The 84,540-nt window shown below is 73.2% G+C and carries 80 protein-coding genes and 3 pseudogenes; 46 read left to right on the forward strand and 37 right to left on the reverse strand.

What is annotated here, in order from left to right; genetic code table 11:
• The 9 genes from AB0C76_RS27065 to AB0C76_RS27105 all read left to right on the forward strand — a co-directional run.
• A partial coding sequence (locus AB0C76_RS27065; protein ID WP_359970543.1) for a hypothetical protein occupies window positions 1-842 on the forward strand: 842 nt, incomplete at its 5' end.
• Window positions 839-2,272, forward strand: coding sequence for an NADH-ubiquinone oxidoreductase-F iron-sulfur binding region domain-containing protein (locus AB0C76_RS27070; RefSeq protein WP_359970545.1), 1,434 nt, complete (start codon window positions 839-841; stop codon window positions 2,270-2,272). The genes AB0C76_RS27065 and AB0C76_RS27070, both read left to right, overlap by 4 nt.
• A gap of 111 nt (window positions 2,273-2,383) precedes the next feature.
• Entirely contained in the window at window positions 2,384-3,439 is a 1,056-nt protein-coding gene (locus AB0C76_RS27075) for an SCO0930 family lipoprotein (protein WP_359970547.1), read from the forward strand.
• A 14-nt stretch (window positions 3,440-3,453) separates the two neighbouring features.
• Window positions 3,454-3,924 carry a hypothetical protein gene (locus tag AB0C76_RS27080; protein ID WP_359970549.1) on the forward strand — a complete coding sequence of 157 codons (471 nt, stop codon included), beginning with the start codon at window positions 3,454-3,456 and terminating at the stop codon, window positions 3,922-3,924.
• A 539-nt stretch (window positions 3,925-4,463) separates the two neighbouring features.
• Window positions 4,464-5,285 (forward strand): sigma-70 family RNA polymerase sigma factor, encoded by an 822-nt coding sequence (locus tag AB0C76_RS27085; RefSeq protein ID WP_359970551.1) that lies wholly within the window; start codon window positions 4,464-4,466, stop codon window positions 5,283-5,285.
• Window positions 5,286-5,488: 203 nt separating this feature from the next.
• Entirely contained in the window at window positions 5,489-6,151 is a 663-nt protein-coding gene (locus tag AB0C76_RS27090; protein ID WP_359970553.1) for a hypothetical protein, read from the forward strand.
• The gene (locus AB0C76_RS27095) at window positions 6,144-6,518 is read left to right on the forward strand and encodes an immunity 22 family protein (protein WP_359970555.1); all 375 of its coding nucleotides are present in this window, start codon (window positions 6,144-6,146) and stop codon (window positions 6,516-6,518) included. The genes AB0C76_RS27090 and AB0C76_RS27095 overlap by 8 nt, the downstream gene beginning before the upstream one ends.
• 50 nt (window positions 6,519-6,568) lie before the next feature.
• Window positions 6,569-7,168, forward strand: coding sequence for a hypothetical protein (locus AB0C76_RS27100; protein WP_359970557.1), 600 nt, complete (start codon window positions 6,569-6,571; stop codon window positions 7,166-7,168).
• A 251-nt stretch (window positions 7,169-7,419) separates the two neighbouring features.
• Window positions 7,420-7,641, forward strand: coding sequence for a hypothetical protein (locus tag AB0C76_RS27105; RefSeq protein WP_359970558.1), 222 nt, complete (start codon window positions 7,420-7,422; stop codon window positions 7,639-7,641).
• 19 nt (window positions 7,642-7,660) lie between these two features.
• Here the strand turns inward: AB0C76_RS27105 and AB0C76_RS27110 are convergent, their stop codons facing one another.
• From AB0C76_RS27110 to AB0C76_RS27125, 4 genes are all read right to left on the reverse strand, one after another.
• Window positions 7,661-8,557 (reverse strand): MBL fold metallo-hydrolase, encoded by an 897-nt coding sequence (locus tag AB0C76_RS27110; protein WP_359970560.1) that lies wholly within the window; start codon window positions 8,555-8,557, stop codon window positions 7,661-7,663.
• Window positions 8,554-9,801: an MFS transporter gene (locus AB0C76_RS27115; protein WP_359970562.1), complete on the reverse strand. Its 1,248-nt coding sequence runs from the start codon at window positions 9,799-9,801 to the stop codon at window positions 8,554-8,556. Before AB0C76_RS27115 ends, AB0C76_RS27110 begins: the two co-directional genes overlap by 4 nt.
• An 83-nt stretch (window positions 9,802-9,884) precedes the next feature.
• The gene (locus tag AB0C76_RS27120; RefSeq protein WP_359970564.1) at window positions 9,885-10,466 is read right to left on the reverse strand and encodes a TetR/AcrR family transcriptional regulator; all 582 of its coding nucleotides are present in this window, start codon (window positions 10,464-10,466) and stop codon (window positions 9,885-9,887) included.
• A 354-nt stretch (window positions 10,467-10,820) separates the two neighbouring features.
• Window positions 10,821-11,570, reverse strand: coding sequence for an FCD domain-containing protein (locus AB0C76_RS27125; protein ID WP_359970566.1), 750 nt, complete (start codon window positions 11,568-11,570; stop codon window positions 10,821-10,823).
• A gap of 336 nt (window positions 11,571-11,906) precedes the next feature.
• Between AB0C76_RS27125 and AB0C76_RS27130 the strand changes: the two genes are divergently transcribed.
• From AB0C76_RS27130 to AB0C76_RS27150, 5 genes are read left to right on the forward strand one after another with little or no spacing between them, the layout of a single operon-like run.
• Entirely contained in the window at window positions 11,907-13,367 is a 1,461-nt protein-coding gene (locus tag AB0C76_RS27130) for an amino acid permease (protein WP_359970683.1), read from the forward strand.
• Window positions 13,364-14,722, forward strand: a complete 1,359-nt coding sequence (locus AB0C76_RS27135; RefSeq protein WP_359970567.1) for a glutamine synthetase family protein — start codon at window positions 13,364-13,366, stop codon at window positions 14,720-14,722. Before AB0C76_RS27130 ends, AB0C76_RS27135 begins: the two co-directional genes overlap by 4 nt.
• The gene (locus AB0C76_RS27140; RefSeq protein ID WP_359970569.1) at window positions 14,719-15,432 is read left to right on the forward strand and encodes a gamma-glutamyl-gamma-aminobutyrate hydrolase family protein; all 714 of its coding nucleotides are present in this window, start codon (window positions 14,719-14,721) and stop codon (window positions 15,430-15,432) included. The genes AB0C76_RS27135 and AB0C76_RS27140 overlap by 4 nt, the downstream gene beginning before the upstream one ends.
• Entirely contained in the window at window positions 15,429-16,802 is a 1,374-nt protein-coding gene (locus AB0C76_RS27145; RefSeq protein ID WP_359970571.1) for an aldehyde dehydrogenase family protein, read from the forward strand. The genes AB0C76_RS27140 and AB0C76_RS27145 overlap by 4 nt, the downstream gene beginning before the upstream one ends.
• 5 nt (window positions 16,803-16,807) lie before the next feature.
• The gene (locus AB0C76_RS27150; RefSeq protein WP_030557237.1) at window positions 16,808-17,575 is read left to right on the forward strand and encodes a 3-oxoacyl-ACP reductase; all 768 of its coding nucleotides are present in this window, start codon (window positions 16,808-16,810) and stop codon (window positions 17,573-17,575) included.
• Between the two features lie 80 nt (window positions 17,576-17,655).
• On the opposite strand, the gene AB0C76_RS27155 is transcribed toward AB0C76_RS27150, so the two are convergent.
• The 5 genes from AB0C76_RS27155 to AB0C76_RS27175 all read right to left on the reverse strand — a co-directional run bounded on the left by AB0C76_RS27155 (window position 17,656) and on the right by AB0C76_RS27175 (window position 23,892).
• Window positions 17,656-19,098 carry a lyase family protein gene (locus AB0C76_RS27155; RefSeq protein WP_359970573.1) on the reverse strand — a complete coding sequence of 481 codons (1,443 nt, stop codon included), beginning with the start codon at window positions 19,096-19,098 and terminating at the stop codon, window positions 17,656-17,658.
• Window positions 19,095-20,309 (reverse strand): MFS transporter, encoded by a 1,215-nt coding sequence (locus tag AB0C76_RS27160; RefSeq protein WP_359970575.1) that lies wholly within the window; start codon window positions 20,307-20,309, stop codon window positions 19,095-19,097. The genes AB0C76_RS27155 and AB0C76_RS27160 overlap by 4 nt, the downstream gene beginning before the upstream one ends.
• The gene (locus AB0C76_RS27165; RefSeq protein ID WP_359970577.1) at window positions 20,309-20,938 is read right to left on the reverse strand and encodes a GNAT family protein; all 630 of its coding nucleotides are present in this window, start codon (window positions 20,936-20,938) and stop codon (window positions 20,309-20,311) included. Before AB0C76_RS27165 ends, AB0C76_RS27160 begins: the two co-directional genes overlap by 1 nt.
• Before the next feature lie 37 nt (window positions 20,939-20,975).
• The gene (locus tag AB0C76_RS27170; protein ID WP_359970579.1) at window positions 20,976-22,859 is read right to left on the reverse strand and encodes an FAD/NAD(P)-binding protein; all 1,884 of its coding nucleotides are present in this window, start codon (window positions 22,857-22,859) and stop codon (window positions 20,976-20,978) included.
• Between the two features lie 268 nt (window positions 22,860-23,127).
• Window positions 23,128-23,892 (reverse strand): VOC family protein, encoded by a 765-nt coding sequence (locus AB0C76_RS27175; RefSeq protein ID WP_359970581.1) that lies wholly within the window; start codon window positions 23,890-23,892, stop codon window positions 23,128-23,130.
• Window positions 23,893-24,179: 287 nt separating this feature from the next.
• On the opposite strand from AB0C76_RS27175, the pseudogene AB0C76_RS27180 reads away from it, so the two are divergent.
• The 5 genes and pseudogenes from AB0C76_RS27180 to AB0C76_RS27200 all read left to right on the forward strand — a co-directional run.
• Window positions 24,180-24,713, forward strand: a pseudogene (locus AB0C76_RS27180) (carbohydrate binding domain-containing protein); the annotation flags it as partial.
• Between the two features lie 204 nt (window positions 24,714-24,917).
• A pseudogene (locus AB0C76_RS27185) lies at window positions 24,918-25,874 on the forward strand (chitinase); the annotation flags it as partial.
• A gap of 157 nt (window positions 25,875-26,031) precedes the next feature.
• Window positions 26,032-26,709, forward strand: a complete 678-nt coding sequence (locus AB0C76_RS27190; protein WP_359970583.1) for a helix-turn-helix domain-containing protein — start codon at window positions 26,032-26,034, stop codon at window positions 26,707-26,709.
• 148 nt (window positions 26,710-26,857) lie between these two features.
• Window positions 26,858-28,468: a cytochrome bc complex cytochrome b subunit gene (locus AB0C76_RS27195; RefSeq protein ID WP_359970584.1), complete on the forward strand. Its 1,611-nt coding sequence runs from the start codon at window positions 26,858-26,860 to the stop codon at window positions 28,466-28,468.
• Window positions 28,469-28,504: 36 nt separating this feature from the next.
• Window positions 28,505-28,945, forward strand: coding sequence for a PPOX class F420-dependent oxidoreductase (locus tag AB0C76_RS27200; RefSeq protein WP_359970585.1), 441 nt, complete (start codon window positions 28,505-28,507; stop codon window positions 28,943-28,945).
• A 33-nt stretch (window positions 28,946-28,978) separates the two neighbouring features.
• Here the strand turns inward: AB0C76_RS27200 and AB0C76_RS27205 are convergent, their stop codons facing one another.
• The gene (locus AB0C76_RS27205; RefSeq protein WP_359970685.1) at window positions 28,979-29,482 is read right to left on the reverse strand and encodes a metallophosphoesterase; all 504 of its coding nucleotides are present in this window, start codon (window positions 29,480-29,482) and stop codon (window positions 28,979-28,981) included.
• A 281-nt stretch (window positions 29,483-29,763) separates the two neighbouring features.
• Here AB0C76_RS27205 and AB0C76_RS27210 point away from each other — a divergent pair, with 281 nt between their 5' ends.
• From AB0C76_RS27210 to AB0C76_RS27220, 3 genes are all read left to right on the forward strand, one after another.
• Window positions 29,764-30,957 carry a helix-turn-helix domain-containing protein gene (locus tag AB0C76_RS27210; protein ID WP_359970587.1) on the forward strand — a complete coding sequence of 398 codons (1,194 nt, stop codon included), beginning with the start codon at window positions 29,764-29,766 and terminating at the stop codon, window positions 30,955-30,957.
• A 183-nt stretch (window positions 30,958-31,140) separates the two neighbouring features.
• On the forward strand, window positions 31,141-31,497 hold the full coding sequence (locus AB0C76_RS27215) for a DUF485 domain-containing protein (RefSeq protein ID WP_359970589.1): 357 nt from the start codon (window positions 31,141-31,143) through the stop codon (window positions 31,495-31,497).
• Window positions 31,494-33,098, forward strand: a complete 1,605-nt coding sequence (locus AB0C76_RS27220; protein ID WP_359970591.1) for a cation acetate symporter — start codon at window positions 31,494-31,496, stop codon at window positions 33,096-33,098. The genes AB0C76_RS27215 and AB0C76_RS27220 overlap by 4 nt, the downstream gene beginning before the upstream one ends.
• A gap of 24 nt (window positions 33,099-33,122) precedes the next feature.
• Here the strand turns inward: AB0C76_RS27220 and AB0C76_RS27225 are convergent, their stop codons facing one another.
• The 5 genes from AB0C76_RS27225 to AB0C76_RS27245 form a co-directional block, all read right to left on the reverse strand.
• Window positions 33,123-34,010 (reverse strand): carbohydrate ABC transporter permease, encoded by an 888-nt coding sequence (locus AB0C76_RS27225; RefSeq protein ID WP_359970593.1) that lies wholly within the window; start codon window positions 34,008-34,010, stop codon window positions 33,123-33,125.
• Window positions 34,007-35,320, reverse strand: a complete 1,314-nt coding sequence (locus AB0C76_RS27230) for a sugar ABC transporter permease (protein ID WP_359970595.1) — start codon at window positions 35,318-35,320, stop codon at window positions 34,007-34,009. Before AB0C76_RS27230 ends, AB0C76_RS27225 begins: the two co-directional genes overlap by 4 nt.
• 5 nt (window positions 35,321-35,325) lie before the next feature.
• Window positions 35,326-36,651 (reverse strand): extracellular solute-binding protein, encoded by a 1,326-nt coding sequence (locus AB0C76_RS27235; protein WP_359970597.1) that lies wholly within the window; start codon window positions 36,649-36,651, stop codon window positions 35,326-35,328.
• A gap of 59 nt (window positions 36,652-36,710) precedes the next feature.
• Window positions 36,711-38,408, reverse strand: coding sequence for a glycoside hydrolase family 13 protein (locus AB0C76_RS27240; RefSeq protein ID WP_359970599.1), 1,698 nt, complete (start codon window positions 38,406-38,408; stop codon window positions 36,711-36,713).
• A gap of 193 nt (window positions 38,409-38,601) precedes the next feature.
• Window positions 38,602-39,909 carry an ABC transporter substrate-binding protein gene (locus tag AB0C76_RS27245; RefSeq protein WP_359970600.1) on the reverse strand — a complete coding sequence of 436 codons (1,308 nt, stop codon included), beginning with the start codon at window positions 39,907-39,909 and terminating at the stop codon, window positions 38,602-38,604.
• Window positions 39,910-40,055: 146 nt separating this feature from the next.
• Between AB0C76_RS27245 and AB0C76_RS27250 the strand changes: the two genes are divergently transcribed.
• Genes AB0C76_RS27250 through AB0C76_RS27265 form a run of 4 tightly spaced genes read left to right on the forward strand, consistent with a single transcriptional unit; the run spans window position 40,056 to window position 43,929 of the window.
• On the forward strand, window positions 40,056-40,559 hold the full coding sequence (locus tag AB0C76_RS27250) for a PadR family transcriptional regulator (RefSeq protein ID WP_359970602.1): 504 nt from the start codon (window positions 40,056-40,058) through the stop codon (window positions 40,557-40,559).
• Window positions 40,556-41,320, forward strand: a complete 765-nt coding sequence (locus tag AB0C76_RS27255) for an ABC transporter ATP-binding protein (protein WP_359970604.1) — start codon at window positions 40,556-40,558, stop codon at window positions 41,318-41,320. Before AB0C76_RS27250 ends, AB0C76_RS27255 begins: the two co-directional genes overlap by 4 nt.
• A gap of 4 nt (window positions 41,321-41,324) precedes the next feature.
• Window positions 41,325-43,715 carry an FtsX-like permease family protein gene (locus AB0C76_RS27260; protein WP_359970606.1) on the forward strand — a complete coding sequence of 797 codons (2,391 nt, stop codon included), beginning with the start codon at window positions 41,325-41,327 and terminating at the stop codon, window positions 43,713-43,715.
• A gap of 46 nt (window positions 43,716-43,761) precedes the next feature.
• Window positions 43,762-43,929 (forward strand): hypothetical protein, encoded by a 168-nt coding sequence (locus AB0C76_RS27265; protein WP_359970608.1) that lies wholly within the window; start codon window positions 43,762-43,764, stop codon window positions 43,927-43,929.
• Window positions 43,930-43,943: 14 nt separating this feature from the next.
• Here the strand turns inward: AB0C76_RS27265 and AB0C76_RS27270 are convergent, their stop codons facing one another.
• The 3 genes from AB0C76_RS27270 to AB0C76_RS27280 form a co-directional block, all read right to left on the reverse strand.
• Complete coding sequence (locus AB0C76_RS27270) at window positions 43,944-45,176, reverse strand: epoxide hydrolase family protein (protein ID WP_359970609.1); 1,233 nt, start codon at window positions 45,174-45,176, stop codon at window positions 43,944-43,946.
• Between the two features lie 34 nt (window positions 45,177-45,210).
• On the reverse strand, window positions 45,211-46,134 hold the full coding sequence (locus AB0C76_RS27275; RefSeq protein ID WP_359970611.1) for a hypothetical protein: 924 nt from the start codon (window positions 46,132-46,134) through the stop codon (window positions 45,211-45,213).
• A gap of 81 nt (window positions 46,135-46,215) precedes the next feature.
• Window positions 46,216-46,620 (reverse strand): VOC family protein, encoded by a 405-nt coding sequence (locus tag AB0C76_RS27280; protein ID WP_359970613.1) that lies wholly within the window; start codon window positions 46,618-46,620, stop codon window positions 46,216-46,218.
• A gap of 106 nt (window positions 46,621-46,726) precedes the next feature.
• Between AB0C76_RS27280 and AB0C76_RS27285 the strand changes: the two genes are divergently transcribed.
• Complete coding sequence (locus AB0C76_RS27285) at window positions 46,727-47,695, forward strand: YafY family protein (protein ID WP_359970615.1); 969 nt, start codon at window positions 46,727-46,729, stop codon at window positions 47,693-47,695.
• 34 nt (window positions 47,696-47,729) lie between these two features.
• Window positions 47,730-48,014 (forward strand): annotated as a pseudogene (locus tag AB0C76_RS27290) (nicotinate-nucleotide diphosphorylase (carboxylating)); the annotation flags it as partial.
• Window positions 48,015-48,172: 158 nt separating this feature from the next.
• On the opposite strand, the gene AB0C76_RS27295 reads toward AB0C76_RS27290, so the two are convergent.
• Window positions 48,173-49,645 carry a cytosine permease gene (locus tag AB0C76_RS27295; protein WP_359970617.1) on the reverse strand — a complete coding sequence of 491 codons (1,473 nt, stop codon included), beginning with the start codon at window positions 49,643-49,645 and terminating at the stop codon, window positions 48,173-48,175.
• 285 nt (window positions 49,646-49,930) lie between these two features.
• Between AB0C76_RS27295 and AB0C76_RS27300 the strand changes: the two genes are divergently transcribed.
• Complete coding sequence (locus AB0C76_RS27300) at window positions 49,931-51,169, forward strand: DUF3533 domain-containing protein (protein ID WP_359970686.1); 1,239 nt, start codon at window positions 49,931-49,933, stop codon at window positions 51,167-51,169.
• 116 nt (window positions 51,170-51,285) lie between these two features.
• Here AB0C76_RS27300 and dnaE read toward each other — a convergent pair whose 3' ends face one another.
• The 4 genes from dnaE to AB0C76_RS27320 form a co-directional block, all read right to left on the reverse strand.
• Window positions 51,286-54,852, reverse strand: coding sequence for a DNA polymerase III subunit alpha (gene dnaE, locus AB0C76_RS27305; protein ID WP_359970619.1), 3,567 nt, complete (start codon window positions 54,850-54,852; stop codon window positions 51,286-51,288).
• A 464-nt stretch (window positions 54,853-55,316) separates the two neighbouring features.
• On the reverse strand, window positions 55,317-55,784 hold the full coding sequence (locus AB0C76_RS27310; RefSeq protein ID WP_359970621.1) for an ATP-binding protein: 468 nt from the start codon (window positions 55,782-55,784) through the stop codon (window positions 55,317-55,319).
• A gap of 152 nt (window positions 55,785-55,936) precedes the next feature.
• Entirely contained in the window at window positions 55,937-56,347 is a 411-nt protein-coding gene (locus AB0C76_RS27315; protein WP_359970623.1) for an STAS domain-containing protein, read from the reverse strand.
• A gap of 123 nt (window positions 56,348-56,470) precedes the next feature.
• Window positions 56,471-57,400, reverse strand: coding sequence for a SigB/SigF/SigG family RNA polymerase sigma factor (locus AB0C76_RS27320; protein ID WP_359970625.1), 930 nt, complete (start codon window positions 57,398-57,400; stop codon window positions 56,471-56,473).
• Window positions 57,401-57,657: 257 nt separating this feature from the next.
• Here AB0C76_RS27320 and AB0C76_RS27325 point away from each other — a divergent pair, with 257 nt between their 5' ends.
• The 5 genes from AB0C76_RS27325 to AB0C76_RS27345 all read left to right on the forward strand — a co-directional run bounded on the left by AB0C76_RS27325 (window position 57,658) and on the right by AB0C76_RS27345 (window position 61,152).
• Complete coding sequence (locus tag AB0C76_RS27325; RefSeq protein WP_359970627.1) at window positions 57,658-58,098, forward strand: SRPBCC family protein; 441 nt, start codon at window positions 57,658-57,660, stop codon at window positions 58,096-58,098.
• 136 nt (window positions 58,099-58,234) lie between these two features.
• Complete coding sequence (locus AB0C76_RS27330; RefSeq protein ID WP_359970629.1) at window positions 58,235-58,603, forward strand: PRC-barrel domain containing protein; 369 nt, start codon at window positions 58,235-58,237, stop codon at window positions 58,601-58,603.
• Window positions 58,604-58,716: 113 nt separating this feature from the next.
• Window positions 58,717-59,154, forward strand: coding sequence for an SsgA family sporulation/cell division regulator (locus tag AB0C76_RS27335; RefSeq protein WP_359970631.1), 438 nt, complete (start codon window positions 58,717-58,719; stop codon window positions 59,152-59,154).
• Window positions 59,155-59,414: 260 nt separating this feature from the next.
• Complete coding sequence (locus AB0C76_RS27340) at window positions 59,415-60,509, forward strand: mechanosensitive ion channel domain-containing protein (protein WP_359970633.1); 1,095 nt, start codon at window positions 59,415-59,417, stop codon at window positions 60,507-60,509.
• A 175-nt stretch (window positions 60,510-60,684) separates the two neighbouring features.
• Complete coding sequence (locus tag AB0C76_RS27345; RefSeq protein ID WP_359970634.1) at window positions 60,685-61,152, forward strand: hypothetical protein; 468 nt, start codon at window positions 60,685-60,687, stop codon at window positions 61,150-61,152.
• Between the two features lie 293 nt (window positions 61,153-61,445).
• Here AB0C76_RS27345 and AB0C76_RS27350 read toward each other — a convergent pair whose 3' ends face one another.
• Entirely contained in the window at window positions 61,446-61,655 is a 210-nt protein-coding gene (locus AB0C76_RS27350; RefSeq protein WP_359970636.1) for a hypothetical protein, read from the reverse strand.
• A gap of 370 nt (window positions 61,656-62,025) precedes the next feature.
• Between AB0C76_RS27350 and sigK the strand changes: the two genes are divergently transcribed.
• From sigK to AB0C76_RS27370, 4 genes are all read left to right on the forward strand, one after another.
• Complete coding sequence (sigK, locus tag AB0C76_RS27355) at window positions 62,026-62,610, forward strand: ECF RNA polymerase sigma factor SigK (RefSeq protein ID WP_359970638.1); 585 nt, start codon at window positions 62,026-62,028, stop codon at window positions 62,608-62,610.
• Window positions 62,611-62,674: 64 nt separating this feature from the next.
• The gene (locus tag AB0C76_RS27360) at window positions 62,675-63,424 is read left to right on the forward strand and encodes an anti-sigma factor (protein ID WP_359970640.1); all 750 of its coding nucleotides are present in this window, start codon (window positions 62,675-62,677) and stop codon (window positions 63,422-63,424) included.
• A gap of 109 nt (window positions 63,425-63,533) precedes the next feature.
• Window positions 63,534-63,905 carry a hypothetical protein gene (locus AB0C76_RS27365; protein ID WP_359970642.1) on the forward strand — a complete coding sequence of 124 codons (372 nt, stop codon included), beginning with the start codon at window positions 63,534-63,536 and terminating at the stop codon, window positions 63,903-63,905.
• A gap of 123 nt (window positions 63,906-64,028) precedes the next feature.
• On the forward strand, window positions 64,029-64,793 hold the full coding sequence (locus AB0C76_RS27370; protein ID WP_359970643.1) for a hypothetical protein: 765 nt from the start codon (window positions 64,029-64,031) through the stop codon (window positions 64,791-64,793).
• Window positions 64,794-64,907: 114 nt separating this feature from the next.
• On the opposite strand, the gene AB0C76_RS27375 is transcribed toward AB0C76_RS27370, so the two are convergent.
• From AB0C76_RS27375 to AB0C76_RS27395, 5 genes are all read right to left on the reverse strand, one after another.
• A complete protein-coding gene (locus AB0C76_RS27375; RefSeq protein ID WP_359970645.1) occupies window positions 64,908-65,360 on the reverse strand; it encodes a universal stress protein in 453 nt (150 codons plus the stop codon).
• A 120-nt stretch (window positions 65,361-65,480) separates the two neighbouring features.
• Window positions 65,481-66,344: a universal stress protein gene (locus AB0C76_RS27380; protein WP_359970646.1), complete on the reverse strand. Its 864-nt coding sequence runs from the start codon at window positions 66,342-66,344 to the stop codon at window positions 65,481-65,483.
• 11 nt (window positions 66,345-66,355) lie between these two features.
• Complete coding sequence (locus AB0C76_RS27385) at window positions 66,356-66,748, reverse strand: DUF302 domain-containing protein (protein ID WP_359970648.1); 393 nt, start codon at window positions 66,746-66,748, stop codon at window positions 66,356-66,358.
• A gap of 179 nt (window positions 66,749-66,927) precedes the next feature.
• Entirely contained in the window at window positions 66,928-67,497 is a 570-nt protein-coding gene (locus AB0C76_RS27390; RefSeq protein WP_359970650.1) for a maleylpyruvate isomerase N-terminal domain-containing protein, read from the reverse strand.
• A gap of 187 nt (window positions 67,498-67,684) precedes the next feature.
• Window positions 67,685-69,904: a hypothetical protein gene (locus AB0C76_RS27395; RefSeq protein ID WP_359970652.1), complete on the reverse strand. Its 2,220-nt coding sequence runs from the start codon at window positions 69,902-69,904 to the stop codon at window positions 67,685-67,687.
• 192 nt (window positions 69,905-70,096) lie between these two features.
• Here AB0C76_RS27395 and AB0C76_RS27400 point away from each other — a divergent pair, with 192 nt between their 5' ends.
• The 3 genes from AB0C76_RS27400 to AB0C76_RS27410 all read left to right on the forward strand — a co-directional run bounded on the left by AB0C76_RS27400 (window position 70,097) and on the right by AB0C76_RS27410 (window position 73,442).
• Entirely contained in the window at window positions 70,097-70,522 is a 426-nt protein-coding gene (locus tag AB0C76_RS27400; protein WP_359970653.1) for a hypothetical protein, read from the forward strand.
• Between the two features lie 91 nt (window positions 70,523-70,613).
• Window positions 70,614-72,008 carry a pyridoxal-phosphate dependent enzyme gene (locus tag AB0C76_RS27405; RefSeq protein ID WP_359970655.1) on the forward strand — a complete coding sequence of 465 codons (1,395 nt, stop codon included), beginning with the start codon at window positions 70,614-70,616 and terminating at the stop codon, window positions 72,006-72,008.
• A gap of 246 nt (window positions 72,009-72,254) precedes the next feature.
• Window positions 72,255-73,442 (forward strand): serine hydrolase domain-containing protein, encoded by a 1,188-nt coding sequence (locus AB0C76_RS27410; RefSeq protein ID WP_359970657.1) that lies wholly within the window; start codon window positions 72,255-72,257, stop codon window positions 73,440-73,442.
• Window positions 73,443-73,558: 116 nt separating this feature from the next.
• Here the strand turns inward: AB0C76_RS27410 and AB0C76_RS27415 are convergent, their stop codons facing one another.
• Window positions 73,559-74,407 carry an alpha/beta hydrolase gene (locus tag AB0C76_RS27415; protein WP_359970659.1) on the reverse strand — a complete coding sequence of 283 codons (849 nt, stop codon included), beginning with the start codon at window positions 74,405-74,407 and terminating at the stop codon, window positions 73,559-73,561.
• A gap of 240 nt (window positions 74,408-74,647) precedes the next feature.
• On the opposite strand from AB0C76_RS27415, the gene AB0C76_RS27420 reads away from it, so the two are divergent.
• Window positions 74,648-75,088 carry a hypothetical protein gene (locus tag AB0C76_RS27420; RefSeq protein WP_359970660.1) on the forward strand — a complete coding sequence of 147 codons (441 nt, stop codon included), beginning with the start codon at window positions 74,648-74,650 and terminating at the stop codon, window positions 75,086-75,088.
• 125 nt (window positions 75,089-75,213) lie between these two features.
• Here the strand turns inward: AB0C76_RS27420 and AB0C76_RS27425 are convergent, their stop codons facing one another.
• Window positions 75,214-76,053: an NAD(P)H-binding protein gene (locus AB0C76_RS27425; RefSeq protein ID WP_359970662.1), complete on the reverse strand. Its 840-nt coding sequence runs from the start codon at window positions 76,051-76,053 to the stop codon at window positions 75,214-75,216.
• Window positions 76,054-76,146: 93 nt separating this feature from the next.
• On the opposite strand from AB0C76_RS27425, the gene AB0C76_RS27430 reads away from it, so the two are divergent.
• Window positions 76,147-76,518 carry a helix-turn-helix domain-containing protein gene (locus tag AB0C76_RS27430; protein ID WP_359970664.1) on the forward strand — a complete coding sequence of 124 codons (372 nt, stop codon included), beginning with the start codon at window positions 76,147-76,149 and terminating at the stop codon, window positions 76,516-76,518.
• 63 nt (window positions 76,519-76,581) lie between these two features.
• On the opposite strand, the gene AB0C76_RS27435 is transcribed toward AB0C76_RS27430, so the two are convergent.
• Entirely contained in the window at window positions 76,582-77,031 is a 450-nt protein-coding gene (locus AB0C76_RS27435) for a hypothetical protein (RefSeq protein WP_359970666.1), read from the reverse strand.
• 246 nt (window positions 77,032-77,277) lie between these two features.
• On the opposite strand from AB0C76_RS27435, the gene AB0C76_RS27440 reads away from it, so the two are divergent.
• Window positions 77,278-77,916 (forward strand): ATP-dependent Clp protease proteolytic subunit, encoded by a 639-nt coding sequence (locus AB0C76_RS27440; RefSeq protein WP_359970668.1) that lies wholly within the window; start codon window positions 77,278-77,280, stop codon window positions 77,914-77,916.
• A 1-nt stretch (window position 77,917) separates the two neighbouring features.
• On the forward strand, window positions 77,918-78,520 hold the full coding sequence (locus AB0C76_RS27445) for an ATP-dependent Clp protease proteolytic subunit (protein WP_359970670.1): 603 nt from the start codon (window positions 77,918-77,920) through the stop codon (window positions 78,518-78,520).
• Between the two features lie 85 nt (window positions 78,521-78,605).
• On the opposite strand, the gene AB0C76_RS27450 is transcribed toward AB0C76_RS27445, so the two are convergent.
• On the reverse strand, window positions 78,606-79,055 hold the full coding sequence (locus tag AB0C76_RS27450) for a helix-turn-helix transcriptional regulator (protein ID WP_359970672.1): 450 nt from the start codon (window positions 79,053-79,055) through the stop codon (window positions 78,606-78,608).
• Between the two features lie 211 nt (window positions 79,056-79,266).
• On the opposite strand from AB0C76_RS27450, the gene AB0C76_RS27455 reads away from it, so the two are divergent.
• Complete coding sequence (locus AB0C76_RS27455) at window positions 79,267-79,959, forward strand: lysophospholipid acyltransferase family protein (RefSeq protein ID WP_359970674.1); 693 nt, start codon at window positions 79,267-79,269, stop codon at window positions 79,957-79,959.
• A 25-nt stretch (window positions 79,960-79,984) separates the two neighbouring features.
• Here the strand turns inward: AB0C76_RS27455 and AB0C76_RS27460 are convergent, their stop codons facing one another.
• The 4 genes from AB0C76_RS27460 to AB0C76_RS27475 form a co-directional block, all read right to left on the reverse strand.
• Window positions 79,985-80,749, reverse strand: coding sequence for an alpha/beta fold hydrolase (locus AB0C76_RS27460; protein ID WP_359970676.1), 765 nt, complete (start codon window positions 80,747-80,749; stop codon window positions 79,985-79,987).
• A 222-nt stretch (window positions 80,750-80,971) separates the two neighbouring features.
• Window positions 80,972-82,534 carry an AMP-binding protein gene (locus AB0C76_RS27465; protein ID WP_359970678.1) on the reverse strand — a complete coding sequence of 521 codons (1,563 nt, stop codon included), beginning with the start codon at window positions 82,532-82,534 and terminating at the stop codon, window positions 80,972-80,974.
• Window positions 82,535-82,628: 94 nt separating this feature from the next.
• Window positions 82,629-83,297: a hypothetical protein gene (locus AB0C76_RS27470; RefSeq protein WP_359970680.1), complete on the reverse strand. Its 669-nt coding sequence runs from the start codon at window positions 83,295-83,297 to the stop codon at window positions 82,629-82,631.
• An 81-nt stretch (window positions 83,298-83,378) separates the two neighbouring features.
• Window positions 83,379-84,440: a BTAD domain-containing putative transcriptional regulator gene (locus AB0C76_RS27475; RefSeq protein WP_359970682.1), complete on the reverse strand. Its 1,062-nt coding sequence runs from the start codon at window positions 84,438-84,440 to the stop codon at window positions 83,379-83,381.
• Window positions 84,441-84,540: the final 100 nt, after the last annotated feature.

Genomic DNA, 84,540 nt, shown 5'->3' on the forward strand with positions numbered 1-84,540 from the left:
CCCGATCGTCGAGGACGTCTCCTTCTCCGCGGACGCGCCAGGTGCGCCGCGCCGCCGTCGGGGAGCGGACGCCGGACGGGACTGCCGGAGACCGGCCCGAGCCCGGTGGCCCGGTCACCCACCGGGCGTGGAGGTTCCTCCCGCTGCTGGCGGTGGCGCTCGGCCTGACGGCCGTGATGGTGAACGGTGCGCTGCAGGCGTTCCTCGGCGTGGCCGCCGGGGTCATCACCCTGGTGTCCTTCACCTCCGCCGTCCTGTGGGGACTCACGGCGACCGACCGGCTGCTGCTGTACCCGGTCCACCGGCTGGCGGCCCAGACCATCCACCGGGCGATGGGCGTCGCCGGCGTCGTCTTCCTCGTCCTTCACGTGTGGATGAACCTGATCCAGGACCGGATCGGCGCGCTCGCGGCCTTCGTCCCGTTCGCCGATCAGCACCGGCCGGTGGTCCTGGGCCTGGGGGTCCTGGCCGGCTACCTGCTGCTGGCCGTCGCCCTCGCCGGGGCCGCCCGCGGGCTGTTGGCCAGGACCGGTGCGGCGCGCCGGTGGCGGATCGTCCACATGTGCGCCTACCCGGCGTGGGGCGCCGCGCTCTACCACGGACTGAACGCGGGCCGGCTGCCCGCCTCGTGGGTGTCCGTCCTCTACGGGGTGGCCGTGGTGGGCGTGATCATCGCCCTCGGGCTGCGATTGGCCTTCCGGGACGGCGGTAGCAAGCGCAGGCCCGGCGCCCCCGTCCGCCCGCTCGGCCCCCTGCGTCCGGGCGGCCCCGGCCGCACGCAGGGGGTGGCAGGCCGACCGCAGGGCGGCGTCGGCGCCGGACGGCGGTGGCGGGACGGATGAGCGGCGCACCGATCGCCTGGCTCGGCCGGCCGGTCCTGTTCGCGGGCCTGGAGCGGGACGAGCGCCTGGACCACCGCGCCCACCTGGTCGTCCACGGCGGGATGCCCGCGCTGCCGGCCGACGAACTGGCCGACCTCGCCGAGAACGTCGACCTGCGCGGACGGGGCGGAGCCGGCTTCCCGTTCGCCCGCAAGCTCCGGGCCGTCGTCAAGGCCGCCGCCCGCCGCCGGACCCGTCCGGTCGTGGTCGTCAACGGTACGGAAGGAGAACCGAGTTGCCTGAAGGACGCAGCGCTCCTGCTGCGCACGCCCCACCTCGTCCTGGACGGCGCCCTGCTGGCGGCCGAGGCCCTGGACGCCGAGCAGGTGACGGTCGGCGTCACCCGGGCCGACACCGAGCAGTCGCTGCGCAGGGCGCTGGCCGAGCGGCGGACGACCCGGCTGCCGGTCTCCGTCGCCAGGCTCCCCGAGCGGTTCGTCTCGGGGGAGGGGAGCGCGCTGGCCCGCGGCATCACCAGCGGCATCGCCCTCCCACGCGGCGGCGGCGTCCGGACCAGCGACAGCGGGGTCAGGGGAGTGCCGACCCTGCTGTCCAACGCCGAGACCTACGCTCAACTCGCGGTCGCGGCCCGCCTCGGGGCGCTGCCGTACCGGGAGGTCGGCACGCCGTCGGAGCCCGGCACGGTCCTGCTGACCCTCGCCGGCTCCCGGGTGGTGGAGACGCCCACCGGCGTCCCGCTCGGCGACCTGCTCGCGATGTTCGGCCTGGACGTCGGGCAGGGCGTCCTGACCGGCGGCTACCACGGCACGTGGCTGACCCCGGCGGCCGCCGCCGCGGCCGAGGTGTCGCGCGAGTCCCTCCGGAGCCTCGGCGGGGCCCTGGGCGCCGGCGCGATCCTGCCGTTGCCGCACACGACCTGCCCGCTGGGCGAGGCGCTCCGGGTCGCCCGCTGGCTGGCCGACGAGACGGCGGGCCAGTGCGGACCGTGCTACCTCGGGCTGCCCGCGCTGGTCAGAGCACTGGAGGAGGTGGTGCGGGGCGGCAGGGCCGCCCTGGACGCCGTCGAGAGCCGGATGCGGGCGGTCACCGGACGGGGGGCGTGCAGCCACCCCGACGCCGCCTCCCGGTTCGTGGCCTCGGCCCTGGAGGTCTTCGACGAGGACCTCCAACTGCACACACACCGGTACGGCTGTGGCCGCCCCGTCCAGGGCGTGCTCCCGATGCCGGCTGTGGAGAGCGCCGGAACCATCGTCGTGGACTGGACGCTCTGCGAGGCCCACGGGCTGTGCACGAGCGTCCTGCCCGAGGTCATCAGCCTGGAGGCGGACGGGTTCCCTTCCGCCGGCGTGATGCCCGTCCCGCCGCAGCTGCTCCAGCAGGCGGCCCGGGCGGTCGACCGGTGTCCCGCGCTGGCGCTGCGGATCCAGTGAGCCGCCGCGCCCGATGCCCGATGTTCCCTGCGCCACTCCTGGACCCATTTCACTCCGGGCTCGCAATTCCCCGAAACACCACGCTCCACCGATGGAAAGGCAAGGAAGACCTTGACGACGACAACGAAGCGGTACGGCCTGGTGGCGCTCTGCCTCCTCCTGGCCGGCCTCGTGCTCATGGCGGCCTTCGGGAACGGCAGTGGCAACGCCTACCCGTCCGCCGGGGCCAACGACCCCGGACAGCTGGCCGGCGCGACGGCGCCGGCCCCCGCCGGGGCCTACGGCTCGTACGGCGACTACGGGTCGTCGGCCTCCGCCTCGCCCTCGTCGGCCGGCAGCGGCTCGCCGGGCGGGCAGCTGGCCGTCCGGGTGGACGAGAAGCTGGGCTCCGTCCTGACGGACGGCCAGGGCTTCACGCTCTACCGGTTCGACAAGGACTCGGCCAAGCCGCCGATGTCGAACTGCTCCGGCGGGTGTGCCACCACCTGGCCGCCCGTCGTCAAGGACGGGAGCACCATGGCCGGCACCGGCATCGACTCGGCCAAGCTCGGTGAGATCGTCCGGGCCGACGGCACGCACCAGCTGACGGTCGGCGGCTGGCCGGCCTACCGCTACGCGCAGGACACCGCGCCCGGCGACACCAAGGGCGAGGGCGTGGGCGGCACGTGGCACGCGCTTGCGCCGGACGGGTCGAAGGCCACCGGCGCGGGCGCCCAGGCGACCCCGTCGGCGACGGCCACGGCCACGGGCACGGGCATGGGGACCGGCACCCCGATGCCGCAGCCGTCCCAGCAGCCCCCGGCCGGACTTCAGCTCTCGATCTTCGTCCACCCCCAGCTCGGCCCGATCATGGTGGACGCCAACGGCCGTACCCTGTACCACTTCGGGAAGGACACCGCCTGGCCCATGCGCTCCAACTGCGAGGGTGACTGCCTGAAGACGTGGATGCCCGCGGCGCCCGTGGACCCGGCCAAGATCAAGGGCGTGGACCCGAAGCTCGTCGGCAAGATGCAGCGCCCGGACGGCACCTGGCAGCTGAGCATCAACTGCACGCCCGCGTACGTCTACTCGGGCGACAAGGGCTACGGCGACGCCCTCGGCAACGGCATGGCCGAGAACCAGTGGACGGCCATCAACCCGCAGGGCAAGCCGGCGACGGGCAAGTGAGGATCCCGGGCGCCGTGCTCGGGCCGGCCGGGAACAGCCGGCGCGTCCGCACCGCGCTCCAGTGGGCCGCTCTGATCCTCCTGCTCGTGCTCGGTTCCGTCGAACTCCTCTGGGGCAACGGCGGGTTGGCCGGCGCCTCGCAGGCGGCGCCGAGCCCCGGCGGGACCTCCGGCGCGAGCTCCGTGGAGGCACTGGCCCGGCGGATCGGCTGCACGGCCGAGATCACCACCGACGCGGCGGACCTGCGCCAGGGTCTGTGCACCTCCGGAGACGAGGAGATCTGGATCGCCACCTTCCCGACGCCGCGTGCCAAGGACGCCTGGATCGAGGAGGCCAAGGCGTACGGGGGCTCGTACCTCGTGGGTGACGGGTGGGTGGTCGTGCTGTCCGACGCCACCGCGGACCTCCTGCACGGGCTGCTCGGCGGAACGGTCGTCGGCGGCGCCGACCACACCGGCGCGCACACGCACACGGGAGGTGGGTGACCGGCGACAACAGTGAACGACAGGGCGAGGGTTCCCACCGGTGTCGGGCCGGTGGGAACCCTCGCCCCGTTGTCCACCGGTGCGACATGTGTGCCACGTCGAATTCGACACACGGCAACTGGCACAGTGTCATGAATCGGTCGGGGCAGCGTCGTTCACTCATGCGAATGCCGTATGACCTTTTCTGTTATCCGTGGCCGCCGCGCTTGACGAGACCTCGCCACGGTGCCGGGGAGCGCCGCCACGGGTCATCGGGGCGGCTCCGGCACCACCCCGGGGGCGTCCGTCGCCCCGCACACGGATTTCCCCCATTCGGATCCGGAATCACCGGGCGTGCGGAGGTTTTCGGACGGTTGCCCGGAAACCCGTGGGACTGGTGTGCTGTGGCCCTTCCCGCCACACCGTCCCGACGGCCCCGGCACCGGACCGCCGTCGCGCCCTTAGTCCGGGCGGTTCCCCCGTGCGGGCCCCTGCTGCTGTCACACCGGCCGGGCCCGCGGACTCCCCGCCGGACGAAGGCCACAGCCGAGGAGGACCAGGTGACCCTGCTGACCAGCACCCGCGAACCGGGACTGAGCGACCTGAGCGACGCCGAACTCGCGGAGGTGCTCACCGCACCGGCCCCGGCCGGCGGCTCGCGCATCAGGGAGGTCATGGCCGAGGTGTTCACCCGGCACCACGGCGCGGTGCTCGCCTACGCCCGCCGCTTCTGCCGCGACCAGCAGACGGCCCAGGACCTCGCCGCCGAGGCCTACGCCAGCACCTACCAGTCCGTGGCCCGCGGCCGCGGCCCGCGCCACGCCTGGCGCCCCTACCTCCAGGCCTGCGTCCGCCGCACCGCCATGGAGTGGAGCGCCCAGACCCGGGACCGCATCGTGCTGGCGGCCGACTTCCACACCTGGGCGGAGTGCCTGGCCGACGAGGCCGGGACCGACGACGCGCTGCTCGCGGCCGAGGAGACGGCCCTGATAGCCGGCGCCTACCGCGCCCTGCCCGAGCGGTGGCAGGTGCTGCTGTGGTTCTTCGTCGTGGAGGGGGAGTCGGCCGCCACCGTCGCGCAGCGGATGAGCATGACCCCGAGCGGTGTGCGTTCCCTCGCGGCCCGCGCCCGCGCGGGACTGCGCGAGGCCTACCTGAGCGCGCACGAGGGCGAGGGGGCCGGGAAGGAGTGCCGGTACTTCACGTCGGTGCTGACCGGCGACGCCCGGCGGCCGGGCCGCCGCCGGGGCCGCGAGCTGGCCCGCCACCTGCGGGAGTGCCCCGGCTGCGGGCGGGTCGCCGAACAGTTCCGCCGCGCCAACTCCAGCCTCGGGACGTCGACCCTGGTGCCCCTCCGGGCCGTGCCGGTGGGCCCGCGCTGAGCCCGGTGCAGGCGCGTCCCCACCCGGAGGCCCGCGGAGGCGGGCGACATCCCCGGGGCCCGCAAAAGGAGTGTGAGGCCACGTGCCGCGCGTGTTGTACTTGCTGCATGGGGGGTGACGACGGCCGGATGCGCTTGCGGGTGACGAGCCATCCCGTTGCCGTTCCCGGGGCCCGGCTCAGCCGGATCCTGAACACCGGTCCCATGCTCCGCAACACGTGCGTGTACCCGCCCGACCACCAGGTCGGGTACCTCAACGCGAGCCGCGCCGATCTGCTCCGGCTCGGCGCTCTGTTCCGCGTCGCCGCGACGAGCCCGCACAGCGCGGTGTACGTCCCGGTCCCGCCCGATGCCCGACCGATGACCTTCGGTGACCGCGACACCCGTCCGCTGCCGGTGCTCCTGGCTCGTGATGACACGGAACTGCGGCCTTCCGACTGGCCGGACCTGCGGCACGGTATGCGGCGCGCCTCGGTGCCCTTGAGAGTGACCGCCCCGGCGGCGCGACCTCCCGACCGTCCCGACGACGTCCGCCGCCGAGCCGATCGTCGCCCCGCCCGCTTCACCGAGCACGCCGCGACGATCGTCATCACGGCCCCTGCCGAGCTCCTGTTCCGGATCGGCGACTGGCTCACGGCCGTCGGCGACCGCGTGGCCCAGGACCCCCGCGTCCATCGGCACGGCGAGGGTTTCCTCGGCGACATGGTCGGCTTCTTCGACCCCGAGGGCACCGACCGGCCCATGCACGCGTTCTGCGTCGTCGCCGTCGAGCCGATCTTCCACCGGGCCCGCTGGCGGGAGCGGGCGACCCACGGACGCGACCACGGCGAACCCGTCGGCGACGGGCGAGGATCGTCGGGTGACTGAAAGCGGCGTCGTCCACGTCTTCCTCTCCCGCGGTCGGTTCTCGTCGTTCGAGGACATCCGTGACCACGTCGACCCGGAGTGGTCGGAGAACGGGGACGCGACGCCGTCCCCGTTCATGACGGAGGCGGGCATCGCCGAGCTCGAACCGATGTGCGTCGAAGCCGTTCACGCGCGGGAGGAGGGCCACTGCGCTCCGGTCGTGCCCGAGGTGCTCCTGCGCGGGGCCTCGTACGCCGACCAGTGGTTGTCACAGGTGGAGTCCACCGAGTCGGCCGACGCCGCGATCTGCGTCTACGCTCCCGCCGTCGTCACCACCCCGCACGGCACCGCTCTGCACTACCTCGGCCGGTTCACGTATCGGGCCTGAGGGGGCCTCCCGGGTGTGCTGCCGCTCAGGTGCACCAGAACAGGAACGGTTTGCAGCTGGGTGTGGCCGTCGGGTGCTGGGTGGCGGAGGGCTGCGGGGCGGGACCGGTGTTCGGCGTGGTCGTGCTCGGAGCCGGCTTCGGGGGCGGCGGGTCCGCCGGGGGAGGGGGCGCGGCGGAGGACGTGGCCGGGCCCGACGGGGACGCCGCGGCGGATGTGGTGCTGCTGGACGGCTTCGGCCGGGTGCTGGAGGCCGACGGCTGCGGGCGGGCGGTGGTCGCGGCCGTGGTGGTGGCCGGCGCCGGTGCGGCAGGGACGGCCGGTGCCGGCGCGTCGTTCCGCGACGGTGACCCGGTGCCGGCGGAGGCCGGGGTCACCGCACCGTCCGAGTTGCCGCCGGCCAGCAGCACGGTGGCCAGCCCGCAGACCACCACCCCGGCCGCCGACACCGCCAGGACCCGACCCCGCGTCCGGCCGCCCCGCCGCCGGGCCGACCGTCGTGCCGACTGGCGCGACGGCGCGGCGGACGGGACCTCGATCGGCCGGGTGGGTTCCCGGCCCGCACCCTCCCCGGTCGTGGCCTCGGCGGCCCGGCCGCAGCCGGGGCAGGAGAGCGCGCCGTTGAGGTGGCGTCGGCAGGGGGTGCAGTAACTCATGGGATCTTTTCCGTAGGTGCGGCATGACCGGGATCCCGGCGGTGACTGCCATGCCGCCCACAGGCCGGACCGGATCGGATCGGATGCGAGCGTACGCAGACCGGACCGCTTCGCGACACCCGGCCGACGCGAGACTTCTGCGGGGGTCGGGTGTCGTTCGTGTGAGGGCGTGTTCGTCCGAGCGCGCTGCGTTGGAGTGCCCCCGCCCCCCCGGGTCAGTGCGGCGCGGTCCCGGAACGGGCCCTGGTGGAGTCCGCACTCGGCGGCGGAGCCCGCACCGAGGAGACCATCACCGCCATCCGCGACATCGCCGAGCGGCGCGGCGTCCCGGAGAGCATGACGGCGGACATGCGGCGCTGCGCACGCGAGGCCGCCACCGAGGCCGCCGGGTGGCGTTCGCGGTGGCGGGAGGAAGCCGTCGCGTTCTTCGAGTACCTGCCGAGGTGGAGCGTCGAACGCACCAGGTGAGCCGTGTCCGGCGCCTGCGTCAGGCCGCCCTGGGCGGGAGTTCGCCGGCGGGCTCGGCGTGGAGGCGGTAGTGGCCGTTCTCGGGGTGGACGGTGCCGGCGGTGGGGTGCGGGAAGTGGGTGCCCAGGAGCAGGGCGTCGGTGTCGGCCAGGGCTTCGAGCATCGCGGCGCGGGTGCGGATCGCCTGGGCGGAGTTGACGTCGACGCAGCTGTGCACGTGGGGGTGCGAGAGCTGGACGGGGTGGTGGATGCTGTCGCCGGTGATCAGGGCGCGGCGGGCGGTGCCGCGCAGTTCCACGGCCACCTGGCCCGGGGTGTGGCCGGGGGCCGGGACCAGGTGGACACCGGGGGCCACCTCGCGGCCCTGCCCGGGGACGTCCACGGGGTGGTACAGCCCGGCGTCGTGGACGGGGTGGACGGAGTCGCGGAACATCTGGGTGCGGGCCTCGTCCAGGTCGGTGGCGGCCCAGTGGTCCCATTCGGTGCGACTGGTGAGGTAGCGGGCGTTGGGGAAGGTGGGGACCCACTCCCCGCCGTCGAGGCGGGTGTTCCAGCCGACGTGGTCGGTGTGCAGGTGCGTGGTGACCACCAGGTCGACGGTCTCGGGCGGGAAGCCGGCGGCCGTCAGGCGGTCGAGGAAGTCGGTGTCGAGGCCGTTCCAGGCCGGGTTGGCGCGGGTCTTGCCGTTGCCGATGCCGGTGTCCACGACGATCCGCAGCCCGCCGGCCTCCAGCGCGAAGCTGTGGCTCGCCAGGCGGGGGACGTCGGCGTCGGCGAAGTCGGGGCGCAGCCACGGCGCTTCGTCCAGCACTTCCCTGGTGGCGGCGGGCAGCAGCCAGGGGCCGGTCTGGCGGGGCAGTTCGATCTCGTCGACGCGGCGGACGGTGATGTCGCCGAGGTTCCAGCCGGTGTTCATCGGTGGGTCCTTTCGAAGTGGTGCGGGGCCGGGCGGTGCTGCCGCGCGGCGTGGGTGAGGCCGGTGGCGGCCAGCAGGACGACGGTCGCGGCGTAGACGGCGACGGCGGTCCGCAGGCCGTAGAGGTTGGTGAGCAGCCCGGCGAGGACGGCGGGGATGCTCATCGAGAGGTAGCTGAGGACGTAGTAGGCGGCGAGGGTCCCGGCGCGTTCGTCGGGGGCGGCCTGGGGGAGCAGCAGGCGCAGTGCTCCCTGGGTGACGGCGCCGAAGCCCGTACCGGCCAGGGCGGCGCCCGCGAACAGGGCGGACAGGCTGTGCAGTTGGGGGCCGCTCAGGGTGAGCAGGGCGCCCGGGACCAGGAGCGCGGTGCCGGCGAGGTTGACGGTGCGGGCGGGCAGTGCCCGGGCGGCGTGGGCGGCGAGGCCGGCGGCGGCCGCCATGGTGAAGAAGACCAGGCCGCCGGTGGCGCGGGCGGCGTGCGGGGCGATGAGCCGGGCCAGCGAGGGGCCGAGGGAGGAGTAGAAGCCGCCCAGGGCCCAGGCGGCGACGACGCCGGGCACGGCGAGGGCGAAGGCCGGCCGGGAGGCGGGGGAGACGGCGACCGCGGGGCGCAGGGAGCGCCAGACGCCGGGGTGGGGGCGTGCGGTTTCGGGGGTGAGCAGGACGGTGGCCGCCTGGGCGGTGAAGAGCACGAGCAGCAGCAGGTAGACCGTCCGTGTCGGGGCGGGGGCGTACTGCACGAGGGCGGTCGCGGCCAGGACGCCGGCCGCCATGCCGGCCACGGGGGTGATCCCGTTGGCGGCCGTGGCACGGCCCGGGCGGTCGGGGTCCTCGAAGTCGAGCAGGGCGGCTCCGGCGGCGCCGGTGGCCACGCCGGTGGCGAGGCCTTGCAGGATCCGGGCGGCGACCAGCGCGGGCACGCCCTGGGCGGTGGCGAAGAGGGCCATGGCGACGGCTTCGACGACCAGCGCCCCGGCGAGGACCGGGCGGCGGCCGAGGTGGTCCGAGAGCGTTCCCGCGGTCAGGAGCGCCACCAGCAGGGCGAGGGCGTAGGTGCTGAAGACGACGGTGAGCGTCATGGCCGAGAAGTGCCAGGCGGCCTGGTAGAGCGCGTAGACCGGGGTCGGCGCGCTGGAGGCGGCCAGCAGGCCGACCAGGACCGAGGCGTGGAGCGGGAAGGCGCCGCGGCGGCTCAGCACGGGCGGACGGCGGGGGCCGGACGGTAAGGCGGTGACGCTGGACATGGGAGCACCTCTGAGCCTTAAGGCGAATGCTTTGCGTTAAGCACTCTAGGCTCGCGCCTTCCCGAAACGCAAATACTTAGCTTTTACGTGAGAGCGGGGGGCGGTGCGATCCGGCTGAGCGCCGTCGCCACCAGGTGGTCCGTGTAGGCGGCCGACAGGTCCGAGGGGCGGAACAGGATCCGGTACATCAGGGGGGAGACGACGACGTCCAGCAGGCTCTCCACGTCGGGCACGGCCTCCCCGCGCCCGGCCGCCCGCACCCCGATCGCCTTCAACTGCTCGGCGGCGTAGTCGGAGCAGCGCGCCGCGTTGCCGTGCTCGGGATCGCCCAGCAGCGCGTCGCGGATGTACGCGAGGCCCGCCGTCGAGGACATCTCCTCGGCGAACTGCGCCGCCCACGCCTCCAGGTCCGCCCGCAGGCTCCCGTGGTCGGTCGGCGGGGCGTCGGGGCGCAGCCGCTCCACGGCCACGTCCGACAGGAGTTCCCGCAGGTCCCCCCAGCGCCGGTAGACGGTGGACGGCGTGACGCCCGCGCGGGCGGCGATCAGGGGCACGGTGAGGGCGTCCCGGCCCAGTTCCGCTTCGAGATCGCGGACCGCCTGGTGGACGGACTGCTGGACGCGGGCGCTGCGCCCCCCGGGGCGTGTGGTCGGTCGGGCACTCATGGGGACAGACTAACGCGAAGGAGTTGCGTCCGGGTCGGACGGGCGGCTCGCCCAACGGGAGTGGGGCCGCCATGGTGTCCGTGGGGGAGAGGCGCGGCAGCGCGTGCGCCCGGGCCTTCACGGGCCGGAGCGAGAAGCTGGAGCGCTTCATCCCGGCCACCGACGAGCCCGTCTCGTCCCGGGAGGCCGCCGCGCGCCGCGTTCGGCCAGGCCGTGCGCGAAGCGCTGACGCGCTGGCGCGACCCGGGCGCCTTCGCCGCCTGTGCGCTGATGCGGGCCCGTCCGCGGCCGACCTCGCCGCTCCCGTCGAGGAGTTGCGGGCCGGCACCGGCCCGCGGTCGCCCCGTAAGGGCCTCAGGCGAGGAAGCCGCGCAGGAGCGCCGCCGTAGCGGCGAGGTGCTCCTCGGTGGCGCGGCGTGCGGCGTGGCCGTCGCCGTCGAGGATCGCCCGCACCATCGCCCGGTGCTGCTCGGCGGCGTGCTCGATGTTGCGGTCCAGCATGGGGATCGCGTTGAGCAGGTCGTTGAGCCGCATCCGGGCCTCGGCGATGGCCGCGGCGAGGGTGGGCGAGCCGGTGAGCTCGCCGATGGCGAGGTGGAAGCGCGAGTCCAGCTGGCGGTACTGCTCCGCCGGGGCCTCCTCCAGTTCCGTCAGCCGGCTCTCCAGGTGGGCCCGCTGCTCGGGGGAGAGGGAGCGCCGGGCGGCGGCCTCGGCGGCGCCGACCTCCAGGACCTGGCGGTAGGTCAGCGCGTCCTCCAGCGCGCCGCCGAGATCGCGGGCGGCGCGGCGCAGGTCGTCGACGTCCGGCTCGGGCATCCGGTAGGTGACGAAGGTGCCGCCGTAGCGGCCGCGCCGGGGCTCGACGCAGTCGGCCTGCTGGAGCGTGCGGAGGGCCTCGCGCAGGGTGTCGCGGCTGACGCCGAGCCGGGCGGCGAGGTCGCGTTCGGCGGGCAGTCGGTCGCCGGGGCCGAAGACGCCGAGCTTGATCGCCTGGAGCAGCCGTTCGACGGTCTCCTCGAAGGCGTTGCCGGTCCGCACCGGGCGGAAGATCGCCCCGGCCTGCCAGTCGAGCCGCGCCCGCTCGCGTGTTTCGTCGACGTCCACGCCGGAATCGTACCTACGAACGGGATTCCCGTACTCGTTCCCACCTCGCCCTTGACGCGGCCCCGGTCCAGCCGGAACGATGCTGCTCACCCACCCAATGGACTGATTCCAGACCATTGAAGAGCCGTCCGACCGTCGAACCCGCCGGGGCGAGCGCGCCACGCCGTCGTGGCCGCGTGCACCCCGGCACACCCTCAACCCCCAGGGGTGCCCATGACCGACGCACGCTCACCCGACCACCCTGGCCCCGCCGTGTTTCCGGTGGACTCCTCCCCCGTTTCCGCCGACGAACAACGCCTCCGCGAGCTGGGCTACACCCAGGAGCTGGCCCGCTCGATGTCGGGCTTCTCCAACTTCGCCGTCTCCTTCTCCATCGTCTCGATCCTCTCCGGCTGCCTGACCCTGTACGGGACGGGGATGAAGACCGGCGGCCCGGCCCTGATCATCTGGGGCTGGCCGGTGGTCGGCCTGCTGACGCTCTGCGTCGGCCTCGCGATGGCCGAGATCTGCTCCAGTTACCCGACGGCCGGCGGGCTCTACTACTGGTCCGCCAAGCTGAGTCGAACGAGTGGCCCGGCCTGGAGCTGGTTCACCGGCTGGTTCAACTTCCTCGGCCAGGTCGCGGTGACCGCCAGCGTCGACTACGGCGCCGCCTTCTTCACCAACGCGTTCCTCGACCTCCGCTTCGGCGTCGCGGCCACCCCCGCGCACACCATGGAGATCTTCGCGGTCATCCTGCTGGTGCACGGCCTGCTCAACACCTTCGGGGTGCGCCTGGTCGCGCTCCTCAACAGCGTGTCCGTGTGGTGGCACCTGGTGGGCGTCGCGGTCATCGTCGGCGCGCTCGCGTTCCTCCCCGAGCGGCACGCCTCCGTCTCCTTCGTCCTCACCGAGTTCGTCAACCAGACCGGCTTCCACAACCAGTTCTACGTCGCGATGCTCGGCCTGCTGATGGCCCAGTACACCCTCACCGGCTACGACGCCTCGGCCCACATGACGGAGGAGACCCAGGACGCCGCCCGCTCCGGCCCGCGCGGCATCGTCAACGCCATCACCGTCTCCCTGGTCGCGGGCTGGATCCTGCTGCTCGGCATCACCTTCGCGATCCGCGACTACGACGGCGCGCTCGACAGCGACACCCAGGTCCCGCCCGCACAGATCTTCATCGACGCGATCGGCTCCGGCGGCGCCCAGTTCCTGCTGCTCATCGTCATCGGCGCCCAGTTCTTCTGCGGCATGGCGTCCGTCACGGCCAACTCCCGCATGATCTACGCCTTCTCCCGCGACGGCGCGTTGCCCGGCTCCCGCCTCTGGCACCGCATCTCGCCGCGCACCCAGACCCCGACCAACGCGGTCTGGCTGGCCACCGGCGGCGCCCTGCTGCTCGGACTGCCCGCGCTCTGGAACACCACCGCCTACACGGCCGTGACCTCGATCTCCGTGATCGGCCTCTACATCTCCTACGTCATCCCGGTGTACCTGCGGCTGCGCCAGGGCGAGGACTTCCCGCGCGGCCCCTGGCACCTGGGCCGCTGGAGCCGGCCGATCGGCGTCGTCGCCGTCCTCTGGACGGCGGTGATCACGGTCCTGTTCATGCTGCCCACCGCCAGCCCGATCACCGCCGAGAGCTTCAACTACACCCCCGTCGCCGTGGTCGTCGTGGTCGGTTTCGCCGGCGCGTGGTGGCTGGCCTCCGCCCGGCACTGGTTCACCGGGCCCCACGTCGGGGCCTTGCCCGCCGCAGCGACCGCGCGGTCCACGCCCGACGCCCCGGACACCGAACTGGAGACCCGATGACCACCCCCCGGCTCACCCTCGACGAGCTGCGCACCCGCGTCGCCGACGGGTCCGTCGACACCGTCGTGCTCGCCATGACCGACATGCAGGGGCGCCTCCAGGGCAAGCGCGTCGCCGCCGAGTACTTCCTCGACGACGTCGTGCCCGGAGCCGCCGAGGGCTGCGGCTACCTGCTGGCCGTCGACGTCGACATGAACACCGTCGAAGGGTACGAGATCTCCTCGTGGGAGAACGGCTACGGTGACCTGACCCTGCGCCCCGACCTCGCCACCCTGCGGTCCGTCCCCTGGCACCCCGCCACCGTCATGGTCCAGTGCGACGTCGTCCACCACGACGGCACCCCGGTCGCCGTCTCCCCGCGCCAGGTCCTCCGGCGCCAGCTGGACCGCCTGGCCGGCTACGGCTGGCAGGCCCAGGCCGCCACCGAGCTGGAGTTCATCGTCTTCCGGGACAGCTACGAACAGGCCTGGGACAAGGACTACACCCGGCTCACCCCGGCGAACCAGTACAACGTCGACTACTCCATCCTCGGCACGGGGCGCATCGAGCCCCTCCTGCGCCGCCTCCGCAACGGCATGGCCGGCGCCGGCCTCACCGTCGAATCCGCCAAGGGCGAGTGCAACCTCGGCCAGCACGAGATCGCCTTCAAGTACGCCGACGCCCTCACCACCTGCGACAACCACGCCGTCTACAAGACCGGCGCCAAGGAGATCGCCGCCCAGGAGGGCTGCAGCCTCACGTTCATGGCGAAGTACGACGAACGCGAGGGCAACTCCTGCCACATCCACCTGAGCCTGCGCGACGAGCAGGGCGCCCCGGTGTTCGCCGGCGACCGCCCGCACGGCTTCTCCCGCACCATGGAGCACTTCCTCGCCGGCCAGCTCGCCTGCCTCGCCGACTTCGCCCTGCTGTTCGCCCCCACCGTCAACTCCTACAAGCGTTACGTCCCCGGCAGCTTCGCGCCCACCGCCATCGCCTGGGGCCGCGACAACCGCACCTGCGCCCTGCGCGTCGTCGGCCACGGCCCGTCGCTGCGCTTCGAGAACCGCGTCCCCGGCGGCGACGTCAACCCCTATCTCGCGGTCGCCGCCCTGATCGCCGCCGGACTGCACGGCGTCGAGCAACAACTCGAACTCCAACCGGAGTTCACCGGCAACGCGTACGCCTCCGACGCGCCCCGGGTGCCCGCCACCCTGCGCGACGCGGTCGACGCCTTCGAGCGCAGCGCCGTCGCCACCGAGGCCTTCGGCAAGGACGTCGTCCGGCACTACACGCACGCCGGACGCACCGAACTCGCCTCCTACGAGCGAGCGGTGACCGACTGGGAGCGGCGCCGCGGATTCGAGCGGCTGTGACCCACGACGACCGCCGGCGACCGCTCATCGGGATCAGCAGCTACCAGGACGACGCCGCCTGGTCCGTCTGGAACCAGCGCGCCTCCCTCGTGCCCCAGACGTACGTCGACGCCGTCGTCCGCGCGGGCGGCACCCCGGTGCTGCTGCCGCCCCAGCCCGGCGGGACCGGCCACCTCCTCGACGCCCTCGACGGACTCGTCCTCGCGGGCGGACCGGACGTCGACCCGGCCCGCTACGCGGCGACCCCCGACCCGCGAACCGGACCGCCCCACCACGCCCGCGACGACTGGGAGAGCCGACTCCTCGGCGCCGCCCTCACCCGGGACCTGCCGGTGCTCGGCGTCTGCCGCGGCATGCAGCTGCTCAACGTCGAACTCGGCGGCACCCTCCTCCAGCACCTGCCCGACGACAGCCACCAGATCGTCCCCGCCCGCTTCGTCCGCCACCGGGTCGGCCTGGCGGACGGCAGCCGGCTCGCCGCCGTCCTGGGGCCCGCCACCGAGGTCTCCTGCTACCACCACCAGGCCGTCGACCGGATCGGCACCGGCCTTCAGGCCACCGCGCACAGTGCCGATGGCACAGTCGAGGCGCTCGAACTGACCGGCCACCGCTTCGCCCTGGGCGTCCAGTGGCACCCGGAGACCGATCCCGACGACCTGCGCCTGTTCCACGCGTTCATCACCGCCAGCCAGAGGGAGACCGCCCGATGACCGAACCGGACCTCTTCGAGGTCGTCAACCCCGCCACCGAGGAGGTGATCACCACCGTCGAACTGGCCGGCCTCGCCGAGACCGACGCCGCCGTCGCCCGCGCCCGTGCCGCCTTCGACACCTGGCGCCGGGTGGCCCCCGCCGACCGCGCCCGGCTGCTGCGCGCCTTCGCCGCCGCCGTCGACGCCGACCGCGAGCACCTCGCCGCCCTGGAGGTCGCCAACGCCGGCCACACCATCGGCAACGCCCGCTGGGAGGCGGGCAACGCGCGGGACGTCATCGAGTACTACGCCGCCGCCCCCGAGCGCCTGTTCGGCCGACAGATCCCCGTCGCCGGCGGCATCGACGTCACCTTCCAGGAACCGATCGGCGTCGTCGGGGTCATCGTGCCCTGGAACTTCCCCATGCCGATCGCCGCCTGGGCCCTCGCCCCGGCGCTCGCCGCCGGCAACACCGTCATCCTCAAACCGGCCGAGCTCACCCCGCTCACCGCGCTGCGCCTCGGCGAACTCGCCGTGGCGGCCGGGATCCCCGAGGGCGTGCTCCAGGTCCTGCCCGGCCGCGGCCCGGTCGTCGGACAGCGCTTCGTCACCCACCCCGACGTGCGCAAGGTCGTGTTCACCGGCTCGACGGGGGTGGGCAAGGAGATCATGGCGGGCTGCGCCGCCCAGGTGAAGCCCGTCACCCTCGAACTCGGCGGCAAGAGCGCCAACATCGTCTTCGCCGACGCCGACCTCGCCAAGGCCGCCGCGACCGCGCCCTACGCCGTCTTCGACAACGCCGGCCAGGACTGCTGCGCCCGCTCCCGGATCCTCGTCGAGGCCTCCGTGTTCGACGACTTCCTGGCACTCCTGGAGCCGGCCGTCCGCGGGGTCCGGGTCGGTGACCCGAGCGACGAGAAGACCGAGATGGGCCCGCTGATCTCGGCCGCCCACCGCGAGCGGGTCGCCTCGTACGTCCCGGACGCGTCGGCCGTCGCCTTCCGCGGCAACACCCCCGACGGGCCCGGCTTCTGGTACCCGCCGACGGTCCTCGCGCCCGTGCGGCACGACGACCGCGCCTTCACCGAGGAGATCTTCGGCCCGGTCGTCGCCGTCGTCCCCTTCCGCGACGAGGAGGACGCCCTGCGCATCGCCAACGCCACCGCGTACGGCCTGTCCGGCTCCATCTGGACCCGGGACCTCGGCCGCGCCCTGCGGGTCTCGCGCGGCGTCGAGGCCGGCAACCTCTCCGTCAACTCGCACTCCTCGGTGCGCTACACCACGCCGTTCGGCGGCTTCAAGCAGTCCGGCCTCGGCCGCGAGCTCGGCCCGGACGCCCTCGACGCCTTCACCCAGACCAAGAACGTCTTCATCTCCACGGAGGAATGATCAGCATGACCCAGCGACTCGACGGCCGCGTGGCCGTCATCACCGGCGCCGGCAGCGGCATCGGCCTGGCGACCGCCCGCCGCTTCGCCGCCGAGGGCGCGAAGGTGGTCTGCGTCGACCTCGACCCCGAGACCGGCGCCAAGGCCGCGAACGAGGTCGGCGGCCTGTTCATCCAGGCCGACGTCACCGACGAGGCCGCGGTGCGCGACCTCTTCCAGCGGGCCGTCGACGAGTACGGCCGCCTCGACATCACCTTCAACAACGCGGGCATCTCCCCGCCGGACGACGACTCCATCCTCACCACCGGTCTGGAGGCCTGGAAGCGCGTCCAGGAGGTCAACCTCACCAGCGTCTACCTGTGCTGCAAGTACGCGATCCCGCACATGCAGCGCCAGGGCAAGGGTTCGATCATCAACACGGCGTCGTTCGTCGCCGTGATGGGCGCGGCCACCTCGCAGATCTCCTACAGCGCCTCCAAGGGCGGCGTCCTGGCCATGTCCCGCGAGCTGGGCGTGCAGTTCGCCCGCGAGGGCATCCGGGTCAACGCCCTCTGCCCCGGCCCGGTGAACACCCCGCTGCTCCAGGAACTCTTCGCCAAGGACCCGGAGCGGGCCGCCCGCCGCCTGGTCCACATCCCGCTGGGCCGCTTCGCCGAGCCCGAGGAGATCGCCGCCGCGGTGGCCTTCCTCGCCTCCGACGACTCCTCCTTCATGACCGCCAACACCTTCCTCGTCGACGGCGGCATCTCCGGCGCGTACGTGACGCCGCAGTAGTCCCCGCCGACACCGCCGGCGCGCCCGCCCCCTGCCGTGGGGGAGGGCGCGCCGGCGCGGCCCGAGGAGCGGCCCGGGCGTTACCCGGCGGCCAGCTCGCCGAAGCTCGCCTCCAGTGCGGCCTCCGCCGAGCTCAGGCGCCCGGCCACCTCGTCGAGCCAGGACGCGTCGGCCCCCACCGCCGCCCGCGCCTGCGCGAGCATCCGCCGGAACTCGGCCGGCTGCGGGCCGCCGAGACCGCGGTAGGAGGCGACCATGTCCACCGGGTCCAGCGCGGCACGGAACCGTGCCTCGGTCAGCGGCAGCTCGTCGTCGACACCGTCGAACCCGACCGCGATCTCCCGGTAGAGCCGCCGCGCCTCGGCGAAGTCGAGCTGCTCCACCGTCAACCCGCCGCCGCGCCCGTACGTGACGAGGGCCGAGGCGAACCGGTGGCCGACGTGGAACGGGACGTCGCAGTCGCGCTGCAGGACGTTCGCCAGCTCCGAGGTCGTCGAGTAGTCGGACCGCACCTCGGCGAGCGCGGCCTCCTCGTCCAGCCGCATGCCGCCCACGATGGCGTGCACCTCCCCGAGCAGGGCGAGCGTGCGGTCGAGGGTCCGCTGCGCCTCGGCCCGCTTGTAGTCGGTGAGGCCCGAGCACACGTTGTGCGCGGCGAGCGCCGTCGAGACGCCGTCGCCGATCACCTCGCTGGCCAGCAGACGCGCCCGGTTGAGCGCGACCGGGTTGCGCTTCTGGGGCATCAGGGTGCTGGGGCTGAGGAGGTCGGTGTTGTCCAGGGTGATCCACGGCCGCGCGTGGTGGTACTGCGCGTGCACGTCCTGGACGAAGGTCCCGAGGGACAGCGCCAGCGTCATGGCGCTCGCCGCCACCTCGAACCCGACGTCGATCGGCGAGAGCTGGGCGGCGTCGAAGGAGTTCTGCACGGGCTCGTCGAAGCCGAGCAGCTCGGCCAGCCGCACCCGGTTGACGGGGAAGCTCGACGTCGCGAGGGCCGCCGCCCCGAGCGGGCACCGGTTGACGCGCGGGTAGGCCTCGGCCAGGCGGAGGGCGGAGCGCCGGAGGGTCGCCTCGTAGCCGAGGAGGAGGTGCCCGAAGGTGGTCGGCTGGGCCTGGACACCGTTCGTGTAGGCGGGCACGATCGCCGATCCGTACCGCTCGGCGAGCGCGAGCAGTCCGGCGCGCAGCCCGCCGAGCGCGCGGTGGACCAGGACGAGACGGTCGCGCAGGAGCAGCCGGTAGACGGTGGGCAGCATGTCCTGACGGCTGCGCCCGGAGTGGATGCGGGAGCTGTCGGGGCCGACCAGGTTCCGTACCAGTGGCTCGACGTGCAGGTAGTCGGTCGGCCGGTCGGCCCCGGGCGCCTCGGCGTCGGAGACGACCTTGGCGATCGCGGCCGCCGTCCGGGCACCGACCTCGCGCGGTGCGATGCCCTCCTCGACGGTCATCACCGTCGAGGCCTTGTCCAGCAGGCAGAGCCAGAAGAACGTGTCCCGGCCGTTCAGGTCGGTCGTGTCGGTCATAGAGCGGGTTCCTCGATTCGATGGGGTCGGTCGGCCCCGGCCGACCAGGCGGCGAGCGCCACCAGGACGCTGACGCCGACCACGGCGGCCAGCAGGCCGACGGTCGCGCCCCAGCCGGCGGCGGTGTAGAGGGGGGAGGGTGCGACGGCGCCGATGCTGCCGCCGGCGTAGTAGGAGGTCAGGTACAGCCCGACCGCGCTGGACTTGGCGGGCCCGCCGGCCTCGGCGGCGTAGCCGATGGCACAGGCCTGGCCGGAGAAGACCCCGGTGGATGACGCCGCCAGGCCGACGATCACGGCGGGGGTGGACGGGAGGAGGGTGAGGCCGAGACCGGCCAGGGAGACGGCGCTGACCAGGACGAAGGTCCTGAGCCGCCCGATGCGGCCGATCAGGCGGCCGGTGAGCGGAGTGACGACCACCGCGACCAGGAAGACGGCGAACACCGCACCGATCTCGAAGCTGCTCAGCCCGAACGGCGGGGCTTCCAGGACCATCCCCGCGTAGGTGAAGGATCCGACCTGGAGGAACAGGATCGCCGCCCCGATGAAGCAGGTTCCGAGCAGCCGCGCGTTGCCGAAGTGCCGCCCGATGCCCTGCAGGCTGGCCAGCAGCGACTCCGACCGCCGGAAGCGCCGTTCCCGGGGCAGCCAGGCCGCGGTCACCGCCAGGGTCACGAGCAGCACGAGGGCCATCGCGACGAAGGACGACCGCCAGCCGAAGTGCGTGGCCGCCGCGCCCGAGAGGAACCGCCCGCAGAACCCGCCGAACGCCGTGCCGGAGACGTAGAGGGCGTTCGCCCCCTGCGCCGCCGCGCCGGTGCACTCCTCCGCGACGTACGAGACGGCGACCGCGAAGACGAACGGGATGAACAGGCCCTGGGCGAAGCGGCACACCAGCATGGCGGCGAAGTCCCGGGCGACCGCGCAGGCGAGGGTGGCGGCGAGCGACGCGCCGATCGCCGCCACCATCACCCGTTTGCGGCCCAGGAAGTCGGAGACCGAGCCGGCGAAGGGGGCCACCACCGCGACGCCCAGCGTCGTCGCGGTGATGGTCCAGGTGGCCTGTCCGACGGGCACGTCCAGGTCCCGGGCGAGCTCGGGCAGCAGTGGCTGGGTGGAGTAGATGTTGAGCAGCGCGCACAGGCCGAGCAGGAAGACCGCCGTCCGGGCCCTCGGGGACAGCGGCCCGGCGGTGTCGGGATCACGCGGCACTACGCCGACTCGGACGCGGACCCGGCGCGGGCGAGCAGCCAGGTCAAGTGCCGCTGCACGGCGGGCCATTCGCCGTTGATGACGCTGTAGTAGCAGGTGTCCCGCAGGGTCCCGTCCGGCAGGATGAGGTGGTTGCGCCAGACGCCCTCCAGCTTCGCCCCGAGCCGCTCGATCGCGCGTCGGCTCGGCTGGTTGAAGAAGGCGGTCCGGAAGCCGACCGCGATGCAGTCCAGCTGCTCGAACGCGTGCCGGAGCAGCAGCAGCTTCGCCTCGGTGTTGAGCGAGGTGCGCTGCACGCTCCTGCGGTACCAGGTGTGCCCGATCTCCAGCCGGCGGTTGGCGGCGTCGACGTTCATGTAGCTGGTCATGCCCGCGATCCGGCCCTGGGCGTCGAGCACGGTGAAGGGCACCATCCGCCCCTCCTCGGCGAGTCCGAGGCGCCACTCGATCTCCTGCCGCATGCCGTCGGGGGAGGGCACGGCGGCGAACCAGGTGTCCCACACCTTGCCGTCCTCGACGGCGTCGACGAGCTCGGCCTCGTGGCCGGCTTCGAGCGGGACCAGGGTCACGTGGTCGCCCTTGACCGTGAACGGCTCTATCCAGGGCGCTCGTTGCTGGGTGGTGGTCATTGTCGTCTCCAGGGGTCTCGAGGAAGGGTCCCGGCCGTCAGGCCTGTTGCGGGGACCGCTGCGGCGCGAGCAGGTGGTCGACCATGGCCTGGACGGCCGCGGCGGCGTCCGCGGTGATCCGGGAGTCGACGCCGGGGGCCGGCAGCATGTTGGTGAAGTAGTGCGCGCCTTCGGTGAGGTGGCCGAGCGCGCAGATGTTCGGCACGACCGAGCCGTCCGCGTCGATCAGCCGTCCGGCCGTGTCGACGTCGAAGCCGCCCGGCTGGAACCAGCCGTTCGCGAAGGGGCGGGCGTGCCCGGCGGACAGCAGCGACCGGGTCAGCGGCGAGGTGTCGTGCTCCGGCAGGAACGGGTCGACGCTCGCCCCGACGAGCACGTCGAAGCGGGTGGGCGGCGAGGACTGCCGGGCGCTGTCGAGGACGAACTCGGCGCTCTCCGGGTCGAGTCGGGCCGTCGCCCCGGGACCCGCGCCGAGGTGCAGGACCCCGGCGGCGAACAGGGCGCGCCACTCGCGCGACCTGGAGGCGGGCGGCCCGGCCGCCACGGCGTTCAGCATCGGGGCGTACACCTGGCAGAACCTCTGGTGCGAGGCCGGTGTCAGCCCCCGGTGCTCGACGGCCAGCCGGAGCTCGTCGCGCAGGTCGCGCAGGGCGTCGGCGGCGGCCTTGACCGGGTTCCTCAGGTTCCCCTCGGCGGCGCGGCGCTCGTCGGTCGCGAGGAAGTCGACGAGGTCCGACTGGTAGTCGCCGAGGGTTCTGGGCCGGCCCGGCTCGGGGCAGCGGAGCAGGGAGTCGACCTCCCGGAGGTCCGCCGGTCCTCCCACCGATCGGGCGGCCGCTTGCAGTTCGGCCCGCAGCAGGGGAAGCAGGTGGCTCTCGAAGTCGAGCTGACCGTGGGTTTGGCGCAGCTTCCGCAGCTCGTCCGCCGTCAGGACCGAGGGCCGGTGCGCGTCCGCGGGTGTCTTCTGGTTCACGGCCCGGGGAGAGAACATCCGGCCACTGCGCGAGTAGACGTGGATCCGGGGTTCGTCGCCGCTGGGACGGTAGACGGGCTCCCCGTCCGCCCCCGTCACGAACCGTCCGCCGCGGCCGACGGTCAGGCTGGCGACCGCGTCGATCGCCGACAGCCCCATGCCGCGCACCGCGACGCGCGCGCCGGCTTCGATGGTGTCGAGCTTCTGCAGCGGGTAGCAGTTGCGGACGTAGCGCAGCCGGGGGTTGGCCCGGTGGTGGTCGGCGACGAACTGCTGCACCGCCTGGTCCTGCGCCGTCGGGTGGTTCGTCCCGTGCCCGGTGGTGAGGAAGACGAAGTCCGCGGCGACGATCGCACCGTCCGAGAGGTTGAGGACCCAGGACCGGTCCCGCAGGGCCCGCAGCGTGTGCGCGGTCGTCCGGTGCTCGTGGACTCTGATCGTGTCGGGCGCCTGTCGGCGCAGGAGCCGGTAGGAGTGGGCCAGGTAGCGGCCGAGGACGCTGCGCGGCAGGTAGGTGTTCTCGGGGACGCCGGCCCATTCGGCCAGGCTGGGGCCGGAGACCGGCCGCCCGGGAGCGCTGGAGTCGCCGGTGCGGAACACCGTGACCTGGCCGGCGACGGTGTTCATGAGCAGGTGGCTCGGCTGGCTCGGGTAATGAGTCCCTGAACCCGGGTGATTCGGGTCGATCAGATGGATCGAGAGGCTTTCCCAGTGGATCTGTGGTATTCCGCAGATCCGCTCCAGAATGCTGAGTCCGCGTGGGCCGCCGCCCACGATGGCAATGGAGACGTGCTTTGAAGTCACAGTAACCCCAGGGTTAAGAAGTGGTCGTTGCGCGGGGGCTGTGCGGATCTGACCTGCACGTTGGCGTGGCGGAAGAGGAAATGAAGCGTCATGGTGACGAACTCCAGGTGATTTTCGGTGACTTCCGTGCAGCGGTGCGGGCACGGGCGGGCCGGCCTCGAATGGCCGTCGGACGGGCGGAGCGCGTCCCCTCAATGCTCAACGGGTCGGACACGAAGTCCGGTTCAACGGAATTTATTCAACCGGAGCGCCGTCCTGACGGCAAGTGAGGAAAATGTGCGCTTGGAGCCGAAGGGATGTGAACGTACGACCGGTGTCGTCGGAGTGCGTCCGCAACGATGCGGGAACGCGCAGGCCCCGGCTGTTCGGACAGCCGGGGCCTGCGCTGGGTGGCTCCGCCGCAGCGGGGTGATCAGCCGCCGGTGCGGGGGGCGAAGACGCCGAAGGCGGCGCCCTGCGGGTCACGGATCACCGCGATCCTCGGACCGTTCTCCATCTCCACGTCGACGGGTCCGTGCAGGACCTCGGCCCCGAGGCGGCCCGCCGTCGCCGCGGAGGCGTCCACGTCGGCGACGAGGAAGTGCGGGATCCAGTGGGACGGGATCTCCGGTGGGAACTGGTCGCCCATCTCCATCACCCCGCCGAACATCTCGCCGGCCAGGCCGACCATCGGGTAGACGTCGTTCGGCCAGACCTGCCAGCCGAAGGCGGACTTGTAGAAGCCCACCGCGGCGTCCCGGTCCCTGGTCGACAGGTCCGCCCAGCCGAAGGCGTTCGGCTCGTTCACCACGCCGAAGCCCTGGAAGGCGCGGGCCTGCCAGACCGCGAACGGGGCGCCGGTCGGGTCGCTGAGCAGCGCCCAGCGGCCGAGGTCGCCGATCTCCATCGGGTCCATCCACACCTGGGCGCCCGCGGCCTTCGCGGTCTCGCAGGTGGCGTCGGTGTCGGTGGTGGCGAACGACAGCAGCCACATCACGGGCTGCTGGGGGTTCATCAGCGGGGCGGCCGCCGCGGCGGGGGAGCCGTGGAGGGAGAAGGTCGTGTAGCCGCCGTACTGGGGGTCCGGGTCGGTCTCGGCGGTCCAGTCGAACAGTTCCCCGTAGAACCGCTTGGCGCCGTCCATGTCCTTGACGCTCAGCTGTGCCCAGCAGGGGGAGCCGGGGATGATCTCGGTCACCTTCAACGCGGGAGCCTTTCGAGTCGGGGTCAGGGCAGATCGACCATATCCGGTCATTCCTCGGATAACGGGCATCCGACCGCGAAGCTTCGGGGTCGTTCGGCCGGCGCCCGGGGTGTGTTCGGCCGGACCTCTCCCAATTGGTCCAGACCTATTGACGGGTCTTGCCGCCCCTCCTACGATCCGGACCGGCACAGCCCCACATGTCCCCCACCTCACCCAGAGCCGGGCGTCACGCCCCCACGCGTCGGTCATGTCCATGGCGCTCGGCGGGAAGGGAGCACCTCATGTTCCGTCGGAGGCCGCATGGCCCACGCCCGCAGCGCGCGGCCGTGGAACGCACACCGCAGGTGAACCGCACGAGCCGCGCCGAACACGGGCCGACCCTCCTGAGGCGCTCCCTCGCCGGAGTGAGCGCCGCCGCCGTCATCGGCGCCGGCCTCGCCGCGGTCGGCTCCGTCACCGCCGGGGCCGCCACCGGCAACCTGGTGGCCAACCCCGGCTTCGAGAACGGCCTCTCCGGCTGGACCTGCACCGGCGGCTCCGGGACGACCGTCGCCGGCCCGGTCCACTCCGGCGCCGCCGCGCTCCAGGCCACGCCGACCGGCCAGGACACCGCCCAGTGCAGCCAGACCGTCAGCGTGCAGCCCGACTCCCAGTACACGCTGAGCGCCTACGTCCAGGGCAGCTACGTCTACCTGGGTGCCACCGGCACCGGCGGCGGCAGCGACCCGTCCACCTGGACGCCCGGCAACGCGTCGTACGGCCGGCTCGGCGTCGGCTTCACCACCGGGCCCGGCACGACCTCGGTGACGATCTACCTGCACGGCTGGTACGGGCAGCCCGCGTACCTCGCCGACGACGTGTCGCTCACCGGGCCCGGCGGCAGCAGCCCGTCGCCCACCGCCACGACGCCGACCAGCGCGCCGCCCACATCCGTGCCGCCCACGAGCGCCCCGCCGACCACCGCCCCGCCCACATCCGTGCCGCCCACGAGCGCCCCGCCGACCACCGCCCCGCCCGGCGACACCTGCCCGACGAAGCCCAGGCCGACCGGCAAGGTCCTCCAGGGCTACTGGGAGAACTGGGACGGCGCCGCGAACGGCGTCCACCCCGGCATGGGCTGGGTGCCCATCACCGACAGCCGGATCGCCGCCCACGGCTACAACGTCATCAACGCCGCCTTCCCGGTGATCCTCTCGGACGGCACCGTCCAGTGGCAGGACGGCATGGACACCAACGTCAAGGTCGCCACCCCTGCCGAGATGTGCCAGGCCAAGGCGGCCGGAGCGACGATCCTGATGTCCATCGGCGGCGCGGCCGCGGGCATCGACCTGAGCTCCAGCGCCGTCGCCGACCGCTTCGTGGCGACCGTCGTCCCGATCCTCAAGAAGTACAACTTCGACGGGATCGACGTCGACATCGAGACCGGCCTGTCCGGCGGCGGCGACATCAACACGCTGTCCGCCTCGCAGGCCAACCTGGAGCGCATCATCGACGGCGTGCTCGCCCAGATGCCCCCGGGCTTCGGCCTGACGATGGCCCCCGAGACCGCGTACGTCACCGGCGGCAGCGTCACCTACGGCTCGATCTGGGGCGCCTACCTGCCGATCGTCAAGAAGTACGCCGACAACGGCCGGCTCTGGTGGCTCAACATGCAGTACTACAACGGCAGCATGTACGGCTGTTCCGGCGACTCCTACCAGGCCGGCACCGTCCAGGGCTTCACCGCCCAGACCACCTGCCTGAACAACGGCCTGACCGTCCAGGGCACCACGATCAAGGTCCCCTACGACAAGCAGGTCCCCGGCCTCCCCGCACAGCCGGGCGCGGGCGGCGGCTACATGGACCCGGGCCTCGTCGGCCAGTCCTGGAACGCCTTCGGCGGTTCGCTGAAGGGCCTCATGACGTGGTCCCTCAACTGGGACGGCTCGAAGGGCTGGACCTTCGGCGACAACGTGAAGTCCCTGCAGGGCCGTTGACGAACCACTGACCACCCGCGCCCCGGGCTCCGGCCCGGGGCGCGCGTCATCGGCGGGCCCCGGGCCCGCGGAGGCGGCCCGGATAGGCTGGTACACGCCCGTATCCTCCCGCTGTCCCGTCCTCCGCCGACCCGCGACGATCACCGAGGTCACCGCCGTGCCCGCCACCCCGAACGACTCTCCCACCGGCCCGGTCCCGGCGGCCTCCCGCCGCCGGGACGCCGCTCGCAACCGCGAGATCCTGGCCGCCGCTGCCCGCAAGCTGTTCGCCCGGGAGGGCCTGGGCGTGCCGCTGGACCGCATCGCCAAGGCCGCGGGCGTGGGCAACGCCACCCTCTACCGGCACTTCCCCACGCGCGAGGCCCTGATCGAGGAGATCTTCGCCGACACGAACGCCATGTTCGACCGGGCCGCCGCCGACGCCCTGGCGGAGCCGGACGGCTGGCGGGCGCTGCACGGCTACTTCGAGCGGATCTTCACCCTGGTCGCCGGCGACCGCGGCCTGAACGACCTGGTCACCGCGACCGCCCGCGACTCCCGGTTCCTCGTCGAGCTCTCCGAGCGCAACGCCGCAACGGTCGCCACCCTGGTCGCCCGCGCCCAGGAGCAGCACACCGTGCGCACCGACGTGGCCACCATGGACCTGCTCATCCTCATGGGCCCGCTGGTGCGCGCCATGCCCGCCCTGACGGAGCGGCACCCGGACGGCTGGCGCCGGCCGCTCGCCCTCCTGCTGGACGCCTTCCGCCCCACCGACGGGACGCACGCGCTGCCCGGCGCGCCGGTCGGCTCGGAGCACCTGGAGAGCACCTTCTTCCGCCTCTGGGAGGCGTAGGGGGAGGCCGCTCCGTCCGCCGACGGAGTGGCTGACGTCTGTGATCGCGCCCACCCCGGCTGGAACCGGGGATTACTCCCCGGTTATCGTGGTCTCGGCTCGAAGCGGGGAGCTATCCCCGTTTCACTTTCGACCGAGGTGCGTGGACATGACGCGGAATCAGGACCCGGGGCGCGGGCAGCGGGCGGCCGACTGGGCGGACGGCCGGCTGGGGATCTACTCCCTCGCCAGGGCGAACCTGCGCAAGATCTTCCCGGACCACTGGTCCTTCATGCTGGGCGAGATCTGCCTCTACTCGTTCGTCATCATCATCCTGACGGGCGTGTACCTGACGCTGTTCTTCAAGCCGTCGATGGCCGAGGTCGTCTACGACGGCTCGTACGTGCCCCTCAAGGGCATCGGCATGTCCGAGGCGTACGCGTCGACCGTGGACATCAGCTTCGAGGTGCGCGGCGGCCTGCTGATCCGCCAGATCCACCACTGGGCCGCCCTGGTGTTCGTGGCGGCCATGTTCGTGCACATGATGCGGGTGTTCTTCACCGGCGCGTTCCGCAAGCCGCGTGAGATCAACTGGGTCTTCGGCTTCCTGCTGCTCTTCCTCGGCATGCTGGACGGTTTCTTCGGCTACTCGCTGCCGGACGACCTGCTGTCGGGCACCGGTATCCGCTTCATCGAGGGTGTGCTGCTGGCCGTGCCGTTGGTGGGCACCTACATCCAGATGTTCCTGTTCGGCGGGGAGTTCCCCGGCCACGACATCGTGCCGCGGTTCTTCACGATCCACGTGCTGCTGGTCCCCGGCATCATGCTCGGCCTGCTGGTGGCGCACCTGATCCTGGTCTTCTACCACAAGCACACCCAGTGGGCGGGGCCCGGCAGGACCGAGAAGAACGTCGTCGGCATGCCGCTGATGCCGGTCTACATGGCCAAGGCCGGTGGCTTCTTCTTCCTCGTGTTCGGCATCATCGCGCTGATGTCGGCGGTCGCCACGATCAACCCGATCTGGGCGTACGGCCCCTACCGGCCCGACCAGGTGTCCACCGACGCCCAGCCGGACTGGTACATGGGCTTCGCCGAGGGGCTGATCCGCGTCATGCCGGGCTGGGAGGTCGGACTCTGGGGGCACACCCTCAACCTCGGGGTGCTCATCCCGTTCACGCTCTTCCCGCTGGTCCTGGGGGCGATAGCGGTCTACCCGTTCGTCGAGGGCTGGGTGACGGACGACCGGCGGGAGCACCACCTGCTGGACCGGCCGCGCAACGCGCCCGTCCGCACCGCGCTCGGCGCCGCCTGGATCAGCGTCTACCTGGTGATGCTCGCGGGCGGCGGCAACGACCTGATCGCGACCCACCTGCACCTGTCCCTGAACGCGATCACCTACGCGGTGCGCGTCGGCTTCTTCGTCCTCCCGGTGGTCGTGTTCATCGTCACCAAGCGCTGGTGCCTCGGCCTCCAGCGACGGGACCGGGAGAAGGTGCTGCACGGCCGCGAGACCGGCGTCATCAAGCGCCTGCCGCACGGCGAGTTCGTCGAGGTGCACGCCGGGCTCATGCCCGCCGAACTGCACCGGCTCACCGCGCACGAGCAGAACCGGCCGGTCCAGCTGCCGGCCCGGACGGACGAGAACGGCGTGGCCGGCAAGGCCGGCGTCCTCACCCGCACCCGGGCCAAGCTGTCCCGCGGCTTCTACGGCGAGGGCAGCCAGATCCCCAAGCCCACCGCCGAGGAGCACCACGAGATCACCGAGGGCCACGGACACTGACCCGGCCCCGGCCCGTCACGCCAGAAGGAGGACACGGTGCACGACCGAACCGGCCGACTCGCCGACAGCAGGTACCTCCTGCTCACCACCTTCGGTGACGACGGCAGCCGCCTGGAGTCGCAGATCTGGGTGGTCGCCGACGGCCCGGCGCTCGGCATCTGGACCCCCGCCCGGTCCGGGGAAGCCGAGCGGATCCGACGCCACCCCAAGGTGCTGGTCGGCCCGTGCGACGCCCACGGGCGCCCGACCGGCCGCCGGCTCCCGGCCCGGGCACGGCTCTGCGACGCGGACGCCACCGCGCGGTACCGCACCTCGCTGATCAACAAGTACGGCCTGACCGCCCTGCTCGCGCTGGCCCGCAGCCGCTTCCGGGTCGGACTGGCCGGGACGGTCGGCATCCGGATCACGATCGACGACCTGGAACAGCGGCTGGTCGGGCCGGAGTGGCAGCTGCCGACGACGTACTGCGTGAACTGAGTCGGGCCGCACCGGGCACGACGGCGTTCCGCGTCAGGCAGGGCGCGGGACGTCGTGCAGGTGCACCTCGCTCAGCCTGCCGTCGCCCACGAGAGCGGTCAGGTACGTGGTCGTGGGCTGCCGGCGCCGGTCCGTCGGGGAGCCGGGGTTGAGCAGCCGCAGGCCGCCCGGGGCGAAGCTGTCCCACGGGATGTGGCTGTGCCCGAAGACCAGCACGTCGGCGTCCGGGAAGCGGACCTCGCACCGCTCCTCGCGGCCCTTGGCGGGCCCCGTCTCGTGGACGACGGCGAAGCGCACGCCCTGCAACTCGACGCGGGCGACCTCGGGCAGCCGTGCGCGCAGCGCGGCCCCGTCGTTGTTGCCGTGGACGGCGACCAGCCGGGCGGAGCGGGCCTCGAAGAGGTCGAGCGTGTCCGTGTCCACCCAGTCGCCGGCGTGGAAGACCACGTCCGCGTCCGCCATGGCGTCGAGGAGCACCGGGGGCAGGCGGCGGGCACGCGTGGGCAGGTGGGTGTCCGAGGTCATCAGGAGTCGCAGCACGGCCTCCAGCATGGCGCACGGAACCCCGGACGCGGCCGAAGGGGGCGGCACGCCCTGTGACGGGTCACAGCGCCGGCCGGCCCGGAGCGGCACTCGACTCCTCCGGGAGTGCCGATTTCGTGACCGTGCCACGCGTCACACGGTCCGAGGTCCGGTCGCGCGCCTAGCATGCAGGTCGGCCAACTCCCGCCCGTGCGGGGGAGGGTGTGCATGACGGGCGAGCGGAAGGCGTGGTTGTGACGGATGACAGCGCGTGTGACCCGGCGACCGGGGAGGCCATGGCAGAGGGACTGCTGGCCGACCTGCCGCGGCTGAAGGCGGAGATAACCGCGCGGTTGATGGCCGAGCAGCCGGTGTACGGGCGGCTGCCCGCCGAGCAGTTGGAGCACGACGTCAGCCGGGTCACCGAGCAGAGCATCCGCGGCATCGCCCAGTCGCTGCGGACGGGCCGGCCGCTGGAGCCGAAGTGGCGGGCCTACCAGCGTGCCTCGGCCGCCCGGCGGGCGGAGGAGGGCGTGCCGATCGAGGCCGTGGTCGACGCCTACTACCTGGGCGCGCAGGTGTGCGTCGACTTCCTGGCCCGCTACCTGCCGCCCGCCGAGGTGGGCATCGCCTACCGGACGCTGCTCACCGGCCTGCGGGTCACCGTCTCCGAGGTCACCGCCGGGTACCTGGAGGAGCGCCAGGCGCAGGTCGGCGAGAGCGACGCGGCCCGGCACACGATGCTGTCGGCGCTGCTCACCGGCACCGACATCCACACCGCGGCCCGCCACACCGGCACCGCCCTGCCGCCCGCCTACCTGGTGCTCGCGCTGGCGATCGGCACGCACCGCGACGAGCTGCGCGAGGACGTCGACACGGCCGTCGCCGCCCGCCGGAAGATCCGGCGGATCCGCGCCGAGCTCGACCGGCGCACCGGCCGGCCCGTCCTCGCCCAGCTGACCGCCACCGAGGGCGTCGCCCTGCTGCCCCGCGCCGAGGCGGAGGCCGACCACCGGCCCTGGCTGGCCGCCGCGATGGAGGACCTCGGTCGCGCCGCGCGGGCGCCGCTGACCGCCGGGGCCGCGATCTGCGCGCCCGACCGGGTGCCGGACGCCGTCCGCCTGGCGACCGAGGTGCGCGACACCGCCGTCGTCTTCCGGCGCCCGCCCGGCGCCTACCTGCTGGACGACCTGCTCATCGAGCACCAGCTCACCCGCCCGGGCGCGGCCCGCGACCACCTCGCAGAGCTGCTGGTCCCGATCGCCGACAAGCCCGATCTGCTGCCGACCCTGCGGCTCTACCTCCAGAGCAACCTCAACCGCCGCGAGGTCGCGGCGCAGCAGCACGTCCACCCGAACACGGTCGACTACCGCATCCGCCGCATCGCCGCCCTCACCGGCCTGAACCCCGCCGAGCACGGCGACCGCATCAAGCTCAGCGCCGCGCTCGCGGCCCTGGACACCCGGCGGCTGGAGCACGCCGCCCTGTGACCCGTCGTGTCACCCGTCGTGCCATCCGTTGTGATCCGTGACAACTCCTGCCCCGGAACTCTGTGTTCGGCACAGGAGTCGCCCCGCCGGTGCGCCCCCATCATGGAGGACTACGCGCAGCCCGTCTGCGGAGAAAGCCCGCCCGCCCACACGCACCGACGCAAGGACGCAAGGACCACCCTCATGCCCTCGTCGCCCTCACTCTTCGGCCACCGGTCGGCCGGCACTGCGCCGCCCGGCGCGCGCCCGGCCGTCAGTCCGCGGGAACTCGCCGTCCTGCGCCGTCGCACCCTGCGGATCACCCGCGGCTTCGCGCTGCTCAACGGCGTGCCCTTCTTGCTCACGGTGGTGCTCGCGTGCACCGCCGGCGGGGTGCTGGGGACGAAGGTGTTCGGGCAGTTCACCGTGGGCATGCTGCTCGGCGTCGTGCAGGGCACCCTGCTGCTGTGGACGGCCGCCCGCTTCGACCGCCGCGCGGCCGCGCGGTGCGACGCGGAGGCCGAGCGCCTGCGCGCGGGCGACCGGACGGAGGCCCGATGAACCCCGCGGCCCCGGGCGCGGGCACCCAGACGATGGTGCTCATCGCCTTCCTGGTCTTCGTCGGCGTGACGCTGCTGCTGTGCGTGCTGGTCGGCCCGGAGGGCGACGAGACGGCCGACTTCTACACCGCCAACCGCACGCTGACGCCGTTCCAGAACGGCCTCGCCCTCTCCGGTGACTACATCTCGGCCGCCACGCTGCTCGGCACCACCGGGATCGTCGCGGTGAACGGCTACGACGGGGTCACCCTCGCCCTCAGCACCGCCCTGTCGCTGGGCGTCCTGCTCCTGCTCGCCCAGCCGCTGCGCAACGCCGGCCGCTACACCCTCGGCGACGTCCTCGCCCTGCGCGCGGACGGCGCCGCGCCGAGGATCGCCGCGGCCGTGGTGACGCTCGCCGTCTCGCTGCCGTTCCTGGTCGTGCAGCTCTCCAGCGCGGGCACGGCCACCGCGCTCATGCTGGGGCTCACCCACAGCGGTGTGCAGCAGTTCTGCACCGTGCTGGTCGGCATGCTGATGGTCTGCTACACGGTGCTCGGCGGGATGAAGGGCACCAGCCTGGTCCAGATCGTCAAGGTCGTGCTGACGCTCGGCACCGTCCTCGTGGTCGTCCTGTCGGTGCTCGTGCGCTTCCACTGGGACGTCGACGCGCTGCTCGCCGCCGCAGCCAAGGGAAGCGGACGGGCGGACGCCTATCTGCGTCCGGGCCTGCGGTTCGGCGACTCGGCCGAGGGCTGGCTGAACTTCGTCGGCCTGCACCTCACCGTGGTCCTCGGCGCGTCCTGCATGCCCCACATGATCATGCGGGTGAACGCCTCGCCGACCGGGGCCGCCGCCCGGCGCTCGACCCGGCACGCGGTGGGCATGGTCGGCGCGTTCTGCCTGGCCGTCGTGGTGCTCGGGCTGGGCGCCGTCGCGTTGCTCGGCGGCCGGCTGATCTCGGCGGTCGACCCGAACGGCCAGGCCGCCCTGCTGCTGCTCGCGGGCAACCTGCAGGGCGGCACGGGCACGACGGCCGGCGGCGCGCTGTTCACCGCCGTCGCGTGCGCGGTGTTCGTCACCGTCCTGGCGGTCGTCGCGGGCATCACGCTCGCGGCGGCGGCCGCGCTCGCCCACGACGTGGCCGCCTGCGCGGTGCGCCGGGGGCGGATGACGCAGGTGGCGGAGGTGCGCGCGGTGCGGTGGTCGGTGGGGGCCGTCGGCGCGGTCGGGATCGCCCTCGCGGTCGCCGCGCAGGGCTACAACCTGCAGTTCCTGTCCTCCCTGGCGGTGACGGTCGCCGCGTCGGCCGTCCTGCCGGCCCTCGTCTACAGCCTGTTCTGGAGCCGCTACAACCGCACCGGACTGCTGTGGACGGTGTACGGCGGACTGCTCACCTCCGTCGGGCTGCAGCTGTTCTCCCCGACGGTCTCCGGCGCGCCGGACGCGCTGTTCCCGAACGTCGACTTCCACTGGTTCCCGTTGCAGATGCCCGGGGTGGTCTCGGTGCCGGCCGCCTTCCTGCTCGGCTGGGCGGCCACGGTCCGGAGCCGGCGCGAGGACGGCGAGCCCGGGTTCCACGAGGTGCAGACGCGGACGCTGCTCGGCGCGGACGCCGAGTAGCGATCGCCCCGCGTCGGAGCCGGATCACTTCACCGACCCCGCCATCGCCCCCTGGACGAAAAACCGCTGGAAGCAGAGGAACACCACCACGGGCACCAGCAGCGACAGGAAGGCCCCCGGCGCGAGGATGTCCATGTTGCTGCCGAACTGCCGCATCTGTGACTGCAGGTAGACGGTGAGTGGCTGCGAGTCGTTGCCCGCGAAGATGAGCGCGACGAGCATGTCGTTCCACACCCACAGGAACTGGAAGATGCACAGGGAGGCGACGGCGGGCGCGGCGAGCGGCAGCGCGAGCGTGCGGAAGATCCGCCACTCGCCGCAGCCGTCGATGCGGGCCGCTTCGAGGAGTTCGGCCGGGATGTCGAGGAAGTGGTTGCGCATCAGGAAGACGGCGAACGGCAGCCCGTAGCCGACGTGGAACAGCACGACGCCCGGGATGGTGCCGAACAGTCCGACGGCGCCCTCCAGTTTCGCGACCGGGATGAGCCCGACCTGCACGGGGACGACCAGCAGCCCGACGACGCCGACGAAGATCGCGTCCCGCCCGGGGAAGCGCATCCACGCGAAGGCGTACCCGGCGCCCGCGGCGAGGGCGACGGTGAGGAGGGTGGCCGGGACGCTGATCAGCACGGTGTTCCACAGCGCCTTGGGGACGTCGCCCCCGCCGAGCAGCGCCGAGTAGTTCTGCAGCGTGAGTTCGGCGGGCTTGGTCAGCGCCGTCCACCAACCGCCGTCGGCGGCGGCCTGCTTGGGCCGCAGTGAGGAGACGAGCAGACCGACGGTGGGCACCAGCCAGGCCACGGCGGCGACGATCAGCACGGCTTGGACGAGCCCGCTGCGCGTGAGGGCGGCGAGCCGGCCGGCGAGCGGCACGGACGGCCGCCCGCCGGGGGCACGAGAGGTGGTGGTCATGAGCGACTCCCGCGGAAGCGGCGGACGTTGAGGAGCATCACGGGGACGACGAGCAGGAGCAACAGGACGCTGAGCGCGCTGCCGAGGCCCTGGTCGTTGCCGCCGCCGAAGGACACCAGGTAGAGCCGGAGCGCCAGCACGTCGGCGTCCTGCTGCACCGGGCCGGGCGCGATGATGTAGACGAGGTCGAAGATCTTCATCACGTTGATGACCATCGTGACGAACACGACGCCGAGCACCGGGGCGAGTTGGGGCATGGTGACGCGGCGGAAGATCTGCCATTCGCCGGCGCCGTCGATGCGGGCCGCCTCGATGGTCTCGCGGGGCAGGTTGGCCAGGCCCCCGGCGATGATGACCATGGCGAAGCCGGCCCAGATCCAGGTGTAGGCACCGATGATGGCGGGGGTGACGAGGGCGGGGCCGAGCCAGTCGACGCCGCGGTAGGGGGCGGCGAAGTCGGCGGCGGGCAGTACCACCGTCAGGGTGGCGGAGGGGGCGGCGGCGAACTGGAAGGTGCCGTCGGCGGCCGTGGTCGCGGTGGCGATCGTCCGTCCGCCGTCGCGGAGCTGGACCTTGAGACCGGGCAGGCCCTTCTTCCCGGCGTCGAGCTGGCCGGGGTGGCCGCCGCCGCCCGGGACGAAGTCAAGGAACGCGGTGCCGCTGACCCCGTCGCCGCCGGTCGGCTGCCGCGCCGGCTGGGCGGTGGCCGGGACGGCGCCGGGCTGCACGCCGACCAGCGGCAGCAGGACGGCGCGGGTGGCGGCCGGCGCGGTGACGTCGCCGCCCCGGGCCTGGTCGAGGCCGGTGCCGGGGCGCGGCCGGGCACCCGGGTAGGAGGGCTGGTCGCTGAAGGTGTCGTGGACGGCGACGGCGGCGGCGTTGAGGACGCCGCGGTGCGGGTCGGCGTCGTAGACGGTGCGGAAGATGATCCCGGCGGCGAGGAAGGAGATCGCCATCGGCATGAAGACGAGCAGCTTGAACGCGGTGGCCCAGCGGACCTTCTCGGTCAGTACGGCGAACACCAGGCCGATCGCGGTGACCAGCGCCGGCGCGACGGCGACCCAGATCGCGTTGTTGCGCACGGCGGTGAGGGTCGCGTGGTCGGTGAAGGCGGTGCCGTAGTTGTGGAGCCCGACGAAGCGGTCGCCGGAGGCGTCGAAGAGGCTGCGGGCCACCGAGTACCCGATGGGGTAGACGACGAGGGCGCCGAGCAGTAGGAGCGCGGGGAGGACGAAGAGCAGGGCGAGGCCCCGGTGGCGCCGCAGGGCGCCACCGGATGCCCGGTCCCTGCGGGTGGGACGCAGAGACATGTGGATCAGCCCTTGTAGGCCTTGGCGGCGTCCGCTTCGAGCTTGGCGGCGGCGCCCTGGACGTCGGAGGGGTTGGCGAGGAAGTCCTGGAGGTCCTTCCACTCGCCCTGGCCCGCGGTGCCGCCGAACGCGGCGGGGGCCTGGTCGGACATGTCGAAGCGGAAGGCGTCCCCCGCGTCGATCACGGACTTGGCGAACTGGCGGGTGGTGTCGTCGGGGTAGACGGCAGGGTCGACGGCCTTGTTGGGCGAGATGAACCCGCCGGCCCTGGCCCAGACGGCGGCGGCCTCCGGGCCGGCCAGGTACTCGACGAACTTCTGCGCGGCCTCGGCGTGCTTGGCGCCCTTGAGGACGACGGCGGCGTCGCCCGCGCCCATCACAGGCGCCTTGCCGCCGTCGACCGCGGGGAAGGGGAACACCTTCGCGTCGGTGCCGACCTGCTTCTTCAGCTCGGAGGCGAGGACCCCGCCGACGAAGTCGCCCTCGTAGGTCATCGCGGCCTTGGGCTGCGGCCCGAAGACCTGCTGGACGGAGGTGGGGAAGTCGGTCTGCAGCGCGCCCTGGCCGCCGCCCGCGACGAGCTGCTGGTCGCCGAGGACCTTGCCGAGCGTGGTGAGGGCCTTGACCACGGACGGGTCGGTCCACGGGATCTCGTGCCGGGCCAGCTTGTCGTAGAGGTCGGGCCCGGCCTGGGAGAGGTAGACGTTCTCGAACCAGTCGGTGAGCGGCCAGCCCGCCTGGCCGGCGACGGAGAAGGCCGGGGTGCCGGAGTCGGAGAGGGTGCGGCCGGCCTTGAGCAGGTCGTCGAACGTGGCCGGGGGCTGGACGCCGGCGTTCTGGAAGGCGGTGGGGCTGTACCAGACGGTCGACTTGTCGGCGGCCTTGAAGTAGAGGCCGTACTGGGTGCCGTTGACGGTGCCGAGCGTGGACCAGATGCTCGCGTAGTTCTTCTTCGCGGCGTCGGTGACGGTGGGCGGGAGCGGCGCGAGCCAGCCCTTGTCGGCGAACTGCTTGATGACGCCGGGCTGGGCGACCATGACGACGTCCATCGGGTCGCCGCCCTCGATCTTGCTGCCGACGACGGTGGAGAGGTTGTCGCCGGTGGAGGTGTAGCTGACGGTGGCGCCGGTCTTCGCGGTGAAGGCGTCCAGGACCTTCTTGAAGTTCTCCTGCTCGGTGCCGCTCCAGACGGCGGCGACGGTCAGGTTCTGGCCCTTGAGCTCCTGGGTGGCGGAGCCGGACCCGGAGCCGCCGCCGCTGCCGCAGGCGGTCGCGGTGGCCGCGAGGACGACGGTGGTGGCCAGGGTGGGGAGGATGCTGCGGAGTCTCATCGTCGAGGCTTCCTTCGTGTGGTGGGCGGGCTCGTGACGGGTGGGATCACGAGGTGTCGTCAAAGCGTGTGAACGGAGGTGGACCTGATCCACCAGGCGGCGGTGGCCGGCGGGAGGAGGCCGTCGCCGCAAGGTCCGCTGGCGAGCAGGGGCGGGCCGGCGACCGGGGCCGGCGCGGGGGCGTCGCCGAAGTTGACGGCGCACACCAGGCCCTCGCCGCGGACGAACGCGAGGACCCCGGGCGGGGCCTCCAGCCACCGCAGCGTGCCCTCGCCGAGCTGGGGGAGTTCCCGGCGCAACTGCAGTGCGGTGCGGTACAGGTGGTAGACGGATCCGGCGTCGGCCCGCTGCCGTTCGGCGGTGTGGGCGGCGAACGCGGCCGGCTGCGGCAGCCAGGGCGCGGCCGGGGCGTCCGGCGGGCTGAACCCGAACGGTGCCTCGCCGCCCGACCAGGGCAGCGGGATCCGGCAGCCGTCGCGGGTCCCGGCCCGGCTGCCGGTCCGCCGGAAGATCGGGTCGGTGATCAACTCGTCCGGCAGGTCCAGGACTTCGGGCAGTCCGAGCTCCTCGCCCTGGTAGATGTAGGCGGCACCGGGCAGGGCGAGCATCAGCAGGGCGGCCGCCGCGGCCCGGGCGGGGCCCGAGGAGGGGTCCTGGCCGGCGAAGCGGGTCGTCGTGCGGACCTGGTCGTGGTTGTTGAGCACCCAGGTGACGGTCGAGCCGGTGGCGGTGATGTCCCGCACGGCGTCGTCGATCACCCGGTGGAAGTGCGCGAGGTCCCACGGCGCGTGCAGCAGGTGGAAGAAGAAGGCCTGGTGCAGTTCGTCGGGCCGCACGTACAGCGCCTGTTCGGCCGGGGTGGGCACGGAGGCCTCGCCGACGAGCAGCCGCTCGTGGCCGTCGCGGGCGGTGTACTCCTCGCAGATCGCCCGCCACCGGCGCCACACGCCGTGCACCTCGGGCTGGTTCCAGGCCAGCGGGTTGACCGAGTCGCGGGTGCGCTCGTCGACGTCCGGGTCGGGGGAGTCGGGCAGGTCGGGGTGCTTGTAGAGCCCGGCCGCGACGTCGATCCGGAAGCCGTCGACGCCGCGGTCCAGCCAGAACCGCAGGATCTCCTCGAAGTGGGCGGCGACGTCGGGGTCGCGCCAGTTGAAGTCCGGCTGTTCCGGGGTGAACAGGTGCAGGTACCACTGGCCGGGCCGCCCGTCGGGCTCGGTGACCCGGCTCCAGGCCGGGCCGCCGAACATGGCCCGCCAGTTGTTGGGCGGCAGTTCGCCGTGCTCGCCGCGCCCCTCGGCGAAGTGGAACCGGGCCCGCTCGGGGCTGCCGGGGCCGTTGGCCAGCGCCTTCCGGAACCACGGGTGCTCGCTGGAGCAGTGGTTGGGCACGACGTCCAGGACGAGCTTGAGGCCGAGCAGGCGGCAGTCCGCCACCAGGCGGTCGAACTCGGCGAGGTCCCCGTAGACCGGGTCGACGGCGCAGTGGTCGGCGATGTCGTAGCCGTGGTCGTGCTGGGGCGAGACGTAGAACGGGTTGAGCCAGACGCCGTCGGCGCCCAACTGCCGCACGTGGTGCAGGCGTTCGCGGACGCCGGCGAGGTCGCCGACGCCGTCGCCGTCGGTGTCGCGGAAGCTGCGCACGTAGATCTGGTAGATCACCGCGTCGCGCCACCAGGGACGGGCGGCGGGGGCGATGGGGGCGTGTGACCGAGCGCGCGGCAGGGTGGCCGCGTCGCCGTCGGGGAGGGTGTGGGGCATCTCGCTACTCCAACGGTTATGCATTCGCGTTAGGTATAGCAGGCGAAGACGTCCGCTGTTAAGACCCTGCTTCGAAAGGGTTTTCCAGGGATTACGAACGAGCCACGTCTGCTCGACATAGATACGTGTTAGGTACTCGCGGGTAGGTGCTCACGAACCGGGGGAACGCCCCCGGAGACGGCCGGCGCGAGGCTCAGCCGACGATGGCACGCAGGTCGGCCGCCAGCCGGGGAAGCGCCACCCCGGCGCTCCGGCGGCCCGACACGACCTCGAACGCCGACTCGCTGAACGCGAGGCTCAGCTGCTGGTACTGCGGCACGCCGGGGCGCGCCCCGGCCGCCAGGATCGCCGTGCGCAGCACCGGCAGGTACGGGAAGCGGGCCGTCAGCTCCGGATCCGTGTAGAGGTCCGCCCGCACGGGCGGCAGCCCGCCGTCGGTCAGCACGCGGGACTGCGCCTTCCGGCTCGTCAGGTAGCCGATCAGCGCCCGCGCGGTGCGCTGGTGCCGGGAGAACCGGCTGACCGCCAGCCCCGACCCGCCCAGTACGCCGCTGCCCGGCCCGTGCGGCCCCGGCAGCGGCACCACGCCGAACCGCCCCGCCACCGGAGAGCCGGCCGTGGCGACCTCGTGGTACACGTACGGCCAGTTCCGCAGGAAGAGCAGGCCGCCGCGCTCGAACGCCGCGCGGGACTCCTCCTCCTGGTAGCCGAGCACCTCGGGCGGGATCCACCCGTCGCGCACGCCCCCGGCCAGGAACTCCAGCCCGGCCCGTGCCTGCGGGCTGTCCACCACGACCGAACCGTCGCCCGCCAGCAGGTCCCCGCCGGCCGAGCGGATGGCCTCCAGCGCGTTGACGGCGAGTCCCTCGTACGGGCTCAACTGGCCCGCGTACCCGCCGAGTCCGTGCGCGGGCGCCAGCGTCCTGGCCTGCCGGGCCAGTTCGTCCCACGTCGTGGGCGGCTGCTCGCCGGCGGCGTCCAGCACGTCGCTGCGGTAGTACAGCAGGGCGGCGTTGGCGACGAACGGCACCGCGTACAGCCGCCCGTCGTACCGCCCGGTGCCGACGACCGGCGGCAGGAGGCCGTCCAGCGCGAACTCCGCCTCGTCCAGTGCCGCCGTCCAGCGGCGGGCCGCGAACTCGGCCGTCCACACGACGTCGATGTTGAGCACGTCGAAACGGCTGCCGCCGGCCGACAGCTCCCCGGCGAGCTGGGCGTGCACCTCGTCCGCCGCCGCGGGCAGCTCGACCAGCTCGGCCGGCTGGTCCGGGTGCTCGGCGTTCCAGTCGGCCAGCAACCCGCCCAGGTAGTGCGTGGTGTCCCGGCCGGTGGCCAGCGTGACCGGCCCGACGCCCGCCGGATCGCCCGCCGCGTGCGAGCGCCCGGCCAGGCCGTACCAGGCGGACGCGCCCCCGGCCGCGAGCACCGCGGCCCCGCCCACCAGCGCGCGCGTCACGCGCCGGCGGCCCGCGTGGGGCCCGGTGGGCGGCCGGTCTGCCATGGAGCTCCTTCGTCGGGTCGGCGCGGGTGGGGCGCCGACGCACGTCCCTTTATACGGCCTCCCTGCTCAACGGCGCCCACCTGCCCGTACTGTGTGACCGAGGTGTAACCAGCGACGACGGAAGACGAAGGAAGAGGTGACGCCCGGTGCGCCATCAGCTGCTGGCGCTGCTGGCCCGGCAGCCCGCCTACGGGTACGAGCTCAAGCAGGGGCTTGAGCAGACCTTCGGCGCGGCGTACCCTCAGCCGAACATCGGCCAGATCTACGTGACCCTGAGCCGACTGGAGAAGTCCGGACTGATCCGCGGCACCGAGGTGACGCAGGAGGGCAGACCGGACAAGAAGGTCTACGAGATCACGGAGAAGGGCACCGCGGAACTCGCCGGCTGGTTCGAGGCCCCCACCGAGGGGCCCAGGGTCAGGGACGAGTTCTTCATGAAGCTGATCCTCGCCGAGGGCACCGACCTCGCCGACCGGCTGACGCTGATCAACAACCAGCGCCGGCACTGCATCAACACGATGCGCGGACTCAACAAACTGGCCGCCACCGAACGCGGCAACCGGACCTCGCTGCTGCTGATCGAGGGCGCCGTCCTGCACCTGCAGGCCGACCTCGACTGGCTGGAGCGTTGCCAGGAGGAACTCACGTGAGCGGCTCGGAGCCGATACCGCCGCTGCTGGCCGCCGACGCCCTGGTGCGCTCGCACCTGAGCGGCTCGGCCCTCATACCCGCCGTCCGCGGCGTCAGCCTGCGGATCGACCGGGGCGAGTTCGTCGCCGTCACCGGCCCCTCGGGCGCCGGCAAGTCCACCCTGCTGCACCTCCTCGCCGGCCTGCTGCGCCCCGACGAGGGCGAGCTGCGGCTCGACGGCCGCCGGGTCGACGGGCTGCGCGAGGCCGCCTGGGCCCGCCTGCGCCGACGCCACTACGGCATCGTCTTCCAGAGCGGGAACCTCCTCTCCGACTTCTCCGTCGCCGACAACATCGAACTGACCGCCGTCCTCGCCGGCCTGCCGGCCCGCACCGCCCGCGAACGCCGCCAGGAGCTCCTGGAGGAGCTCGGCCTCGCCCACAAGGCCGCCGCCGGGCCCGGCGAACTCTCCGGCGGCGAACGCCAGCGCGTCGCCCTGGCCCGCGCGCTGGTCAACCGGCCCGAACTGCTCCTCGCCGACGAGCCCACCGGCAACCTCGACAGCCGCAGCACCCGCGACGTCCTCGCCCTGCTCACCCGCTACCACGAGCAGGGCACGACGATCGTGCTCGTCACCCACGACGCCCGGGCCGCCAGCACCGCCGACCGCGTCGTCAGCCTCTTCGACGGCCGGGTCGCCGACGACGCCCGGGTCGAGGAGCCCCCGGCCGCGCGGCGCGGCGCCGTCGGGGTCCGCGACGTCATCGACTTCGGCGGCTGAGCCGGTGCGCGCCCTCCTCCGCTGGATCCGCGCCGACCTGCGCTCGCACCGCGTCCACGCCCTGCTCGTCGTCCTCGCCACCGGCGGCACCGCCGCGGCCCTCCTGCTCGCCGGAGCCCTGCTCGGCGCCGCCGCCGACCCGTGGCAGCGCCAGTTCCAGGCCGCCGGATCGCCCGACGTCCGGATCGACCTGCGGCCGTCCGCGGCCGCCCAGGCCGCCGGGGCCGCGCCCGTCCAGGCCGGGGGAGACGAACCGTCCGCCGCCCTGCTCGCGCGCGAACCCGGCGTCGTCGCCGTCTCACCGCCCCAGCACACGGCCGAGACCACGCTCGTCGGCCGCCGCCCCGACGGCGCCGCCGCCGCGGGCCCCACCGACCGCACCACGCTCGTGCTGCGCGGCGACACCCCGGACGCGCCCCGCCCGCTGCTGCGCTCCGGCAGCTGGCTCGACCCGTCCGACGTCCACGGCATCGTGCTCGAACAGTCCGCGGCCGAAGCCGCCTGGGCCCGCACCGGAGACCGCCTGACCGTCCTCGACGTCCACGGCGGCCCGGTCGAACTGCGCGTCCTCGGCATCGCCGACAGCCCCGACCAACTGCCCAGCCAGGCCGCCGGCTACGACCTCGGCTGGACCCTGCCCGCCACCCTCGACCTCGTCCAGCCGGACCGGGCGGCCCAGGGACTCACCCTCGGACTGCGCCTCGCCCACCCCTCCGACGCCGCCTACACCGCCCAGCGGGCGGTCAGCCTCCTCGGCGCCGACCGGGTCTCCCGGATCACCACCTGGCTCGACGCCCGCGACGCACGGCAGCAGGACGACCGGCTCGCCGGCCTCCTGCTCGGGCTCTGCGGACTGGCCGCGCTGCTCTCCGCCGCCCTCGCGGTGGCCGGCGCGGCCGGCGGCCGGATCCGTGCCCGCACCGGCGACATCGCCCTGCTCAAGGCGCTCGGCTTCACCGCCGGCCAGGTCGCCTGGATGTTCATCGCCGAACAGCTCCTGCTGGCCGGCACCGGGGTCCTGCTCGGCGCGGGCGGCGCCGCGGTCGCCGCGCGCGCCGTCCCGGCCCTCGGCGGCGGGACGGACGTCCTCCACCGGCTCGTCCCCGGAGGCACCGCCGCCACCGTCGCCGTCATGGCCGCCGCGCTCGTCGCCGTCGGGGCCGCCGCCGCCCTGCCCGCCCTGCGCGCCGCCCGGGTCGCCCCCGTCCCGCCGACCGACGGCACCCGGCCGCCCGCCATGACGGCCCGCCCGGTCCGCCTCGGCCCGCTGCGGCGGCTGCCGCCCGCGCTCGTCCTCGGCCTCGGCGGCGTCCTGCGCCGACGCTCCGGCCTGGTCGTCAGCGCCGTCCGGCTGACTGTCCCGGTCGTCGCCGCCACCCTGGCCCTGAGCACCTGGGCCACGCTCGACGCCGTCACCCGGCCCGACGGCGGCGTCACCGCCCCGTCCGTCACGGCCCGCCGGGCCAGCCCCGAGCAGACACCGGACGATGCCGCGCTCGCCGCCGCCCTGGCCGCCGACCCCGCCGTCCGCGGCGCCTACCCGGGCACCGAGATGCAGGCCCTCGCGCCCGGCCAGTCCGCGACGCTCACCCTGCGCGCCGTCGGCACCACCGACGCGGCCTACCCGTACACCGTCGTCGAGGGCCGGGCGATCCGCGCGACGGACGAGGCCGTCGCCGGACAGGGCGCCCTCGACCTGCTCGGTGCCAAGGTCGGCCAATGGGTGCGCGTCACCACCGGCGGCACCCCGCGCATCCTGCACGTCGTCGGGCGCGACCTCGAACCCGAGCACGGTGGCCGGGTCCTGTCCACCGGCTTCGACACGCTCGACCGACCCGGCGACCCCACCCGCCCCGACTTCTGGCAGCTCGCCCTGCGCCCCGGCCACGATCCCGCCGAGGTCCAGCGTGACCTCCCCGCCCGCGCCGGACTCGCCGGGCAGGTCGAGCTGCGCCTCCCGGCCGGCCCGGTCACCCGGCCCGGCGCGCTGCGGGCCAGCGTGGTCGGGCTGCTGCTCCTGCTCGCCCTCATCTGCCTGGTGGAGCTGCTCACGACGGCCGCGGCGGGGTTCCACGAGAGGCGTCGCGACCTCGGCCTGCTGCGGGCGCTCGGCCTGACCCCTGGCCAGTCCGCCGTCGTGCTGGCCGTCCGCGGCACGGCCATCGCCTTGCCCACGGTCGCCGCCGGGGCGGCCGCCGGCATCCCGCTCGTCCGGTGGCTGATCGACCGCCAGGGCGAGCTGGGCGGCATCGGCGCGGGCATCGCGCGGGCCCCGTCGCTCTGGACGGTCCTCGCCCTGGCCGCCCTCGGCGCCGCGACGGCGGCCGTCCTCTCCGCCCTCCCGGTCCTTCGCGCCCGCCCGTCCACCCGGACCCCGGACGTCCCCGGGGCGTAGCTCAGGTGAGGACACGTACCGCGTGGGAGCCCGGAGGGGGACAGCGGTGCGACTGCCGAACGACGTCCTCGCCGAGATCGGCGACCTGTACCGGGAGGACGACGCCTTGGCCGACCAGGGCTTGCACGGGGGCGGGCCGGAGATCTTCGCGGAGGACGACCCCGAGTACCTCGCGTTCCTGCGGACGCGCGCCGACCCGGACGACGGCGCCTGAGTCCGTCGGGGCGTTCAGGGCCGGCGGCCGCGGAACGTCCGGCGCAGGTCGTTCACCCAGGCGTCCGGGTTCTCCCACGGGATGAAGTGGCCACCGCGGTCATGGGCGTTGACGTTGACGTGGTTGAACCAGGCGGCCTGCGGGCCGGTCTCGAACGCCTGGACGCGCTCGTCGGCGGTGTGGACGCCCGGCGGGTTCTCGTACGTGACGAAGGTGAGGCCGACCGGTGCCTCCACGGCCGGGGTGCGGTCGTGGGCGGGGGACCAGGGGTAGCGGTCGGCGTTGGCGTAGTACCGCATGGACGTGGCCACGGAGTTGTTCACCCAGAAGATCGTGGCGTGCGTGAGCAGGTCGTCCTTGTCGAAGACGGACTCGACGTCGCCGCCGTTGTCGCTCCAGGCGTTCCACCGCTCCAGCAGCCAGGCGAGCAGCCCGGCGGGCGAGTCGCTCAGCCCGTGGGCCAGGGTGGCGCCGTCGAGCACGTGCACGGCGAGGTGCGACGCCCAGCGGTGGTCCTGCTCGATGATGCGCGCGCGGACGTCGGCGGGCTGGTCGTCGGTGAGGGGCCGGTTCCGGGCGAAGTCCCAGGCGCGGGGACCGTTGAAGAAGTCGAGCGGCAGCCCGGAGCCGATGTGGATGCCGTACAGCTCGTCGGCGTACTTGTGGCCGAGCTGGCTGGAGACGATCCCGCCGATGTCGCAGCCCCCGGCGGCGTACTTCCCGTACCCCAGGGTCCCGGTCATCAGGGTGTGCCAGAGGTCGGCGACCTTCCAGAAGTTGACGTCCGGGAAGCCGGTGAGCGGCCCGGGGAAGCCGAAGCCCGGCAGGGAGGGCACGATGACGTCGAACGCGTCGGCGGGGTCCCCGCCGAACGCGGCCGGGTCGGCGAGCGGCCCGATCACCTTCGACCAGTGCCAGAACGTCCACGGCCAGCCGTGGGTGAGGATCAGCGGGACCGGGCGCGGGCCGCGGCCGGCCTTGCGCATGAAGTGCACCGGGACGCCGGAGACCTCCGCCACGTAGTGCTCGTGGACGTTGATCGCGGCCTCGGCCTTGCGCCAGTCGTAGCCGTCCCGCCAGTGGGCGACCAGCTCACGGAGGTAACCGGCCGGGACGCCGTAGGACCAGTCCTCGTTGCCCTCGTCCACCGGCGGCCGGGTCGAGGCGAGACGGGTGCGGAGGTCGGCGAGGACCTCGTCGGGCACGTGGATCGGTGTGGGCTCCAGCGGGAAGGCGTTCGGGTTCATGGCGTGGCTCCTTCCGGGGTAGGCCGGGCCGACGCTACCGCGGTCCCGCCGAGCCGTGTGGTGCCCGCGGGGGGAGAGGCGGCAACGGTCCGATGCGGAAGCCGACCCGGTGACGGTACCTCAGTCGCACCAGTTCGATCACGGCGGTGACCGTCACCGCGACCGGCCCGGCCGGCAGCCCGGCCAGCGAAGCCGCGTCGTGCGTCGACGTGTGCTTGGTGTCGACCAGGGTGACGTGCCCGAGCAGGGTGAGCCAGACCAGCAGCACCGCGACCAACGGCCGCACCAGCGGGTGACCGCCCACGGCGAAGGAGTTGCGGTGCATCAGGTACACCGACGGGAGGGTGAACGCCGGCAGCCAGATCGCCACCAGCAGGTTCAGCCCGACCGTGTTGCCGATGTACGCGTTGGCGTCGGACTTCATCATCACCAGGAACCCCGCGAACGTGGCCACGCCGGTGAACACCGGCCGGGCCACCAGGCGCGCCACCCGCCGCCTGGTGCCGCTCCGGGCCGGCAGCACCAGCGGCACGCAGGCGAGCAGCAGCGCGGCCGGCCCGCTGACCAGCATCACGATGCTGTCCCCGAACGAGTCCAGGAAGAGCTCGTCGGCGGAGGCGCCGTTCGCCACCCGCACGACGAGGAGGACCAGGCAGAGGCCGAACAGTGCCCGGGCCAGCATCAGCCGCTCCACCAGGGGGTCGAGCGTCTGCGCCACCAACTGCGTGACCACCGGCCGCAGCATCGGATCCAGCAACTCCGCCCCCGCCAGCGCCGCGACCCCGGAGGCCGACATCCGCATCATCCGGTAGGGCCCGTACAACCGGCTCGCCAGCCGCCAGGGCAGCACCACGTCGAGCACCCACTCCCGTGGCGGCCGACGCGGCACCGGCGGCTGCCGGTAGGGCGGCCGGTCGTACGCGGCCGCGAGGCCGCCCGGCGGCACGGACGCGGTCATGGACGGCCCCCCGCAGTCGTCAGAACGCCTCGTACGTCGAAGCGCTGAAACCGTGCCGGCTCACGGGGGCGGTGCGCAATCCTATTTGCCGTCCTTCCGCCGTGCGATCGCGGCCGGGGTGACGGGGGTGAAGAAGTTGACGAGGTTCCCGTCGGGGTCGCGGAGCAGCAGCGACCGGTTGCCCCACGGCATGGTGGTCGGCCCGGCGACGAAGTCGGTGACCAAGGAGGTCAGGTTCTCGTGGACGAGGTCCACGTCGTCGACGAGGAACTCGGTGATCACACTGTCGTTGGCCGCCGGCCGGGCGGAGCCCGGGGCGAACAGCGGGACGGTGCGGGTGCCGGCGATCGCGAGGGTCGCGCCCCCGACGGCGATTTCGGCGAAGTCCTCGGTGGCCCACGCCGCCCGGGCCCCGGTGGCCCGCTCGTAGAAGTCGACGAGGCGCGCGACGTCGCCGGTGATGATGCGGATCGAGACGAATTCCACGGATGTCTCCCAGGGGTCCTTCGGAAGGTGTGCACGAGCTGTGCACGTCGCAGGCTAGGAGAAATAGGGGACAGAATCGGTCCGGTATTCGCGTTAGGCTGCGAACATGCCCCGACCCACCGGCCGCGTCCTCACACTCCTGGAACTGCTCCAGTCGGGCGGCACCCGCACCGTGGCCGAACTCGCCGAGCGGCTCGGCGTCCAGGGGCGCACCGTGCGGCGGTACGTCGACCAGCTGATCGACCTGGACGTGCCCGTGGAATCGGTGCGCGGTCGCTACGGCGGGTACCGGCTCGCCCCCGGCTACCGCCTGCCTCCGCTGATGCTCAACGACGACGAGGCACTGGCCGTGCTGCTCGGCCTGGTCGCCGGCCGCCGAACGGGCCTTGCGGCGGCGGAGCGCACGGCGGGCGAGACGGCAGCGGCGAAGATCCGGCGGGTGCTGCCGAAGCACGTCGCCCGCCGGCTCGACACACTCGTGGAAGCCCTCGCCTTCACGGACCGGCCCGGCGAGTTCGACACCCCGGACGCCGAGGTCCTGCTCACCGTCGCCGACGCCGTGCGCCACCGCCGGCCGCTCTCGGTCCGCTACACCGACCGCGACGGACGCCGCAGCGACCGCACGCTCCACGCGTACGGGATCGTCGCCCACGCGGGCCGCTGGTACGTCACGGGCCAGGACGCCCGGCTCGGCGAGGACCGGACCTTCCGGCTCGACCGCATCGGGGACGCCAGGCCCCTGCCCGGCTCGTTCGAGGCGCCCGAGGGCCTCGATGCGGCCCAGCGGGTGCTGTCGGCCTTCGCCACGGCCGACCACCGGCACGAGGTGACCGTGCGGATCCACGGAACGGTCGATCAGATCCGCGCCCACCTCCCCGCCGCCGTCGCGATCCTGGAGGAGGAGGGGGCAGCCGCGCGCTGGCGCCGCGTCGAGCTGCGGGTGCAGCACCTCGACTGGCTCCCGGCGGTCCTCGCCGCCATCGACCGCCCCTTCGTCATCGAGCGCCCCACCGAACTGCGCGACCTCGTCCTCGCACTGGCCGACCGCCTCGCGTCCCACGCCCGCCGGACCTGACCGCCGCTCTGGTTCTCGGGCCGATGCTCCGCCGGCGCTCGGCGAGGACCTGGCCGGGGGCGTGGATGTCACCACGGTCGCCACGGTCCCCGAAGAGGCCGTGGCGACAGGCGACTTCACCGCGCGCGAGGCGGGCACCGTCGCCGGGATCCACATCGCCGACGCGGTCCTCTCGGTCACCACCCGCACCCGCGACCTGCTCACCGCTGAGCGCAGCGCCCTCAACCTCCTCTGCCGCCTTTCGGGCATCGCGACGGTCACCAGCGCCTGGGCGGACGCACTCGAAGGCACCGAGTCCATGGTCCGCGACACCCGTCGGCCTGGACCTCTGACACGACATGCAGCACCGGCTCGTGTGCACGGGTACGACTGCACGTCCGGCTCCGGGTCGTGCCCGGCCGGGGCAAAAGCGGACCGCCCGGGCGCCGGCTCGGGGGAGTCGGGGCCCGGGCGGTCCGGGGGTGTCGTGGCTCGTGGTCAGGCGGTGACCTTCTCGGGCCGCTCCGCCCGGCTGCCGGCCGGCTGCTCGGCGGGGGTGTTCTCCCGGGGTTCGGGGAGCACGGCCATGATCACGCCGGAGATCACGATGGTCGCCGCCCAGGCGAGCCCGTACTTGCCGACGGGGGTGCCGGAGAGCGGGCCAGCGAACCAGTCGCACTTGGTGAAGGCGAGCCCGAAGAGCAGCGCGAGCACCCAGGACACCATCGCCTGCCAGCAGAAGCCGCCCGCGTACCAGTAGGGGCTGTTCCTGCTCGTGTCCATCAGCGCGGCGGCGTCGTAGCGCACCGCGCGCGACCGGCGGCGGAACATGTCCACCGCGTAGACGCCGATCCACGCCGAGAAGGAGACGGCGAGCAGGATCAGGAAGGTGATGAAGGAGCCCAGGAAGCTCTTGGCGACCAGCATCAGCAGCAGGCCGCCGACCAGCGAGATCACGGCGTTGATGCTGACGGCCAGGGCGCGCGGGAGCTTGACGCCCATGGTCTGCGCGGTGAAGCCCGCCGAGTACATGGAGAGGCTGTTGATCAGCAGCATGCCCACGATCGCGGTGAGCAGGTAGGGCACGGCCAGCCAGGTCGGCAGCAGGTCGCCGAGGAAGGAGACCGGGTCCGCGGCCTCGGCCAGACCGGGGGAGGCCACGGCCATGACGGCGCCCATCAGGACCATCGGCACCATGACCAGGCCGGCGCCGGAGACCGTCACGCCGACGATCTTCTTGCCGGAGGCGGCGTGCGGCAGGTAGCGGGCGAAGTCGGGGCCGGTCGGGACCCAGCTGATGCCGCCGGCGGCGATGGTCCCGATGCCGGCGATCATCATCGCCGTGGTGCCCGCGGGCTTGGCGAAGACCTCGCTCCAGTGCATGGTCGCGACCAGGTAGCCCAGCACCAGGACGCTGAAGAGGCCGAAGAGGTACGTCGACCAGGTGTTGCAGACGTTCAGCGCCTTGCGGCCCATGCCGGAGACCAGGAAGGTGCAGGCGACGAAGGCGAACAGCGTGACCACGATCAGCGCGGTGTTGCTCTTGACGCCGAACAGCAGGTCGAGGACGGTCAGCACGGCGTAGGCGCCGGTGACGGCGTTGATCGTCTCCCAGCCGAACCGGGCGATCCAGAGGATCGCGCCGGGGAAGAGGTTGCCGCGCACGCCGAAGGTGGCCCGCGAGAGGGTCGCGCCCGGCGCCCCGCCCCACTTGCCGGAGACCGACAGCACGCCGACCATGCCGAACGAGATGAGCGCGGCGCACGCCGCGACGATCAGGACCTGCCAGAAGTTCAGCTGGTTGAACACGACCAGGGCGGCACCCATGGTGAGCAGCAGGACACTGATGTTCGCCGCGACCCAGGTCGGGAAGAGCTCGCGGACTCTGCCCCCGCGCTCGTGGTCGGGGACGGGTTCGATACCGCGGGTCTCTATCGCGCCGTCGACGTCGACGGTGGACAGGTTGTCCATGAGGGTGGCTCCGTGCGTGTGAAGCGGGAGATGAATCGGGCAAATGGAACATCTGTGGAACTCTTCGCGCGTAGCGCGGGAGTTGGGTCATCATACGATGTTCTAGATGTGACCTGATTGATGCGGTTGCTTGCTGGTGATCGGCCGACCTCGGTCCCTTGCTGTCGTGTCGCGCCGCCGAACGGGCGCGGCGTCGTTCTAGCGTGGTCCACCGTGCCCTCCTCGAACGCCCCGTCCCACGGTGCCCGCCCGCAGGTGCGCGTCGGCGCCCTGCTGCGACGGCCGATGCTGTGGCTGGTCCCGTCCGTGCTCGCGGCGCTGGTCGCGCTGGGGCTGTCCCTGCTCTACATGGGCAGCATCCTCGACCCGAACGGCAACCTGCACCGCCTGCCGGTCGCCGTGGTGAACGCGGACACCGGCGCGCCGCTGCCCGGGCAGCAGCAGAACCTCGGGGCGCAGGTGACGGGGGCGGTCGTCGCGGCCTCGCCCGCGGGCTCGGTGGACTGGCGGCAGGTCGGGCGGGCCGAGGCGCAGGACCAGCTGGCCTCCGGCAAGGTCTACGGCGTGCTGGAGATCCCGGCGGACTTCACGGCCTCGGTCGGGGCGCTGACCTCGGCGGGCGCGACATCGCGGCCCACCATCACCGTGCTGACCAACCCCGGCGTGGGCAGCCTCGGGTCCTCACTCGCGTCCCAGATCAACCAGAACGCCGCCCACCAGGCCTCCCTGACCATCGGCAAGCAGCTCACCGCCGCGCCCGCGGCGGCGGGAGCCGGATCGACCGCCCGGTTGCTGCTGGCCGACCCCGTGGCGGTGGTGACACAGGTCGGCCACCCGATCGGGAGGCACAGCGGCCTCGGACTGAGCGCGTTCTACTACACGCTGCTGCTGGTGCTCGCCGGCTTCATCGGCGGGAACCTGGTCCACAACGGCGTCGACACCTCCCTCGGCTACGCGGACAGCGAGATCGGGCCCTGGCACACCCGCCGGCCCACCGTCCCGATCGACCGGACCAGGACGCTGGTGCTGAAGATGGTGATGACCGCCGGGATCTCGGTGCTGACCACGTCGATGGTCATGGTGGCCTGCGTCGTGGTGCTCGGCATGGACGCCTCGCACATCCCGCTGCTGTGGATCTTCTCCTACTGCGCCTGCCTCGCCGTCGGCCTGGGAGTCCAGGCCATCAACGCGGCGTTCGGCAGCATCGGGCAACTGGTGTCGATGTTCGTCTTCATCGCCCTGGCCCTGCCCTCCTCCGGGGCGACCATCCCGCTGGAGGCCACCCCGGCCTTCTACCGCTTCCTGGGGGCCTTCGAACCGATGCGCCAGCTCAGCGCGGGCGTCCGGTCCATCCTCTACTTCGACGCCCGCGCCGACGCCGGGCTGACCCGTGCCTGGATCATGATCGCGGTCGGCTTCGCGGCCGCGCTGGCCTTCGGCTTCGCGATGACGCGCTACTACGACCGCAAGGGCCTCAAGCGCCTCACCCCGCAACCGGTCGAAGCGACGCCGGGGGAGGCCTGACCGCGGGCCGCAGTCGCTGGACGACGCCACCTCCTGGTGACGGCGCCACCCCCGCGCCGAACCGGCACCTCCGGCTGGTCTGACGACCCGCCGGAGGCGCCGGGCTGACCCCTGGCTCAGGCCCGTACGGCCGCGCCCGCCCAGGCGCGGTTGCCGAGGAGGGTCTTGACGTCCGAGGCGAGGCCGTTGTCGGGGTTCACCAGGAAGCCGAGCTCGTAGAGGGTGTTCTTGTCCCAGTTGGTGGTCAGCAGGCGGACCGGGACGTCGCCGGGGTGGGCCTGGAGGGCGAGCTTGAGTTCGGCGACCACCTGGGGGGTGAGCCGGGAGACCGGGACGGTGATCTGGACCGGCGGCTTGGTGCCGAGCTCGGCGGAGGAGACGTCGAGCGTGGTGATCTCCTGGCCGAAGATGCTGAGCGATCCGTCGCGCTCGTTGAGGCGACCGCGGACCGAGACCACGTTGTCCTCGACCATCTGGTCGGCCATGAGGTTGTAGGTCGCCGGGAAGAACAGCACCTCGACCGAGCCGTCGCGGTCGGCGAGGGTGATGATCGCCCAGGCGTTGCCCGCCTTGTTGATGCGCCGGTCCACCGCGGTGATCAGGCCGGAGAGCCGGACCTCGCCCTCGGAGCGGCCGGAGCCGAGGAGTTCGGCGATCGAGGTGTCGCGGTTCTGGGAGAGGATGTGCTCGGCGCCGTCCAGCGGGTGGCTGGAGACGTACAGGCCGAGCATCTCGCGCTCCAGGGCGAGGAGTTGGCGGCGGGGCCACTCCTGGTCGGTGAGCTGGAAGTCCAGCCCGATGCCCGGGCCGGCGCCGTCGCCGGCGTCCATCGCGCCGAACAGGTCGTCCTGGCCGATGGCCTGCTGCTTCTTCACCCCGGTGACGGCGTCGATCGCGGTCTCGTGGACGCTGCTGAGCGAGAGCCGGGTGTGGCCGAGGGAGTCGAAGGCGCCCGCCTTGACGAGGGAGTCGACGGTGCGCTTGTTGCAGACCACCAGTTCGACCTTGTCCAGGAAGTCGGGGAACGACGTGTACTTGCCGTTCTCCTCGCGGGTGCGCACCAGGGACTCGATGACCGGCACGCCGACGTTGCGCACGGCCTTGAGGCCGAAGCGGACGTCGCTGCCGACGGCGGTGAAGTCGACCACCGACTCGTTGACGTCGGGGGAGAGGATCTTGATGCCCATCTGCCGGCACTCGGCCAGGTAGACCGCCATCTTGTCCTTGTCGTCGGCGACGGAGGTGAGCAGCGCGGCCATGTACTCGGCCGGGTAGTTGGCCTTCAGGTAGGCGGTCTGGTACGAGACCAGGCCGTACGCGGCGGAGTGCGACTTGTTGAACGCGTAGCCGGCGAACGGGACCAGGACGTCCCACACCGCCTGGATGGCCTCGTCGGAGTAACCGCGCTCCTTGCAGCCCGCGTGGAAGGGCACGAACTCCTTCTCCAGGACCTCCTTCTTCTTCTTGCCCATGGCGCGGCGCAGCAGGTCTGCCTGTCCGAGCGAGTAGCCGGCCAGCACCTGGGCGGCTCGCTGGACCTGCTCCTGGTAGACGATCAGGCCGTAGGTGGGGCCGAGGACGTCCTTGAGCGGTTCCTCCAGCTCGGGGTGGATCGGGACGATCTCCTGCTGGGCGTTCTTGCGCAGCGCGTAGTTGGTGTGCGAGTTCATGCCCATCGGGCCGGGCCGGTAGAGCGCGGAGACGGCGGAGATGTCGGCGAACTCGGTGGGCTTCATCAGCTTGAGCAGGGCGCGCATGGGGCCGCCGTCGAGCTGGAACACGCCCAGGGTGTCGCCGCGGGCCAGCAGCTGGTAGGTGGTGGGGTCGTCGATCGGGATCTTCTCGATGTCGACGTCGATGCCCCGGTTGGCCTTCACGATCTTGATGCAGTGGTCGATGATGCCCAGGTTCCGCAGACCCAGGAAGTCCATCTTGATCAGGCCCATGGCTTCGCACGACGGGTAGTCGAAGCCGGTGATGATCACGCCGTCCTTGTCCCGCATGTGCAGCGGGATCAGGTCGAGCAGCGGGGTGGAGGAGAGGATGACGGCCGCGGCGTGCACGCCGGTGCCGCGGATGAGGCCCTCGATGCCCCGGCCGGTGTCGATGATCTTCTTGACGTCCGGCTCGTTCTGGTACAGCGCCCGGATCTCGGTGCCCTCGTTGTACCGGGCGTGCTTCTCGTCGAACAGGTCGGCCAGCGGCACGCCCTTGCCCATGACGTCCGGCGGCATCGCCTTGGTGATCCGGTCGCCCATGGAGAACGGGTAGCCGAGGATGCGGTTGGCGTCCTTCACGGCCGCCTTGGCCTTGATCGTGCCGAAGGTGTTCACCTGGGCCGTGTAGGCGGCGCCGTACTTCTCGGTGACGTAGCGGACCATCTGGTCGCGCTGGCGGTCGTCGAAGTCGATGTCGACGTCCGGGGGGTTGATGCGCTCGGGGTTGAGGAAGCGCTCGAAGAGGAGGTCGTGCTCCAGCGGGTCCAGCTGGGTGATGCCGGTCAGGTAGGCGACCATCGAGCCGGCCGCCGAGCCTCGGCCGGGGCCGACGGGGATGCCGTTGTCCCGGCCGTACTGGCAGATGTCGGCGACCACGAGGAAGTAGGCGTCGAACCCCATCGGGGTGATCACGCCCATCTCCAGCTCGATGCGGTCCAGCACCTCCTGGCTCGGGCTGTCGCCGTACCGGTGCTTCAGCCCGATCTCGATCTTCTTGCGCAGGTAGGAGGCCTGGGTCTCGCCCTCGGGCACGTCGAACTGGGGCATCCGGTCGACGTAGGTGAAGACCTCCTCGTACGACTCGACGCGCTCGGCGATCGCGAGGGTGTTGTCGCAGGCCTCCGGCAGCTCGCGGAAGAGCTCGCGCATCTCCTCGGCGGTCTTCACGTAGTAGCCGGTGCCCTGGAACTTGAACCGGTTCGGGTCGTCCTTGTTCTTGCCCACGCCGACGCAGAGCAGGCTGTCGTGGGCGTCGGCCTGGTCGGCGGTCACGTAGTGCGAGTCGTTGGTGGCCAGCAGCGGGATGTTCAGCTGCTTGGCCAGGCGCAGGAGGTCCTCGCGGACGTCCCTCTCGATGTCGAGGCCGTGGTCCATCAGCTCCAGGAAGTAGTTCTCCTTGCCGAAGATGTCCTGGTAGGCGCCGGCCGCCTTGACCGCCTCGTCGTACTGGCCCAGCCGCAGCCGGGTCTGCACCTCGCCGGAGGGGCAGCCGGTGGTGGCGATGATGCCGCCCGCGTTGGCGGCGATCAGCTCGCGGTCCATGCGGGGCTTCATGTAGTAGCCCTCCATCGACGCGAGCGAGGAGAGCTTGAAGAGGTTCCGCAGGCCGGTCGCGTTCTGCGCCCACATGGTCATGTGGGTGTAGCGGCCGCCGCCGGAGACGTCCTTTCCGCCCTCGCCGTCGGCGCCGGAGGGGCGCTGGCCGCCGGGGGACCAGAAGACCTGCTTCTTCAGGAAGCGCGAGGCCGGGGCGACGTACGCCTCGATGCCGATGATCGGCTTCACCCCGGTCTTCGCGGCGGCGTGGAAGAACTCGTACGCGCCGAACATGTTGCCGTGGTCGCTCATCGCGATGGCGGGCATGCCCTGTCTCTCCGCCTCGGCGAACAGCTTGCCGTTCTTCGCCGCCCCGTCCAGCATCGAGTACTCGGTGTGGACGTGCAGGTGCGCGAAGCTGTCGGACACGGCGCTGTGCTCCTCGGAGGGATCTCGGGGACCGCGGTGATCGCGGGGGAACAAGCGGTCCAGGCTAGCGGGTCGGAGCGTTCGACGCGCCGGGAGGGGCGTCCGCGGCGGATACTTTGACGGATCCTTCCCGCCGCCTTGACAGGGCGGTGATCCGTCCTGTCGTGAGATTCGCCGGAGCCGGTGCCGTCGGTCGGCGAAGGGAGGGCGCGCGCTGGTGACGCTGACCGGTGGTGCGGGGGCGGGAAGGACCGCGTCGGCCGCTGCGCTCGTGTCAGCCGTGCCGCAGCGCGCGGCAGTTGTGCTGCACGGGGACGACTGCTACGTCACCGCGCCGGAGCGGGGGACCTGGGCGCCGGACGGGGCCGGGGTCCTGCGGCTGGACGTCGGGGATCCACGCTCGGTCGACGGCGAGCGGCCGGACGCCCACGCCGCCGCGGCTCTGAGGACCGCGGGGCGGCCGGTCAGCCTCCGGGACGCGAGGGCACGGCGTCGATCTCGGCCCAGACCGTCTTGCCCTCCGGGTGCGGCTGGGCGCCCCAGCGGGTCGCGGCGTTCTGGACGATGAAGAGGCCGTGCCCGCCGGGCATGCCCGGGCGGTGGGGGAGGCGCGGTTCGGGCAGGGCGGTCGAGCGGTCGGTGACCTCGATGCGCAGACGGGCCGCGGAGGCGTCGAGGACGAGGTCCACCGGGCCGCCGGCGTGCAGCAGGGCGTTGGCGACCAGCTCGGCGACGAGGAGCACGATGTCGTCCGCGCCTGAGCCGCCCGTCGGCCACGACCAGTCGGCGACGGCCTGCGCGGTGTACGCCCGGGCGCGGGCGACGGGCTTCGGCTGCCCGGCCAGGTGCAGGCGCCGGCGCTGTCCGCCGGGCGGCAGCGTGGGGCCGGTGCCCGGCCGGTCGTCGTCCAGGGTCGCCCGGCTGGTCGTCATGTGCGGGGTCCCCTTCGACGTCGGTGTCCGTTTCGTCTGTTTCGGTGTGCTTGGTCGTGCTTCGTCTGCTCGGATTCCCGGCCGCCGGCGGATCATGCGCGCCGTCGACCGGATTCGACCGCGCCGGGTGCGGGGCGGGTTCGCACCGCCGGTCAGAGCGGTGCGGCGAGCGCCGCGTCCACGGACGGGTGGAGCGAGAACACGCTGTCGGCGCAGGTCAGTTCGAGCAGCCGCAGCACGGTGGCGGACGGCGCCGCGAGGCGGAACCCGACGTCCGCGGCGATCGCCGCCATCCGCGCCCTCAGCAGCAGGTTCAGGCCGGAGGAGTCGCAGAAGTCGACGAGCCCGAGGTCGACGACGAGCAACGGCGGGCACCGGCGCACCAGGTCGTCGAGCGCGTTCCTGGCGGGCTCCAGGGTCTCGATGTCGAGGTCGCCCACCAGCTCGCAGACGGCCGCCCCGGCGTCGGAGTGCCGGGTGCGCACCACCAGGTCGGGCCGGGGACGCGAGCCCGGCCGGAAGGGGTCGGCGAACGCGGTCGCCGGCTCGTTCTCTGTTGGCATCGTCTGCTCTGCGGGCATCGTCGTGTTTCCCCTCCACGGGTGTGCTCCACGAGGGTACGCACGCCACCCGGGTGCGGCCAAGGCCGTGGGTGGCGTGCGTGCGTCGCGGGGGTGCGGGGCGGCTCAGGCGGTGAGGTCCGCGTGGAGCTTCTTCAACAGGCGGTTGAGCAGCCGGGAGACGTGCATCTGGGACAGTCCGAGGCGGGCGCCGATCTGGGACTGGGTGAGCTCCTCGCCGAAGCGCATGGACAGGATGAGCCGGTCGCGCTCCGGCAGGGCGGCGATGAGGGGCTTGAGGACGATCAGGTCCTCGACGGTGCCGAACCGCGGGTCCTCCTCGCCGAGGCGCTGGGTGAGCGGGTTCGGTTCCTGCTGGCCCTCGGTGGCGGGGGCGTCCAGGGAGCCCGCTGTGTGGCCGTTGGCGGCGGCGAGTCCCTCGATCACCTCCTCCTCCGACAGGTCGAGGTGTGCGGCGATCTCGGGCACCGTCGGCGCCCGGCCCAGGCGCTGGAACAGCTCGTCGCGGGACTTCGCGAGGGTGATGCGCAGCTCCTGGAGGCGGCGCGGCACGTGGACGGCCCAGGTGGCGTCGCGGAAGTGGCGGCGGATCTCGCCGAGGATGGTCGGCAGGGCGAAGGTGGTGAACTCCGCGCCGTGGCCGGGGTCGAAGCGGTCGATCGCCTTGATCAGGCCGACCGAGCCGACCTGTATGAGGTCTTCGAGGGGCTCCTGACGGTTGCCCACGCGGCGGATCGCGAACCGGACCAGCGACAGGTTGAGCTCGATCAGCGTGGCACGCACGTAGGAGTACTCGCGGGTGCCCTCCTCCAGCGCCGCCAGCCGGACCAGCAGCACTCGCGTCAGCTCGCGCGCGTCGGCGGGGGCGACGCGCCGGGGGTCGTCGATGCCGTCGAGCTCGGGGATGCCGTCGAGTCCGGGGGAATCCGGTGCGGGCGTGGCGGCGCGAGGGTTTCCGGGTGCGCCGACCGGCGGGGCCTCGTCCGAAGCCGGGCCTGTCGCGCGGTGGAGGAGTTCGTCACTGGTCGTGGCCATGTCGGTCCTTTCCCCTCGGCGTACGGTCCGTCCCCGGATACCCGCGGAGTCCGGATCCATGCCGGTCGTCGTTGTGAGGATCGCGTGAACGCCCGTGGCGGCGGATCGGGCGCCGGCGGGCGATCCGTGGACGGACCGTGGCCGAGCCGCCGCACACGGTGCATGCCGGGCGGGGATCGGGGCACCCGGGCACCCGTGGGCCGCCACCCGGGCGGCGGCGGGGGGCGCAGGCACCGGAGGCCGAGGAGGAGGAAGGCATGGGACGGATCGAGGAGTCGGTCGAGATCGCGGCACCGCGCGGCGAGGTCTACGAGCGCTGGGTGCGGTGCGAGGACTTCCCGCGGTTCATGCGCGGCGTGGTGAGCGTCGACGTGTCCGGACCCGGGAACAGCAGTTGGGTGGTCGTGACGGCCGGCGGCCGCCGGGAGTTCGAGGCCGTCACCACTGAGGTCGTGGTGGGCGAGCGGGTGGCCTGGGACGGCGGGAGCGGCCCGGTGCGGCACAGCGGTGTCGTCACCTTCCACCAGGTGGACGACCGGACCACCCGCGTCATGCTCCAGCTGGAGATCGAGCCGCACGGACTCTGGGAGCACCTCGTCGAGGCGCTCGGCTTCGTCGACCGTCGCGTGATCGACGACCTGAACGACTTCAAGCACCACGTCGAGCGCAACGGCGCGGGCCCGGACCCGGCAGCCTGAACGCCCGCACGCCCGACGTCCCGGGCGGTTCTCCGATCCGGTGGCATGAACCGTTGCATCCGGGGCAGCCGACCGTCACGACCGGCCGGGCCCGTACGACGGGGCCCGGCCCACGAGGAGAGGAACGGAGGCAGTCATGAACAAGAGCCGTGACATCTGGGAGTTCCGCACCGCCGCCGGGCACTCGGCCGGCACCGACCTGATCGGCTTCCACGTCGAGGCCGTCGACGGCCCGGTCGGCAAGGTCGACAAGCTGTCCGAGGCGGTCGGCGAGCAGTACCTGGTCGTCGACACCGGCCCGTGGATCTTCGGCCGGCGGGTGCTGCTCCCGGCCGGCACCGTGACGCGCATCGAGATCGCCGAGCAGAAGGTCTACGTCGACCGTTCCAGGGACGAGATCAAGAACAGCCCCGACCTCGGCGACGACGGGCCCGACGACGGCCACGACGCCCGCGGACGCTTCGGGCCGTACTACGACGCGTTCTACGGCGGCCGGATCTTCTGACCCGGCGCAGCCCCGCTGCCGGAAGCGCCGGACCGCCGGACACCACACACGCACGGGCCGGGACAGCCCGCGGCCGTCCCGGCCCGACGAACCCGGGAAAGGGGAAACGCCCCATGGAACGCCTTGCCACCCGGATCACCATGCGACTGATGACCGGCGACGAACGCAGTCGGCTCCTGGAGGTCGGCTGGTCCTACCGGTCCGACGAACCGCACGCGATCGCGCTGGACTTCGCGGACTACCAGCCGGACGCCGTGTGGACGCTCTCGCGCGACCTGCTCGTCGCCGGCCTGCACACGCCGGTCGGGGACGGTGACGTCCACGTGACGCCGTTCGACGACGCCTACGTGCTGATCGCACTCGCCGGCGACGAGGGGGTCGCCCTGCTCGCGGCCTCCGCCGACACCGTCGCCAGGTTCCTGGCCGCCACCGCCCGGATGGTCCCGCCCGGGCTCGAACACACCCGGATCGACTGGGACCAGGGGCTGAAGGACCTGCTGGCCGCCCGACCGTACCGAACCGAACCGGAGGAGACACCGCCGTGTCCGTAGCCCCCGCCGAGCCCGGCCTCCCGCCACCGCCGCCGCTCCCGCCGGAGCCCCCGGCGCCGCCGGACCCGACCCGGCCGCCGGGCCCGCCCCTGGTGCCCGACCCTCCGCCGTCGCCCGGCACGCCCGAGCCCCCGCCGGATCCGACCCCGGAGCCCGAGCCCGCCACGCCGCAGCCGGGCCACCCGGGACCGCCCGAGCCGCCCGACTGACCCAGCCGCGCGGTCCGCTCGAACCCGTCGCCGCAGAAAGGAGACCGGCACATGTGGTGGAGCCTGCTCCGCCTCGCCGTCGCCGGCGTCGCCGCCGCCCTCGTCACCTACGGCCTCGACCGGGTGGTGCAGGCGGTGGCGCGGCGGCTGGCGGCTCCCGGGGGCGCCGTCGGCGTGCCGCTCCTGGTGCGCCGCTGCCGCCAGCCGGTCCTGGCACTGACGGCGTGCCTCGTGCTCGCCGCCGCGCAACCCTGGATCGCCGCGCCGCCCGCCGCCCGCGAGGGACTGCGGCACCTGACGGTGGTCCTCGCGATCGCCTCCGGCGGATGGCTGTGCGGGCGACTGGTCGCGCTCGTCGCCGAGGGCGCCCTCAGGATCGCCGTCCACCGGCGCGACCCGGTGTGGGCCGGGCGCGCCCGGACCCAGGCCAGCCTGCTCGGCCGGATCTGCCAGGCGATCGTCGCCGTCGCGACGCTGGGCGCCGTCCTGATGACCTTCCCGGAGGTCCGCGGCGTCGGCACGAGTCTGCTGGCCTCCGCCGGCCTGGTCGGCGTGGCAGCGGGCGTGGCGGCGCAGAGCACGCTCGCCAACGTCTTCGCCGGGGTGCAGATGGCCTTCGGCGACCTGGCCCGCATCGGGGACGTCGTGGTGGTGGCGGGGGAGTGGGGGAAGGTGGAGGAGATCACGCTGACGGCCGTGGTGATCGAGACCTGGGACCAGCGGCGGCTGGTGATGCCGATGTCCTACTTCGTCGGCCGCCCGTTCGAGAACTGGTCCCGCCGCTCCAGCCGGATCACCGGCACGGCGCTGCTCCACCTCGACCACCACGCCCCGGTGGGGCTGCTGCGCCAGGAGTTCGACGACTTCCTGGCCAAGAGCGACCTGTGGGACGGCCAGGGCAGCGCCCTGCAGGTGGTCGACACCACCCCCACCACGATCGTCGTCCGCGCGCTGGCCACGGCGGCCGACGCCGACGACGCGTTCGCGCTCCGCTGCGCCCTGCGCGAGCACCTCATCGGCTACCTCCGGGACGAACACCCTTACGCCCTGCCGCGCATCCCCGTGGGCGACGCGGCCGGACGCCGCCCGTCCGGGCCCGAGCCCGCCGACACCCCGCGCCTCGCCCGGGGCCCCCACGCCACGTGACCGCCGGTCGGGGGCAGTTGGGCCGGCTTCGGGCCGGGACCGCCGGCGGCGGGGGAGACCCGGAGCCCTGACAAGCCGGCCGTCGAGTACACCGGCCACCGGATCGGCCGGCCGGACCCGGCCGCCACCCCGGTGGCCGACGTCACGCAAGGGCGACTGCACCGGCAACCTCGCGATGGGCTCGAAGGGCACCTACGACATCGTCAGCACGTCCGGGCACGCCTGGCTCAAGCCCGACGCCACCTTCCGGAAGACCATCGCGGGTCCGAAGGGCGACGTCGCCGCCGAGCTCTTCAAGGGGCGCTGGCTGACCGGCCCGGCGGACGACCAGAACCTGAAGAGCTCGTCGAGCCTCTGCGACATCGCCGGGATGGGCGCCCAGACGGCGGACGGCAGCGACACCAAGGGCGACCGGACCACGGAGAACGGCAAGCCCGCCCTCGTCCTCCACGTGACCGACGGTGACGGCTCCAAGACCGACGTCTGGGTTTCTGCGCAGGGCAAGCCCTACCCGCTGAAGAGCGTCAGCGACGACCGGTCGACGATCATCTTCACCGACTACGGCGTACCGGTCGCCGTCACGCCGCCGCCCGCCGACAGCGTCGTCGACACCGCGAAGCTCAAGCAGGCGACCGGAGCCTGAGCAGCCGGGGCAAGCCGGCGTCCGGCCCGTTGCCGACGGCTCGGGAGGGGGCGGTCTGGCTGCCGGTCAGGGGTTCGTCTCCGCAAGGGCATCGTCGGACGTCCCGCCCAGGGCGGCAAGGTGGGGACGTCCTCCCTCTCGTGACGCGTGCGCATCACACGCCGTGGCCCCTCGATCGTCCGAACGGATGTACACGGGCCCGCCCCGCGCCGGGCAGCGGCGAAGGGCGGGCCGGGCGGGCGCCGACGTCACCCCCGTGGATGTCGGCGCCCGTGCTCGGGGGCGTCCCGTGCTCAGGAGACCTCGATCGCGGGGGACTCGCCGGCGTAGTGGTAACCGGGGGTGGTGAACCACGCCACGGTGTAGAACGTGCCGGAGGGCACCGTGGTCAGGAAGCCGTTCACCGAGCCGCAGTAGGCGTCCTGCCTGCTGCACGCCGTGCTGCCGTACCGGTTCCCGGCGCCGTCCACGATCTTGACGCACAGGTCGATGGTCTTGTGCACCTGGCTCCTTCGGGCGTGGGAGGTGGTCGGTCCGTGCTTCTCGCATCAGGAACTCGCGGTCGGGTCACGGGACTTGGCGCGTGCGGCGGGTCGCCTCGGCCGGGCCCGGTCCCGCCCGTGGTGTTCCGCCTCAAGGCTGGCCGAGGCGGTGTGTGGAGTCACGAATTCCGTACAACCCCGCACAGGCGGCGGCGCCCTCGGACGCGGGGCAATCCGGTCGCGTGCCGGCGTCGAAGGACGGGTGTCAGTCCGTTCCGCTCCGCTCCGCCCTGCCGGGCTGTTCTCCGGCCGTGGCCCCTGGGAGGTCCACCATGCCTGCCGTCCGCCCGTTGGGCTCGCCGCCCGCCCGCCGCGACCGGGGCGCGACCGGATGAGCGCCGTCGTGCACCTGTCCGGGCCGGGACGGCCGGGACAGGACCTCGGGGAGCTGGTCGCGCGGGTCGCGCGCGGGGACCAGGACGCGTTCTCGCACCTGTACGACGCGGTGGCCGGGCCGGTACTGGGCCTGGTGCGGCGCGTCCTGCGGGACCCGGCGCAGTCCGAGGAGGTCACCCAGGAAGTGCTGTTCGAGGTGTGGCGCACCGCCGCCCGCTACCGGGGCGAACGCGGCGGGGTGATGCCGTGGGTGCTGACCATCGCGCACCGGCGCGCGGTGGACCGGGTCCGCGCCGCGCAGGCCGCCGCCGACCGCGACCGGCGGGCCGCGGCCGCCGCCCACGCCCCGGTGTTCGACGAGGTCGCGGAGCAGGTCGAGGGCCGGCTGGAACGCGAGCAGGTGCGGCGGTGCATGCGCGTGCTGACCGAGCTGCAGCGCGAGTCGTTGACGCTGGCGTACTACCGCGGCTTCACTTACCCGCAGGTCGCCGAGTTGCTCGGCGTGCCGCTGGGCACGGTCAAGACCCGCGTGCGCGACGGGCTCATCCGTCTGCGCGACTGCCTGGGGGTGGGAGCATGAGCGAGCGAATCCTCGGAGGGTGCGCGTCGCGCGGAGCGGCTGCCGAGCGAAGCGAGGTGGGCGCATGAGCGTCGCCGACCTGCACACGCTGACGGGCGCGTACGCCGCGCACGCGCTGGACCCGGCCGAGAGCGCGGAGTTCGAGCGGCACCTGGCCGACTGCCCGGCCTGCGCCCAGGAGGTGGCAGAGTTCGCCGCGACCCTGGCCAGGCTCGGGTCGGCGGAGTCCGTGCTGCCGCCGGGGGCCATGAAGGCGCGGGTGATGGCCGCGCTGCCCGCCATCCGCCAGGAGGCCCCGCGGACCGCCCCCGTCCGGCCGGCGGGCCCCCGGCCCGGTCGGCTGCGCCGCGCCTGGCCGAAGCTGGCGCTCGCCGCCTGCCTGGCCGTCGCGGCCGCGGCCGGCGGTCTCGCCGTCCAGCAGCACCGGGAGGCCGACCGGGCGCGGGCGCGCGCCGCCGCCATCCAGCAACAGCAGAACCGGTTCGCGGACCTCCTCGCCGCACCCGACGCCCGCACGGCCAGCGCGACGGCGGCCGGCGGGGCGGGCGTGGGGACCGTCGTGTGGTCGCACAGCCGTGGCCAGGCGGCCTTCCTCGCCTCCGGCATGCCCGCCCCGGCCGGTGACAGGACGTACGAGCTGTGGTTCGACGACGCCGGGACGATGCGCCCGGCGGGGCTGCTGCCGGGCGGCGACGGTTCGCTCGTGCTGTCCGGGGCGCTGGACGGGGCGACGGGCATCGGCGTCACGGTCGAACCGGCGGGCGGGTCCGCCCACCCGACCGGCGCGCCGGTCATGCTGCTGCCGTTCACGTGAGGTCGGGCGGGCAGGGTGTTCCGCCCGCAGCCCCGCCGGGGTTACTCTCCGGTAGCCCCGGAGAGGCCTTCCGCGCCGGGGCCCGCCGACCAGCACCCCGAGGAGCAGCATGCCCGCCGACAGATCCGCCCGATCCGCCCGCCTGCTGAGCGGACTGCTGCTGGGCGCCGGGGCCCTGCACTTCGCCGCCCCGCGCCCGTTCGACGCGATCGTCCCGCGCGCCCTGCCCGGCAGCCCCCGGACCTGGACCCACCTGAGCGGCCTGGCGGAGCTGGCCGTCGGCGCCGCCGTCGCGCACCCGCGCACCCGTCGCGCCGGTGCACTGGCCGCCGCCGGGCTGTTCGTCGCGGTGCTCCCCGCCAACGTGCAGATGGCCCGCGACTGGCGCACCCGCCCGGCGCCGCTGCGCACCGCTGCCGTCGCCCGGCTCCCGCTGCAGGTGCCGCTGGTGCTCTGGGCGCTGCGCGTGGCCCGGAGGTGATGCTGGGCGCCGGGGCGATGCACTTCGCCGTGGTGAGCCCGCCGGAAGGGGGCTGTTTCCCCGCTGGTAACGTGGCGATCTTCGCCAGGTGCAGGCCGGTGGAGTCCCCGAAGGCGAACGCCCATGACCGACATACAGGCTGACCGGGCGAGGCTTCGCCTCGACGCGGCCATGGAGGACCTCGCCGTCGTCTTCCGCGGCGCGGTCGCGCACCCCGACGAGCACAACTGCGAGTGTCACTGGGGCAGCGCCGAAGAGCTCGCCCTCCTCAAGGAGCCGGGTGTGGTGCTCGATCCCGACCTCCTCCGGCGGAGCTGGCAGATCCCCGGGTGGGGCGACCCCGGAGCGGTGCTCCGACGCATCCTGCCCCAGCTCGCGGGTGCCGTCGTCGACAGCCGGTCCGAGTCGTCCCGGTACCAGTACGAGATCGGAACCATGCTCGCCCGCGCGGACTGGCAGGCGTGGCCGCCGGAACAGGCTGCGGCCGTACGGGAGTTCCTGCACGCGTTCTGGGCCCACACCCTCGTCACCCCCGACCCCGCCGCGTACGCGCCCCGGACCCTCGTCCTGTGCGTCGAGGCGTCCGGTGAACTGGTTCCCTGGCTCGACGTCTGGGAGGCGCTGGACCACCCGACAGCCGATCGTCGCCTCGCGGAGGCCGTCGACGAGTGGGACTACGACCTGCTCGCCGACCAGTTGCCCTGGTGGACCTGGCACGACGACAAGGACGGCATGGTGGCCGTCCTCACCGCCTGGCTCACCCGCCACGCCCCTGCCCGGCTGAGAGCCCTTGGCGCCCCGGACGACCTGCTCCACCGCCTGCGGCTGATCGGCCTCACCGGGCCCGCCCGTTGGACCGATCCGCACTGGCCGAACTACACCTACTGATCGCACGCGACCCGGCCGACGCCTGCGCCGGCCGGCTGCTCCGAGGCGAGGCCCTGGCCGGGCGGGCCCATCGCAGCACCTCCGCCCACCTGACCAGGACCACCGCCCGAGCCGTCAGTGCGTGCGGGCGACGACCACCGGGCACGTGGCGTGCTGCGTCACACGCGTGCTGACCGAACCGAGCAGGGCACGGGTGAGGCCGCTGCGGCCGTGGCTGCCCACCACGAGCAGCTCGGCGCCCCGGGAGGCGTTCAGGAGCACGTCGGACGGGTCGCCCATCACCATCGTCCGCCGCACCTCCACCGTCCGCCCCTCGCCGAGCACCCGGTCACCGAGCACCCGGTCGAGCTCGTCGGCGAACCGCTTCTCGGCCACCTCCCGGTCGAAGGAGTGGTCCACCACGGGCGCCGACCAGCCGATGTGGCTCGGCGGCTCCCAGGCGCCCACCGCGTCCACGACGCCGCCGATCAGGGTGGCGTGCCGGAGGGCCCAGCGCAGCGCGGCGTGCGACGACGGCGAGCCGTCGACGCCGACCACGACACGGGGAGCGGAATCGTGCGCGTTCATCTGTGTCGTCACCTGTACCGTCACCGTCCTGTGAACCGTTGAAGCCCCTCGTCCACCGTGCGTGCCGTCCCCTGCCGACGCCAGTACGGCCTGCCACCCGGGTGACGGGCGCCGGTCGGGTCAGCCGTACGGGACGACGGCGACCGGGCAGTGGACGTGGTGGACCACGGCGTGTGCGACGGTCCCCAGGTGGTGGTGGCGCAGGGGCATGTGCCGTGCGCGGCGGCCGACGACGAGCAGCCTGGCCGTCGCCGCCGCGTCCACGAGCTCGATGGCCGCCTTGCCCCGGACCAGGTCGGCGGTCACGGTCACCTCGGGGTGACGGGCCCGCCAGACCTCCGTGGCCTTGGCGAGCCCGTTCCGCTCGACACCGGAGATCTCGCCCTCCAGCCCGCCGATGGAGCCGTAGGACATGTACTCGGTCCCGGCCGGCGGGGACCAGACGTGGACGATCCGCAGCGGCGCCGAGCGGACGGCGGCGGCCTCGAAGGCGAACGCCAGCACGTCCTCCGCAGGGTGCGCCAGGTCGAGCCCGAGGAGCACGGGCCCGTTCGACCCGCCTCCCGGTGAGGCCGGGGCCTGCGCGCGGACGAGCACCACCGGACAGGCCGCCCGGCGCAGCACCTCCTGGCTCACCGAGCCGGTCAGGTACCCGCGGATGGTGCCGAGGCCGCGCGAGCCGAGCGCGACCAGGGCGGCGGTTCGCCCGGCCTCCTCCAACGCCTCGACCGGGTCGCCGGACACGGGCGAAGCGGTCACCGGCACCCCGGGTGCCATCTCGCTCAACTCGGCTTCCCGGTTGGCGAGTTGCTCTTGCGTACGGCGGAAGGTCTCGTCCCGCCCCGCCACATCCCGATGCGGCCCGGCCCAGGCCTGGAGGAGCGTGAGCGGACACCGGCGGCGCTGCGCCTCGCGGAGGGCCCATTCGGTGGCGGCGAGGCTTTCGGGCGAGCCGTCGAATCCGACGACGACGGGAGCGTTCACGGCCGGCCCCCTCAGTCCCGCAGCGAGCCGAGCGCGGCACGCAGCCGCCGGCCGGCCTCGTCCGCGACCTCGCCGAGCCCACCGTCCGGCCCCGCGAGCGCGACCAGCACCTGTGGATCGACGGCCTCGACGACGGCGCCGTCGCCGTCCGCCCGGACGACCACGTTGCACGGGAGCAGCAGCCCGATCCGCCGGTCGGCCCGGAGCGCGCGGTGAGCGAGGGAGGGGTTGCAGGCGCCGAGGATCACGTAGTCCTCGACCTCCTCGCCGATCTTCTCCCGCAGCGTCGTCCGGACGTCGATGCTGGTCAGGACACCGAAGCCCTGCTCCTTGAGCGCGGCCGTGACGGCCTCCACCACCTCCGCGAACGGCCGGTCGAGCCGGACGCCGAAACCGTAGTCCACGATCTCCTCCTCGGGGTCCCGCCCCAGTATCGACGGGCCCGCCACCCACCGCCTCCCGACGAGCCACCTGGTGGTCGGGCGGTCGCGCCGTCGCGGGCCGTGCACCGGGCGGACCCGCGGGCGGCGCCGCAGCGGCTGACCCGGCGCTGTGACCGAGAAGGTTCGCCGGGTGGGTGCGATCAGTCGGAGCGCGCTGCTTTCCATGTCCACGAGGTTCGGCGGGGAAGGCCGTCCAGTTCCTGGCGGCCGGTGCACCAGAGAAGCACCTGGACGGGGTCTCCAGGAGGGGCGTCGGGGAACAGCCGGCCGAGCACGGCCGCGCACAGCGGTGCGGGCGGCTGCCAGTCCACGGCCAGTCCCTGCGTGATGTCGTGTGTGTGCAGGAGGGCTTCGGCGACGCCCATTGCCGCGAAGCCCTCGGGATCACAGGGACCCCAGTGCCAGGCCCGCAAGGTCGGACCGGCTGCGGCCAGTACGCAGCTGAGGAGGCGGCCGCAGGCGGTGACCGTCTGGAGTACCTCAGTCGGGGAGGCGGCGGGGCGGACGTCCAGGTCGAACGGGAGGTAGGAATCGGCGGGACGTGCTGCCACCTGCCCCGCGTAAGCCAGCAGGTCGTGCCCGATGTGCGCCGCCGTCTCCCAACAGCTCCACTCCAGCGGACCTGCCGGAACCGTCCAATCCTCGTCGGCGAGCGGTCCCAGCACCCTCAGCAACTCTGCCAAGGCCGTGTCGACGTCCCGATGGTCCATGCGGATCTCCTCGTGAGGTTCGTGCTGTGCAACTGGGCTGTGCTCGTGGCGTCTTTCCCAGCAGGCCCCGGACACCGGAGGGCCGGCCGGCGACGTCGACTACCGGTGGATCGTCGAACGGGGCGCGGACCGGGACCACTTCGTCTGCGGCCGGCTCAACCGGCGCTGACGGCCGGGGCGGAGGCGATCAGTCCGGCTGCTCGGCGAGCAGGGCCCGGCAGTCGGCGCGGAAGCGGTCGTCGGCGTCGGTGTCGTACCGCGTCCCGCGACTGTGGTCCCCGTTGTTGCCGACGCGGCGGGGGTCTGCGAGTTCGGCGCGCAGCAGCTCCGGGAGGCCGGGAGGGAGCGGGCGCTCGGCCTGCTCGCGCCGCAGTGCTGCCGCGATGAGCGGGCGGACGGGGCGGCTGCGCGTCCACAGGGTGCGCAGCAGGTCGTCGTCGGGCCGGTCGTCGTCGGGCCGGGGCGTGGTGGCCCGGGCGGCGAGGAGGAGGCGGACGAGGGTGTGGTCGTGCTCCTCGATGTCGAGTTCGGCGGCGAGGGCGGTACGGATGCGCCCCGTGAGCGGGGCGGCGTCCGGGCCCATCACGGCGGCCAGTTCGAGCGCGTGGAAGCGCGGGAACCAGTCGCCGGTGTCCGAGATCAGGGCGTCGAGCACGGGCAGGACCTCGGCGGGATCCTGCCCGGCGTGCCACAGTGCGCGGGCGGCGTCGACCCGGGTGACGGGGTAGGGGTCGCCGAGCAGTTCGCGCAGGACGGGCAGGGCGTCCTCGGCATCGGGGCCGAGGCCCTCGGGGTCGGACAGGACCGTGCGGAGGCCGGGATGCAGCGAGCCGGTGGTGTCCCGGGTGAGGTCGAGGCACGCGGCCAGCACCGGGCCGATCACCACGTGCGCCTGCGGGTGGCCGGTGGCGGCCATGGCGGCGAGGAGCCGGCCGACCTCGTGCAGCGCGGCGTCGTCGATGACGCCGTCCACCTCGCAGCGCTCGGTCGCGGGGTGCGCCCGGGCGAGCAGTGCGGGGAGCATCTCCTGGGCGTGCGGGCGCAGTTGGCGGCAGTAGAGCGCCAGGTCCGCGGGGACGGAGCGGCCGGCGAGCAGCGGGGCGAGGAGGCCGACGGCCCGTTCGTCGCCCGCGGCGGCGAGGAGTTGGATGCACTGGCCGGGCAGCTTGCGCTCCCAGCCCCAGTCGGTGTGGTACCGCCCGTCGTCGGCGATGGCGGCCGCGGTGTCGAGCAGGTCGGGGGCGAGCGGGAACCGGCCCAGGCGCAGTTCCTGGGCCGCTGCTGCGGCGAGTTGTGGGTCCGAGCCGCGGAGGAGCCGGCCCAGCGCTTCGGCGGTCTGCGCGGCGTCGGCGTCGGGGACGCGCCAGCCGCTGTGCAGGTCGCCCGCCCGGTCGACGGCGGCCTGCGGGCTGTGCGGGTCTCCGTGGCGCAGCGTGTGCAGCACGAGCCGGTGACGCTCCGGCACCCGGTCGCCGAGGGCGTCGACGAGGTCGTCGAGTGCTTCGGCGACGAGTTCGTCGGTCTCCTCGGTGAAGGACGCGGTCTGCAGGGTGCGCAGGTGCGAGAGGAGGGTGTCGGTTTCGGGGCGGGGCTCGCCGGGCGGCGCGGTGGGGTGCTGCCGGGCGCGGTCCAGGGCGGCCGTCGCCCGGTCCGCGAGGCCCTCGGGCAGGTGCTGCGGGGTGTGGCGGGCGAGGGCGGCGAGCGCGGTCAGTTCCGTCGCCGGGTCCTGGCCGGGCGAGGCGAGCCGGGCCAGCGCCCGCGTGGCCCGCAGCTGCCGCGGCGGGTCGTCGCCCAGCCGCCCGGCCAGGGTGCTCAGGGCGATGACGTGGGCGTGACGGACCGTCGGGTGGTGTTCCTCGGCGGCGGGCGGCGTGGTGATGAGGTCCAGGACGGTTTCGGGTCGGGTGTGGCGGCCTGCCAGGAGAACGGCGGTTGCTGCGCGCACGTCCGGTTCGGCGTCGGTCAGCAGCGCGGTCAGGCCGGGCAGTCGCCGCGCCAGCGCGTCGCGCGCCAGCAGGCCGTACGCGAGCTCCAGGTCGTCGCTCCAACAGCCGGTCTCCTGCGCCCTGGTGACGACGGCCTGGGGGTCGGGGAGGTGATCGGCCAGTTCGGCGCGCCGGGCGGCGCTCTCGCCGATGCTGTCGAGCAGGGCGAGCAGGGCACCCCGGTCGGCGACGGTGGGAGCGGCGGCGAGCGCACAGAGGAACGGCAGGCAGGCGAGGGTGGAGTCGTACACGTCGCCCTGGTGGTGGACCCCTCCGTACAGGGCGTCCAGCGCGTGGTCGCGCTCGGCCGGATCCGTTGATGCGAGGCCGCGCAGCAGGCCGGGGACGTCGGTGGCGGGTCCGTAGGCGTGGTTCAGCGCGGCCCAGTCGATGTCGTCGAGCCCGTCGAGCGGGTCGTGCATGGTCTCCCCCGAGGTGGTGCGATGGCCGGTCCTTGCGCGGGCCAGTCTCGCGGACCGCTCGGACACCTGGTCGGGCGGGGGCGGGCGAGGGCCGTCCGCGCGTGAGGGGGTGGGTCTTCGCGAGGTGGACGGTGATGCTACTTTGAACGCGTTCAAGACTCTTGAACGCGTTCAAAGCATCCCTGGGGGTGGATGATGATGCGGTCCTTCTCGTCGCACTACGCCGAGCCTCGGCCGTGGGGGCTCGCCGCGTGTGCCGGTGCCTCGTGGCTGGTCTACGCCGTCGCGTACGCGACGGGTCATGCCGGCGCCGACGAGGAGACCCTCGCCAGGTGGTCTCTGGCCGGGCTCAGCACGCTGATTCCCCTGGGGGTGCCCGGGCGCTGGGGCTTCCGCGCGGCCTGTCTCGTCGTCGGTTGGCTGCAGTTCGGCCTGGAGCTCGTGGTCTCTCTGCCGTGGCTGATGATGCCGCTGCCCATCCTCGTGGGCTTCTTTCCGTCCGGCATCGTGCTGCTGCTCGCGGGCCGGAAGAACGGCGGCCCGGTCGGCAAGGCGATCGGCGTCCTCCTGAGTCTGGTCCCCATCGTGCTCTTCTTCACCGTCTGGGGAGACAGGTGACCGACCTCGCCCCGGACTCGTCTACCGGGGTTCGGTCGTGGGCAGGCTCGGACATGTCTGCACACGTTGACCCGGTTGCACGGTGACCCGGATGAAGGAGCGCATGATGACCGCAGTGCACGAGTCCGTCCTCGACGCGATCGGCGGGACGCCGCTGTTCCGCCTCGGGCGGCTGGGGGCCGGGATCGCCGCGCCGATCTACGCCAAGGCCGAGTTCCTCAACATCGGCGGGAGCGTCAAGGACCGTGCCGCGCTGTCGATGGTCCTGGCCGCCGAGCGGGAGGGGCTGCTGGGGCCCGGCGGGACGATCATCGAGGCGACGTCCGGCAATACCGGCATCGGACTCGCCATCGTGGGCCGTCAGCGGGGGTACCGGGTGATCGCCGGGGTGTCGGACAAGTCGGCGCCCGAGAAGTCGGACATCCTGCGGGCGTACGGGGCCGAGGTGGTGCTCGCGACGACCTCCGTGCCACAGGAGGACCCGCGGCACCTGTTCAACGTGGTCCGGCGGCTGACCGAGGAGATCCCCGGGGCCTGGCTCGCCAACCAGTACGACAACCTGGCCAATCCGGACGCCCATGTCCGGACCACCGGCCCCGAGATCTGGGAGCAGACGGGCGGCCGGGTCACCCACTTCGTCGCGGGCGTGGGCACCGGAGGCACCGTCACCGGCACCGGGGGGTACCTCAAGCAGGCCTCCGGCGGTGCGGTGACGGTCGTCGGCGCTGACCCGGAGTCCTCGTCGTACGGGGGCGGCGACGGCAGCCCGTGGTTCGTCGAGAGCATCGGCCACTTCCTCCACCCCGAGACGGTTGAGGACCGCTGGCCGCAGGCCTACCGCTCGGAGGTGATCGACCGGTTCGAGCGGATCCCGGACCGCGAGTCGCTGCTGACGGCGCGCCGGCTCGCGCGCGAGGAGGGCATCCTGGCCGGCCCTTCGTCCGGGGCGGCGGTGGCGGCCGCGCTGCGGGTGGCGCGCGAGCTGGGACCGGACGACCTGGTCGTGGTGCTGCTGCCGGACTCGGGCCGGTCCTACCTGTCCAAGGTGCACAGCGACGGGTGGATGCGGCGGCTGGGCTTCCTGGAGGAACCGGGGGAGGGCGAGCTGCGGGCGGCCCTGGAGGGCGCCGGCCCGCTGGTGACGGTCGGCGCGGACGCGACCGTCGGCGAGGCGCTGGAGGCGCTGCGGGCCGTGCCCGGCGGAGTCGCCCCGGCCGTACTGCCGCGGGCGGCGCGGCCGTACGGGGTGGCCGACGGGGAGGTGCTCGGCTCGGTGTCCCGGGAGGTGCTCCAGGTGGCGCTCGCGGACGGCGGCGCCAAGCCCGACGGCCCGGTGCGCGCGCTGCTCGGGCCGGCCCTGCCGACGGTCGGGGTCGGGCAGTCGGCCGCCGAGGCGCGGGCCGCGCTGACGGGCGGGCACGCGGGAGTGGTGGTGCTGGTGGACGGGAAGGCGGCCGGGGTGCTGACGAAGGCGGCGCTCGCCTGAAGGTCCCCGTCGGCACCGCGTGGCGGGCGAACGGAAGGATGCGGCTTCTCCATGGTCCGGGCTTCCGCCCGGCGCCCGGCCGCCGAAGCCGCCGTCCGCGGCGCCCGTGCGCCTCCAGCTCCTCCACCTGACCTCGGGGGGGCTAACCCCCGGACCTATTCGGGTGGTAGCCGGTTGGGCAGGGGGCGGGCCGGCGCGGCACGCTGGGCGTGAACAGGGAACGAGCAGCACGAACAGGGGATGTCGATGAGGGCACGTACGGGGACGGCGGCGCTGTGGGCGGGTGTGTGCGCGGTGGCGGTCACGGGGCTTCTCCCGGCGACGGCCGTCGCGCAGCCGGCGCCGAGGCCGGTGCCAGGGGAGGCGGCGCGGCCGGTCGGTCTCGCCGAGGGCGTCGAGCAGGCGGTCGCGGACGGGTTCCCGGGAGTCCTGGCCTACGCCCGGGACGGGGAGCGGGAGTCGCGGGTGGCGGCCGGGGTCGCGGACCTCGCCACCGGCGAGCGGGCCCGGCCGGACCAGCGGTTCAGGATCGCCAGCAACACCAAGTCGTTCGTGTCGACGGTGCTGCTGCAACTGGAGGGGGAGGGAAGGCTGTCCCTGGACGACAGCGTGGAGACGTGGCTGCCCGGAGTCGTCGACGGGAACGGCAACGACGGCTCGGCCATCACCGTCCGCCAACTGCTCAACCACACCGCGGGCATCTACGACCCCACCACCGAGCCCGAGTTCTTCGCCCCCTACCTGGAGGGCCACGACCGGGACTACGTCTACACCCCGCGCGAGGTGATCGCCCGTGCCGTGCGGCACGAGCCGCTGTTCGCGCCCGGAACCGGCTGGTCGTACTCCAACACCAACTACCTGGTCGCCGGTCTGGTCGTCGAAGCGGTCACGCACCACAGCGCCTCGGCCGAGATCCACCGACGGATCCTCGCCCCGCTCGGCCTCGACGACACCGCCTTCCCGCTGACCGATCCGGCCATCCACGGCCCTCACCTGCACGGTTACGACTTCGAGCACCAGGACGTGACGCGCTTCAGCCCGTCCTACGACTGGACCGCCGGCGCCATGATCTCCACCGTCAACGACCTGGCCCACTTCCACCGGGCGCTGTTCACCGGCAAGCTGCTGCGGCCCGCCCAGCAGCGCGAACTCCTCACCACGGTGAACTTCCCGCACGCACCGGCGTACGGACTCGGCGTTCAGCACATGGACGTGTCGTGCGGCGCGGCGCCGGACACCAGGTCCGTCGCCGCCTGGGAGACCGACGGCGGCGGGCCCGGCTTCACCAGCGTCTCGCTCACCACCACCGACGGTGAGCGGCAGCTGGTCCTCGTCGGCAACCTCTACGACATCGGTGCCGATCTTAAGGGCGAGCCGCCCGTCCCGCTGAGCAAGGGGATGATGCAGGCGCAAACGGCAGCACTGTGCGGCTGACGCGCGGCGCCGTGCACGACCGGGGAGCCGCCGCCATCTGCCTCCCCGAGACGCGGGACCGCGAACTGCCCGGCGAAGCGGCGTCCGCCGCCGCGTGGCCGATGGTGCGGGCGCGGTCAGCCCGCGAGGTGCTCCAGGAGGAGGGGCATGATGCGGTCGGCGTCGGCTTCCGGGAGCCAGTGGGTGGCGCCTTCCAGGGGGACGAAGCGGTAGGGGGCGCTCACGTGCTTGGCCGTCAGTTCGGCGGCGTCGCGGCCCAGGGCCATGTCCTCGGTGCCCCAGACGAACAGCGTGCGGACGGTGATCTCCCCGGCGGGCACCCGGAGTTCGTCGTTGATCGCCCGGTACCAGTTGAGGCCGGCGGTCAGTGCGCCCGGCTCGGTGAGGCGTCGGACGTTGGACTCGACGAGCTCCTCCGTCAGTGCGCCCCGGTACAGGGTGTGCAGGCGGGCCGCGTCGTCGGCGAGCATCCCCTGCTCGGCGACGTTGCCCGGCCGGCGGAAGAGCTTGACGTACTGCGAGCGTTCGCGCTGGTCGCTGCCGTTGTTCATGGCCTCGTAGAGCGCCTCGGGGTGCGGGGTGGCGAGGACGGTCAGGCTGTGGAGCCGCTCAGGGTGGGCGGAGGCCAGCGCCCAGGCGACGAGGCCGCCCCAGTCGTGGGCGACCAGGTGGAAGCGCGGCGAGCCCAGTGCGTCGGCGAAGCCGAGGGCGTCCGCGACGAGGTGCTCGACGGCGTAGTCGGCGATGTCCTCGGGGCGGGCGTCGGGGGAGTAGCCGCGCTGGTCGACGGCGACCGCGCGGTAGCCGGCGGCGGCCAGCGCCGTGAGCTCGGCGGTCCAGCAGTCGGCGAACTCGGGGAAACCGTGGAGCAGCAGGACGAGTTCGCCGTCGGCGGGCCCGGCGGCGAGTGCGTCGAAGGTGTGGGGGCCGACGGTCAGCCGGGTGGGAGTGGGCGTGGTGGTCATGAGGCGAGCTCCTGTCGGTCGTACGTCAACAAGACGATCACACCACAGGGTTGACGGGGCGACGACAGGGGGTGGGGCGGGACGAGGACGGCTCGGGGCAGTCGCAGGCTGTTACAGGGCGGTGACGTTTCGCCCACAACCGACCGGCGCAGTGCGGCGTCCGTATACATGACAGGGCCCGGGCCGCACCGGACACCGCGGTCGGGCCGGCACCCACCTCCCCTCGAAAGAGGTGTACCCGTGATCGTCTCCAAGCGGAACTCCATGCGCCTGGCCGCCGTGACCGCCGTCAGCGTGCTCTCCATCGGCCTGGCGGGCACCGCCATCGCCGCCACCCCGTCCGCCCCGTCCGCGCAGCCCGTCGCCGCCACGGTCGCCGCGTCCGGCTCGTCCGCCGCGGCCGCCGCCCAGGCCGGCATCACCGCCAAGCCGTCGGTTTCGTCCGTCCACGCCTGGGAGCTGTTCCGGGTCAGCGGCACGACCACCGGCCTCAAGCCGGGCACCAAGGTGACCCTGCAGCAGAAGCAGCACGGCTCGTGGGTCACCCTGCCGGCGTCGGTGAACACCAACCGCAACGGCGCCTACTCGCTCGGTGTGAAGCTCGGCATCAAGGGCCTGAACGAGCTGCGCATCGTCAGCGGGAACACCGTGTCGCCCGTGTTCACCGTGACCGTGGGCTGACCTGCGGCCACGGTCGCCGTCGTCGTCAACTGCCGGGGTGGCAGCTGACGCCTGAGCGGGCGACAGCGGAGCAGGACGGCCGGCTCCCACGCTCCCTGAGGTGGGGGCCGGCCGTCGGCCTGTGATCAGCGGAACGCGGCGACGTTGCGGGCGGCCCAGTCGGCGAACGGGCGCGGCGCGCGGCCGAGGACGCGCTGGACGTCGGGGCTGATCCGCAGTTCGGCCGGGTTCGGGGAGCCGAGGATGTCCAGGGTGTCGTCGGCGAGTTCCACCGGCATGGCCCGGGACATCGCCGACCTGGCCTCGTCGCGCGTGAGTTCGGCGAACCGGACGGGCGAGCCCAGTGCGGCGGCGATGGCCTCCGTCTGCCGGCGGGGCGTGATGAGCTCCGGGCCGGTCAACTCGAAGACACCGCCGGTGTGCCGGTCCTCCACCAGGCAGGCGGCCGCGACCTCGGCGATGTCGGCCGGGTCGACGATCGGCACGCCGACGTCGCCGAAGGGGGCGGCGACGACCCGCTGCGCGCGGACGGACTCGGCCCACCAGAGTGCGTTCGAGGCGAACCCGCCCGGCCGGAGGATCGCCCACTCCGTTCCGGACGCGCGCAGGGCGTCCTCCACGGCGCGTATCGCGATCCGCGTCGGGCCGAACGGCCTGGTCGCCACCCCCTGCGAGGACAGCAGGACGATGCGCCGGACCCCGTGCGCCGCGGCCCGGCCGATGACGTCGGCAGGGTTCGCTCCGGCGGCGTGCAGGTCGCCGGACAGCAGGAGGAACAGCGCCTTCGCCCCCGTCAGGGCGGTCCCGAGGCCGACGGGTTCGGTGAGGTCGGCCGCGACATGGCGGACTCCGTCCGGTACCGGCGCAGTGCGTCGCGACACCGCCGTCACCTGGTGGCCCGCCGTCGCGAGCGCCTGCACCAGCGGTCGGCCCACGTTTCCGGTGGCCCCGGTCACCACGATCATGATCAGCTCCTTGCTCGATTCCCTGAGGTGGCCCTCACGTTAGGAGTCGGAGCTAATCTTTCGTAAGGACATACCTTGAGGTAAGCTCATGACATGGCGGGAGGGGTGCAGTTCAGGCAGGCCGAGGCGGGCAGGCGGTATGAGGTGTTTCACACCGACTGCCCCGCGCGCGACGTGGTCGACCACGTGACCAGCAGGTGGGGCGTCTGGGTGCTGATCTCCCTGCGGAGCAACGCGCTGCGGTTCTACGAGCTGCGCGAGAGCATCCACGGGATCAGCGAGAAGATGCTCGCCCAGACCCTGCGCGTCCTGGTCCAGGACGGCCTGGTCTGGCGCGAGGTGGAACCGACGTCACCGCCCCAGGTCACCTACGGGTTGACCGAGTTCGGCCGGGAGGTCGGCGAGCCACTGGCCGACCTGTTCGACCGGATCACACGCCGGCTGCCCCCGCGCGACGCCGAGTAGCCCGGCGAGCGGCGGCCGGCCGTAGGCCCTGCGGGCCGGAGTCCGGTGAACGGGACGGTCCGGTCAGGCGAAGGCCGTCTCCGCGAAGCCGAGTCCTCCGCGGTCGTGGTGGGTGAGGACGAGCCGCTTCGAGTGCAAGGGTGCCTGCCGCACGTACTGGTGATATCCCGTCGCCCGGAACCTGAGGTCGAAGTAGTGGCCTTCGATGTGCCACCCGGGGTCGCTCCCGTGCACCGGGCCGCCGCGACCGTCATCCGGGGCCGAGCGGTGGAGGCGATCGATGTCGAGGTGCAGGGCCATCCCGCCGAAGGCGAGGTCGCCCTCGAAGTCCCAGACGTCCTCGAACGCGAGTGTGGACGGCGCGATCCAGAAGGTGAAGTGCTGCTCGGGCGCGACCGGGTGCACCCAGCGCACGATGTAGTCGATGTCCAGCAGCAGGCGCGGCAGCGGGTTGTCGGGGGAGGTGCTCGGCTGCACGCAGATCCCGTGGATGGTGACGTCGTGCCATCCCATCGCCTCGAAGTCGGCGTCGCTCCAGGTGCTCTTCGTCAGACCGATTCCGAGTGGGTTCCCGTGCTCATGGCGGAATCCAAGCAGACCGGGCGCGGGCGGGGAAGGCGGTTCTCCCGCGCCCCGGCGCCTCTGCCCCCGGCGCCTCTGCCCGTGGCGAATCTGCGGCGGGCAGAGAAATCGCATCCGGAGGTCTCCGGCGGTCGAGAGTGATGGGGAACAGCATCCCCACTTCTTCGAGGAGACCTGATGACTCCACTCGGCACCCTCCTGCCCCGCGCGGAGGAGGGAGACACCCCACCCAGCCGGTTCGACGACCACCTCGCGGCGCAACTGCTCGCCCAGCGGATCGTCCTGCTGGGCACGCAGGTCGACGACGTGTCGGCCAACCGGGTCTGTGCGCAGTTGCTGCTGCTCTCGGCGGAGGACCCGCGCACCGACATCTGCCTGTACATCAACAGCCCTGGCGGCTCGGTCACCGCGGGGCTCGCCATCTTCGACACCATGCGGCTCATCCCGAACGACGTCTCGACGCTGGCGATGGGCTTCGCGGCCAGCATGGGGCAGTTCCTGCTCACGGTCGGCGCGGCCGGCAAGCGGTTCGCGCTGCCGAACGCGCGGATCATGATGCACCAGCCGTCGGCGGGCATCGGGGGCTCCACCGCGGACATCGAGATCCAGGCGGAGAACCTCCTGTTCACCAAGAAGGCCATCGAGCGCATCACCGCCGAGCACACCGGGCAGAGCGAGGAGACGATCGCGCGCGACGGCGACCGGGACCGCTGGTTCACGGCCGAACAGGCCAGGGAGTACGGGATCGTGGACCGGGTGGTGGAGTCGCTCGCCGACATCCGCCCGGCCTCGTCGCGCCGACGGATGGGGCTGTGACATGGGGTCCTACACGGTTCCGTACGTGATCGAGCGCACCGCGCAGGGCGAGCGGTCCTACGACGTCTTCAGCCGGCTGCTGAACGAGCGGATCATCTTCCTCGGCACCGAGATCGACGACGGCGTCGCCAACGTGGTCATCGCGCAGCTCCTGCACCTGGAGTCGGAGAACCCGGAGCGCGAGATCTCGATCTACCTCAACTCGCCTGGCGGAACGTTCACTTCGTTGATGGCGATCTACGACACGATGACGTTCGTCCAGGCGCCGATCTCCACGTTCTGCGTGGGCCAGGCGGCGTCGACGGCGGCGGTGCTGCTGGCCGGCGGGGATCCCGGGCGGCGGTTCGTGCTCCAGCACGCGCGGGTGCTGCTGGGCCAGCCGGCCAGCGGCGGGCGGCAGGGGACGGTCTCGGACCTCAGCCTCGCGGCCAAGGAGATGGTCCGCATCCGGTCGCAGGTGGAGGAGGTCCTGTCCCGGCACACGCACCACGACGTGGCGACGCTGCGCGCGGACATGGACCGGGAGAAGGTGCTCACCGCCGAGGAGGCCGTCGCGTACGGGATCGCCGACCAGGTGCTGAGCCGACGACTCGCGTTCGCCTGAGCCGCAGGGCCCGGAGCAGTCCGGAGTGGTCCGGGCGGCTCGGCCGGCGGCCGGTACTACAGGGGTGTACCGGCCGCCGGTCCGGTCAGGCGACGAGGCAGAGGCCGTCGTACCGCGCCGTGGGCGACGTACGGCCGCGGTCGACCGGGCTCCGGCCCAGCCGGCTGATCCGGGCGTGCCGGGCGAGGTCCTCCTGGGCGAGCGAGAGCAGGTCGCCGAGGCCGAGGCCGAGGGCCCGGGCGGCGGCCGCGAGCACCTCGGAGGAGGCCTCCTTGCGGCCGCGCTCCAGCTCCGACAGGTACGGCATCGAGATCCGGGCCTCGTCGGCGACGTCCTTCAGCGTGCGCTCCTGCGCCAGCCGTTCGCGCCGCAGCACGTCGCCGACGAGGTCGCGCCACAGCGGTTCCTTCGGCTCGGGCGGCTGCGGGGCGGTGGCCGGCCGCTGCGGGGCACCGGCCGCCCCGCCGGAACCGGCCGGCGCGGTCTTCGGGCGCAGGGGGATGACGCGGGCTTCGTTCGGCGCATGAGTGCTCACCCCTCCAGCCTATGGATCCAGGGCGCCGGGGGAAGGGCGTGGCGTTCTGCCCTGGGTGAAGCCGCGCTACGCGAAGCCGCGCGGCCGTGCGGGGGCGTCGCGGACGGGCGAACCCACGCCGGGTTGAGTACGGCTACTCAGGCGGCCGGCGGCGGTGCTCCGCGAGGATGGCGCCACCAGCCCGCCGTCGAAGGCCAGATGAGGAACGTCCATGCTCAGCCGGATCGCCAGCACGCTGCTCCCCGTCCTCGGTCGTCTGTCCGTCACTTCCGAACTGGCGGGCCCGGTCGCGCCGGGCAGCATCGTCGTGGCCAACCACAGCTCCCTCGCGGACCCGGGCGTGGTGCTGGCCGCACTGCGCCGCCTCGGGACCGAGCCGGTGGTGATGGCGACCGCCGGGCTGTGGCGGATCCCGGTGCTCGGCGCGGCGCTGCGGGCCGGCGGGCACATCCCGGTCCACCGGGGGACGGCCCGGGCGGCGTCGGCCCTCGACTCGGCCGCGGCCGCGCTGGCGGCCGGTCGCGTCGTGCTGATCTACGGTGAGGGCTGCCTTCCCAGGCGCCGGGACTCCGGTGACGCGGAGCCGGGCGCCTTCCGCACCGGCCTGGCCCGGCTCGCCGCGGCGAGTGGTGCCCCGGTGGTGCCGCTGGGCCAGTGCGGTGCGCGCCGTCTGAGCTCGGGCAGTGCCACCAAGCAGATCGCCGGCTTCGCCACCGCCCCGCTGCGGCGTCCCGCCGTGCACGTCCACGTGGGCGCGCCGCTCCACCTGGAGGGCGGCGTCGCGGAGGCGACGGTCGCCGCCCACCGCGCGGTCACGGCGGCTTGGCGGACGGCGGAGCGGGAGCGTCGCGGGCTCACCCGCCTCCCGGGAGCGTTCTCGCGCCGGCAGAATTCCGTCGGGTGACGCCTCCCCAGGGGGATCGGCGCCGTCACCGCTCCCGCGGCCCGGCGGTGTCCGCGAGGAACTCGACCAGCACCCGCGTCACCTCGTGCGGTCGTTCCAGGTTCGGCAGGTGGCCGGCCCAGGGGAGTTCGAGGTGGCGGGCGTCCGGGAGCCGGACGGGCAGGGCGGCCGCGATCTCGCGGAAGTCCGGCAGGTCGTGCGCACCGGAAACGGCCAGCGTGGGGGCGGTGATCCGGGTGAGGTCGACCTCCTCGCGATCCGGTCCGCCGGTGGCCTCCGCCTGCACCTCGAAGGCGTGCCGCTGCATCCGCCGGACGCTTTCGCGGGCTTCCTCGTCCGCCTCCGGCCCCAGCCACGTCGAGACGTTCAGTTCGACGGCAGCCGCCACGTCACCGGCCTCGATAAGCTCGTCCTCGCGCGCACCGAAGGCGCGAAGCGTCGCACTGGCTTCGTGGCCGGGCATGCCCGCCCCCAGCAGGGCGAGCGCGGACACGGCGTGCGGGCGCAGCGCTGCCACCGTCAGCGCGATTCGTCCGCCGTGGGAGGCGCCGACCAGCGCGGCGGACTCGATGCCGAGGTGTTCGAGCAGGGCGAGCACGTCTCCGGCGTCGCTGTACGGGCCGTCCGCCAGCGGAGAGTCGCCGAATCCTCGGAAGTCGCACCGCACCACCCGGTACCCCGCGTCGACCAGCGGCTGCCACTGGGCGTCCCACATCCGTCGGTCGCACACCGAGGAGTGCAGCAGGAGGACGGCGGGCCCGTTCCCTGCCACGTCATGAGAGATGATCATCTGCGGGATGGTAGTGGTGCGCTCGGCGTTCTCCAACCGGGTATCCGCCCTGACGGACCGTGGTGGGGGTGGCAGCCCTCAGCGCCGCCACCCCCGTTGGCTTCTCGACACCCGGGCCGTGGTTCATTGAGCCAAACCCCACCATGGGCTGAAAGCAGGTGTGGATCCGTGCGGGGTTCGGTGGGGTTTCGGTGAGCGTTCCGGTGTTCGGGCGTACGCGGTTCAGTCCGCGAGGGCCTCGCGGAGCCGCTTCTTGTCCGGTTTGCCGACAGCCGTCAGCGGGATCGCCTCCACCAGGTGCAGGGCCTCGGGCGCGTAGATGCGGCCCTTGTTCGCGGTGACGAAGGCGCGGACGTCCGCCAGCTGCGGCCGCTGCCCCGGGGCGGGGACGACGGCGACGTGGACGTGTTCGGCCTCCTGGGCGTCACGCACGCCGTAGACGGCGCACTGGGCGATGGCCGGGTGGGTGAGGAGGAGGTCCTCGACCTCGGTGGGGTAGACGTGGCCGCCGACCACGATGATCAGGTCCTTGAGGCGGCCGGAGAGGAAGAGGTAGCCGTCCGCGTCGAAGTAGCCGATGTCGCCGGTGTCGAGCCAGCCGTCGTGCAGCACCTGCTCGGTGAGGTCGGGCCGCTTCAGGTACCCGGCCATCAGGGTGGCGGAGTGCACGTGGACCTCGCCCTGTTCGCCGGCCGGCAGGTCGGTGCCGTCGGCGGAGCGGATCGCCACCTCCACGTCGGGGAAGGGCCGGCCGACCGGCAGCGGGCCGTCGTCCCCGAACCGCGCGTACTCGTCCGGGGTGAGCACCGCGATCTTCTGCGCCTCCGACATGCCGTAGAGGCTGACCAGGATGGGCCCGAACACCTTGACGGCCTCGCGGATCCTGGTCGGGGAGGAGGGGCAGCCGCCGTACATGATGCGGCGGAGCCCGGCCAGGCCGGTGCGGCCGATGGCCGGGTGGTCGAGCAGCTGGTAGAGCAGCGGCGGCAGCACCCAGAGGTCGGTGACGCGTTCGCGCTCGATGGCGGCGAGCACCGCGCCGGGGTCGAAGGAGCGCTGGAGGACGACCGAGCCGCCGGCGTGGAGCGTCACGTCGGCGAGCACCCCGGCGAGGTGGGCGAGCGAGGTGGCGACGAGGAGGCGGGGCGGTTCGTCGTCCGGGCGGCCGTCGAACGGGGTGTCGAGGATGCTGCGGTAGGGGCCGTGGAGGCTGACGATGCCCTTGGGAATGCCGGTGGTGCCGCCGGTGTGGCGGATTCCGATGTCGTCGCCGGGGCCGATGGGGACGGCCGGGTCCTCGGCGGGCCGGCCGGCGGAGGCGGCGATCACGTCCTCGGCGGGCCCGCCCGGCCCCAGCGCGAGGACCGCCGTGACGTCGACCAGGGGCAGCAGCTCGGTGGCGTCCGCGTACCGTTCGCCGTCCACGAGGAGGACGGTGGTGTCCGCGCCGGCCACGATCTCGGCCAGGACCGGGGCGCTCATCCCGTCGTACAGGTTCACCACGCGCGCGCCGGCCAGACCCGCGGCGTAGCGGGCGCTGAGCGCCTCGGCGGTGTTGCCGGTGAGGAGGGTGACGGTCGCGCCGCGTCCCACGCCCCGGGCGAGGAGCTCGTGGGCCAGGCGGTAGGTGGCGGCGGCGAACTCGCCCGCGGTGATCTCGACGCGGTCGGCGGTGGTGATGGCGCGCCGGTCCGGGTCGGCGGAGAGGGACCGGAGGATCAGGGCGGGTGCGCTGATGAACTCCGGCTCGCCCATGGCTACTTCTTCCTTGTAGTTTGCAACCATGCCGTCAGGCTAACTCCACTCCCCGCCCCGCACCGCCGAGTTCCGGCCATACCGGTCCGGGTGTCGTCCGCGGACGGAGGACGCCGGTCCGGTGTCATTCCAGCTCCGGGTAGTAGCCCCGCTGGTAGTCCGACAGGTCGGAGACGGCCAGGTCGCCCCCGCCGCGGCAGATCGGGCAGACCTTCTTCCCGAAGCACTCGCTGCAGCGGGCCCGTCCGTGAGGCTCGCTGGGCCTCCACCCACGACCGCCACAGCTGGGGCACCAGCCGAGGCCGTCGCACTCGTAGCAGAGGACGTGACCGGGTGTGACGGCCTCCGGCGTCAGGACCGGCTCCGGCCACTGGAACGGCTTCGGCGCGCGGAGTGCGAGTGCCGGTGTCCGCCCGCTGAACATCACGGCGGAGGTGTGGTCGCCGGTTCCGACGCGGATGGCGTTGCCGTCACGGCGGGCGAGGACCATGGTGGCGCGCTTCCCGTCCTGCTGCGCCTCCGACGTCGTGACGTCCCAGCCGGCCGCGTCGAGGAGGACGGCCGCACGGGAGGCGATCTCGGCGGCGGGGACGGTCGCGGGACGTTCCCCGCGGAACAGGGCCGAGAAGTGGTAGCGGAGCGGATCGTGCCAGTCGGCGACCAACGGATCGTCGAGGAACAGCAGACCGAGGTCGGCACCGGGCGTCAGGTCGGTGATCAACGCGACCAGTTGCTCGCGCAGGGACCGGCCCAGCCGGTTCAGTTCGGCACGTGCTCCCGGTATCTCGCTCATGACAGCCTCCTGGTGTTCGACCACGTCAAGATCCGGAGCCCGGCCCGGTTCCGTGTCCCCTGGAGAAGGACGCGGGCCAGGTCAGGACCTCCGGTCCCGGCTCAGCATCGTCTGCCGGGTGCGGCGAAGCAACTCGCCGGGGAGCACACCCAGTTCCTCGCCCAGGCGGTGGCGGGTGCGGTCGAAGACGGCCAGGGCCTCGGCCTGCCGGCCGCCCTGGTGGAGGGCACGCATCAGGAGCGCGACGATCTGCTCGTTGAGCGGGTGCGCCGTGGCCAGGGCGGACAGTTCGGCGGTCGCCTCGGCGGTCCGGCCCAGCGTCAGCTGCCACCCCGCCTTCCGCTGCGCCAGGGTGATCCGGTGTTCGGTGAGCCGCAGCCGTTCGAGTTCGGCGAACCGTCCGGGCAGGCCGGCCAGGGGCTCGCCGTAGAAGAGGTCCAGCGCCTGGGAGCAGACGCGTACGGCCTCGGCCAGGTCACCGGCCCGCTCGGCCGTCGTCGCGGTGGCGGCCAGCTCCTCGGCGCGGGCCACGTCGACCTCGACCGCACCGCGGTTGAGCCGGTAGCCGGCCTGCTCCCGTTCGATCACCGCGGCCGTGCCGTCCCCGGGCCCGGTGCGCAGGATCTTGCGCAGCCGGTAGATGTAGACCGGCACGACGTTCCCCACCGGCGGCTCCATCCCCCAGATCCGGTCCAGCAGTTCGTGCGTGCCCACCGCTCGGTCCGGCCGCAGGGCCAGCGCGGCGAGGACGGCTTGCTGGCGAGCCGGTCCCAGGTCGACGGGTCGCCCGTCCTGCCAGGCCTGCGGCGGGCCGAGGAGGGAGATCCGCAGGCCCGCACCGGGCGTGCGGTCCGCCGCCCGGCGGGCGCGGGTTCGTGACGGGGTGTCCGCAGTTCGTCGGCGCGGGCCGTGGCCGGGCGTCACCAGTCCGCAGTCGAAGGCGTGGACGATGGCGGCGGCCCGGTCGCGGAGCCGGAGCGTGGCCAGGATCCGGCCGAGGTGGCCGGCCACGGCGCGTTCCGGAATGGCGAGCGAGGCGGCGATCTCGGCGTCCGTCAGGCCGCAGCCGATGGCGTACAGCACGTCGCGCTGGCGGGGGTCGAGGGGATCGAGTGCGGCGACGGCGGGTGGGCTCGGCGGCATGGCTGCTCCGTAAGTTGTTAGGCGGCCCGGGAGGGCCGGATGTGGCTAATGGCTGCTTGCCCTTGGTGGCTGCCCTGGAGTGGCCGTCCGGCTCTCCGGG

The organism is Kitasatospora sp. NPDC048722, from assembly GCF_040650235.1.
Taxonomy (GTDB): domain Bacteria; phylum Actinomycetota; class Actinomycetes; order Streptomycetales; family Streptomycetaceae; genus Kitasatospora.

Coding starts and splice junctions, on each gene's coding strand:
- AB0C76_RS27070 (WP_359970545.1), top strand. CDS start 839: ATGAGCGGCGCACCGATCGCCTGGCTCGGCCGGCCGGTCCTGTTCGCG.
- AB0C76_RS27090 (WP_359970553.1), top strand. CDS start 5,489: ATGCTCCGCAACACGTGCGTGTACCCGCCCGACCACCAGGTCGGGTAC.
- AB0C76_RS27110 (WP_359970560.1), bottom strand. CDS start 8,557: ATGAACACCGGCTGGAACCTCGGCGACATCACCGTCCGCCGCGTCGAC.
- AB0C76_RS27115 (WP_359970562.1), bottom strand. CDS start 9,801: ATGTCCAGCGTCACCGCCTTACCGTCCGGCCCCCGCCGTCCGCCCGTG.
- AB0C76_RS27120 (WP_359970564.1), bottom strand. CDS start 10,466: ATGAGTGCCCGACCGACCACACGCCCCGGGGGGCGCAGCGCCCGCGTC.
- AB0C76_RS27130 (WP_359970683.1), top strand. CDS start 11,907: ATGTCGGGCTTCTCCAACTTCGCCGTCTCCTTCTCCATCGTCTCGATC.
- AB0C76_RS27135 (WP_359970567.1), top strand. CDS start 13,364: ATGACCACCCCCCGGCTCACCCTCGACGAGCTGCGCACCCGCGTCGCC.
- AB0C76_RS27145 (WP_359970571.1), top strand. CDS start 15,429: ATGACCGAACCGGACCTCTTCGAGGTCGTCAACCCCGCCACCGAGGAG.
- AB0C76_RS27150 (WP_030557237.1), top strand. CDS start 16,808: ATGACCCAGCGACTCGACGGCCGCGTGGCCGTCATCACCGGCGCCGGC.
- AB0C76_RS27155 (WP_359970573.1), bottom strand. CDS start 19,098: ATGACCGACACGACCGACCTGAACGGCCGGGACACGTTCTTCTGGCTC.
- AB0C76_RS27165 (WP_359970577.1), bottom strand. CDS start 20,938: ATGACCACCACCCAGCAACGAGCGCCCTGGATAGAGCCGTTCACGGTC.
- AB0C76_RS27195 (WP_359970584.1), top strand. CDS start 26,858: ATGACGCGGAATCAGGACCCGGGGCGCGGGCAGCGGGCGGCCGACTGG.
- AB0C76_RS27210 (WP_359970587.1), top strand. CDS start 29,764: ATGGCAGAGGGACTGCTGGCCGACCTGCCGCGGCTGAAGGCGGAGATA.
- AB0C76_RS27215 (WP_359970589.1), top strand. CDS start 31,141: ATGCCCTCGTCGCCCTCACTCTTCGGCCACCGGTCGGCCGGCACTGCG.
- AB0C76_RS27220 (WP_359970591.1), top strand. CDS start 31,494: ATGAACCCCGCGGCCCCGGGCGCGGGCACCCAGACGATGGTGCTCATC.
- AB0C76_RS27225 (WP_359970593.1), bottom strand. CDS start 34,010: ATGACCACCACCTCTCGTGCCCCCGGCGGGCGGCCGTCCGTGCCGCTC.
- AB0C76_RS27230 (WP_359970595.1), bottom strand. CDS start 35,320: ATGTCTCTGCGTCCCACCCGCAGGGACCGGGCATCCGGTGGCGCCCTG.
- AB0C76_RS27235 (WP_359970597.1), bottom strand. CDS start 36,651: ATGAGACTCCGCAGCATCCTCCCCACCCTGGCCACCACCGTCGTCCTC.
- AB0C76_RS27240 (WP_359970599.1), bottom strand. CDS start 38,408: ATGCCCCACACCCTCCCCGACGGCGACGCGGCCACCCTGCCGCGCGCT.
- AB0C76_RS27245 (WP_359970600.1), bottom strand. CDS start 39,909: ATGGCAGACCGGCCGCCCACCGGGCCCCACGCGGGCCGCCGGCGCGTG.
- AB0C76_RS27270 (WP_359970609.1), bottom strand. CDS start 45,176: ATGAACCCGAACGCCTTCCCGCTGGAGCCCACACCGATCCACGTGCCC.
- AB0C76_RS27275 (WP_359970611.1), bottom strand. CDS start 46,134: ATGACCGCGTCCGTGCCGCCGGGCGGCCTCGCGGCCGCGTACGACCGG.
- AB0C76_RS27285 (WP_359970615.1), top strand. CDS start 46,727: ATGCCCCGACCCACCGGCCGCGTCCTCACACTCCTGGAACTGCTCCAG.
- AB0C76_RS27295 (WP_359970617.1), bottom strand. CDS start 49,645: ATGGACAACCTGTCCACCGTCGACGTCGACGGCGCGATAGAGACCCGC.
- AB0C76_RS27300 (WP_359970686.1), top strand. CDS start 49,931: ATGCTGTGGCTGGTCCCGTCCGTGCTCGCGGCGCTGGTCGCGCTGGGG.
- AB0C76_RS27310 (WP_359970621.1), bottom strand. CDS start 55,784: ATGACGACCAGCCGGGCGACCCTGGACGACGACCGGCCGGGCACCGGC.
- AB0C76_RS27315 (WP_359970623.1), bottom strand. CDS start 56,347: ATGCCAACAGAGAACGAGCCGGCGACCGCGTTCGCCGACCCCTTCCGG.
- AB0C76_RS27320 (WP_359970625.1), bottom strand. CDS start 57,400: ATGGCCACGACCAGTGACGAACTCCTCCACCGCGCGACAGGCCCGGCT.
- AB0C76_RS27325 (WP_359970627.1), top strand. CDS start 57,658: ATGGGACGGATCGAGGAGTCGGTCGAGATCGCGGCACCGCGCGGCGAG.
- AB0C76_RS27330 (WP_359970629.1), top strand. CDS start 58,235: ATGAACAAGAGCCGTGACATCTGGGAGTTCCGCACCGCCGCCGGGCAC.
- AB0C76_RS27335 (WP_359970631.1), top strand. CDS start 58,717: ATGGAACGCCTTGCCACCCGGATCACCATGCGACTGATGACCGGCGAC.
- AB0C76_RS27340 (WP_359970633.1), top strand. CDS start 59,415: ATGTGGTGGAGCCTGCTCCGCCTCGCCGTCGCCGGCGTCGCCGCCGCC.
- AB0C76_RS27345 (WP_359970634.1), top strand. CDS start 60,685: ATGGGCTCGAAGGGCACCTACGACATCGTCAGCACGTCCGGGCACGCC.
- sigK (WP_359970638.1), top strand. CDS start 62,026: ATGAGCGCCGTCGTGCACCTGTCCGGGCCGGGACGGCCGGGACAGGAC.
- AB0C76_RS27360 (WP_359970640.1), top strand. CDS start 62,675: ATGAGCGTCGCCGACCTGCACACGCTGACGGGCGCGTACGCCGCGCAC.
- AB0C76_RS27365 (WP_359970642.1), top strand. CDS start 63,534: ATGCCCGCCGACAGATCCGCCCGATCCGCCCGCCTGCTGAGCGGACTG.
- AB0C76_RS27370 (WP_359970643.1), top strand. CDS start 64,029: ATGACCGACATACAGGCTGACCGGGCGAGGCTTCGCCTCGACGCGGCC.
- AB0C76_RS27375 (WP_359970645.1), bottom strand. CDS start 65,360: ATGAACGCGCACGATTCCGCTCCCCGTGTCGTGGTCGGCGTCGACGGC.
- AB0C76_RS27390 (WP_359970650.1), bottom strand. CDS start 67,497: ATGGACCATCGGGACGTCGACACGGCCTTGGCAGAGTTGCTGAGGGTG.
- AB0C76_RS27395 (WP_359970652.1), bottom strand. CDS start 69,904: ATGCACGACCCGCTCGACGGGCTCGACGACATCGACTGGGCCGCGCTG.
- AB0C76_RS27400 (WP_359970653.1), top strand. CDS start 70,097: ATGATGATGCGGTCCTTCTCGTCGCACTACGCCGAGCCTCGGCCGTGG.
- AB0C76_RS27405 (WP_359970655.1), top strand. CDS start 70,614: ATGAAGGAGCGCATGATGACCGCAGTGCACGAGTCCGTCCTCGACGCG.
- AB0C76_RS27410 (WP_359970657.1), top strand. CDS start 72,255: ATGAGGGCACGTACGGGGACGGCGGCGCTGTGGGCGGGTGTGTGCGCG.
- AB0C76_RS27415 (WP_359970659.1), bottom strand. CDS start 74,407: ATGACCACCACGCCCACTCCCACCCGGCTGACCGTCGGCCCCCACACC.
- AB0C76_RS27425 (WP_359970662.1), bottom strand. CDS start 76,053: ATGATCGTGGTGACCGGGGCCACCGGAAACGTGGGCCGACCGCTGGTG.
- AB0C76_RS27430 (WP_359970664.1), top strand. CDS start 76,147: ATGGCGGGAGGGGTGCAGTTCAGGCAGGCCGAGGCGGGCAGGCGGTAT.
- AB0C76_RS27435 (WP_359970666.1), bottom strand. CDS start 77,031: ATGGGATGGCACGACGTCACCATCCACGGGATCTGCGTGCAGCCGAGC.
- AB0C76_RS27440 (WP_359970668.1), top strand. CDS start 77,278: ATGACTCCACTCGGCACCCTCCTGCCCCGCGCGGAGGAGGGAGACACC.
- AB0C76_RS27445 (WP_359970670.1), top strand. CDS start 77,918: ATGGGGTCCTACACGGTTCCGTACGTGATCGAGCGCACCGCGCAGGGC.
- AB0C76_RS27455 (WP_359970674.1), top strand. CDS start 79,267: ATGCTCAGCCGGATCGCCAGCACGCTGCTCCCCGTCCTCGGTCGTCTG.
- AB0C76_RS27460 (WP_359970676.1), bottom strand. CDS start 80,749: ATGATCATCTCTCATGACGTGGCAGGGAACGGGCCCGCCGTCCTCCTG.
- AB0C76_RS27465 (WP_359970678.1), bottom strand. CDS start 82,534: ATGGTTGCAAACTACAAGGAAGAAGTAGCCATGGGCGAGCCGGAGTTC.
- AB0C76_RS27470 (WP_359970680.1), bottom strand. CDS start 83,297: ATGAGCGAGATACCGGGAGCACGTGCCGAACTGAACCGGCTGGGCCGG.
- AB0C76_RS27475 (WP_359970682.1), bottom strand. CDS start 84,440: ATGCCGCCGAGCCCACCCGCCGTCGCCGCACTCGATCCCCTCGACCCC.